Origin of the sequence: Rhizobium sp. AN80A (assembly GCF_030053015.1) — a bacterium.
In the GTDB taxonomy this organism is placed as follows: Bacteria; Pseudomonadota; Alphaproteobacteria; order Rhizobiales; family Rhizobiaceae; genus Rhizobium; species Rhizobium metallidurans.
In genome coordinates, this window is record NZ_JASJPX010000003.1 from 2,871,763 (window position 1) to 2,987,105 (window position 115,343).

Annotated in this window: 95 protein-coding genes, 1 tRNA gene and 8 pseudogenes (2 of these 104 only partly in view); 56 read left to right on the forward strand and 48 right to left on the reverse strand. The window is 61.7% G+C overall.

Annotated features, from left to right (window positions below):
• Positions 1 to 169, reverse strand: the start of a protein-coding gene (locus P3R82_RS25860) for a pyruvate, water dikinase regulatory protein (RefSeq protein WP_183900070.1). Its footprint begins 653 nt before the window's first position; 169 of the gene's 822 nt are visible here — the first part of the coding sequence; it begins with the start codon at positions 167 to 169; the stop codon falls past the left edge of the window.
• A 402-nt stretch (positions 170 to 571) separates the two neighbouring features.
• Between P3R82_RS25860 and hemE the strand changes: the two genes are divergently transcribed.
• From hemE to P3R82_RS25900, 8 genes and pseudogenes are all read left to right on the forward strand, one after another.
• On the forward strand, positions 572 to 1,606 hold the full coding sequence (gene hemE, locus P3R82_RS25865; protein WP_283195851.1) for a uroporphyrinogen decarboxylase: 1,035 nt from the start codon (positions 572 to 574) through the stop codon (positions 1,604 to 1,606).
• A gap of 2 nt (positions 1,607 to 1,608) precedes the next feature.
• Positions 1,609 to 2,145, forward strand: coding sequence for a protoporphyrinogen oxidase HemJ (gene hemJ, locus P3R82_RS25870; protein ID WP_283195852.1), 537 nt, complete (start codon positions 1,609 to 1,611; stop codon positions 2,143 to 2,145).
• A gap of 194 nt (positions 2,146 to 2,339) precedes the next feature.
• Complete coding sequence (gene rho, locus P3R82_RS25875) at positions 2,340 to 3,617, forward strand: transcription termination factor Rho (protein ID WP_283195853.1); 1,278 nt, start codon at positions 2,340 to 2,342, stop codon at positions 3,615 to 3,617.
• Between the two features lie 132 nt (positions 3,618 to 3,749).
• Positions 3,750 to 5,063, forward strand: a complete 1,314-nt coding sequence (gene mnmE / locus P3R82_RS25880) for a tRNA uridine-5-carboxymethylaminomethyl(34) synthesis GTPase MnmE (protein ID WP_283195854.1) — start codon at positions 3,750 to 3,752, stop codon at positions 5,061 to 5,063.
• A 105-nt stretch (positions 5,064 to 5,168) separates the two neighbouring features.
• Positions 5,169 to 7,030, forward strand: a pseudogene (gene mnmG / locus P3R82_RS25885) (tRNA uridine-5-carboxymethylaminomethyl(34) synthesis enzyme MnmG).
• Between the two features lie 31 nt (positions 7,031 to 7,061).
• The gene (gene rsmG, locus P3R82_RS25890) at positions 7,062 to 7,679 is read left to right on the forward strand and encodes a 16S rRNA (guanine(527)-N(7))-methyltransferase RsmG (protein WP_283195855.1); all 618 of its coding nucleotides are present in this window, start codon (positions 7,062 to 7,064) and stop codon (positions 7,677 to 7,679) included.
• 19 nt (positions 7,680 to 7,698) lie between these two features.
• Positions 7,699 to 8,493 carry a ParA family protein gene (locus P3R82_RS25895; RefSeq protein ID WP_283195856.1) on the forward strand — a complete coding sequence of 265 codons (795 nt, stop codon included), beginning with the start codon at positions 7,699 to 7,701 and terminating at the stop codon, positions 8,491 to 8,493.
• Positions 8,494 to 8,527: 34 nt separating this feature from the next.
• Entirely contained in the window at positions 8,528 to 9,412 is an 885-nt protein-coding gene (locus tag P3R82_RS25900) for a ParB/RepB/Spo0J family partition protein (RefSeq protein WP_183900058.1), read from the forward strand.
• A 6-nt stretch (positions 9,413 to 9,418) separates the two neighbouring features.
• Here P3R82_RS25900 and holA read toward each other — a convergent pair whose 3' ends face one another.
• The 3 genes and pseudogenes from holA to leuS form a co-directional block, all read right to left on the reverse strand.
• On the reverse strand, positions 9,419 to 10,453 hold the full coding sequence (gene holA, locus P3R82_RS25905) for a DNA polymerase III subunit delta (protein WP_283195857.1): 1,035 nt from the start codon (positions 10,451 to 10,453) through the stop codon (positions 9,419 to 9,421).
• A gap of 11 nt (positions 10,454 to 10,464) precedes the next feature.
• Positions 10,465 to 10,985 (reverse strand): annotated as a pseudogene (gene lptE / locus P3R82_RS25910) (LPS assembly lipoprotein LptE).
• A complete protein-coding gene (gene leuS / locus P3R82_RS25915) occupies positions 10,975 to 13,605 on the reverse strand; it encodes a leucine--tRNA ligase (RefSeq protein WP_283195858.1) in 2,631 nt (876 codons plus the stop codon). Before leuS ends, lptE begins: the two are co-directional and overlap by 11 nt.
• Positions 13,606 to 13,803: 198 nt before the next feature.
• On the opposite strand from leuS, the gene P3R82_RS25920 reads away from it, so the two are divergent.
• Positions 13,804 to 14,463 (forward strand): YggS family pyridoxal phosphate-dependent enzyme, encoded by a 660-nt coding sequence (locus P3R82_RS25920; protein WP_283195859.1) that lies wholly within the window; start codon positions 13,804 to 13,806, stop codon positions 14,461 to 14,463.
• A gap of 232 nt (positions 14,464 to 14,695) precedes the next feature.
• Here P3R82_RS25920 and P3R82_RS25925 read toward each other — a convergent pair whose 3' ends face one another.
• Both P3R82_RS25925 and P3R82_RS25930 read right to left on the reverse strand, forming a co-directional pair.
• Entirely contained in the window at positions 14,696 to 16,066 is a 1,371-nt protein-coding gene (locus tag P3R82_RS25925) for an IS1182 family transposase (RefSeq protein WP_283194553.1), read from the reverse strand.
• A gap of 92 nt (positions 16,067 to 16,158) precedes the next feature.
• Positions 16,159 to 16,859, reverse strand: a pseudogene (locus P3R82_RS25930) (DUF1013 domain-containing protein).
• A gap of 222 nt (positions 16,860 to 17,081) precedes the next feature.
• Between P3R82_RS25930 and acs the strand changes: the two are divergent.
• Positions 17,082 to 19,038, forward strand: a pseudogene (gene acs, locus P3R82_RS25935) (acetate--CoA ligase).
• 48 nt (positions 19,039 to 19,086) lie between these two features.
• Here the strand turns inward: acs and P3R82_RS25940 are convergent.
• Positions 19,087 to 19,251 carry a hypothetical protein gene (locus P3R82_RS25940; RefSeq protein ID WP_283195860.1) on the reverse strand — a complete coding sequence of 55 codons (165 nt, stop codon included), beginning with the start codon at positions 19,249 to 19,251 and terminating at the stop codon, positions 19,087 to 19,089.
• A gap of 334 nt (positions 19,252 to 19,585) precedes the next feature.
• The gene (locus P3R82_RS25945) at positions 19,586 to 19,810 is read right to left on the reverse strand and encodes a DUF1674 domain-containing protein (protein WP_283195861.1); all 225 of its coding nucleotides are present in this window, start codon (positions 19,808 to 19,810) and stop codon (positions 19,586 to 19,588) included.
• 118 nt (positions 19,811 to 19,928) lie between these two features.
• On the opposite strand from P3R82_RS25945, the pseudogene htpX reads away from it, so the two are divergent.
• From htpX to purH, 4 genes and pseudogenes are all read left to right on the forward strand, one after another.
• Positions 19,929 to 20,890 (forward strand): annotated as a pseudogene (htpX, locus tag P3R82_RS25950) (zinc metalloprotease HtpX).
• The gene (locus P3R82_RS25955; RefSeq protein WP_283196424.1) at positions 20,881 to 22,275 is read left to right on the forward strand and encodes an RsmB/NOP family class I SAM-dependent RNA methyltransferase; all 1,395 of its coding nucleotides are present in this window, start codon (positions 20,881 to 20,883) and stop codon (positions 22,273 to 22,275) included. The pseudogene htpX and the gene P3R82_RS25955 overlap by 10 nt, the downstream one beginning before the upstream one ends.
• Positions 22,276 to 22,385: 110 nt before the next feature.
• Positions 22,386 to 24,056: a heparinase II/III family protein gene (locus P3R82_RS25960; RefSeq protein WP_283195862.1), complete on the forward strand. Its 1,671-nt coding sequence runs from the start codon at positions 22,386 to 22,388 to the stop codon at positions 24,054 to 24,056.
• Positions 24,057 to 24,149: 93 nt separating this feature from the next.
• Positions 24,150 to 25,769 carry a bifunctional phosphoribosylaminoimidazolecarboxamide formyltransferase/IMP cyclohydrolase gene (gene purH, locus P3R82_RS25965; protein ID WP_283195863.1) on the forward strand — a complete coding sequence of 540 codons (1,620 nt, stop codon included), beginning with the start codon at positions 24,150 to 24,152 and terminating at the stop codon, positions 25,767 to 25,769.
• Positions 25,770 to 25,782: 13 nt separating this feature from the next.
• On the opposite strand, the gene P3R82_RS25970 is transcribed toward purH, so the two are convergent.
• Both P3R82_RS25970 and P3R82_RS25975 read right to left on the reverse strand, forming a co-directional pair.
• Positions 25,783 to 27,168 carry an MFS transporter gene (locus P3R82_RS25970; protein WP_283195864.1) on the reverse strand — a complete coding sequence of 462 codons (1,386 nt, stop codon included), beginning with the start codon at positions 27,166 to 27,168 and terminating at the stop codon, positions 25,783 to 25,785.
• A gap of 31 nt (positions 27,169 to 27,199) precedes the next feature.
• A complete protein-coding gene (locus P3R82_RS25975; RefSeq protein ID WP_283195865.1) occupies positions 27,200 to 31,975 on the reverse strand; it encodes an NAD-glutamate dehydrogenase in 4,776 nt (1,591 codons plus the stop codon).
• A 247-nt stretch (positions 31,976 to 32,222) separates the two neighbouring features.
• Between P3R82_RS25975 and pdxY the strand changes: the two genes are divergently transcribed.
• The gene (gene pdxY / locus P3R82_RS25980) at positions 32,223 to 33,098 is read left to right on the forward strand and encodes a pyridoxal kinase PdxY (protein ID WP_283195866.1); all 876 of its coding nucleotides are present in this window, start codon (positions 32,223 to 32,225) and stop codon (positions 33,096 to 33,098) included.
• Between the two features lie 69 nt (positions 33,099 to 33,167).
• Positions 33,168 to 33,809 carry a carbonic anhydrase gene (locus P3R82_RS25985; RefSeq protein WP_183900036.1) on the forward strand — a complete coding sequence of 214 codons (642 nt, stop codon included), beginning with the start codon at positions 33,168 to 33,170 and terminating at the stop codon, positions 33,807 to 33,809.
• Between the two features lie 71 nt (positions 33,810 to 33,880).
• Here the strand turns inward: P3R82_RS25985 and P3R82_RS25990 are convergent, their stop codons facing one another.
• The 13 genes from P3R82_RS25990 to P3R82_RS26050 form a co-directional block, all read right to left on the reverse strand.
• The gene (locus tag P3R82_RS25990; RefSeq protein WP_283195867.1) at positions 33,881 to 34,705 is read right to left on the reverse strand and encodes a lytic transglycosylase domain-containing protein; all 825 of its coding nucleotides are present in this window, start codon (positions 34,703 to 34,705) and stop codon (positions 33,881 to 33,883) included.
• A gap of 168 nt (positions 34,706 to 34,873) precedes the next feature.
• A complete protein-coding gene (locus P3R82_RS25995; protein ID WP_183900033.1) occupies positions 34,874 to 35,908 on the reverse strand; it encodes an aspartate-semialdehyde dehydrogenase in 1,035 nt (344 codons plus the stop codon).
• A 109-nt stretch (positions 35,909 to 36,017) separates the two neighbouring features.
• Positions 36,018 to 36,218 carry a hypothetical protein gene (locus tag P3R82_RS26000; RefSeq protein ID WP_183900030.1) on the reverse strand — a complete coding sequence of 67 codons (201 nt, stop codon included), beginning with the start codon at positions 36,216 to 36,218 and terminating at the stop codon, positions 36,018 to 36,020.
• A 23-nt stretch (positions 36,219 to 36,241) separates the two neighbouring features.
• Positions 36,242 to 37,477, reverse strand: coding sequence for an OpgC domain-containing protein (gene opgC / locus P3R82_RS26005; RefSeq protein WP_349294080.1), 1,236 nt, complete (start codon positions 37,475 to 37,477; stop codon positions 36,242 to 36,244).
• A 97-nt stretch (positions 37,478 to 37,574) separates the two neighbouring features.
• Positions 37,575 to 46,094, reverse strand: a complete 8,520-nt coding sequence (locus tag P3R82_RS26010) for a glucoamylase family protein (protein WP_283195868.1) — start codon at positions 46,092 to 46,094, stop codon at positions 37,575 to 37,577.
• 331 nt (positions 46,095 to 46,425) lie between these two features.
• Complete coding sequence (locus P3R82_RS26015; protein ID WP_018901089.1) at positions 46,426 to 46,590, reverse strand: DUF1328 domain-containing protein; 165 nt, start codon at positions 46,588 to 46,590, stop codon at positions 46,426 to 46,428.
• A gap of 377 nt (positions 46,591 to 46,967) precedes the next feature.
• Positions 46,968 to 47,150, reverse strand: coding sequence for a hypothetical protein (locus P3R82_RS26020; protein ID WP_183900028.1), 183 nt, complete (start codon positions 47,148 to 47,150; stop codon positions 46,968 to 46,970).
• A gap of 160 nt (positions 47,151 to 47,310) precedes the next feature.
• Entirely contained in the window at positions 47,311 to 48,060 is a 750-nt protein-coding gene (locus P3R82_RS26025; RefSeq protein ID WP_283195869.1) for an ABC transporter ATP-binding protein, read from the reverse strand.
• Positions 48,057 to 48,890 (reverse strand): ABC transporter ATP-binding protein, encoded by an 834-nt coding sequence (locus P3R82_RS26030; RefSeq protein WP_283195870.1) that lies wholly within the window; start codon positions 48,888 to 48,890, stop codon positions 48,057 to 48,059. Before P3R82_RS26030 ends, P3R82_RS26025 begins: the two co-directional genes overlap by 4 nt.
• Positions 48,887 to 49,822, reverse strand: a complete 936-nt coding sequence (locus tag P3R82_RS26035; protein ID WP_183900025.1) for an ABC transporter permease — start codon at positions 49,820 to 49,822, stop codon at positions 48,887 to 48,889. The genes P3R82_RS26030 and P3R82_RS26035 overlap by 4 nt, the downstream gene beginning before the upstream one ends.
• Positions 49,819 to 50,886, reverse strand: coding sequence for an ABC transporter permease (locus tag P3R82_RS26040; protein ID WP_183900024.1), 1,068 nt, complete (start codon positions 50,884 to 50,886; stop codon positions 49,819 to 49,821). Before P3R82_RS26040 ends, P3R82_RS26035 begins: the two co-directional genes overlap by 4 nt.
• A gap of 18 nt (positions 50,887 to 50,904) precedes the next feature.
• The gene (locus P3R82_RS26045) at positions 50,905 to 52,548 is read right to left on the reverse strand and encodes an ABC transporter substrate-binding protein (RefSeq protein ID WP_283195871.1); all 1,644 of its coding nucleotides are present in this window, start codon (positions 52,546 to 52,548) and stop codon (positions 50,905 to 50,907) included.
• 53 nt (positions 52,549 to 52,601) lie between these two features.
• Positions 52,602 to 53,660: a dipeptidase gene (locus P3R82_RS26050; protein WP_283195872.1), complete on the reverse strand. Its 1,059-nt coding sequence runs from the start codon at positions 53,658 to 53,660 to the stop codon at positions 52,602 to 52,604.
• A 258-nt stretch (positions 53,661 to 53,918) separates the two neighbouring features.
• Between P3R82_RS26050 and P3R82_RS26055 the strand changes: the two genes are divergently transcribed.
• Entirely contained in the window at positions 53,919 to 54,428 is a 510-nt protein-coding gene (locus P3R82_RS26055) for a DUF1993 domain-containing protein (RefSeq protein WP_283195873.1), read from the forward strand.
• A 7-nt stretch (positions 54,429 to 54,435) separates the two neighbouring features.
• On the opposite strand, the gene P3R82_RS26060 is transcribed toward P3R82_RS26055, so the two are convergent.
• Entirely contained in the window at positions 54,436 to 55,956 is a 1,521-nt protein-coding gene (locus tag P3R82_RS26060) for an alkaline phosphatase family protein (RefSeq protein WP_283195874.1), read from the reverse strand.
• A gap of 12 nt (positions 55,957 to 55,968) precedes the next feature.
• The gene (galE, locus tag P3R82_RS26065) at positions 55,969 to 56,952 is read right to left on the reverse strand and encodes a UDP-glucose 4-epimerase GalE (protein ID WP_018901079.1); all 984 of its coding nucleotides are present in this window, start codon (positions 56,950 to 56,952) and stop codon (positions 55,969 to 55,971) included.
• A 354-nt stretch (positions 56,953 to 57,306) separates the two neighbouring features.
• Between galE and P3R82_RS26070 the strand changes: the two genes are divergently transcribed.
• The gene (locus tag P3R82_RS26070) at positions 57,307 to 58,089 is read left to right on the forward strand and encodes a class I SAM-dependent methyltransferase (protein WP_283195875.1); all 783 of its coding nucleotides are present in this window, start codon (positions 57,307 to 57,309) and stop codon (positions 58,087 to 58,089) included.
• A 174-nt stretch (positions 58,090 to 58,263) separates the two neighbouring features.
• On the opposite strand, the gene P3R82_RS26075 is transcribed toward P3R82_RS26070, so the two are convergent.
• The 4 genes from P3R82_RS26075 to P3R82_RS26090 are packed head-to-tail and all read right to left on the reverse strand — an operon-like array spanning position 58,264 to position 60,885.
• Positions 58,264 to 58,917, reverse strand: coding sequence for a CDP-alcohol phosphatidyltransferase family protein (locus tag P3R82_RS26075; protein ID WP_283195876.1), 654 nt, complete (start codon positions 58,915 to 58,917; stop codon positions 58,264 to 58,266).
• Positions 58,914 to 59,306: a hypothetical protein gene (locus tag P3R82_RS26080; RefSeq protein ID WP_283195877.1), complete on the reverse strand. Its 393-nt coding sequence runs from the start codon at positions 59,304 to 59,306 to the stop codon at positions 58,914 to 58,916. The genes P3R82_RS26075 and P3R82_RS26080 overlap by 4 nt, the downstream gene beginning before the upstream one ends.
• Positions 59,303 to 60,253: a phosphatidate cytidylyltransferase gene (locus tag P3R82_RS26085; protein ID WP_283195878.1), complete on the reverse strand. Its 951-nt coding sequence runs from the start codon at positions 60,251 to 60,253 to the stop codon at positions 59,303 to 59,305. Before P3R82_RS26085 ends, P3R82_RS26080 begins: the two co-directional genes overlap by 4 nt.
• Positions 60,250 to 60,885, reverse strand: a complete 636-nt coding sequence (locus P3R82_RS26090) for a lysophospholipid acyltransferase family protein (RefSeq protein ID WP_283195879.1) — start codon at positions 60,883 to 60,885, stop codon at positions 60,250 to 60,252. The genes P3R82_RS26085 and P3R82_RS26090 overlap by 4 nt, the downstream gene beginning before the upstream one ends.
• A gap of 194 nt (positions 60,886 to 61,079) precedes the next feature.
• On the opposite strand from P3R82_RS26090, the gene P3R82_RS26095 reads away from it, so the two are divergent.
• Together P3R82_RS26095 and P3R82_RS26100 are read left to right on the forward strand one after the other, a co-directional pair.
• Positions 61,080 to 61,394: a DUF6074 family protein gene (locus P3R82_RS26095; RefSeq protein WP_283195880.1), complete on the forward strand. Its 315-nt coding sequence runs from the start codon at positions 61,080 to 61,082 to the stop codon at positions 61,392 to 61,394.
• Positions 61,395 to 61,487: 93 nt separating this feature from the next.
• On the forward strand, positions 61,488 to 61,817 hold the full coding sequence (locus P3R82_RS26100; protein WP_283195881.1) for a DUF2322 family protein: 330 nt from the start codon (positions 61,488 to 61,490) through the stop codon (positions 61,815 to 61,817).
• A 229-nt stretch (positions 61,818 to 62,046) separates the two neighbouring features.
• Here the strand turns inward: P3R82_RS26100 and P3R82_RS26105 are convergent.
• Positions 62,047 to 62,136, reverse strand: a tRNA-Ser gene (locus tag P3R82_RS26105).
• A 314-nt stretch (positions 62,137 to 62,450) separates the two neighbouring features.
• On the opposite strand from P3R82_RS26105, the gene rplU reads away from it, so the two are divergent.
• From rplU to P3R82_RS26125, 4 genes are all read left to right on the forward strand, one after another.
• Entirely contained in the window at positions 62,451 to 62,768 is a 318-nt protein-coding gene (rplU, locus tag P3R82_RS26110; protein WP_018901071.1) for a 50S ribosomal protein L21, read from the forward strand.
• A 34-nt stretch (positions 62,769 to 62,802) separates the two neighbouring features.
• Entirely contained in the window at positions 62,803 to 63,072 is a 270-nt protein-coding gene (gene rpmA, locus P3R82_RS26115) for a 50S ribosomal protein L27 (protein WP_004127267.1), read from the forward strand.
• Positions 63,073 to 63,201: 129 nt separating this feature from the next.
• Complete coding sequence (locus P3R82_RS26120) at positions 63,202 to 63,834, forward strand: GNAT family protein (protein ID WP_283195882.1); 633 nt, start codon at positions 63,202 to 63,204, stop codon at positions 63,832 to 63,834.
• Positions 63,831 to 64,421, forward strand: coding sequence for a GNAT family N-acetyltransferase (locus tag P3R82_RS26125; protein WP_283195883.1), 591 nt, complete (start codon positions 63,831 to 63,833; stop codon positions 64,419 to 64,421). Before P3R82_RS26120 ends, P3R82_RS26125 begins: the two co-directional genes overlap by 4 nt.
• Before the next feature lie 37 nt (positions 64,422 to 64,458).
• Here P3R82_RS26125 and P3R82_RS26130 read toward each other — a convergent pair whose 3' ends face one another.
• Positions 64,459 to 65,325 (reverse strand): endonuclease/exonuclease/phosphatase family protein, encoded by an 867-nt coding sequence (locus P3R82_RS26130; protein ID WP_283196425.1) that lies wholly within the window; start codon positions 65,323 to 65,325, stop codon positions 64,459 to 64,461.
• 80 nt (positions 65,326 to 65,405) lie between these two features.
• Between P3R82_RS26130 and obgE the strand changes: the two genes are divergently transcribed.
• The 8 genes from obgE to modC all read left to right on the forward strand — a co-directional run bounded on the left by obgE (position 65,406) and on the right by modC (position 72,653).
• Positions 65,406 to 66,485 carry a GTPase ObgE gene (gene obgE / locus P3R82_RS26135; protein ID WP_283195884.1) on the forward strand — a complete coding sequence of 360 codons (1,080 nt, stop codon included), beginning with the start codon at positions 65,406 to 65,408 and terminating at the stop codon, positions 66,483 to 66,485.
• Entirely contained in the window at positions 66,478 to 67,647 is a 1,170-nt protein-coding gene (gene proB / locus P3R82_RS26140) for a glutamate 5-kinase (protein ID WP_283195885.1), read from the forward strand. Before obgE ends, proB begins: the two co-directional genes overlap by 8 nt.
• The gene (locus P3R82_RS26145; RefSeq protein ID WP_283195886.1) at positions 67,640 to 68,923 is read left to right on the forward strand and encodes a glutamate-5-semialdehyde dehydrogenase; all 1,284 of its coding nucleotides are present in this window, start codon (positions 67,640 to 67,642) and stop codon (positions 68,921 to 68,923) included. The genes proB and P3R82_RS26145 overlap by 8 nt, the downstream gene beginning before the upstream one ends.
• Positions 68,898 to 69,548: a nicotinate-nucleotide adenylyltransferase gene (locus P3R82_RS26150; RefSeq protein ID WP_283195887.1), complete on the forward strand. Its 651-nt coding sequence runs from the start codon at positions 68,898 to 68,900 to the stop codon at positions 69,546 to 69,548. Before P3R82_RS26145 ends, P3R82_RS26150 begins: the two co-directional genes overlap by 26 nt.
• 26 nt (positions 69,549 to 69,574) lie before the next feature.
• Positions 69,575 to 69,928 carry a hypothetical protein gene (locus P3R82_RS26155; protein WP_283195888.1) on the forward strand — a complete coding sequence of 118 codons (354 nt, stop codon included), beginning with the start codon at positions 69,575 to 69,577 and terminating at the stop codon, positions 69,926 to 69,928.
• A gap of 105 nt (positions 69,929 to 70,033) precedes the next feature.
• On the forward strand, positions 70,034 to 70,813 hold the full coding sequence (gene modA / locus P3R82_RS26160; RefSeq protein ID WP_283195889.1) for a molybdate ABC transporter substrate-binding protein: 780 nt from the start codon (positions 70,034 to 70,036) through the stop codon (positions 70,811 to 70,813).
• Between the two features lie 74 nt (positions 70,814 to 70,887).
• Positions 70,888 to 71,589, forward strand: a complete 702-nt coding sequence (gene modB, locus P3R82_RS26165) for a molybdate ABC transporter permease subunit (protein WP_283195890.1) — start codon at positions 70,888 to 70,890, stop codon at positions 71,587 to 71,589.
• On the forward strand, positions 71,586 to 72,653 hold the full coding sequence (gene modC / locus P3R82_RS26170) for a molybdenum ABC transporter ATP-binding protein (RefSeq protein WP_283195891.1): 1,068 nt from the start codon (positions 71,586 to 71,588) through the stop codon (positions 72,651 to 72,653). Before modB ends, modC begins: the two co-directional genes overlap by 4 nt.
• Here the strand turns inward: modC and P3R82_RS26175 are convergent.
• Positions 72,650 to 73,030, reverse strand: a complete 381-nt coding sequence (locus P3R82_RS26175) for a winged helix-turn-helix domain-containing protein (RefSeq protein ID WP_283195892.1) — start codon at positions 73,028 to 73,030, stop codon at positions 72,650 to 72,652. The genes modC and P3R82_RS26175 overlap by 4 nt on opposite strands.
• 207 nt (positions 73,031 to 73,237) lie before the next feature.
• Between P3R82_RS26175 and rsfS the strand changes: the two genes are divergently transcribed.
• The 6 genes from rsfS (at position 73,238) to P3R82_RS26205 (ending at position 78,977) form a co-directional block, all read left to right on the forward strand.
• Positions 73,238 to 73,678 (forward strand): ribosome silencing factor, encoded by a 441-nt coding sequence (gene rsfS / locus P3R82_RS26180; protein ID WP_037112036.1) that lies wholly within the window; start codon positions 73,238 to 73,240, stop codon positions 73,676 to 73,678.
• Between the two features lie 131 nt (positions 73,679 to 73,809).
• Positions 73,810 to 74,292: a 23S rRNA (pseudouridine(1915)-N(3))-methyltransferase RlmH gene (rlmH, locus tag P3R82_RS26185; RefSeq protein WP_283195893.1), complete on the forward strand. Its 483-nt coding sequence runs from the start codon at positions 73,810 to 73,812 to the stop codon at positions 74,290 to 74,292.
• 121 nt (positions 74,293 to 74,413) lie between these two features.
• Positions 74,414 to 75,847: a murein hydrolase activator EnvC gene (locus tag P3R82_RS26190; protein WP_283195894.1), complete on the forward strand. Its 1,434-nt coding sequence runs from the start codon at positions 74,414 to 74,416 to the stop codon at positions 75,845 to 75,847.
• Positions 75,837 to 77,159, forward strand: a complete 1,323-nt coding sequence (locus tag P3R82_RS26195; protein ID WP_183900001.1) for a S41 family peptidase — start codon at positions 75,837 to 75,839, stop codon at positions 77,157 to 77,159. Before P3R82_RS26190 ends, P3R82_RS26195 begins: the two co-directional genes overlap by 11 nt.
• A 79-nt stretch (positions 77,160 to 77,238) precedes the next feature.
• Complete coding sequence (locus P3R82_RS26200; protein WP_283195895.1) at positions 77,239 to 78,435, forward strand: divergent polysaccharide deacetylase family protein; 1,197 nt, start codon at positions 77,239 to 77,241, stop codon at positions 78,433 to 78,435.
• Positions 78,436 to 78,446: 11 nt separating this feature from the next.
• The gene (locus tag P3R82_RS26205) at positions 78,447 to 78,977 is read left to right on the forward strand and encodes an RNA pyrophosphohydrolase (protein WP_283195896.1); all 531 of its coding nucleotides are present in this window, start codon (positions 78,447 to 78,449) and stop codon (positions 78,975 to 78,977) included.
• A gap of 56 nt (positions 78,978 to 79,033) precedes the next feature.
• On the opposite strand, the gene bfr is transcribed toward P3R82_RS26205, so the two are convergent.
• The 5 genes and pseudogenes from bfr to P3R82_RS26230 form a co-directional block, all read right to left on the reverse strand.
• Entirely contained in the window at positions 79,034 to 79,519 is a 486-nt protein-coding gene (gene bfr / locus P3R82_RS26210) for a bacterioferritin (RefSeq protein WP_162698425.1), read from the reverse strand.
• Positions 79,485 to 79,858, reverse strand: a pseudogene (locus tag P3R82_RS26215) ((2Fe-2S)-binding protein). The gene bfr and the pseudogene P3R82_RS26215 overlap by 35 nt, the downstream one beginning before the upstream one ends.
• 113 nt (positions 79,859 to 79,971) lie before the next feature.
• Entirely contained in the window at positions 79,972 to 83,418 is a 3,447-nt protein-coding gene (locus P3R82_RS26220) for an error-prone DNA polymerase (RefSeq protein WP_283195897.1), read from the reverse strand.
• Positions 83,415 to 84,827, reverse strand: a complete 1,413-nt coding sequence (locus P3R82_RS26225; RefSeq protein ID WP_349294083.1) for a DNA polymerase Y family protein — start codon at positions 84,825 to 84,827, stop codon at positions 83,415 to 83,417. Before P3R82_RS26225 ends, P3R82_RS26220 begins: the two co-directional genes overlap by 4 nt.
• Before the next feature lie 40 nt (positions 84,828 to 84,867).
• On the reverse strand, positions 84,868 to 85,818 hold the full coding sequence (locus P3R82_RS26230; RefSeq protein WP_283195898.1) for a hypothetical protein: 951 nt from the start codon (positions 85,816 to 85,818) through the stop codon (positions 84,868 to 84,870).
• A 163-nt stretch (positions 85,819 to 85,981) separates the two neighbouring features.
• Between P3R82_RS26230 and P3R82_RS26235 the strand changes: the two genes are divergently transcribed.
• A complete protein-coding gene (locus P3R82_RS26235; protein ID WP_183899995.1) occupies positions 85,982 to 86,419 on the forward strand; it encodes a metallopeptidase family protein in 438 nt (145 codons plus the stop codon).
• Positions 86,420 to 86,444: 25 nt separating this feature from the next.
• Here the strand turns inward: P3R82_RS26235 and P3R82_RS26240 are convergent, their stop codons facing one another.
• Entirely contained in the window at positions 86,445 to 86,651 is a 207-nt protein-coding gene (locus P3R82_RS26240) for a DUF1737 domain-containing protein (RefSeq protein ID WP_018901046.1), read from the reverse strand.
• Between the two features lie 11 nt (positions 86,652 to 86,662).
• Positions 86,663 to 87,585 (reverse strand): annotated as a pseudogene (locus P3R82_RS26245) (CoA ester lyase).
• A 112-nt stretch (positions 87,586 to 87,697) separates the two neighbouring features.
• Between P3R82_RS26245 and P3R82_RS26250 the strand changes: the two are divergent.
• From P3R82_RS26250 to leuD, 3 genes are all read left to right on the forward strand, one after another.
• A complete protein-coding gene (locus P3R82_RS26250) occupies positions 87,698 to 87,940 on the forward strand; it encodes a hypothetical protein (RefSeq protein ID WP_183899993.1) in 243 nt (80 codons plus the stop codon).
• Positions 87,941 to 88,082: 142 nt separating this feature from the next.
• Positions 88,083 to 88,511, forward strand: coding sequence for a glyoxalase/bleomycin resistance/extradiol dioxygenase family protein (locus P3R82_RS26255; RefSeq protein ID WP_283195899.1), 429 nt, complete (start codon positions 88,083 to 88,085; stop codon positions 88,509 to 88,511).
• Positions 88,512 to 88,637: 126 nt separating this feature from the next.
• Positions 88,638 to 89,246, forward strand: coding sequence for a 3-isopropylmalate dehydratase small subunit (gene leuD, locus P3R82_RS26260; RefSeq protein WP_183899991.1), 609 nt, complete (start codon positions 88,638 to 88,640; stop codon positions 89,244 to 89,246).
• Between the two features lie 61 nt (positions 89,247 to 89,307).
• Here leuD and P3R82_RS26265 read toward each other — a convergent pair whose 3' ends face one another.
• Positions 89,308 to 90,240, reverse strand: coding sequence for a pyridoxal-phosphate dependent enzyme (locus P3R82_RS26265; protein ID WP_283195900.1), 933 nt, complete (start codon positions 90,238 to 90,240; stop codon positions 89,308 to 89,310).
• A gap of 170 nt (positions 90,241 to 90,410) precedes the next feature.
• Between P3R82_RS26265 and leuB the strand changes: the two genes are divergently transcribed.
• From leuB to P3R82_RS26280, 3 genes and pseudogenes are all read left to right on the forward strand, one after another.
• Complete coding sequence (leuB, locus tag P3R82_RS26270) at positions 90,411 to 91,523, forward strand: 3-isopropylmalate dehydrogenase (protein WP_283195901.1); 1,113 nt, start codon at positions 90,411 to 90,413, stop codon at positions 91,521 to 91,523.
• A 119-nt stretch (positions 91,524 to 91,642) separates the two neighbouring features.
• Positions 91,643 to 92,404 carry a phosphatase PAP2 family protein gene (locus P3R82_RS26275; protein WP_283195902.1) on the forward strand — a complete coding sequence of 254 codons (762 nt, stop codon included), beginning with the start codon at positions 91,643 to 91,645 and terminating at the stop codon, positions 92,402 to 92,404.
• A gap of 81 nt (positions 92,405 to 92,485) precedes the next feature.
• Positions 92,486 to 93,205 (forward strand): annotated as a pseudogene (locus P3R82_RS26280) (phosphatase PAP2 family protein); the annotation flags it as partial.
• Between the two features lie 61 nt (positions 93,206 to 93,266).
• Here P3R82_RS26280 and P3R82_RS26285 read toward each other — a convergent pair.
• Both P3R82_RS26285 and P3R82_RS26290 read right to left on the reverse strand, forming a co-directional pair.
• Positions 93,267 to 95,153 (reverse strand): MFS transporter, encoded by a 1,887-nt coding sequence (locus P3R82_RS26285; RefSeq protein WP_283195903.1) that lies wholly within the window; start codon positions 95,151 to 95,153, stop codon positions 93,267 to 93,269.
• A gap of 248 nt (positions 95,154 to 95,401) precedes the next feature.
• Positions 95,402 to 97,165: a glucan ABC transporter ATP-binding protein/ permease gene (locus P3R82_RS26290; RefSeq protein WP_283195904.1), complete on the reverse strand. Its 1,764-nt coding sequence runs from the start codon at positions 97,163 to 97,165 to the stop codon at positions 95,402 to 95,404.
• A gap of 400 nt (positions 97,166 to 97,565) precedes the next feature.
• Between P3R82_RS26290 and P3R82_RS26295 the strand changes: the two genes are divergently transcribed.
• Together P3R82_RS26295 and pyc are read left to right on the forward strand one after the other, a co-directional pair.
• The gene (locus P3R82_RS26295) at positions 97,566 to 98,234 is read left to right on the forward strand and encodes a LuxR family transcriptional regulator (RefSeq protein WP_283196427.1); all 669 of its coding nucleotides are present in this window, start codon (positions 97,566 to 97,568) and stop codon (positions 98,232 to 98,234) included.
• A gap of 114 nt (positions 98,235 to 98,348) precedes the next feature.
• Entirely contained in the window at positions 98,349 to 101,813 is a 3,465-nt protein-coding gene (pyc, locus tag P3R82_RS26300; RefSeq protein ID WP_283195905.1) for a pyruvate carboxylase, read from the forward strand.
• Positions 101,814 to 101,885: 72 nt separating this feature from the next.
• Here pyc and P3R82_RS26305 read toward each other — a convergent pair whose 3' ends face one another.
• From P3R82_RS26305 to P3R82_RS26315, 3 genes are all read right to left on the reverse strand, one after another.
• Positions 101,886 to 102,647 (reverse strand): amino acid ABC transporter ATP-binding protein, encoded by a 762-nt coding sequence (locus tag P3R82_RS26305; protein ID WP_183899982.1) that lies wholly within the window; start codon positions 102,645 to 102,647, stop codon positions 101,886 to 101,888.
• On the reverse strand, positions 102,644 to 103,324 hold the full coding sequence (locus tag P3R82_RS26310; protein WP_183899981.1) for an amino acid ABC transporter permease: 681 nt from the start codon (positions 103,322 to 103,324) through the stop codon (positions 102,644 to 102,646). Before P3R82_RS26310 ends, P3R82_RS26305 begins: the two co-directional genes overlap by 4 nt.
• Positions 103,325 to 103,529: 205 nt before the next feature.
• Positions 103,530 to 104,303 carry an amino acid ABC transporter substrate-binding protein gene (locus P3R82_RS26315; protein WP_183899980.1) on the reverse strand — a complete coding sequence of 258 codons (774 nt, stop codon included), beginning with the start codon at positions 104,301 to 104,303 and terminating at the stop codon, positions 103,530 to 103,532.
• 241 nt (positions 104,304 to 104,544) lie between these two features.
• Between P3R82_RS26315 and P3R82_RS26320 the strand changes: the two genes are divergently transcribed.
• The 3 genes from P3R82_RS26320 (at position 104,545) to ispG (ending at position 107,933) form a co-directional block, all read left to right on the forward strand.
• Positions 104,545 to 105,327, forward strand: coding sequence for a DeoR/GlpR family DNA-binding transcription regulator (locus tag P3R82_RS26320; protein ID WP_283195906.1), 783 nt, complete (start codon positions 104,545 to 104,547; stop codon positions 105,325 to 105,327).
• 59 nt (positions 105,328 to 105,386) lie between these two features.
• Positions 105,387 to 106,580, forward strand: coding sequence for an MFS transporter (locus tag P3R82_RS26325; protein WP_283195907.1), 1,194 nt, complete (start codon positions 105,387 to 105,389; stop codon positions 106,578 to 106,580).
• A 99-nt stretch (positions 106,581 to 106,679) separates the two neighbouring features.
• Complete coding sequence (gene ispG, locus P3R82_RS26330) at positions 106,680 to 107,933, forward strand: flavodoxin-dependent (E)-4-hydroxy-3-methylbut-2-enyl-diphosphate synthase (RefSeq protein ID WP_283195908.1); 1,254 nt, start codon at positions 106,680 to 106,682, stop codon at positions 107,931 to 107,933.
• Between the two features lie 28 nt (positions 107,934 to 107,961).
• Here the strand turns inward: ispG and P3R82_RS26335 are convergent, their stop codons facing one another.
• Positions 107,962 to 108,600: a LysE family translocator gene (locus P3R82_RS26335; protein ID WP_283195909.1), complete on the reverse strand. Its 639-nt coding sequence runs from the start codon at positions 108,598 to 108,600 to the stop codon at positions 107,962 to 107,964.
• A 149-nt stretch (positions 108,601 to 108,749) separates the two neighbouring features.
• Complete coding sequence (locus tag P3R82_RS26340) at positions 108,750 to 109,661, reverse strand: polyprenyl synthetase family protein (RefSeq protein WP_283195910.1); 912 nt, start codon at positions 109,659 to 109,661, stop codon at positions 108,750 to 108,752.
• Positions 109,662 to 109,796: 135 nt separating this feature from the next.
• Here P3R82_RS26340 and mtgA point away from each other — a divergent pair, with 135 nt between their 5' ends.
• The 5 genes from mtgA (at position 109,797) to P3R82_RS26365 (ending at position 113,740) form a co-directional block, all read left to right on the forward strand.
• Positions 109,797 to 110,543 (forward strand): monofunctional biosynthetic peptidoglycan transglycosylase, encoded by a 747-nt coding sequence (gene mtgA, locus P3R82_RS26345; RefSeq protein WP_183899974.1) that lies wholly within the window; start codon positions 109,797 to 109,799, stop codon positions 110,541 to 110,543.
• Positions 110,544 to 110,649: 106 nt separating this feature from the next.
• Positions 110,650 to 111,297 (forward strand): glutathione S-transferase family protein, encoded by a 648-nt coding sequence (locus P3R82_RS26350; RefSeq protein WP_283195911.1) that lies wholly within the window; start codon positions 110,650 to 110,652, stop codon positions 111,295 to 111,297.
• A 156-nt stretch (positions 111,298 to 111,453) separates the two neighbouring features.
• Complete coding sequence (gene rpmF / locus P3R82_RS26355) at positions 111,454 to 111,639, forward strand: 50S ribosomal protein L32 (RefSeq protein ID WP_003543812.1); 186 nt, start codon at positions 111,454 to 111,456, stop codon at positions 111,637 to 111,639.
• A gap of 66 nt (positions 111,640 to 111,705) precedes the next feature.
• Positions 111,706 to 113,076 carry an IS1182 family transposase gene (locus tag P3R82_RS26360; protein WP_283194553.1) on the forward strand — a complete coding sequence of 457 codons (1,371 nt, stop codon included), beginning with the start codon at positions 111,706 to 111,708 and terminating at the stop codon, positions 113,074 to 113,076.
• Positions 113,077 to 113,332: 256 nt separating this feature from the next.
• Positions 113,333 to 113,740, forward strand: a complete 408-nt coding sequence (locus P3R82_RS26365) for a hypothetical protein (protein ID WP_283195912.1) — start codon at positions 113,333 to 113,335, stop codon at positions 113,738 to 113,740.
• 60 nt (positions 113,741 to 113,800) lie between these two features.
• Here the strand turns inward: P3R82_RS26365 and phaR are convergent, their stop codons facing one another.
• Positions 113,801 to 114,379, reverse strand: a complete 579-nt coding sequence (gene phaR / locus P3R82_RS26370; RefSeq protein WP_183899971.1) for a polyhydroxyalkanoate synthesis repressor PhaR — start codon at positions 114,377 to 114,379, stop codon at positions 113,801 to 113,803.
• A gap of 237 nt (positions 114,380 to 114,616) precedes the next feature.
• Between phaR and P3R82_RS26375 the strand changes: the two genes are divergently transcribed.
• Positions 114,617 to 115,343: the 5' portion of an acetyl-CoA C-acetyltransferase gene (locus tag P3R82_RS26375; protein WP_283195913.1), read on the forward strand. It continues 455 nt past the right edge of the window; 727 of the gene's 1,182 nt are visible here — the first part of the coding sequence; its start codon is at positions 114,617 to 114,619; the stop codon falls past the right edge of the window.

Genomic DNA, 115,343 nt, shown 5'->3' on the forward strand with positions numbered 1-115,343 from the left:
CTTGCAGCACCGTCAGCAACTGCTTTCGATTGCGGATCAGCGGATAGACATGCTCGATCGGCTGCGACGACTTGAATTGCGCCGAGGCCGCGCGTCCGGCTGAAATCAGGGTTTCACCCGTCGAGTCAGAAATGAGATGCAGATGGAAGAAGTTGGTACGGTTCTCCACGCTATTTTCCGCTGCCTGTTGAAAACACTGGATGACGGAGAGCTACGAGACGCGCCGGGGGTTAGGCAAGGGAGAACATGCCTGGTTTTCCACATTTCGGATTCTTTGCGGGCTCGAAAAGAGTGCCTGTTGGTTTTGTGGAAAGTTTGCGGCTGTGCCTCGGATAGTCACAGCTTGTCCACAGCCTGACGGATTTCCATGGGTGTCATATCTCTTTGAAATCATGATCGATTTTATACCTGTCCTGTTTTTGACACCGAATTGCGCGATTTCTTTCCCGGATCATTCCCGGGGCAGTGACAATTGGTATCGGGCGTGGATGGATTTTAATCCTTGATAGTCACCGACTCTAAGAAATAGAAACCTTATAAATATCTTTGATTTTTTATAGGGAAGAAGCGCTTGAGTGACATGCGCCGGAAGATCATGCGGGTTCTGGACGGGGATACTTTGAGCCCTCCCCCGATCTGGCTGATGCGGCAGGCAGGCAGATACCTGCCGGAGTATCGAGAGGTTAGAGCCAAGGCCGGAAGCTTTCTCGATCTCTGTTATACGCCGGATCATGCCGTCGAGGTGACGCTGCAGCCGATCCGGCGCTATGGCTTTGATGCTGCCATTCTCTTCTCCGACATTCTCGTCATTCCCGATGCGATGAAGCGCAATGTGCGTTTCACCGAGGGTCATGGGCCGGAGATGGATCCGATCGACGTGGACGGGATCGAAGGTCTGGATGGCAGCCGCGTGCTGCGGCATCTGGAACCGGTGCTGGAGACCGTTCGACGTCTCCGGAGTGATCTGCCAACGGAAACCACGCTCCTCGGCTTCTGTGGCGCTCCCTGGACCGTTGCGACCTATATGATCGCTGGCCATGGTACCCCCGATCAAGCCCCTGCCCGTTTGTTTGCCTATCGGCATCCGAAGGCATTCGAAAAGCTGCTGATGTTGCTGGCGGATGTTTCGGCTGACTATCTCGTCGCGCAGATCGATGCCGGCGCCGACGCGGTGCAGATTTTCGATTCCTGGGCGGGCGTGCTCGGCGAGCGTGAGTTCGAGGCGTTTGCCGTTAAGCCGGTGGCGCGAATGATCGCCTCCATCAAGACGCGCCGCCCGAATGCTAAGATCATCGCTTTTGCCAAAGGCGCCGGCTATCTGCTGAAGACCTATCGCCAGAAGACGAAGGCCGATGCGATCGGCCTTGATTGGTCCGTACCGCTCGACTTCGCGGCCGAGCTGCAGAAGGATGGACCGGTCCAGGGAAACCTCGATCCGATGCGGATGGTTGCCGGCGGCACCGCGCTTGAGGAAGGTATCGACGATATTCTGCAGAGACTGGGAAATGGGCCGCTGATCTTCAACCTCGGACATGGAATTACCCCGCAGGCCGATCCGGACAATGTGCGGCTGCTTGTCGAGCGTGTGCGCGGCGGAAGGGTGTGACGATGGAACGCCAGATCGACGAGAGACCCGGTTCCTATGCGCGCCGGCGCGCCTTCATCGCCATCGCGTTCTTCGTGGCGCTGGCGGTCGGCCTCTTCGTCTGGAATCCCGATACGCTCTATCTCTGGATCAAGGCGCTTCACATCATCGCGGTGATCTCATGGATGGCCGGCCTGTTCTACATGCCGCGACTGTTCATCTACCACACCGATGCCGAGCCGGGTTCGGTGCAGTCGGAAACGTTCAAGGTCATGGAACGGCGCCTCTTGAAGGTGATCATGAACCCGGCGATGATGCTGACCTGGATCTTCGGGCTGTATCTTTCGTGGTCGGCTTATGACTTCCAGGGCGGATGGCTGCACGCAAAGATCGGGCTTGTCGTTCTCTTGACCGCCGTGCACGTGTTCTTCAGTCGCGCCGCCAAGGCGTTCGAGCGTGACGAGAACCGGCGTTCGGCCCGCTATTGGCGTTTCATGAACGAGGCGCCGACCGTTTTGATGATCGCGATCGTCATCCTCGTCGTCGTCAAGCCATTTTGATGCAGCCGGCTCACAGGTTAAATTTGCTTCATTTTAAGCAGCCCCCTTGCGGCGGCGGACCTGACTCGCTATTTTCCGCTCACCTCATCCTTGTGGCATGTATGTAAAGTTCGATCGTCTGCGGGTTCCTCGCAGGGCCGGTTACTGTCTCGACATCGCCTTTCCCCTCAAAATTATAGAGTAATGGACACTTCATGTCTGAAATGAAGCTTCAGGAACTTAAGAGTAAATCCCCGACCGATCTTCTGGCATTCGCCGAATCGCTCGAGGTCGAGAATGCCAGCACGATGCGCAAGCAGGAGCTGATGTTCGCAATACTCAAGGTTCTTGCCAGCCAGGACGTCGAGATCATCGGCGAGGGTGTCGTCGAAGTTCTGCAGGACGGCTTCGGCTTTCTGCGTTCGGCCAACGCCAACTATCTCCCCGGTCCCGACGATATCTACATCTCCCCCTCGCAGATCCGCCGCTTCTCGCTGAAGACGGGCGATACGGTCGAAGGGCCCATCCGCGGACCGAAGGAAGGCGAGCGCTATTTCGCGCTGCTGAAGGTCAATACGATCAACTTCGACGATCCGGAAAAAATCCGTCACAAGGTTCACTTCGACAACCTGACCCCGCTCTATCCGAACGAGCGCTTCAAGATGGAACTCGAGATCCCGACCAACAAGGATCTCTCCTCGCGCGTCATCGATCTCGTCGCGCCGCTCGGCAAGGGCCAGCGTGGTCTCATCGTCGCGCCGCCGCGCACGGGTAAGACGGTTCTCCTGCAGAATATCGCGCACTCGATCACCGCCAACCATCCGGAATGCTACCTCATCGTCCTCCTGATCGACGAACGTCCCGAGGAAGTGACGGACATGCAGCGCTCGGTGAAGGGCGAAGTCGTTTCGTCGACCTTCGACGAACCCGCTACACGCCACGTGCAGGTTGCCGAAATGGTCATCGAGAAGGCGAAGCGCCTGGTCGAGCATGGTCGTGACGTCGTGATCCTTCTCGATTCGATCACCCGCCTCGGTCGCGCCTACAACACGGTTGTTCCTTCTTCCGGCAAGGTTCTCACCGGCGGTGTCGACGCAAACGCGCTGCAGCGCCCGAAGCGCTTCTTCGGCGCGGCACGTAACATCGAAGAAGGCGGCTCGCTGACGATCATCGCAACCGCGCTGATCGATACCGGCAGCCGTATGGACGAAGTCATCTTCGAAGAATTCAAGGGTACCGGCAACTCCGAAATCGTGCTCGACCGCAAGGTCGCCGACAAGCGCATCTTCCCGTCGATGGATATCCTCAAGTCTGGGACGCGTAAGGAAGACCTGCTTGTTCCACGCCAGGACCTGCAGAAGATCTTCGTTCTCCGCCGTATCCTCGCCCCGATGGGCACGACCGATGCAATCGAGTTCCTCATCGACAAGCTGAAGCAGACGAAGAGCAATTCCGATTTCTTCAGAATCGATGAATACCTGATTTATCCTTAGCCGGATTCTATCAATTAAAGCCGGCCTCTAAATTGGCCGGCTTTTCTGTTTGCACGTGCCTGACTGAATAGCCAACGCTGTTTCCAAAGTGGCGCGTGATCGATTCGGTATCGTATCAATTGGAGTGTGTTCGTGGCGGAATTCACAGAGACGATCTATGCGCTATCCAGTGGCGCCGTGCCTGCCGGCCTGGCCGTCATCCGTGTCAGCGGACCGAAGGTCGCGGATGTGATGAAGGGCATGGTTTCAAGCGCCGTTCCGCCGCGCTCGACCTCACTGAGAACGATTCGAACCCGTAACGGTGCGGTCTTGGATAACGGTCTGGTCTTGTTCTTCCCCGGCCCTCACTCTTTCACCGGCGAAGACGTCGTCGAGTTTCATCTGCATGGCGGCCGCGCGGTCGTAAGCGCGGTATATCAGGAGCTCAGTTCGTTCGACGGTCTGCGCCAGGCAATGGCCGGCGAATTCTCGCGGCGCGCTTTCGAAAATGGAAAGGTCGACCTGCTTGAAATAGAAGGTCTTGCGGATTTGATCTCCGCCGAGACGGAGATGCAGCGCCGCCTTGCCCTCGAATACAGCTCTGGTGGACTCTCGACGCTCTATGAATCCTGGTCGCAGCGTTTGACGCGGGGTCGCGCGCTCATTGAAGCGGAACTGGATTTCCCTGACGAAGACGATGTTCCGGGCTCGGTGTCTGATCAGGTTTGGTCGGATATGACGGCGCTCGTCAGCGAAGTACGTCAGCATCTCGGCCTGGCAAAGGCCGGGGAGATAATCAGAGACGGCTTCAAGGTTGTCATCGCCGGCTTGCCGAATGCGGGAAAGTCGAGCTTGATGAACGCGCTCGTTCGCCGAGATATCGCGATCGTGACTGATATTGCCGGAACGACGCGCGATGTATTATCCACCGATCTCGATATCGATGGCTTTCTGGTGAAGCTCTACGATACCGCGGGCTTGCGGGAGACCGAAGAGGTTGTTGAGCGCGAGGGCATTCGTCGGGCGCGCACGGCAATGGAAGCCGCCGATCTCGTGATCTACATTGAAGACCTGTCTGCCCCGACGGATGACAGCGCCACGCCCTCTTCCGCGCTCCGTGTTGGTACGAAATCGGATTTGCCGGCCATTTCTTCGCGTGAGTACGATGTCAGGATCTCGGTCGAGACCGGCGCGGGCTTGGACGAGCTTCGGCAGGCGATCGGAAGTCGGCTCCGGGAAATGGCACCTGCTCATTCGCTGGCGATCCCCACCCGTGCCCGCCACAACGATTCATTAGCGGAATGTATTTTGGCCATCGAGCGGGCGATCGTGAATGACCATGTTGATCTAGATCTGAGAGCGGAAGATCTGCGAATGGCCGGTACGGCGCTTGGTCGCATCACCGGCCGGGTTGATGTCGAGAATCTGCTCGACGTGATCTTCGGCGAATTCTGTATCGGCAAATGATTCACGTGAAACAGTGCGACCCCGTCGAAAAACGGGGTTTCACGTGAAACGTCTTGACTCCCGGGGCAGCTTGCCGCATCACCAACCGATCTCAGGAGCATTGTTATGAATACCTCACGGTTCGATGTCATCGTCATTGGTGGCGGGCACGCGGGATGCGAAGCCGCTTCCGCGTCCGCGCGCGCTGGGGCAAGGACGGCGCTTGTTACGCATAAGCGCGAGACGATCGGCGTGATGTCTTGCAATCCTGCGATCGGAGGGCTTGGCAAAGGCCATCTGGTTCGCGAGATCGACGCTTTGGACGGGCTGATGGGCCGCGTCGCCGACGCCGGCGGCATTCAGTTCCGTATGCTCAACCGCAAAAAGGGCCCGGCCGTCCGCGCCCACGTACCCAGGCCGACCGAAAGCTTTATCGCCAGGCGATGCTGACCGAGATCTCGGAGATCCCCAATCTGACAATCATCGAGGGTGATGCATTCGATCTGGCGATCAAGGATGGACGGGTGTCTGGCGTCATCATGAAAGATAGCCGGATTCTGGATGCAGGCGCTGTGGTGTTGACCACCGGCACGTTTCTGCGTGGGCTCATTCACATTGGCGATCAGAAAATCCCTGCCGGCCGCGTTGGCGAAGAGCCGTCGGTGGGTCTGTCGAAGACGTTGCTGGGTATGGGATTGCAACTCGGCCGTCTGAAGACGGGCACCCCTGCCCGTCTGGACGGAAAGACGATCGACTGGGCGGGCGTCGGTCGCCAGGGTGCCGATGACGATGCTGTGCCGTTCTCCTTGATGACCGATCGCATCTCGAACCCACAGATCGACTGCGGCGTTACGCGCACGACGGAAGCGACACATCGGATCATCGTCGACAATCTCAAGCGATCGGCAATGTATTCAGGCCAGATAGAAGGTGTGGGTCCCCGCTATTGTCCGTCGATCGAGGATAAGCTGGTCAAGTTTGGCGAGCGCGATGGCCATCAGGTGTTTCTCGAGCCTGAGGGTCTCGATGACGATACGGTCTATCCGAACGGTATATCGACTTCGCTTCCCGCTGACGTCCAAGATGCATTTATTCGAACGATACCTGGCCTTGAGCGGGTCGTCATTCTTCAGCCGGGCTATGCAATCGAGTACGACCATGTCGATCCGCGTGAACTCAAGCCGTCGCTCGAAGTGAAGAAGCAGCCCGGGTTGTTCCTGGCAGGGCAGATCAATGGCACGACGGGATATGAAGAGGCTGCCGCGCAGGGGTTGGTCGCCGGCCTCAATGCTGCACGTCTGGCGGGACAGCAGGACGCGGTGCGGTTCAGCCGCACGGATTCCTATATTGGTGTGATGATCGATGATCTCACGTCGCGCGGCGTGGCGGAGCCTTACCGGATGTTTACGTCGAGAGCGGAATACCGCCTGTCGCTCCGGGCCGACAACGCGGATGTGCGGCTTACCCCGCTCGCGATGTCCTTGGGTATCGCGTCCCGCTCTCGTTCCGAGCGGTTTGATCGGTATGCATCGGCTATCGAAGCGGGGCGCGCGTTGTTGATGTCTCTGTCGGTGACGCCCACCGAGGCGCGCCGATCCGGGCTCAAACTCAATCTTGATGGCCAGCGGCGCACGGCGTATGAGCTGCTGGCGTTCCCAGATTTCGATCTGGAGACGCTTCGGCCGGTATGGCCGGAGTTGAATGCGATTGATGCTGAAGCCGGCGCTGCCCTGCAGATCGAGGCAAACTACGCGGTTTACATGGATCGACAGCAGGCTGACGTTGCTCACATCAAGCGCGACGAGGAGCGTGTCATCCCTGAGGACTTCGACTTTGATCGTTTGGCTGGCCTGTCGAACGAGCTCAAGCAGAAATTGGCGAAGACCCGTCCCTATGATGTCGCGCAGGCTTCCCGTATTGACGGAATGACGCCGGCAGCGATCTCGCTCCTGCTGGTGCACTTGCGCCGCGGCGACGTCGCGGCATAGATTGCAATCCACACTATTTGAGAGTCCTCGTATGGAATTGAACGGCCGACGTGTTTCACGTGAAACACAGGAACGACTTGAGCATTTTGTTGATCTTTTTCAGAAATGGAGCAAGGCCATCAACCTCTCGGCGCCCTCCACGCTCAAGGACGCGTGGGATAGACACGTCGCTGATAGCGCACAAATCTTTCAGCTTCAGCCGCTGGCAGCGAACTGGGTCGATTTCGGTAGCGGCGGCGGCTTTCCGGGCGTCGTGACGGCGATTTTCCTAGCTGAACTCAACGGTGGCTGGGTGCATCTCGTCGAGAGCAACAACAAGAAAGCAGCATTCCTGCGCACCGCGCTCAGGGAAACGGGAGCCCGTGGTTCCGTGCATCCAGTGCGGATCGAAGATGCGGTTGCCGACCTGCCGGCTTGCGACTTCGTCTCGGCCCGTGCCCTTGCAGACCTCGACAAGCTGTTGGAATTCGTTCAGCCATTCGCGATCCGTAACGAAAAAATCCGCGCCTACTTCCACAAAGGCCGGGATTACCGATCAGAGGTCGCGAAAGCGCATGGTCGGTGGACGTTTGATCTGGTAGAACACGGAAGTGCTGTCGAGGTTGACTCAGTCGTTCTTGAGATCTCCCATTTAAGGCATTTGGTCTAACAAATCGGGCGTTGCGACAATGGTTGCTGGACGGAATCGAATTATCACGATCGCAAATCAGAAAGGTGGCGTTGGCAAAACGACGACGGCTATCAATCTGGCAACAGCTTTGGCGGCGATTGGTGAGCGGGTTCTTATCGTGGATCTCGATCCTCAGGGCAACGCAAGTACCGGCCTGGGTATCGATCGCAAGAGCCGCAGCCGGTCCTCCTACGATCTTCTGATCGGTGATCACGGAATTCTTGAGGTGGTGCAGGAGACTGCCGTGCCGAACCTCTACATCGTCCCGTCGACGATGGATCTGTTGGGGATCGAGATGGAGATCGCTCAGCAGAGTGACCGTGTCTTCAAGCTCAAAAATGCGCTTGCAGAGCGCGACGCATTTCAGTTTTCCTATATCCTTGTCGACTGCCCCCCGTCGTTCAATCTCCTGACCATGAACGCTATGGCCGCCGCGCATTCGGTGCTGGTTCCCCTGCAGTGCGAGTTCTTCGCGCTCGAGGGGTTGAGCCAGTTGCTCGAAACCGTCGACCAGGTCCGTCGAAGCGTGAATCCGCAGCTTGATATCCAGGGCATCGTGCTGACGATGTTCGATTCGAGAAACAATCTGGCGCAGCAGGTTGTGAACGATGTGCGCACCCATCTCGGGGAAAAGGTTTATCATACGTTAATTCCGCGCAACGTGCGCGTGTCCGAGGCGCCCTCTTATGGGAAGCCTGCCATTCTCTACGACCTCAAATGTGCTGGAAGTCAGGCCTATCTGCAGTTGGCTTCCGAAGTCATTCAGCGCGAACGCCAGCGTCTGGCTGCCTGAGCAAAGCTCTCGAATATAGTGGTGAGTACCGACGATGAACGATGATGTCTCGAAGAGAAGACTGGGGCGCGGCCTCGCAGCGCTGATTGGCGAAATGGATCAGCCGGCGCCCGTCGACGCGAGCCAACGTGCGGTCAGCGCCGACCGCCTGGTTCCGATCGAGTTCATTACGCGGAACCCCCGAAACCCTCGCCGTTTCTTCGATGATGGTGAGCTTCATGATCTCGCGAGCTCGATCCGGCAGCATGGCATTGTCCAGCCAGTCGTCGTGCGCACGCTTTCGGTCAGCCAATATGAAATCATAGCCGGCGAAAGACGTTGGCGCGCGGCACAGCTGGCAGGTCTGGTCGAGATTCCGGTGATCGTGCGGGATGTCGATGACAAGACGGCGCTCGAAATCGCGATCGTCGAAAACGTACAGCGGTCCGATCTGAATGCGCTGGAAGAGGCGCTTGGCTACGAGCAGTTGATCGCGGATTACGGCTACACGCAAAACGATCTTGGCGAGATCATCGGCAAAAGCCGCAGCCATGTCGCCAACTCGCTACGGCTTTTGAAGTTGCCGGAACCTGTCCGAGATCTGCTCGCGGCCGGTAGCCTTTCCGCGGGCCACGCGCGCGCTCTGGTGTCCACGTCTGATCCTACCGTCCTGGCGCGAACGATCGTTTCCAAGGGCATGTCGGTGCGCGATGCCGAACGGCTCGCACAGAACGATATCAAGGCGCAATCGGAGCCGAAGCCTGCCGTCAATCCGCGCGATCAGAAGGATTCCGACACGATCGCGCTTGAGCGCACGCTCTCCGATACGCTTGGATTGGACGTCGTGATCAATCACAAGGCCAATGGCGGACAGATTAGAATTTCCTATAAGTCATTGGATCAATTGGAAGAAATCTGCAGGCTTCTGGAGCGTCGGTGATCCTGGCTATTTACGGCCGGATTGAAGCGTGGTCGATAGAAGCGTCTGCATGGCAATCGTGTCCTCCAGCGAGGCGCGACGCCTGGTCTGCAGAATGGCTGCCTGCAAGCGGTTTGTTTCACGGGCTAGCGCGTCGGCCGACCACGTTCTCAAGGCCTGCTCAATGATCGGCTTGCGCTTGAAATGAAGGTGGCGCCCGAGCGTCTGCATGACCTGAGACGCCTGTGTCCGCTTTTCGTCCATCTCGGCGCGCATCGCATCCATCAATTGAAACTGCCGCAGGCATGCCTGTATGACGAGAAAGACCGACGTCTTCGATGCCGTGATCTTCTGCATGGCATGCAAGAAGTTTCCCGAGTTTCCTGTCAGGATCGCATCGACGGCGTCGTCAACGGAGATGGCGCTTGCGTCACCGATGATGTCAGTGACGTGATGCTCCTCGATGACCTCCATATTGAGGCAGTATAGCGCGAGCTTCCTGACCTCGTTTCGCGAGGCGATGCGGTCGCCCCCTATGAGCTCCAGCAGCGCCTGTCGCGCGGCGGGCGTGATCCTGAGGTTGGCGCCCGCAAGTTCGGCGTCTATCAGGCTGTTGAGCGCGCGGGCGTCGTCGGCATAGCATGGGATGGTCGCAATGCTGCGGGCCGCCTCGCTTGCCTTTCGCAGAAGCGAGCCCTTCTTGAGGTCGCCGGCCTCTATGATGATGAATGTTGCTTCGGGTGGCTTCTGGGCCAGCACTTGCAGGCCGTCGACGAGATACTTCTCGTTCGCCGCGCCGCGGATCCAGATCAGCTTCTGGCCGCCAAAGAGCCCGATCGCGCCTGCTTCGTCGAGCAGTCGTCCCTGGTCTTTCTGCAGGTCGCCGATATCAAGCTTGATGAGGGAAAACGGATCTGACAGATCAACGCCGGTTCTGGCGGCGATCAGGCTGGCGCGTTCCGACACCAGCCCGCGATCAGGGCCGTAAATGACGAACAGTTGATAGTGGCGGGCGGATTTCTCCAGAAATCCCTCGAACTCATGCGATTTTATCTCCGCCACGCAACCGCTCCTTAGCGGCCAAGCGCCGCTGCGAGCTCGGCGGCCACGAATTCAGCCACCTGGCGCGCGGCACGGTCTTCAGCGTCGCGAATGGCGCGCTGCTTGGCAAACTCCTGAGCGGGGAAGTCGACAAGGGCGGTTGCCGACTGATGGCCGGCGCGGATCACGTGGCCGTCCTTGTTCGACTTCAGCGTATAGTCGACGCTGACGGTCGCACGACCTGCACGTGATTCATCCGAGGAGGCGACCAGCAACGTGTCAATGACGCTCGAGCGCGCGTTCATTTCGACCTTGTAGTCCGCCTTGTCCGGTTCGCCGGCGCCGCGCGCGGCAAGGAAGATCAAGCGGTTGCGCACTTCCTGCTCGACACGCGACGTCGCCTCGGAGAAGGCGATGGATGACAGCTTGCCGGCAACGCCTGATGTCTCGGAATAGAGCGGCCGGACCTGGCACGAGGTGAGAAGAACCGTGGTTGCCAGCACCGCGGCAATCCCTCGCGGCGCGCCAGCTTGGAAGCAATATTAAACGACAATGTTCACAATCCTTTGCGGAACCACGATGATTTTCTTCGGCGCCTGGCCGTTGAGGACGCGCTTGACATCCTCCAACGCAAGTGCTGCGTCGCTGACGGCATTTTGATCTGCGTCGCGTGAGATTGTCAATTCGGCGCGCTTCTTGCCGTTGATCTGCACCGGCAGAACGACCTCGTTCTCGACGACAAGGGCGTCGTCGTATTTCGGCCAGGCGGTCTGCGACAGAAGCGTGTCGTGACCGAGAACGGACCAGCACTCTTCCGCCAGGTGCGGTGTCATGGGTGCTACGAGCTGCACCAGGATTTCGGTCGCATCGCGCACGGCGGCGCGATAAGCGGCATCGGCTTTTCCCGCGGCAACGGTGGTCAGAGGGCCGGCAATGGCGTTCACGAGCTCATAGATGCGCGCGACGGCCTTGTTGAACCAGAGCTTGTCATAGTCGTTCTGGACGGCCTTCAGCGTCTTATGCGCCAGCTGGGAAATGGCGAATGCATCGCCATCCTTAGCCGGAGTCGCAGTCACGTCGTTCAACGCTTCAGCAGCTTCCGAGATCAGACGCCACAGGCGCTGCGTGAAGCGGTGGGCGCCCTCCACGCCCGCTTCCGACCAGATGACATCGCGCTCGGGCGGAGAATCCGACAGGACGAAGAAGCGAGCGGTATCGGCGCCGTAAGAGGCAATGATGTCGTCGGGATCGACGACGTTCTTCTTCGACTTCGACATCTTCTCGATCGAGCCGATGGCAATCTCTTCGTTGTTGGACAGAAGAAACGCGCGGCGCTTCCCGTCCAGCTCCTCGATCTTGATGTCGGCGGGCGCAACCCATTCGCGGGTCATGCCGGAGCCACGGCTGTAGGTCTCGTGCACCACCATGCCCTGCGTGAACAGGCCCTTGAACGGCTCCTTCACATCGACATGACCGGTTTCGCGCATGGCGCGGGTGAAAAAGCGCGAGTAGAGCAGATGCAGGATCGCATGCTCGATGCCGCCGATATACTGATCGACAGGCAGCCAGCGGTTGGCGGCCGCGAAATCCGTCGGCTTGCTCTCCCAAGGCGCCGTGAAGCGGGTGAAGTACCAGCTGGAATCGACGAAGGTGTCCATCGTGTCGGTTTCGCGACGGGCATCCTTGCCACAATGCGGGCAGGCGACGTGACGCCAGGTGGGGTGCCGGTCGAGCGGGTTTCCGGGCTGATCGAAGGTGACGTCCTCCGGCAGCTTGACCGGGAGATCCTTCTTCGGCACCGGCACAACGCCGCAATCCTGGCAGTGGATGACCGGGATGGGGCAGCCCCAGTAGCGCTGGCGGGAGATGCCCCAGTCGCGCAGGCGGAAGTTGACCTTGCGTTCGCCCTGCGGCGCGTTGCCCAACGATGCTGACGACAGACGGTCGGCGACGATGTTGAAGGCCTCGTCCGTCGACTTGCCGTCGAGGAAGCGCGAGTTGATCATGATGCCATCGCCGTCATAGGCGGTATCGCCGACGGCGAAGGCCGTCGCGTCACCGTCACGGGGCATGACAACAGGGATAACAGGAAGGCCGTATTTGCGGGCGAAATCGAGGTCGCGCTGATCGCCTGCCGGGCAGCCGAAGATGGCGCCCGTGCCGTAATCCATCAGCACGAAATTGGCGATGTAAACAGGCAGTTCCCAGGAGGGGTCCAGCGGGTGGCGGACACGGATGCCGGTGTCGATACCCTTTTTCTCGGCGGTCTCGAGCGCTGCCAGAGACGTACCGGCGCGGCGCACGTCCTCGCAGAAGGCTTCAATGTCGGCGTTCTTCGCCGCGGCGTCCTTGGCCAGAGGGTGATCGGCGGAGATGGCAAGGAAGGATGCGCCAAACAGCGTGTCCGGGCGGGTGGTGTAGACCGTTACCTCGGTCTCGCCCGCAGGCGCGGTTTCTCCGACGATTTCCCAGCGGATCGTCATGCCCTCGGAACGGCCGATCCAGTTCTTCTGCATCAGGCGGACCTTCTCGGGCCACTGATCGAGACCATCCAGCGCGTCCAGCAAATCCTGGCTGAAGTCGGTGATCTTGAAGAACCACTGGGTCAGCTCGCGCTGCTCGACAAGCGCGCCGGAGCGCCAGCCGCGACCGTCGATGACCTGTTCATTGGCGAGAACGGTGTTGTCGACCGGGTCCCAGTTGACCTTGGACTGCTTGCGGTAGACGAGACCCTTTTCCAGGAAGTCCACGAACATATGCTGCTGATGCTGGTAGTATTCGACATCGCAGGTCGCGAACTCGCGGCTCCAGTCGAGCGACAGGCCCATGGCCTTCAGCTGCGCCTTCATCGATGCAATGTTCTGGTAGGTCCAGGCCGCGGGATGAACGTTGCGCTCCATGGCGGCGTTTTCAGCCGGCATGCCGAAGGCGTCCCAACCCATGGGATGCAGCACGTTGTAGCCGCGGGCGCGCTTGTAGCGCGCGACGACGTCGCCCATCGCATAGTTGCGGACGTGGCCCATATGGATGCGGCCGGACGGATACGGGAACATCTCCAGCACGTAGTATTTCTCGCGCGGATCAGCGTTGTCGGTCTCGAAGACCTTCGCTTCGTTCCATTTTTTCTGCCAGCGAGGCTCGGCATCGCGCGGATTATAACGTTCGGTGGCCATGGTATTCGTATTTCCGGAAAATCAAGGGAAGTTGGTGGTGACCTTCACCATGAAACCACCGTAGCGTCAAGTTTCGCAGACGCTGTTTGCCGCCAATCGGCGCCGCTCGGCGATAATTTCGAGGCTTCGGACCTTGGCAAGCCAAGATCGGGTGTTTAGTGCATTTTCATTGTTTTCGATGATTGACCGAGGCGCAACATGGAACTTCAAGAGCGACTGGAAGAGGTGCGCGGCCGGATCGCCGCGGTGGCCCGCGAGACGGGCAGAGCGGAAGGCTCGGTGCAGCTCGTGGCCGTGTCCAAGACATTCGACGTGGATCAGATCCGCCCGGCCATTCAGGCCGGCCAGCGCGTGTTCGGAGAGAACCGCGTGCAGGAAAGCCAGGGCAAGTGGCCGGAGCTGAAGAGCGAGACAGCAGGTATCGAGCTTCACCTGATCGGACCGCTGCAGTCCAACAAGGCCGGCGAAGCGGTCGCGCTCTTCGATGTCATCGAGACAGTCGACCGCGAGAAGATCGCGCGCGCTCTTGCCGACGAAATGAAGCGCCAGGGCAAGGCCCCTCGCCTCTTTGTGCAGGTCAACACGGGCCTCGAGCCGCAGAAGGCGGGCATCGCGCCCGACGATACAGCGGCGTTCGTGGCACTCTGCCGCGACGAGCTTCACCTTCCGATCGACGGGTTGATGTGTATTCCGCCGGCGGATGAAAACCCGGGCCCGCATTTCGCCTTGCTAGCGAAACTGGCGAAGGCCTGCGGCGTCGACAAGCTCTCGATGGGAATGTCCGGCGATTACGAGACGGCCGTCGCTTTTGGCGCCACCAGCGTCCGGGTCGGGTCGGCCATCTTTGGCGCCCGCTGATATTTCGCTTCGGTCATGGCGCTATCGTCATGACCATTGTTGCCCGCTGGAATGTTTCACGGGAAACGTTTTTGACAAGGCGACAGCGCAATTGCCAATCGGCAACAAAAAACCCCGCCGAAGCGGGGTTCAGACTGCTGACAAACCCCGTCATTTTTTGGCGGGGTTTATTTTGTTCTGAGTTGCGCGCTGGATCGGCTGTTTTGAACGAGGCTTTCGGATGGTCGCTTTCTCATGCGGGGCTCGGTTGGCTGGCCTTGGTGAGGGCCATTGCGATCTTCTTGATGTTCTGGGCGGTTGCGGCCATCAGGCACTGGCATTGGACCCGGACGAGACTTCGGAACCGCGCGTAGCGGTGGCCATGCAGTTGTTTGGCGTCGGCGAAGGATCGCTCGACCGTCTCCTTGCGCCGTTTATAGACCGCCTTGCCCCAGGGCTTGAGCCGGTTGGCATCGGTGCGCTCGCGCGCATCGGCCCAGACATGGCGGGTGATGGTGCGTACCGCCTTGCCGTTCGATGTGCACGACGCCAGTAGCGGGCAATCGCGGCAGATCGCCGGATCGGATGTATAGTGGCGATAGCCGTTGCGGTCGGTGGTGGCGTAGGTAAGCAACTGGCCTTCGGGGCAACGATAGCCATCCACCTCGGCGTCATGGACGAACTTCGACTTGCGCATCATGCCGGCTTTCGGCGGGGTCGGATTGCGGTAGCCGGTGACGCCGAGGATGGCGCGATCCTCCAGGCCGTTGGCGATGCCCGAAGTCGCATAGCCGGCATCCAGGCCCACCGCCTTGACGTCGAAAGAGAAGCGCTCGCGCTGGCGGTCCAGCCGGTCGAGGTAGACGATGCTGTCATGCACGTTGGCCGGCGTCGCATGGGTGTCGGTGATGATCGCATGACGGCCATCGACGGTGCGATGATCGAGATAGAAGAAGCCCTTGGGCTTGCCGTCGCGCACCATGTAGCCGCTGTCGGGATCGGTGCGGCTGACCTTGGTCTGCTTGATCTCGGGCTCGCGCTCCTTCTCCTTCAAGGGCTTCTGGCCATGCAGCGCCCGCTCGGCCTCGATCGCCCTGTCGAGATCGGCCCAGTAGTCGGAACGCGACTTGGCGACCATCTCGAGATCGTACTTGCCCTTGTTGGCATTGGCCTTCAGATGCGTGCTGTCGGTATAAAGAACGGTGCCGTCGACCAGGCCATGGCCGATCGCCTGTTCGACGATGTGGTCGAAGATGTCCTGGGCGACCGACGTATCGTTGAAGCGCCGCCGCCGGTTCTGGCTGAGCGTCGAGGCATCGAACACCCCGTCCGTCAGCTTCATCCGCAGAAACCAGCGATAGGCGACATTGACCTCGATCTCGCGCACCAGCTGACGCTCCGAGCGGATACCGAACAGGTAGCCGATGAACAGCGCCTTGAACATCAAGGTCGGATCGAGCGGCGGCCGGCCGTTGTCGGCGCAATAAAGCCCGGCAACGCGATCATGGATAAAGGTGAAGTCGATCACCGCATCGATCTTGCGAAGCAGGTGATCCTTGGGCACCAGACTGTCGAGCGTCACCATCTCGAGAGCCGTCTGTTCGGGAGCAGGTTTCTTCAGCATGTCCCAGTGAATCACAAACCCCAGCCAGAGCCAGGGGTTTGTCAGCAGTCTGAACCCCGCCGAAGCGGGGTTTTATCAATCTATCCGATCGCTTAGTAGCGATCGTCTTCGTCTTCATCCGGCGTCGAGGACTTCAGCGACTTCAGCTTCGCGAAGACGGCATCGGCGTCGATTTCCTTTTCTTCCTCGCGCTCGTAGCTCGGGGCGAGGCGCTCGGTTTCGTGCGCGGACTGCAGCGTTTCGCCGAGTTCCGCAGCGGTCGGCAGCGGACGGCCCTTGGCGGCCTTCTCGACTTCCATGTCGAGGTCGATCTGGCTGCAGAGGCCGAGCGTGACCGGGTCCATCGGCGTCAGGTTGGCGGCATTCCAGTGAGTGCGGTCGCGGATCTGCTCGATGGTCGACTTGGTCGTTCCGACGAGACGCGAAATCTGCGCGTCCTTCAGTTCGGGATGATTGCGAACCAGCCACAGGATGGCGTTCGGGCGATCCTGGCGCTTGGAGACCGGCGTGTAGCGTGGGCGCGGCGCTTCGATTCGGGAACGCGCACCTTCGGCTCGGAGAGCTTGAGCTTGTGGGCCGGGTTCTTCTCGGCGCGTTCGATTTCGTCGCGCGACAGCTGACCGGTGGAGATCGGATCCAGGCCCTTGATGCCTTGCGCAGCTTCGCCGTCGGCGATCGCCTTCACTTCCAGAGGGTGCAATTTGCAGAACTGAGCGATCTGGTCGAAAGACAGAGCTGTGTTGTCGACGAGCCAAATGGCGGTCGCCTTCGGCATAAGCAGTTGTTGAGCCATGGATATAGTCCTTCTGTCGTCCGCGCCGGTGTCGCGGTCCGTGGGTTGTCACCACTATGTCCGGGAAATTATGCCGCTATATAACCGGAGTGACGCATAATTGCAATTGATCACGAATGAAATGACCTTTGTCTAATTGCCGGGTCGATCTGACCTGTTATGAATGCACAAAACCGCCTGTGGCGTGCTTCTGCCGCCGGCGTCCGAGTGAGGAGGAAATCGATGTCGGAGAAGATCTACCCGGTGCAAAAGCCGGTTCAGAGCCATGCGCTTATCGACAAGGCCAAGTACGAGAAATGGTACGAGGAGAGCGTCGAAAATCCGGATAAGTTCTGGGGCAAGCACGGCAAGCGGATCGACTGGTTCAAGCCTTATACGAAGGTGAAGAACACCTCTTTTACCGGCAATGTGAAGATCAAGTGGTTCGAGGACGGCCAGACCAACGTCTCCTACAACTGTATCGACAGGCACCTGAAGACCAACGGCAACCAGGTCGCCATCATCTTCGAGGGGGACAACCCCTACATCGACAAGAAAATCACCTATAACGAGCTCTACGAGCATGTTTGCCGCATGGCGAACGTGTTGAAGAAGCATGGTGTCAAGAAGGGTGACCGCGTCACCATCTACATGCCGATGATCCCCGAGGCCGCCTATGCGATGCTCGCCTGCGCCCGCATCGGCGCGGTGCACTCGATCGTCTTCGGCGGCTTTTCGCCGGAAGCGCTGGCGGGACGGATCGTCGATTGCGAATCAACCTTCGTCATCACCTGCGACGAGGGCGTGCGCGGCGGCAAGCCGGTGCCGCTGAAGGAAAATACCGACACGGCGATCCATATCGCAGCACGCCAGCATGTGATCGTCGAGAAGGTGCTTGTGGTTCGCCGCACCGGCGGCAAGACCGGCTGGGCGCCGGGCCGCGACCTCTGGTATCACCAGGAAATGGCGACGGTGAAGCCCGAGTGCCCACCCGCCAAGATGAAGGCGGAAGATCCGCTCTTCATTCTCTACACGTCAGGCTCGACCGGCAAGCCGAAGGGTGTGCTGCACACCACTGGCGGCTACCTCGTCTACGCGGCGATGACGCACGAATATGTGTTCGACTATCACCCCGGCGATATCTACTGGTGCACCGCCGATGTCGGTTGGGTCACCGGCCACTCGTATATCGTCTATGGGCCGCTTGCGAACTGCGCGACGACGCTGATGTTCGAAGGCGTTCCCAACTTTCCGGATCAGGGGCGTTTCTGGGAGGTTATCGACAAGCACAAGGTGAATATCTTCTATACCGCACCCACGGCCATCCGTTCGCTGATGGGCGCCGGCGATCAATTCGTGACGCGCTCGTCGCGGTCCAGCCTGCGTCTGCTCGGCACGGTGGGAGAGCCCATCAATCCCGAAGCCTGGGAATGGTACTACAACGTTGTCGGTGACAAGCGCTGCCCCGTCATCGATACCTGGTGGCAGACGGAAACCGGCGGCCACATGATCACGCCGCTGCCGGGCGCGACCGACCTGAAGCCCGGATCGGCGACGAAGCCGTTCTTCGGCGTGAAGCCGCAGTTGGTGGACAATGAAGGCAACGTGCTGGAGGGCGCGGCCGATGGCAATCTCTGCATCACCGACAGCTGGCCGGGGCAGATGCGCACCGTCTATGGCGACCATGAGCGCTTCATCCAGACCTACTTCTCGACCTACAAGGGCAAATACTTCACCGGCGACGGCTGCCGGCGGGACGAGGACGGCTATTACTGGATTACCGGTCGCGTCGATGACGTTCTGAACGTGTCCGGCCATCGCCTCGGCACGGCCGAGGTCGAGATCGGCGCTTGTGTCGCACAGCCTCGTGTCCGAGGCGGCGGTCGTCGGCTATCCGCATGCGATCAAGGGTCAGGGCATCTATTGCTATGTCACGCTGATGGCCGGCAACGAGGGTTCGGACGAACTGCGCCAGCAGCTGATCAAGCATGTTCGGAACGAGATCGGCCCGATCGCGGCACCCGACAAGATCCAGTTTTCGCCCGGGCTGCCGAAGACCCGATCCGGAAAGATCATGCGCCGTATCCTGCGCAAGATCGCCGAGGACGACTTCGGTTCGCTGGGCGATACGTCGACGCTGGCCGATCCGGCTGTCGTGGATGACCTGATCGCAAACAGGCAGAACAAGGCGGCTGCTTAACAGTGATTGCCTGCCAATGAGCGGCCGCTTCGGGAAACCGGAGCGGTCTCACTCCTCGTAGGGACAGGGTGCCTTCTGCTTCCGACCGCCGTCATAGGCAACGGCAATCCCCTCGCCCAGCATATACTGAGCCGGATTCCGCCCATCGGCCAACGTCACGTCCGCCAGGATGCGGCCGAAATACTTGTCTCCGGAAATCCGCGTCAGCTGCACTTGCGGCGAGATCGCCGGTCAGTTTCTCCAACACCTCTCGCGCGTCCAGACCGGCGCGTCTGACTGCGGCGCATTTCGAGCGCATCTCGGGTGTATCGATACCGCGAATGCGGACATAGACTTCAACGGTCTGCTGCGGCCACGGACGCGCCGCGACCAGCAATGTGTCTCCATCGATCACTTGCAGAATTTCCGCCGACACGGGTCCGGCTATCTCGTCGCGTGCAAAGCCCGGCATCGAAGATGCAGCGATGAAAGCTATCGTGGTGATGGCGCGCGTGAACATAAAAGGAATAAATTCCGATATTCGCGGGAAGTCAATAGGAATATTTACTCAGAAATCGATTGCGCGACCGTTGATTTCCCAGTCGCCGAACCGGGCCGGATCGGCACCCCCTCGCCCGCCGATCTCCGTCGGCATATCGGTCGGCTGTTCGTTGCGGCGACGCTCCTCGGCCTCGGCGAGCGCTCGCCTGGCTGCGGGGGATAGCATCTTTCGCACAGGTTCCGTGCCTTCCGCCGCAGGCGTCTCGGTATTGTCGTTGTCCGCTTCTTGCATGACGCATACTCGTCTGAAAATATTGAAAATCGCTGATGAACGACCAAATTATAGGACGCCGGCACGGCGATTGAAACCCTTCGAGCGCAAACTGCGCTCGCCCGAGATGGAGACGATGATGAACCTTGTGCGGACTGCCATGTTGCTTGCCTTCATGACGGCGCTGTTCATGGTCGTCGGGTTCATGATCGGCGGACGCAGCGGCATGATGATCGCGTTCCTGGTCGCGGCCGGGATGAATTTCTTCTCCTACTGGAATTCCGACCGCATGGTGCTTTCGGCCTACCGCGCGCAAGAGATTGATGAACGGAACGCGCCGGAGTTCTTTACGATCATCCGCGATCTCTCGCGCAATGCCGGCCTGCCGATGCCGAAGGTCTATCTCTACGACAGCCCGCAGCCGAACGCGTTCGCGACAGGCCGCAATCCCGAGAATGCCGCGGTGGCGGCATCGACCGGCCTGTTGAGCGCGCTATCGCCGGAAGAGGTCGCCGGCGTGATGGCGCATGAGCTCGCGCACGTCCAGAACCGCGACACGCTGACGATGACGATCACGGCGACGCTTGCCGGCGCCATCTCTATGCTGGGCAATTTCGCCTTCTTCTTCGGCGGCAATCGCGAGAACAACAACAATCCGCTCGGTTTCGTCGGCGTTCTGCTGGCGATGATCGTCGCGCCGATGGCCGCCATGCTGGTGCAGATGGCGATCAGCCGCACCCGCGAATACTCCGCCGACCGGCGCGGCGCCGAGATCTGCGGCAACCCGCTTTGGCTCGCCTCCGCACTTGGCAAGATTGCCCGTGGCGCCTCGAACATTCCGAACTATGACGCGGAGCGCAATCCTGCCACCGCGCACATGTTCATCATCAATCCGTTGACCGGCGCGGGCATGGACAACCTGTTTTCGACCCATCCGAATACGGAAAACCGCATCGCCGCGTTGCAGGAAATGGCACGGGGCGGCATGAATAACTCGACGCCGTCGGTTCGTGCTGCTAATCCCGTGCGCAAATCGCGCTCAGTTCCGGATGCCGGCCTTGGCGCGGTGGCTCGCAACCGCCAAAGGGTCCCTGGTCTTGAGTTCAGACGGTAAGAAAAAGCCATTTCGCAAACAAAAGCCGTCGGCGCCGTCGGCATCTTCCGCCCCCGCAAAGCCGGGTCTGCAGGCGCGTGCCGCGGCCTCGAAGATCCTGGCCGCCGTTATCGATCGCAAGCTCTCGCTTGACGGTGCGCTCGACCATGAACATGGCAATCCGGCTTATAAGGCGTTGGCCGACGATGACCGGGGTCTCGTGCGCGCGATGCTGAACACCACGCTTCGCCACCTTCCCCGCATCGAAGCCGCCGTGGCATCCCTGCTGGAATCGCCTTTGCCAGAGGGCGCCCGCTCGCTGCAACACGTGCTCTCGATCGCCGCGGCGCAGATCCTCTATCTCGATGTTCCCGATCATGCCGCGGTCGACATTGCCGTCGAACAGGCCAACCTCGACCCGAGAAATCGCCGCTTCGCCAAGCTGGTCAACGCGGTGTTGCGTCGTCTGGGTCGCGAAAAGGAAGAAATACTCCGGGAGATCGACGACATCCCGTCCATGCCCGGCTGGTTTCTGGAACGGTTGGAGAAGGCCTATGGACGCGAGGCGGCGCGGGCGATCTCGGATTCCCAGCTACAGCCTGCCGCCATCGACCTGACGGTGAAGTCGGATGCACAGGCTTGGGCGGAAAAGCTCAATGGCGTCGTGCTGCCGACCGGCGGGGTCCGGCTCGCCGCATTCGACGGCTCCATCCCGTCTCTAGAAGGTTTCGACGATGGGTCGTGGTGGGTGCAGGACGCGGCCGCGAGCATTCCCGCGCAGCTCTTCGGCGATCTGTCCGGCAAACGTGTCGCCGATCTCTGTGCGGCACCTGGCGGCAAGACCGCGCAGCTCATCCTTGCGGGCGGCACGGTGACGGCTGTCGAGCAGTCCGAAAACCGCATCAAGCGCTTGCGTTCGAACCTCGACCGGCTCCAGCTGTCCGCGGAAACGATGGCTCAGGACCTTACAAAATTCACCCCTGACGAGCTCTTCGACGCCATTCTGCTCGACGCGCCCTGCTCCTCTACCGGGACCACGCGCCGGCATCCCGACGTGCTCTGGACCAAGGGGCCGGAAGACATCGCGAAGCTGGCCGCGTTGCAGGAACGTCTGTTGCGCCACGCGTTGCGGCTGCTGAAGCCTGTAGGCACGATCGTGTTCTCCAACTGCTCGCTCGATCCGATCGAGGGTGAGGAGGTTGTGGCGCGGGTACTTTCGGATACGACAGGATTCGAGCGTGTGGCGATCGAGCCGAGCCGGTGGCCGGGGCTTGAGGAAGCAATCAGTCCGCTTGGCGCGTTTCGCACCACCCCCGACATGCTGAAGCTGCCGGCCGGTTTCGCGTCGGGTCTCGACGGTTTTTATGCGGCCGTGTTGCGCCGTGTTGCCTGATCGAAGAGCAGCTGGCATAGTCAAGCATCATTACCGAGATCATCGACGGTCAGTGCCGTTTCCGGACTTGTCCATCCAGTCCTAACGATATGGGTCAATAGACAATCGAAATGCGGTCCGGACGGTTTTCAGGTCTTTACCTGCGGGAGGCTTGGCGGCGGGCACTTTGCCGTGCTGCACTCGTGCGCCTCAAGTTGTTTCGCCACACGGTCTATGCGCCCGAGCGGCTTATCGTGGCGCCGACGGATCTGAGACCCGTCGATTCGCATGTGGCCGAGGAAATCATCAACGGTCGTTTTCCGCTCGCCGGTCGTATGCTGGAGACGGGTGGAAAGTCGCCATTCACGCTGAGCCTTCCCTCGCGCGCCTTCGCCATCAGGCTGCACGGCTTCGGCTGGCTGCGGCACATGCGCTCAAAGAAGAACGATCTGCATTCCAACGTCGCCCGCGCGATCGTCAACAGCTGGCTGTCCATTCACGGCGGGCGGATGGAAGGCATTGCCTGGGAGATCGATGTCACGGCGATGCGTGTCATTGCCTGGCTTTCGCACTCGCCCGTGGTGCTGCAGAACGCGGATCGCGGCTTTTATCGCCGCTTCGTACGCTCGCTCGCGTTTCAGGTGCGCTTTCTCAGGCGGATGGCGCGCTATGCGCCGCCCGGCGAGGTGCGTTTTCGGGTTCGTCTCGCGCTTGCCATGGCGTCGATCTCGATGCCGGTGCGGCCCAGTGTGATCCGCAAAGCCTCCGACGCGCTCGACGTCGAGTTCGATAGCCAGATTCTGCCGGACGGCGGGCACGTGTCGCGCAATCCGCGCGTTGCGCTGGAGCTTCTGCTCGATCTTCTGCCGTTGCGGCAGACCTACATCAATCTCGGCCACGAAATGCCGCAGAAGCTGATATCGGGCATCGATCGCATGTATCCGGCGCTGCGCTTTTTCCGCCATCAGGATGGCGATCTCGCTTTGTTCAACGGCGCGACCTCGACCTCGGCGAACGAGATCGTTTCGTTGCTGCGCTACGACGAGACCGCCGGCGAGCCGTTCAAGGCGATGCCGCATTCGCGCTACCAGCGGCTCGCGGCCGGGCGCACCGTCGTGATTGCCGATACCGGCCTTCCGCCGACCGGCAATCTCTCGCGCACTGTTCATGCCGGATGCCTGTCCTTCGAGATGTCATCAGGACGGCACCGCTTCATCGTGAATTCGGGATCGCCGAAATTCGCCGGCAACCGTTATGTGCAGGTCGCGCGCACCACGGCGGCGCATACGACCGTGACGCTCAACGATACGTCGTCGAGCCGCTTCGCCTCTTCTGATTTCCTGGCGCACCTGATCACCGAGCCTATCAAGACCGTGCAGGTCGATCGCGTCGTGGCGGATGACGGCCGGGATGTCGTCAAGGCCAGCCATGACGGCTATTTGAAAGAGTTCGGTGTGCTGCACGAACGCGAGCTGACCCTGAACGCCACGGGTTCGATCATGACCGGGCTCGATCGCCTCGCCGTTGCCGAAGAGCGCAAGGGCGAGGGTGAGTTGCGCGCCGTCGCGCGGTTTCACACCCATCCGTCGATCAATCTGAAGCAGATGGACCGGGAGTCCATCCTGATGACGGCGCCCGATGGCGAAAGCTGGCTGTTTTCCTCGCCGGGCAATACGGTCGAGATCGCCGAGGACGTGTTTTTCGCGGACGCCTCCGGTATCTGCGCCTCCGATCAGATGGAAATCAGCTTCGCCTATCCGGAAAAGCCGGAAATAAGGTGGTTTTTGTCCCGTAGAAGCTAGCGGCTGTTTTCGCCGGCTTAAAGCTGTGCTAACGCGGCGCCATATTCCGCGCACCTCGCCGGATGTCTCCCGAAGATCGAACGGAGAAGCCACATGGCCGTTGTTTCCAAGAAAATCCCCGCCCCCGACAAGGTTGCCGTCAAGACCGCCTTGCTCTCCGTGTCCGACAAGACCGGGATCGTAGACCTTGCGCGTGCGCTTGCCGAAAAAGGCGTCCGGCTGCTGTCGACCGGCGGTACCCACAAGGCAATCGCGGCGGCCGGCCTCGACGTCACCGACGTTTCCGACGTCACGGGCTTTCCGGAGATCATGGACGGCCGCGTGAAGACGCTGCATCCCAAGGTCCACGGCGGCCTGCTGGCGATCCGCGATGACGCCGAACATCAGGAAGCGATGAAGGCGCACGGCATCGATGGCATCGATCTGGCCGTCATCAACCTCTATCCGTTCGAGGACGTGCGTGCGGCGGGCGGCGATTATCCGACCACCGTCGAGAATATCGACATCGGCGGCCCGGCGATGATCCGCGCTTCGGCAAAGAACCACGCCTATGTGGCGATCCTCACCGACCCGGCCGATTACCCGGAGCTTCTCGAGCAGCTGTCGTCGGATGCCGGCCAGACCAGCTATGCCTTCCGTCAGCGCCTCGCCGCCAAGGCCTATGCGCGCACGGCCGCCTACGACGCGATGATCTCCAACTGGTTCGCCGAAGCGCTGTCGATCGACACGCCGCGCCACCGGGTCATCGGCGGCGTGCTGAAGGAAGAGATGCGCTACGGTGAAAATCCGCACCAGACGGCAGGCTTCTACGTGACCGGCGAAAAACGTCCTGGTGTGGCGACGGCAACGCTTCTGCAGGGCAAGCAGCTCTCCTACAACAACATCAACGACACGGACGGCGCTTTCGAGCTGATCGGCGAGTTTGCGCCCGAGAAGACCGGTCCGGCCTGCGCCATCATCAAGCATGCCAATCCGTGCGGTGTCGCGACCGGCCCGACGCTGAAGGACGCCTATCTGAGAGCGCTTGCCTGCGACAGTACGTCCGCTTTCGGCGGCATCATCGCGCTCAACCAGCTGCTCGATGCGGAGACCGCGGAAGAGATCGTCAAGCTGTTCACCGAAGTCATCATCGCGCCCGAGGTGACGGAAGAGGCCAAGGCGGTCATCGCCGCCAAGAAGAACCTGCGCCTGCTCGTCACCGGCGGCCTGCCCGACCCGCGCTCGCGCGGCATCACGGCGAAGACGGTTGCCGGGGGCCTTCTGGTGCAGAGCCGTGACAATGGCATGATCGACGATATCGAGCTCAAGGTCGTCACCAAGCGCCAGCCGACGGCGCAGGAACTGCTGGATCTGAAGTTCGCCTACACGGTCGCCAAGCACGTCAAGTCGAACGCCATCGTCTACGCCAAGGACGGCCAGACGGCCGGTATCGGCGCCGGCCAGATGAGCCGCATCGATTCCGCCCGGATCGCGGCGCTCAAGGCCGAGGATGCAGCGAAAGCCATGGGCTGGGCCGAGCCGATGACCAAGGGCTCCGCCGTTGCGTCCGAAGCCTTCTTCCCGTTCGCGGACGGCCTGCTGTCGGCGATCGCCGCCGGCGCCACGGCCGTGGTGCAGCCGGGCGGCTCGATGCGCGACCAGGAAGTGATCGACGCTGCCAACGAGCACAATGTGGCGATGGTCTTCACCGGCATGCGCCATTTCCGCCACTAATCGACGAAGACGGTTACGCCCTATCCGCCGGATAGGGCGTCCGGATCAACAGGATCAGCCCGCCGGCCAGAAACAGGACGAGCGTGGCCATGCCAAGATGCGACGAGCCGGTCGTGTAGGTGACGATCGAAAACAGAAGCGTCGCCATGAAGCTGGTTGCGCGGCCTGACAGGGCGTAGATGCCGAAATAGCGGCCGGCCTCATCAAGGCTGACGCTGCGGGCCAGATAAGAGCGCGACGAGGCCTGAACCGGGCCGAATGCCAGGCCGATCAGCAGGCCGTAGCCGATATAGGCCTTCTCCGCCGCCGTGCCGAACAATCCACCGGAATCGGTCGCGGGAAGCGGCACCAGCCCGAAGAGCGTGGAGCCCGGTTGGGTCGATACGATGCCGAATGTCGCCAAAAGCAGCATGGTAAGACTGATGAGGATGGTCGCCTTCGAGCCGATGCGGGCGTCGATCCGTCCGGCGATGACGCAACCGAAAATCGCCACAACGTTGAGAATGATGCCGTAGATGCCGATCTCGATGGTCGCCCAGCCGAACATGCCGGCCGCGAAGGCGCCACCGAGGATCAGCAAGCCGTTGACGCCGTCCTGGTAGATCATGCGGGCCACGAGAAAGCGCAGCAGCGAGCGGCGTTGCTTCAGTTCGCCCAGCGTGTGCCTGACTTCGCGGAGCCCGGAGCGCACGGCCGCAGCGAAGGGAAGGCCGCCTTTTACATCGGGGGTGAACAGAAACATCGGCAGTACGAAAATCAGATACCACACGGCCGAGATCGGTCCGGTAATGCGAGCATCCTCGCCTGTCCTTGGGTCGAGGCCGAACAAGGGGTCGAGGCCTAGGATGGTCTTGCCTGTCTCCGGACTTCCGGCGAGCAGCGCCACCACCGCAATCAGCACGATCATTCCGCCAAGGTAGCCAAGGCCCCAGGCGGTGTTGGACAGGCGTCCGACTTCGTCCTTTCCGACGAGGCGCGGCATCATGGAATCGTTGAAGACGATCGAAAACTCGGCGGCGATCGATGCCAGGATCATGAAGATCATGGGATAGATGACGGGTGAGCCGGGTGCTGCGAACCAGAGGCCGCACAGGCTGGCGATCTTGATCACGGCGAAAAAGCCGATCCATGGCTTTCGCCCGCCGGACTGATCGGCAATCGAGCCGAGAATGGGGGAGAGGATGGCGATGATCACCGAGGAGATCGTCGCCATGTTGCTCCAGAGCGTCTGCGCTGAAACAGGATCGGCCGTCAGCCTGGCCACGAAGTAGGGGCCGAAGATGAAGGTGGTGACGACGGTGAAGAAGGGTTGTGCCGCCCAGTCGAAGAACATCCAGCCCCAGATGCCCCTGCGCGTCGCGCGCTGGGGCTGTGTTCCCGTCCAGTCAATGCGATTCACCGGCCTGCTCCTGATGTGGGAGCGGACTGTCTCACCTCGTCCCGTCTCTTGCAAGGTCGGTCAGCAGGCCGGCCGCGACGGTGATGCGGGCCAGGTTAGGGTCGCCACCCTCGCTGAGGCCGGCCAGTTCCTCGGCGATGCGGTTGATCCTGATCCGGTCGCTCGCATGCCATGCCTGCACCGGCAGCTTTTCCTTGCCGTTGTTCGACAGCGCTGAGCTGACGATATCGCGGCGCGCGGTGGCGATCTGGTCGAGGCTTCGCGCCAGCGCCAGGTTCTCGTAGTGATCCGAGGTGGCGATGCGGCCGCCGGCCGCCAGCAGCCGTCCGATACGGAAGGTCTTGCTCACCGCGAAGTAGCTCTCGGCGGCGCGGATGAGCGGCTCGCCCGTGCGCTCAGCGATCTGCATGATCTCGGGCACGAGCGCGAAGCCGATCAGATGAGCGATTTCGGCCGAAAGCCCGTCCGGCACGCCGCCGGCCTGATACTCGGCCTGGCGCGCCTCGAGTTCGGGAACGATCTGGCTGGCGAAGACCGGCTGCAGCTTCTTGAAGGCCGCACGCAGTCTGTCGATGGTTTCGGCGATATCTCCCTTGGCCATCTGCATCTTCAACAGCAGACGCGTGAGCACGGTGAAGATATGGCTGATTTCCTCGTAGATACGGTTCTGCATCTGGCCGGAAATCCTGCCATCGAGCGCATCGGTCTCGCTCCAGAGCCGGCCGAGATCGAAGCCGTCGCGGGCGATGATGGCGGCGCGCACGACTTCGGGTGCCGATGCGGCCGTCGCGTCCATCATGCTGACGGCAAAGCTTGGGCCGCCGCGGTTGATGGCTTCGTTGGCAAGCACGGTCGCCACGATCTCGCGCTTCAGGCGATGGTTAGCGATATCGGAAGCGTTGGACTTGCGCATCTTGGCGGGGAAATATTGCGAGAGCGTTGCCTCGAAATAGGGATCATCCGGCAAATCGCTTGCCGCAAGCGCGTCGAAGAGAACGATCTTGGCGTAGGACAGGAGGACGCCGACCTCAGGCCGTGTCAACGGTCTGTTGGCGGCGTATCGTTCGGCCATGGCGGTGTCGTCGGGCAGCGTCTCGACCTTACGGTTGAGCTGCTTGGCGGTCTCCAGAACGCCCATGAAGCGGGCAAGCTCCAGGCCGTTCGCGGTGCCTTTCCGCTCGGTCAGCGAGATGGCGAGCGACTGAAGGTAGTTGTTGCGCAGCACCAGCTTGCTGACTTCATCGGTCATCGAGGACAGCAGCTGGTCGCGCTTCTGCCGCGTCAGCCGGCCTTCATGCATGGCGGCCGCGAGCGCGATCTTGATGTTGACTTCGACGTCGGAGGTGTTGACGCCGGCGGAGTTGTCGATCGCGTCGGAATTGCAGCGACCACCCTTCAGTCCGTAGGCGATGCGGCCGCGCTGGGTGACGCCCAGGTTCGCGCCCTCGCCGATGACCTTGGCGCGCACCTCGTCGGCGCTGATACGGATGGGATCGTTGGCGCGATCGCCGACGTCGGTATCGGTTTCGGCGGCCGCCTTCACATAGGTGCCGATGCCGCCGAACCAGAGCAGGTCGACAGGGCTTTTCAGGATCGCGGTCATGACTTCAAACGGCGTGGCAACCGTCTTGTCCATGCCGATCGCGGCGGCGGCCTGCGCGGTGAGCGTCACCGATTTCGCCGAGCGCGAGATGATCATGCCGCCCTTCGAGAGCAGGCTCTTGTCGAAATCCTGCCAGCTGGAGCGCGGCAGATTGAACAGCCGCTGGCGCTCGGCCAGGGTCTTGGCCATATCCGGATCGGGATCGATGAAGATGTCGCGATGGTCGAAGGCGGCCAGCAGCCGGATCTTCGGCGACAGGAGCATGCCGTTGCCGAAAACGTCGCCCGACATGTCGCCAACGCCCGCGACCGTGAACGGCGTCGTCTGAATGTCGATATCCATCTCGCGGAAATGGCGTTTGACCGTCTCCCAGGCGCCGCGCGCGGTGATACCCATCTTCTTGTGGTCGTAGCCGGCCGAGCCGCCCGATGCGAAGGCGTCGTCGAGCCAGAAGCCGGCTTCCTGCGCCAGCGCGTTCGCGGTGTCGGAGAAGGTCGCCGTGCCCTTGTCGGCGGCGACGACGAAATAGGGGTCATCGCCATCGAGCCGCACGGTGTTTTCGGGCGGGATGATCTCGGTGCCGGAAATGTTGTCGGTGATCGAAAGCAGCGTGCGGATATAGGTCTTGTAGGCTTCCCGCCCCGCGTTGAAGATTTCATCGCGATTGCCGCCGATCGGGAGCCTCTTCGGATAGAAGCCGCCCTTGGCGCCGACGGGCACGATCACGGCGTTCTTGACCTGCTGCGCCTTCACGAGGCCGAGCACCTCGGTGCGATAGTCCTCGGCGCGATCCGACCAGCGCAGTCCGCCGCGCGCCACCCTGCCGAAGCGCAGGTGAACGCCCTCGACCTCGACGCCGTAGACGAACATCTCACGGAACGGCTTCGGCGCCGGCAGGCCGTCGATCAGGTGTGGATCGAGCTTGAAGGCCAGCATCGCCTTGGCGGAACCATCGGGATTGCGCTGGAAGTAGTTGGTGCGCAGCGTCGCGTCGACCACGTTGACGTATCGGCGCAGGATTCGGTCGTCATCGAGGCTCGGAACGTCCGACAGAGCGGTCTCGATTTTTGCGTGAAGATCGGTCGCCTTCTTGATCCTGTTCTTCTCTGTCAGCTTCGGATCCAGGCCGTCGTGGAACAGGCGGAAGATGAGCGACGAGATAGCCGGATATTTATCCAGAGTCGTTGCGATGTAGTCCTGCGAATAAGCGATCCCCGCCTGTCTGAGATAGCGCGAATAGGCTCTGAGAACGCTGGCCTCGCGCGCCGAAAGCCCGGCCGAGATGATCAGGCGGTTGAAGTTGTCGTTGTCGATGACGCCGGCGAAGGCCGACAGGAATGCTTCTTCGAGTGCTGCGCCATGCTGCTGCAGATCGATTTCCGCGCCGCTCTGGGCTTCGAGTTCCATGTCATGCAGGACAACCAGCTTTTCGCTGCCGTCGGCCAGCGTCACGCCGATGTCGAACGTACCCTCGCTGATGACGCTGAAGCCGAGATTTTCGAGAAGCGGCACGCGGCGGGAGAGCGCGAGCTGGCCGTCGGCGTGAAAGATCTTCAGGCACAGGAGCGACGTGCCGTCCTTGATGCGCGTGTAGAATTCGATGCGGGTCTGTTCGCCCGTCGCGCAGCCGACGATGTCGGCGAAGTCGGCGAATGTTTCCTCTGGCGGGAACAGATCCTGGAACGCGTTGCTGACCGTTATCCTCGGCGCCTTCGGACCGGCGAGCATTTCGAAGCGGTCGTCCCAGCGGGCCGTGATGGCGCGAATTGCTTCTTCCAGTTTCGCCTGGTGGATACGCGGGGTCTTTCCGCCAGAGCGGCCGATGATGAAATGAACGCGGGCGACGCCGCCTTCGGGGAAAGCCGGGTAATAAGCCGAGACACGACCGTCATAGATGGTCTTCAGATAGGTCCCTATTTTCTCCCGCACGATCGAATCATATTCCTCACGCGGAACGTAGACGATGACGGAAACGAAACGATCGAAGTGATCGATGCGCGGCAGCACGCGTACGCGCGGCCTGTCGGTAAGGTCGTTGATCTGTTCGGCGAAGGTGGAGAGCAGCGCGGTGTCGATCTGGAAGAGATCATCGCGGGGGTAGGATTCAAGGGTGTTGTCGAGCATGCGGCCCGAATGGCTCATCGGATCGAAGCCGAAATGTTCCTTCACCTTTTCGACCTTGGAGCGCAGCAGCGGGATATCGGTTGCGAGCGAGGTGTAAGCCGTGGAGGTGAACAGGCCGACGATGCGCAGTTCGCCGGTAACATTGCCATTCTCGTCGAAACGCTTCACGCCGACATAGTCCATATAGGCGCGGCGATGAACGACGGATTTGACGTTCGCCTTGGTGACGATCAGGAATTCCGGGCCGTCGAGGAAGGCGAGGATCTCGGGCGTCGTGGTTACAGCGTCGCGGCCGGTTCGAAGCACCAGCACATCGGGATTGGAGAGGATGCCCAGCCCCGTGCCCTTGTCACGCTCGACCTTCGCATTCGATCCCTTGCCGGAATAGACATATTCGCGCATTCCGAGAAGCGTGAAATTGGCATCGCGCAGCCAGGTGAGGAAAGCGACCGCCTCGTCGCGATCCGCCTTGCGGCGGCCGACATTGCGCGACGACAGTTCGTCGATGGCGGTGCCGAGCTTGTCCAGCATCGGCTTCCAGTCGGAAACCGCCAGTCGCACCTGTTCCAAAACGATTTCTATGCGCTCTATCAGATCGGCCGACTGTGCCGGTGTGAGTGGTGCGAGGTGAAGCTGGATGTGGCTGACGCGGTTGGCCGCCTCGCCCGGCATATCCGGCGAATAGAGCTCCGGCGGGTGACCTTCCGCCATGACGAGAATGGGATGCACCGCCATATAGAGATCGCGGTAACTGCTCGTCACCTCGCCCATGACCGATTCATAGAGGAACGGCATGTTTCGATCGGTCACCGACAGGACCGATACCGCCACGCCATCGGGCTCGACATTGTCAAGCGAGGTCACGGTGACGCGCGGGGCATTGCCGGTCCAGGCGGCAAGTTCGGCCGCGCAATGAACGGCGGAGATTGCCAGCATCTCGGGCGTGTAGGATTCGAGGTCGTCGCCGCTGGCGCGTCCGAAGAGAACATCCGGCGCGAGATAGTTCTCGCCCATCGCGGTCGCGATCTTGTTCGCGCTCTCTATCTGCTTTTCCCGTTTCGGATTGTTTCGAGCAGCCATTGACTGTGTTCCCTCATTTTCTCGATTGCGCGCAGGTTAGCAGAAGGTTTGACAGAAAAATTGCTAAATTGGGGACGTCGATGGCAGTTTTCGTGCGAATTTAGCCGGCACGTCGTCAATTTTGCAAAAAAATGATCCGGATGTGGTTTTTCTCGACAGAACTTTGATCACGCCCGAATGAAGAGTTGTTGACAGTCGCGCGGCAAAAAGACGATCAACTGAGGATCGGAACCCGGATCGGAAAAACATGTCGCAGGATGCAGCAGGCACCGTCATCGTCATATCGAGCCATGTCGTTCGTGGGTCGGTCGGCAATCGGGCGGCGGTCTTCGCGCTCGAGACGCTCGGCCATCAGGTGTGGGCGCTTCCGACCATCGTTCTGCCCTGGCATCCGGGTCATGGTCGTTCGACGCGGCTCACATTCGCCGAGGCGGATTTCGATGCGGCTATCGACGATCTCATTCGGGCGCCGTGGATCGGCGAGGTCAAGGCCGTGCTGTCGGGCTATTTTGGCAATGCCGCGCAGGCGCGCTCCGTCGCCCGGCTGATCGCGGCGCTCAGGGAGCGCAATCCCGATCTGTTTTACGTTTGCGACCCCGTCATGGGCGACTTGGGCGGCCTCTACGTTCCCGAGGCGACCGCCGAGGCGATCCGCGACCATCTTATCCCGCTGGCATCGCTGGCGACCCCCAATCGCTATGAGCTCGCCTGGTTGTCCGGCGCGCCGCTGGAGAGCAACAGCGAGATCATGGAGGCGGCGCTCGCCCTTGGTCCCGCGCGCATGCTGGTGACCTCGGCAGTGCCGATGATGGCAGGTGGAACGGGGAACCTCTATCTTTCCGGCCGCCACGCGCTGCTTGCCGAACACCGGTTGATCGACAATCCGCCAAACGGCCTGGGCGATCTTCTCGCCGCGCTTTTCCTGTCGCGGCTTCAGTCTGGCATGGAAGACGAAAAGGCGCTGCAGCTGGCGACGGCCAGCGTTTACGAGGTGCTGGCTCGGGCGGTGAAGCGCGGTAGCGACGAGCTGACGCTCGCAAACGACGCCTCCAGCCTGTCGACGCCGATGGCGATGGTGCAGATGCGGCACCTGATGCACCCTGCGCAGCGGCGAAAGCGCTAGCAGTTGCGCCGTTAACGCATTTGGCGCTGCGATATTGATCTTGCATCGCTCACGCTGTAATCGAAGATCATGCAGCGTTTTCCAGACACACTTCTCGACGGCTATCGCAACTTCATGAGCGGGCGCTATGCCGATGCCCGCGATCGGTACAAGACGCTGGCGGAACACGGGCAGAGCCCGAGCACGCTGGTCATCGCCTGTTCGGATTCACGCGCGGCGCCGGAGCTGATCTTCGATTCCGGTCCCGGCGAGCTGTTCGTCGTGCGCAACGTCGCCAACATGGTGCCGCCGTACGAGCCGGACAGCAATTTCCATGCGACCTCGGCGGCGCTCGAGTTCGCGGTGCTGGCCTTGAAGGTCGCCAATATCGTCGTCATGGGCCATGGCCGTTGCGGCGGTATCCGAGCAGCGCTCGATCCGGATGCCGAACCGTTGTCGCCGGGCGACTTCATCGGACGCTGGATGTCGCTGGTGCGGCCGGCGGCCGAGCAGATCCAGAGCAATGATGTAATGACGCCGGGCGAACGCCAGACGGCGCTGGAGCGCGTGTCGATCCGCAACTCGATCGACAATCTCCGGACCTTTCCGGAGATCAAGGCGCGCGAGGAAGCCGGCGAGATCCAGCTGCATGGCGCTTGGTTCGATATTTCGACCGGCGAACTGTGGGTCATGGACGCGGAGACGCGCGACTTCATTCGCCCCGATGTCTGATACCATCATCGGGCACAGATAAAAGGCGCCGCGGTTTCCCGCAGCGCCTTCTCATTTTCATCTTTTCGAAATCAGTTCGCGTCGATCTGCTTGCCGATGTAGGCGATCGCCTGCTGATAAACCGTCGCGGCGTTCCAACCGTCGATGGCGACGAAGTTCGGCTCGCCCGGCTGATAGCCGGCGCCCGGGGTCCAGCCCTTGCCCCTCAGGAAGTTCGCGGTCGAGGCAAGCGCGTCGGCGCGTGAGCCGACCATGTCGACCTTGCCATCGCCATCGCCATCGGCACCATAGAGAACCACGTTGCGGGGCAGGAACTGGGTCTGGCCGATTTCGCCATGGGCGGCGCCACGGGCCTGAGGGCTGAGGAAGCCTTCGCTCACGAGCTGCAGGGCAGCATAAAGCTGGTCGGTGAAATAGGCGCTGCGGCGGCAGTCGAAAGCGAGCGTGGATACCGCCGACAGGGTGTGCTGGTTGCCCATGTAGCTACCGAAACCGGTTTCCATGCCCCAGATGGCGATCAGTGGACCGGCCGGAACGCCATACTTGCGCTCGATGGAGGCAAAGAGCGCCGCGTTGGCGCGCTTCATGCCTTTGCCGCGCGAGATGATGGCCTGGCCACCGCGCTTCTGCATGAAGGCGTCAAAGGACAGCTTGAAGCTCTTCTGGCCGCGGTCGGCGGCGATGGTCGGTCTGTTGTAGACGACGTTGGCGAAGGCCTTGTCGAGAACGGAGCGGCTGACGCCACTGGCCGCTGCTTGCTGCTTGAAGGCGACCACCCACTGTTCGAATCCCGCGCTGGTGTCACTGCACTGTGGTGCCGCTTGAGCCATCGCCGGAACTGCCTGGAACATGGCGAGCATTGCCGCCGCTGCCAGCAAAAGTCTTGTCTTACGCATCGAATACCCCGATCTCGATCAGCCTAGCCTTAACCGGGCTGCGGCCCGTTATCGGCGATATTGTCATGACCATCCGCCTGAAAAGCGCGGGAAGCCGTTTGGCATCCCGCGCTCCGAATAAGCCTTAACTTAAGTAACGGGCTTAACAAGACATGGTTAATAAAATATTCAAGCAGCCTGCCTGCGCGGCTTCACAAGTCCGCGATTGACCAGCAGTTCGGCGATCTGGATCGCGTTCAATGCCGCGCCCTTGCGCAGATTGTCGGAAACCACCCACATGTTGAGGCCGTTCTCCACCGTCGCATCCTCGCGGATGCGCGAGATGTAGGTCGCGTCCTCGCCGGCGGATTCGTAAGGCGTGATGTAGCCGCCGTTCTCGTGCTTGTCGATGACCTGGCAACCCGGCGCGTCGCGCAGGATATCGCGGGCCTGATCGGCGGTGATTTCCTTCTCGAACTCGATGTTGACCGATTCCGAGTGGCCGATGAAGACGGGGACGCGCACGGCCGTGCAGGTCACCTTGATCTTCGGGTCGAGCATCTTCTTGGTTTCGGCCAGAACCTTCCACTCTTCCTTCGTGTAACCGTCTTCCATGAAGCTGTCGATGTGCGGGATGACGTTGAAGGCGATGCGCTTGGTGAACTTCTTGTTCTCGATCGGATCGGCGACGAAGACGGCGCGTGTCTGGTTGAAGAGTTCGTCCATGCCGTCCTTGCCCGCGCCGGAAACGGACTGGTAGGTCGAGACGACGACGCGCTTGATCGTGGCGGCGTCGTGAAGCGGCTTCAGCGCGACGACCAGCTGCGCGGTCGAGCAATTCGGATTGGCGATGATGTTGCGCTTGGTGAACTGCTCGATTGCATCAGGGTTCACTTCGGGAACGACCAGCGGAACGTCCTGATCGTAGCGCCATGCGGAGGAGTTGTCGATCACGACGCAGCCCTGCGCGCCGATCTTCGGCGACCACTTCTTCGATACCTCGCCGCCAGCCGACATCAGGCAGATATCGGTGTCGGAAAAATCGTAGTTTTCGAGGTTCATGACCTTGAGGGTCTTGTCGCCATAGGAAACCTCGAGACCCTGCGAGCGCGCGGAGGCGAGCGCTACGACTTCGTCTGCGGGAAAACCGCGTTCGGAAAGAATGTTGAGCATCTCCCGGCCGACATTTCCGGTGGCTCCCGCAACTGCAACTTTAAAACCCATTTCAAGCTCTCTTTCTCATCTCTCCTCTTGTTCGGTGAGGGGAAAGCGCGCAACGATTGCGGCTTCCTGTCCCCAGCCGAGCCGGGGAGAGAGCGGCAGGCCAGAGACGTCAGACGGTTTTCGTCGTCGTTTTGGCCTTGGTTTTGGAAGAAACCGGAAAAATCATAACCACCCCGGCAACTCGTGCCCGGTCACTGCGTGCGGCAATGGCGTGTTCCTGGAGAACCATGGATATTCCTTTTCCACCGCTGCTCATAAAAGGTTTTCCACAGGAGTCAAGGTTTTTGCGCAAGGCCGCGCCGCCGCGCATGGCGCCGAAGCGGCCTTGAGGTGTTACTTCCTGTTCATGCCACGGGAGCGATCGGCACGCACGGAAACCGCCTGCAATCCCCCGGTCTGCGGTGCCCTGACCTTGCCGGACGCGGCGCGAGCGAGCTTGCGCTTGTTTTCCAGATGATAGGCGTAGACGAACTGGATAACGAGGCCGAGAGCCACGAAGATCGGGCCAATGACCTTGTCGCCATTGCTGATGTAAAGCAGCACCTGACCGACCATCGCCAGGATCGTGCCGGCGACGAAAATGTTCAGCGAATGGCGGCCGAAGATGACCAGCGGATTGCTTTCCGGACGGCGCAGCAGACTGGAGAGCGCGTCGATGTTGAGCACCAGATAGCTAAGCGCCAGCACGTGCAACAGGCGGGGCAAGGACAGGAAGGTCTTGTCGAAACCGGTAATGACGGTCGGAAGGCCGAGCGACGCCAGCGTGTTGCCGATACCCCAAAGCTGACCGACGACCCACACGAAGGACAGACCGACATAACCGGCAGCCAGAGCCATGAGCAGCGGGTGGCGCGGCAGCTTGCCGCCACGGCGCACATGCATCATGCCGACGATGCCGATGGTGAAGAGGAACTGCCAGGACAGCGGATTGAGGAACCAGTAGCCCTCGATCAGCGTGTTGCGCGGCGCGATCTCGAAGATGCCGGAGAGCAGCCAGACCGAGCCCGATACCCCCAAGGCGAGCAGCGGGCTCTTGGCTTCCAGCAGCAGAATGATGGGCACCATGAGCATCAAGGCTCCATACATCGGCAAGATGTTGTTATAGCCGATCTGGTGGCCCAGCAGCATCAGGGAGGGAATGCCTGCTTGCGGATTGGTGAGAACCGCGAGGATGTTGATCTGGCAGAGAAGCCCCGGGCGATGAAACAGCCAGGCACCCGCGAGGAAGAGCGCGAGCGTCATGAACGTGGTGATCATGTGGGCGAGATAGAGCGTGAAGGCGCGCTTCGTCGATTGCTTAGCGGTTTCGAACCAGGCGCCGATCTTGAAGCGCGAGCCGTACGCGATACCCACGGCGATGCCCGAGATCAGCACGAAGGCTTCGGCGGCGTCCGAAAAGCCGTAATTCTTGGTGGTCAGATATTCGAAAATCTGGCCGGGCACATGATTGATGAAGATCGTGATCAACGCGAGACCGCGCAGAACGTCCAATCGCGTGTCTCGTTTCGATGGCGCCGCGGTCGCAATCCTGCGCTCCGCACCGAACGTATTTTCGGGCGTCGTTACCATTGACCTCTCCATGCTTCCATTTGCAAACGCAGTTGAGGCCAAAAGGTTTCCCTTTTGGCCTCAACGAATCGCCGGATGGTTTGCAGGAAAAGTGCGGTTATCCGACCGGATATCCCTCGTCGGGATCGGTGACTTGACGTCCGTTGATGGTCAGATCGTACCCCCGCGGATGGGACGATTTTGAGACCGAAATGAGGTATTTGGCCCCAGCGTGCTCGATTTCCGCGGAGAAGCCTTCCCATGTTGTCGGGAGCGAGGGCTTCACATGGATACGGCCGTTCTTGAGCCGGATTCCAAGAATGCCCTCGACCGCCGCGCGATAGAGCCAGCCGGCGGAACCGGTGTACCAGGTCCAGCCACCGCGACCGGTCAAGTCGCCGTCGCCATAGACGTCGGCGGCGATGACATAGGGTTCCACGCGGTAGTGCTCGGCCGAAGCCGGGTCCCTGGAGTGGCTGATCGGGTTCAGGAGGTCGAAGCAACGCAGCGCGTCATCGCCACGGTTGAGTTCGGCCAGCGCCATGACCACCCAGGTGGCCGCATGGGTGTACTGGCCGCCGTTTTCGCGAACGCCGGGCGGATAGGCCTTGATGTAGCCGGGATCCTTGGCCGAGTTGGCGAAGGGCGGCGTGAACAGGCGGATGATGCGTGCATCCATGTCCACCAGCTTCGAGAGCACCGAGTCCATCGCCTTGGCGGCATGGGCCGGATCGCCCTCCCCTGACAGCACGCTCCAGGACTGCGCGATCGAATCGATCTGGCATTCCAGGCTTTCCTTCGAGCCGAGCAGGCTGCCGTCGTCGAAGGTGCCGCGGCGATAATGGGCGCCATCCCAGCCAGCGCTTTCAAGCGCCGCCTTGAGTTCGGCCAGATGCTTGCTCCAGCGCTCGACGCGGGCCGTGTCGCCACGTTCGGCGGCGAAGGTGCTGAAGGAGCGGAGCGCGCCGGCGAGGAACCAGCCGAGCCAGACGCTCGTGCCCTTGCCGCCGATGCCGACGCGGTTCATGCCGTCGTTCCAGTCGCCGCCGAGGAACAGCGGCATGCCGTTCGCTCCCTTGCGGGCGATGGCGAGGTCGAGCGCGATCGCGGCATGCTCGTATATGCTCACCTTGTCCTCGGATATTTCCGGGCGGTAGAAGGAATCGTGCTGACCCTGCAGAAGCGCCGGACCCTCGATGAAGGAGAGCTCATCGTCGAGAACGCTCTTGTCGCCGGTCACCGTGCAATAGTGATGGATGGCGTAGGCCAGCCAGACCACGTCGTCGGAGATCAGCGTGCGCACGCCGGCACCGGTTCCCGGCAGCCACCAATGCTGGACATCGCCTTCCCGGAACTGACGCGAGGCGGCGTTGACGATCTGCTTGCGGGCGATCGATGGCTCGTGCAGCACGAAAGCCAAAGTATCCTGCAGCTGGTCGCGGAAGCCGAAGGCGCCGCTGGCCTGATAGAAGGCGGTGCGTGCCATGATGCGGCAGCCGAGGCTCTGGTAGGGGAGCCAGGTGTTGATCAGGGTGTTCATGCCCTGGTCGGGGGTCGAGATCTGGAGCTTGCCGGTGAAGGCGTGCCAGAAATCCCGATTTGCCTGTACCGTACCGTCGAAGGACGACTTGCGGATATCCGTTATCAGCGCGCGGGCTTCCTCCTTCGTCGCGGTATCGCCGAGATAAAGGATGACATCTCGCTCCTCCCCAGCGGCGAGATCGATGTCGATCGCAAGAGCCGCCGCCGGATCGCCGTCCAGATCGATATTGCTCGACAGAACGGTAGCCGGATTCAAAGCCATCGGAGCCTTGATGCTGCCCGGCTTGCCAATGAACTCGCGGCGGCTTGCCGTGTAGCCCGACAATGTTTCGCTGGCAGCGAAGAACGCCACGCGCGAGGAGTAGTCGATGCTGTAGTTGTTGCTCGCAAACAGGGCGCCGGTCTCGGCGTCGTGCTCGGAGAGAATGAACGGCGCCGTCTTCTGCGGGTTGTTGCCGAGCACCCACTCGACATAGCCGTAGAGACGAAGCTTGCGCTGGGTGCCGCCGTTGTTGCGCAGACGCAACCGCTGGAGCTTCACCGGACGTTCGCGATCGACCGTCTGGGTCAGTTCCAGCGCCACGTCGTTCTGGACGCTGGAGAAGACCGAGTAGCCGAGGCCGTGCCGGGCCTCGAACTGGATGTCCTGGCGATCGGACAAAGCGGCGAAGGGTGTCATGACGGCGCCGCTGTCGCGATCCATCACATAGATCGCCTCGCCCGGCCGGTTGATGACCGCGTCATTGGTCCACGGGGTCAGCTGGTAGTCACGCGAATTGGTGCTCCAGGTGAAGCCCGCGCCTTCGGCCGCGACGTGGAAACCAAATTTCTCGTTGGAGATTACGTTGATCCACGGCTGCGGGGTGGCGTGGCCGCCCGGGATGCGGACGACATACTCGCGACCATCGCCGGAGAAGCCGCCGATGCCGTTCCAGAAGTTCAGATCGCCGTGCTCTTCGATAACCAGTGCCGGGACCGAAGCCCTGGCGGCTGGTACCGTGCGCTTGGCCCGCGACCGGGCGGCGTTGGCCTTCTCGAGTTCCAGCTGCTCTTCCTTGGTCGGCGCGAACAACGCCACGGCACGATTGATCTGATCGATGATCTTGCCGTTCTTGGCATGGAAGGTGACGCGGGATGCCGAAATCAGCGCATGGTAGGTCGATTCCTCCATCAGGTCCTTGCGGACCGTGAAGATGTGCTGGCGCAGCCCGTCGGCCTGGCCGAGACGACGGACGTTCTCTGCCATCTGGTCGACGGCGTGCTGCATGTCCTGTGCATAGGAGGAAGCGCGCTCGTTCATGATCACCAGATCGGCGGTGACGCCGCGCGAGCGCAGGTATTCCTGTGCCAGCAGCGCCTCCTTGGCGATGTCGAGGTCCATGTCGTCGTTGATGCGCAGCGTGAAGATCGGGAAATCGCCCGAAATCGCCAGCGGCCAGAGCGAGGACTGCGACTGCATGCCCGCCTGAACCGCGGCCGTATCCGCGCGCAGATACATGTCCGGGTAGACGAGGTGGCGGCCGAGATGCTGGAAGGCGGACGCCTGTTGCGAGGTGACGCCGACGTGGCGCATCTGCACCTGCGTGCGTGTCCAGGCCTGGACGAGTTCGTGATTGAAGGAATCGGCGTGGCGGTAGCGATCGACCGCCTGGTCCACCTCGTTGCGCGATGGTGCCGCGATGGTCCAGAAAATCACACTGACCTTCTTGCCGGCGGGAACACGGACGGTGCGGCGCAGCGACAGCACCGGATCGAGCGTGAAACCATCGGTGCCCGACAGCGTGGCGCCCTGGTCGAAGGCGGCAGCGTTTGCAAGGCTGCGGCCGCGTCCGAGGAACTTCCGGCGGTCGGTTTCGAACTCGGTGGGGCGCGTCGTGCCGGCGTTGTCGACGATCAGATGCGCGACCGCGATATTCGGTTCGTTGCCGTCGCGCTTGTTACGCTCGACGCGAATGACGTCGCCGCGCTTGCCGATCTCCGTCTTCACGAACATGCGGGCAAAAGCCGGATGGGCGTTGTCGGTGTCGTCGGTGGTCAGTACCGGCTCGAGATAGGAGGTCACTTCGATGAAGCGATCTTCCGTGCCGGTGTTGAGCAGCGTCAGGCGCCGGCCTTCGGCATCGTGCTCGGTGGCGACGATGACCTCGACTTCGCTGGTGAGCTCGCCGACGGTCTTGGTGAATTCCGCCTTTTCATCGGCGAAGAGAACCTTGACTTGCTCGCCTTCGATGCTCTTCGGTTCCGCCGTCGCCGACCACCATTCGTTGGTGGCGGTGTCGCGCAGGAAGATGAAGGTGCCCCAGCGATCCTCGGTCGGATCGGGCTTCCAGCGTGAAACGGACTGGCCGTTCCAGCGCGAGTAACCGGCGCCGGTTGCGGTCAGCATCATCGAGTAGTGGCCATTCGACAGGAAGACCAGTTCGCGATCGCGCGCCGCCGGATCGTAGATCTTGCGGATTTCCGGACGCAACAGGTCGTCCTGGATGCTGGCAGGCGTGTCGGACTCGTGCTTGCCGCTCATCACTGGAATGTCGCGCGGTGCCTTTTCCTGCAGCATCAGCTCGGCCGCTTCGATGACGGGATCGGAGTGGAAGAGTTCGCGCAGATGGCCGTTGAAAGCGACGTTGGCGACGGCCGCGATCGACATGCCGTGGTGGTGGGCATAGTAGTTGTAGACCACCGCGCAGGTCTTGCCCTCGGGCACGCGGGTCGGTGTGAAGTCCACGGCATCGTGGAAGCCGTATTTTCCAAGCGCGCCGAGCTTGCGCAGGCGTTCGAGGTTCTCGATCGCCGCCGGCGGGTTGTACTGGCTGGCGAGGATCGAGGCGTAAGGGGCGATGACGGCGTTGTGGCCGAGGCCACGCTTCAGGCCGAGCGTGGGAACGCCGAAGTTCGTGTACTGGTAGTTGAGGTTATGGTCGCGGGCGTTGAAGGCCGCTTCCGAGATGCCCCACGGAATGCCCAGCTTGCGGGCGTAGTTCATCTGCTCGACCACGACCAGATTGTTGGTCTGGTTGAGGATGCCGCCGCCACGCTCCTGCATGACGAGGGGCGGCATCAGATATTCGAACATCGAGCCGGACCAGGAGACCAGCGCGCCGCGCGAGCCGACAGGCACGACCTGGCGGCCGAGGCGGTACCAGTGTTCGGTCGGCAGATCGCCCTTGGCGATGCCGAAGAGACTGGTCAGGCGGCATTCGGAGGCGAGAAGGTCGTAGCAGGCCTGATCGAGCTCGCCGCTTTCGACGCGGTAGCCGATCGACAGAAGGCGACGCTCCGGGCGGAAGAGGAAGCCGAAGTCCATCGAGAATGCCAGATCGCGGGCCTTGTCGCGCAGTGCGATCAGGCGCGGGCGGAGCGCGTCGATGTTGGCGAGGTCGAAGGTGCTGTCGGAGATATGGGCTTCGCAGACCTTGACCAGCGCCTCGGCCCATTGGGTGACCTCGGCGCTAAGTGCCGACTTCACCTCGTGATCGAGGTTGGCGGCGAGCTTCTGGATATCGCGGGCAAGAACCGAGAGGTTGATGATGCGGATCGACGCGAATTCGTGCTCGCGCTTGACGGCGGCGAGCGCGTTCTGGAAGCCGATGATGCGCTCTTCCAGGCGGCGGCGCAGCGGACGCACGGTCTTGCGATCATCCGGCAGGTCGGCCAGCACTTCGGCCAGGATACCGGCCGTATCGCCGACGCCGTCGAGGCTGCCCTGCATGTGCGCGGACGGGGCTTCGGCCCAGTTGCGGCAGGCCGACGAGATCGCGATCAGGTGACCGGCGAGGTTGCCGCTGTCGACAGCCGAGACATAGCGCGGCCCAAGCGTTTCCAGCGTATCGGTGTGATACCAGTTGAACAGGTGACCGCGGAACTTCTCCATCTTGTCGATGGTGGCGATCGTCTGCTCCAGACGCTCGATGGTTTCCTCGAAGGAGAACCAGCCGAACTGGCGGCCCGACACCACGGACAAGAGATAGACGCCGATATTGGTCGGAGACGTGCGGGTCGCGACGATGACGTGCGGTGTTTCCTGGACGTTGTCAGGCGGCAGATAGTTCTGTTCGGCCGTCGTGAAAGTGTCGAAATAGCGCCAGGTGCGACGCGCGATCTTGCGCAGGTCGTTGGAGACGGATTCGGCCACTTCGAGGCGATCTTCGGTTTCCGCCGACTGGCTCACATAGTAGGCGACCAGCGGAGAGAGGATCCAGAGGGCAACGAAAGGAATGCCGACGAGATAGGCCTGGTCGCCGGAAAGGACGGCGAAGGCGAGGCCGAGCAGCGCCAGTACCGGCGCATGCCACATGGCCTTGTAGTAGGACCAGATCGTGCCCTGCTTGCCGGCCTGGACGCTTGCCGCGGTTTTCCACTGCAGCATCAGCTTGTGGCTGACGAAGAGGCGGTAGAGGGAGCGACCGATGGCGTCCGCCATCATGCAGGCGCCGTCGGCGATGAAGACGATGCGGAGCGCAACCTGCGCATTGGCGGCGCGGATGTCTGACCAGACGGTATAAAGGTGGGCGCGGGCGACGATATCGCTGGTGCGCGGGATGATGCCGTTGATGAGCGACAGCGTCGGTGCGACGAACAGGCAGAAGATCAGCACGATCTGCCAGATCAGGGCGCCGAGCGGGTTCATGAAGTACCAGCCGAGCACGGAGGCGAAGAACCAGGCGATCGGGGTCAGCGAGCGGCGCAGGTTGTCGAACATCTTCCAGCGGCCGAGCGCGGTGACACCGTGCTTGGTGCTGAACATGTAGGGCAGAAGCTGCCAGTCGCCACGCGCCCAGCGATGCTGGCGCGAGGTTTCGACTTCGTAGCGGGTCGGGAAGTCCTCGACGAGTTCAAGGTCGGTGACGAGCGCGCAGCGCGCCATCGAACCTTCAAGCAGGTCGTGGCTGAGAACCGAGTTTTCCTCGATGCGTCCCTTCAGGGCCGCTTCGAAGGCGTCGACGTGATAGAGGCCCTTGCCGGTGAAGGTGCCCTCGCCCGCCAGATCCTGATAGACATCGGAGACGGTGAAGACATAGGGGTCCAGACCGCGGTTGATCGAGAAGACGCGCTGGAAGACAGAGGCGTCCTTGCCCGTGGTCAGGGATGGCGTCACGCGAGGCTGCAAGACGCCGTAGCCGCTTTCGACGCGGCCGGTCTCGGGGTTGATCACCGGGCGGTTGGTCGGGTGATAGAGCTTGCCGACGAGCTTGGTCACGGCGTCGCGCATCAGGCGCGTATCGGCGTCGAGCGTCATCACGTATTGCACGTTTTCAGGCACGATATTGGCGCCCGGCAGATAGGTCGTGTCGCGGTCGCCGCGCAGGAGCAGGTTCAGCTCGTGCAGCTTGCCGCGCTTGCGCTCCCAGCCCATCCATGCGCCTTCCGACGGATTGTAGAGGCGGCGGCGGTGCAGCAGGTAGAAGCGGGTCTTGCCGTCATAGGCGTAGCGAGCGGAGAGGTTGGCGACTTCGCGGCGTGCGTAGTCGAGAACTTCGAGATCGGCCGCCGTCTCCTCGACCTGGCTGTCCGGCCAGTCGCTCAGCAGCGCGAAGTAGATTTCGCCCCGCGGGTTGGCAAGATAGTGAACCTCGATGTTGCGGACGAGTTCATCGACGCTGTCGCGGTTCGAGATCAGGCAGGGAACGACCAGAAGCGTGCGTGCGTCCTCGGGAATGCCCTCCTTGAACTCGTAGCCGACGAGGCGCGCCGGCGTGACGAAGAAGGAGAGCACGGTGTTGAAGAGACCCGTCGCGCCTTCCGATGCCGGCAGCGAGAACATGATCAGCAGCAGGATGATCGCGATCGGCGCCATGCCGGCGCTCGCCATGAACTGGCCGACGACGACCATCGCGAGAATGGTCAGGAGCAGCACCGGTACGGCGATCGACAGCCAGTTGAACCGGCGGACGGCGCGAACGAAGTGCTGCACCAGCGTCGGGTTGTAAACCGCTCTCGCTTCCAGCTTCGGGCGCTGCGCGCCGGCCAGGAAGCTGCCGACATTGGGTTCGTGCGGCTCGTCCTCGCCCGATTCCTTCGCCTCGGCCGTCATGTCGAGCGCGAGCTGCGCGATCTCCATTTCGGTCATGGTGGAGCGCTTGGCGAGCTTTTCGATCTGCTTGCGATACTTGTTGCGCGAGCCGGAATCGAGAAGGCCGTAGTCGGAATTGTCCCAGAGCAGCTTGTCGACGTGGCTGACCTGCTCGACCCAGACGGACCATTCGGTGTCGTCGATCTCGCGCAGACTGCGAATGATGTTGCCCATCGTGACGTTGCCGGAGGAGAGACGGCTGTGCTCGGCCATCGTCGTCGCTTCGGTGTCACGACCGAGCGCCTCAAGGCGCTCATCCAGCCAGGTGATGGCAAGGCTCGAGGTCTGCGAGCCGTCGCGCATGCGGTAGAGGAACTGCGTCGAGAAGGTGTTGTCCTCGGCAAGCGGCTCAAGCGTCTTCAGATACTCGGTGGCTTTTGCCGGGTCGGTCAGGCGCACCAATTCGTCGGCGGCTTCGTTGGCGCGGCGGCGCATGCGGCGGCTGCGCTCGACGCGGATCGAGATGCGGCGCAGGTTTTCGACCAGAACGTAGCGCACCAGCGAAGGCAGCGCCCAGAGCTCGCCGATCCGCAATGTCTCGTGTTCCTGGAAACCGTCGACCAGCGCCGTCAGGCTTTCCTGCGAAATGGTGCTATGGGTGTGGGCCACATAGAGCCAGGCCAGCGCCAGCGTGCGCGGGATCTTTGTGCCGTTCACGTCGATTGTCGGCAATTCGCGGTAGAAGCGCTTGGGGAAGTCGCGGCGGACTTCCTGGATCGCTTCCTCGACGATGTAGTGGTTGTCCAGAAGCCACTCGGCGGCCGGGGTAATCGTCTCGCCGGCCTCCACGTCCGCCGCTGTCGTGCGGTAGACGCGCAGGATTTCCTTTTCGTTCTCCTTATGCCGGGCGAAGAAGTCGAAGGGTGCGAAAGCGACCAGCGAGCTGACACCTGACGTGGCTGCTGATGCACCCATCGCCCTGATGTCTTCGATCGACATATAGGTCGCGCGGATCGAGTCGTTGTGATCGATCTGCTTGGTTTCGGACTCGCGGGACAGGCTCGGAGACGTGGGGGAAATAGACATGGGTTCGGTTCTGGATCCAAACAAAGTTATGGTCGTTAGGGTTTGCCTTGTGCACTGCCAAATATGACTGCCGCATGAACAGTACCGGTCTTTTGCGGCCACATTGAAAACATTGGCAGTTGCAATCGAACGGCAATGCGAATCGATTTAGATATGATCTTGCGACCAGCCGGGCAAAGAGGTGAGCGCGATTGAACGACGCCTCCCCGCCAAGCCAATCGGGAAAGTTGGACACTATTGCGACAATTCAAGTCAAGAGGTTTCGGCAAGTGGTAAACGCACGAAAAATCCGGCGCCTTTGGGACGCCGGATTTCACTGATTATGCGGGATTTAGACGCGGCGCATGAGCCGCGCGACAAGCGATACAACAAACAGCACCAGGAATATGAAGAACAGTACCTGGGCAATCGATGCTGACGCGCCTGCAATGCCGCCAAAACCCAGAACGCCGGCGATCAGGGCCACAACAAGAAATACGAGTGCGTAGTAAAGCATTGCCATCTCCTTAGTCGTTGCTGACCAGATAACGGTGGCGTGCCTCTTTGGTTCCGTGCCCGATGAAAAAGGGTTTGTTTTCGGTACGCTAGCTGATGACGCCGCAAACCAAGGCTGCGAGAAAGGTGAACGCGGCTACAACCAGCGCCGCATTGGCTACCCGATGCAGACGACTGCGCGTCGTTGCCGGCTTCCTGGAGCGAGCGGAACGATAGTGGTCCGCGTGAGTATGGGACATACCCAAGTCTGCCATGTGTTGCCTCCGCCTGTTTCGGCTCTTCTTGTGAGCTCAGTTTCTTATATAGTCTATCTAGATGGTAGAGATAAAATTCCACCATATCGGTCTTGCTGAGAAAATCCGTCTTGGCGCCAGCGGCCTAACAGATGGTGTGCCAGGCCCAGATCAGGGAGCGCTCGACCGCGGTGTCCTTGCGGGGGCTCTTCTTCTTCGCGACGATCTTTCGATCGCGCTTCGCCGCCTTGAACAGCGGACGCGTCCGCTTTGCAGCCTTGGCTGGAGGTGCGAAGTAACCCATGGTCATGCCGCCGAGAAAGAACATCTTCATCTCCATGATCACGAAAGCTAACAGCCATTAACGCAATCATGACAGAAGCAAGGCAGCTGTCAATAGTCTAGTCGATTGGTCGTGTTTTAACGGACCGTTATTCTTAACGGCCCGCCGATTGCTAAAAATTTCAATTACTTGAAAAGACTGGGCTTCAAGCTTTGACGAAGCCTTTGCTCGCGACCATCAAACTTTTCGTGTAGTCCTCGCGAACTTCGGCCTTGGCGAGCTCATCGGCCGTCAGGCGCTCGACGACCTCGCCGCCGCGCATCACGGCGAGGTTTTCGCACATGTGGGTGATGACGCCGAGGTCGTGGCTGACCATGACGAAGGTCAATTTCCGATCGCGCCTGACCTGCTCGAGCAGGTTCAGCACTTCGGCCTGCACAGAGGCGTCCAGCGCCGATGTCGGCTCGTCGAGCAGCAAGATCGATGGCTCGACGATCAGGGCGCGGGCAATGGCGACGCGCTGGCGTTGACCGCCGGAAAGCTGATGCGGATAGCGGAAACGGAAGCCGTTGCCGAGACCGACCTCGTCGAGCGCGCGAGCGATGCGCGTGTCGCTGTCCGAGATGCCATGGATCGCCAGCGGCTCGAGCAGCAGCCGGTCGATGGTCTGGCGCGGATGCAGCGAACCGTAGGGGTCCTGGAACACCATCTGGACCTTGCGATAGAAGGCCTTGCTTCGCCTGGAGCCGGAGAGCTGTTCGCCGTGTATCCTGATCGTTCCGTCCTTGACGGGCGCGAGGCCGGCGACGGCGCGAAGAAGCGTGGATTTTCCGGAGCCGGATTCACCGACGAGACCGAAGGACTGGCCTTCGGCGATCTCGACGCTGACATCCTTCAGCGCGTGGAAATGGTCGTAGATGACGGTAACATTGTAGATGGAAAGGGCTGCTGTCATGCGAACCACTCCGGCTTGCGGTCCAGCACCGGCAGCGGATGCCTGTTTTCGCCGATCTGCGGCATGCAATTCAAAAGTCCTTGCGTATAGGGATGCCGGGCGTTCTTCAGCTCGGAGGCCTTCAGTTCCTCGACGACCTTGCCGGCATACATGACGATGACGCGGTCGCAGAAGGAGGAGACGAGGCGCAGGTCGTGCGACACGAAGATCAGGCCCATGCCGCGCTCGGAAACCAGGCGGTCCATGATCCTGAGAACGTCGAGCTGCACCGTCACGTCGAGAGCCGAGGTCGGCTCGTCGGCGATGAGCAGTTCGGGATCGGCGATCAGCATCATGGCGATCATGGCGCGCTGACCCATGCCGCCCGATACTTCATGCGGATAAAGATCGAAGACGCGCTTCGGCTCGCGGATCTGCACGGCCTCCAGCATGGCGATCGCGCGGTCTCGCGCTTCGCCCTTGCCGATCTTTTCGTGCGTTCTGAGCGTCTCGCAGATCTGCCGGCCGATGGTCATGACCGGATCGAGCGAATATTTCGGATCCTGCAGCACCATGGCGATCCGCTTGCCGCGCAGTTGCCGGCGCTGCTTGGCCGATGCCGACAGGAGGTCGATGCCGTTGAAGTCTAGTGTATCGGCCGTGACGATACCGTGCGGCGGCGTCAGTCCCATGATGGCGCGGCCGGTCTGCGACTTGCCGGAGCCGGATTCCCCGACGATGCCGAGGCGTTCCTTGCCGAGCGTGAAGGAAACACCGCGCACGGCTTCGATGACGCCGGTGCGGGTGGGGTAGCTGACCTTGAGGTTCTTGACGGTGAGGAGCGTGCTCATTGGCCGCTCTCCTTCGGGTCCAGCGCATCACGCAGACCGTCGCCAAGCAGGTTGAAGCCGAGGCTGACGACGAGGATGGCGATGCCCGGCATGGCGGCGACCCACCATTGGTCGAGGATGAAGCGGCGGCCCGAGGCGATCATCGCGCCCCATTCCGGCAGCGGCGGCTGAGCGCCGAGGCCGAGGAAGCCGAGGCCGGCTGCCGTCAGGATGATGCCCGCCATGTCGAGCGTGACGCGCACGATCAGCGAGGAGATGCAGAGCGGCATGACATGGCGCACGACGATGCGCAGCGGCGACGCGCCCATCAGCTTCACCGCCGAGATATAGTCGGAGCGCCGCACCGTCAGGGTCTCGGCGCGCGCGATACGGGCGTATGGCGGCCAGGAGGTGATGGCGATGGCGATGATGGCGTTCTGGATGCCCGGGCCGAGTGCTGCCACGAAGGCGAGCGCCAGGACGAGCTTCGGGAAGGCGAGGAAGATGTCGGTGATGCGCATCAGGACGGCATCGACCCAGCCGCCGGCATAGCCTGATACCGTGCCGACCAGGAGGCCGATCGGCGCGGAGATGACGGCGACGAGGACGACGACCATCAGCGTCAGGCGGGAGCCGTAGATCAGGCGCGAGTAGATGTCGCGGCCCTGGTCGTCGGTACCGAGAAGATAGCCCTCCGTGCCGGGCGGCAGAAGCCGGGCGTTTCGGAGGTCACCGACGACGGGCGAGTGCGTGGCCAGAACATCGGCAAAGGCCGCCATCAGCAGCAGCGCGATGATAATGAAGAGACCAACAACCGCAAGGCGGTTGGCGGTAAACTGCCGCCAGGTGACGTAGGCGCGGCCGAGACGGGCCTGCGTGCGTGATTGCGGCCGGTCGGAGAGCAGCCATTCGCGGCGGGTCATCGGTCTGGTGATGTTTGCTTGCATGCTCATCGGGTCCGGGTCCTGGGATCGAGGGTCCGATAAAGAAGATCAGACAAGAGGTTGATGCCGATGAAGACGGTGCCGATGACGATCGTGCCGCCAAGCACGGCGTTCATATCGGCATTCTGCAGCGAATTGGTGATGTAGAGGCCGATGCCGGGCCAGGAGAAGACGGTCTCGGTCAGGACCGAGCCCTCGAGCAGTCCGGCATAGGAGAGCGCGATGACGGTAACGAGCGGGACCGCGGCGTTGCGCAGCGCATGGCCCCAGATCACCCGTGTTTCCGACAGGCCCTTGGCGCGCGCGGCCACGACATATTCCTGGCTGAGTTCGTTCAGCATGAAGCTGCGTGTCATGCGGCTGATATAGGCGAGCGAGAAATAGCCGAGCAGCGAGGCCGGCAGGACGATGCGGCGGAATACGTCGTAGAAGACATCCCACTGCCGCTGAATGGCGCTGTCGAGCAGGTAGAAGCCGGTGATTGGTGTGAAGGTGTATTCGTAGACGATGTCGATGCGGCCGGGGAAGGCGACCCAGCGCAGCTTGGCGTAGAAAATCACCAGCGAGATCAGCGCCAGCCAGAAGATCGGTACGGAATAGCCGATGAGGCCGATGACGCGAACGATCTGGTCGGCGAAACTTCCACGTCGAACGGCGGCAAGAACGCCGAGCGGCACACCGATCACCGAGCCGATGATGGTGCCGAGCGTGGCGAGTTCGATCGTCGCCGGGAAGACGCGCTTGATATCGACCATGACGGGATTGGTTGTCAGCACCGAGGTGCCGAAATCGCCGGCGAGGATGCCTTTGATGTAGATGTAGAACTGCTGGTAGATCGGCAGGTCGAAGCCCATTTCTCGCCGCACGCGCTCAACCACATGGGCGGGAGCGCGGTCGCCGAGAATGGCGAGCACCGGATCGATTGGCACGACGCGGCCGATGAAGAAGGTGACGGCCAGAAGGCCGAGATAGGTGGTGACGGCGGCGACCAGAAAACGGCCCACAGCCTTCGCAACAGGAAGAGCACGGCCGGGTTTCGGCCGTGCTTCCGTCTTTGTTTCGACGATACTCAATCTATCAATCCTGTCGGATCATTCCTTGCCGATCATGCCGACAAAGTTGGTGTCGAAGCTCGGGCCGAGCTTGAAGTTGGTCAAGCCCTTGCGATAGCCCGCGACTTCGGTCTGCTGGAAGATGAAGACGAACGGGCTGTTGGCCAGGTACTTCTTCTGGATGTCCTGATACATCGCCGCACGCTTGGCGCTGTCGCGCTCGAGCAGGGCAGCCTTGGCTTCCTTGTCCAGTTCCGGCGATTCCCAGGTGTTGCGCCAGGCGAGCGTCTTCACGGTGCCGGCGTCGGAATTGTCAGGGTTGCTGGTGAAGGTGTCGGCGTTGGAGTTCGGATCGAAGTAGTCCGAACCCCACTGCCCGATGTAGATGTCGTGCGTGCGGGCGCGGAACTTGGTCAGCGTCTGCTTGCCGTCACCGGGGATGATTTCCATCTTGATGCCGGCCTGCGCCACCGACTGCTGGATCGATTCGGCGATGCCGGTCACGGGCTGCGTGTTGCGCACGTCGATCGTCACCGAGAAGCCGTCCTTCAGGCCTGCCTTGGCGAGCAGTTCCTTGGCCTTGGCAACGTCGAACTTGTAGGGGTTCTCATCGAGCGCGCCGAGCTGGCCGGTCGGCAGGAAGGTCTGGTGGATCGTGCCGATGCCCTTGATCAGCGTCGCGCCGATCGCATCGTAGTCGACCAGGTACTTGAAGGCTTCCTGGACTTCCGGCTTCTTCAGGTTCTCGTTCTTGGAGTTGAGGCTGATGAAGTAAACGGTGCCCTTCGGCGCGCTTTCGTTGGCGAGATCGGCGTTCTTGGCGACGGCTTCGAGGTCGCCCGGCTCCAGGTTGCGGGCGATGTCGATGTCACCGGCCTCGAGCGCCAGGCGCTGAGCCGAGCTTTCCTTCATGAAGCGATAGATGACGCGGGCGAGCTTGGCCTTCTCGCCGTAGTAATTGTCGTTGCGCTCGAGCACGACCACTTCGTTGGCGCGCCATTCGCGCAGCTTGAAGGCGCCGGAGCCGGCGTAACCGGTCTTTAGCCACTCGTTGCCGAAATCGTTGTCGTACTTGTAGTCGGCGGACGGCGTGACCGGCTTGACGTGATCGAGAACCAGCTTCTTGTCGACGACGGAAGCAACCGTTGCCGTGAGGCAATTCAGGACGAAGCTCGGCGCATAGGGCTTGTCGACGGTGAAGGTGAAGGTGTTCTCGTCGGTCGCCTTGGCCTTTTCGGTGACGTTGTCACCATTGATGCCGAACTGGGTGAGGATGAAGGCGGGGCTCTTGTCGAGCTTGACGGCGCGTTCGAAGGACCATGCGACGTCTTCGGCGGTGATCGGGTTGCCGGAGGCGAACTTCATACCGGGCTTCAGCTTGAACGTGTAGGTCAGGCCGTCATCCGAAACCGTCCAGCTTTCCGCGAGGTCGCCCTTGACCTTGGACGTATCGGCCATGTCGAGGCGCACGAGCAGGCTGTAGGTGTTGCTGGTCATCTCGGCGGTCGAGAGTTCGAAGGCTTCGCCCGGATCCATGGTGATGATGTCGTCGATCGCGAAGCCCTGGACGAGGGTGTCCTTCGGGGTCTCGGCGAAGGCGGCGGGCGCGGCCATCATCAGGAGGGAGAGTGCGGCGCCGGCCGAAAGCGCACGGACGTTGCGGCCAAGTCTGGTCATCATCATAGTCTTGTTCCCCTTGCTCATATTTTTGAATTCAATCAGGCATGTCAGCAGTGTCAGGCAGCCTCTTCTCCCCATGCCGAAGACAGAATCCGAAGCCAGTTTTCGCTGGCCATTTTTTTCAAATCCTCGCCACCATATCCAGCGCGCTGAAGCGCATCAATCAGCTTCTGGTTGCCGGCGGCGTCGCCGATTTCGTCCGGTATGGTTGCGCCGTCGAAGTCCGATCCGAGCGCCACGCAATCGATGCCAATGCGCTCGACGAGGTAGTCGATGTGGCGAACCATGTCGCTGAGCGGCGTGTCGCCGTCTGATCGCGCATCGTCGCGCAGCATGGCGGTCGCGTAGTTGAGGCCGACGAGGCCGCGGCTTTCCTTGATCGCATCAAGCTGCCTGTCGGTCAGGTTGCGGGCGACCGGTGTCAGCGCATGGACGTTCGAGTGGCTGGCGACCAGCGGCTGGTCGGTCGTCTCCGCCACATCCCAGAAGCCCTTTTCGGTGATGTGGGCGAGATCGATCATGATGCCCAGGCGGTTGCATTCGCGAACCAGCTCGAAGCCGGCGTCGGTCAGGCCGAGGCCGGTATCCGGCGACATGGGGAAAGCGAACGGCACGCCGTGGCCGAAGATGTTGTGCCGGCTCCAGACCGGGCCGAGCGAGCGCAGGCCGGCCGCGTAGAAGACTTCCAGCGCGGCCAGATCCGACCCGATCGCTTCGCAACCTTCCATGTGCATGACGGCAGCGAAGACGCCATCGGCGATGGATTGGCGGATGTCCTTGACCGTGTGGCACAGACGCCAGGCGCCGGCGCGATCGAGACGAAGGGCGATCGCGGCCATTTCATTGGCGATCCGCAGCGATGGCAGGGGATCGAGGGGGGCCGCCAGCGGGGTGATGTAGTGTCCGTCCTTGTCGGGATCGGCGAAAACCAGATCGCCCGACGGAATGTAGATGGCGCAAAGGCCACCGGCGAGGCCGCCAGCCCTGGCGCGTGGCGCGTCGATGTGGCCGGTGTCGGTTCCGTTCGCAAACTCGGCGATGGGGTCGCCGCCCTCCCGCTCATGCGTCCAGAGGCGGAGAAGAACGTCGTTGTGGCCGTCGAATACGAGTTGCATGTCAGTTCCTGTGGGCCCTCATCCCAGAGCCGGGGCGGGCGAAGCGAAGCGCGCAGAATAGAAAAGCTGGCGGAATACGCCACCCCTTTTTTGAGATTATTTTTGAGCAGCAACCCATGGTTAGGTGTCGCACGGCGGTCTTGGCGGGGCTTGCCAAAAACACCGAGAATGACACCGTGGCCGATGAAAATCAGATATGGCCCGACTATATGATATCGCGCAAACGGTGGCCGATCGTCGGCCCTGGTGGAGAGCGCAATGTCTATCTCAATTTATCGCCTGACAGTGCCTGTATTTCAGCGTGGCCTGACAACCCTATCCGCTTATCTCGACAAGGCGGAGGCCTTCGCCAGCGAGACGGGCATCGATCCCGTGGAGCTCGTCGCCACACGGCTGGCGCCAGACATGCTGCCGTTTTCCGGCCAGTACCAGCGCGCCACCGATAGCGCCAAGCTTGCCATTGCACGGCTAACGGGCGCCGATGCACCGAAATTCGAGGATAACGAGACGACGATCGCTGATCTGCGGGCGCGTGTCGCTAAAACGGAAGCCTATCTGGCGACCGTTTCGCCGGATGCGCTCGATGGCGCCGAAACGCGCGAGGTCGTCATCTCTCCCGGTGGCCACAGAACGGTCTTCCGTGGCGACGACTACGTCATGAGCTTCGCCCTGCCGAATTTCTATTTCCACATCTCGATGGCGCACGCGATCCTGCGCAACAAGGGCGCGCAGATCGGCAAGCTCGATTATCTCGGACGTTTCTCCTGACGCGCGCTCAGGGCCGGTGTCGAACCGGCCCATTCTCCGTCAGTTCGGTATAGGCCAGGGTCTGGTCGAGGTGGCGGGCGCGCAGCGACAGCAGCTTTTCAGCATAAGCGAGCCGCGTCGACGCGTGCGCCGGGTCGGCCGCGACATTTCGCAGCTCCATCGGGTCGTTCCCGAGATCGAAGAGCAACGGCGCCAGACCGGCAAAATGCACATATTTGAAGTTCTCGTCCCTGATGACGGCGAGATTGCATTCGTTCGATCGCAGGCCGAAGTGGCGCTCGGCATGCTGGTGAGCGATATCGCGAAAATCGAACTCCCAGAAGGCCGCATCCCGCCAGTTCACGACCTCCCTCCCCTCGGTGAAGGGTAGCAGCGACTGCCCGTCCAGGCCGTTTTCCGGCTCGACGTTCAGGCGCTCGCAAAGCGTCGGAAAGATATCGGCGGCGCTGGTGAAGTGCTCGACCGTTTGGCCACGGTCGGCCGATCGGGGATCGCGAATGACCAGCGGGATGTGATAGCTCCCGTCAAAGAAGCCGCCCTTGCCGAAGGTCCAGTGATCGCCGGCCATCTCCGCATGATCCGACGTGAAGATGATGACGGTGTTTTCCCAGGCGCCGGCATCCTTGAGCGCGGCCCAGATCCGGCCGAGCTGCGCGTCCACCTCGGCGATCATTCCATAGTAGATGGCGCGGATCGCCGCGATGTCTTCTTCGTTCCAGTCGTCGACCGGGCCTGTCGCGCCGTGGATGAAGCTGCCCTTGTCGTTGCGCGGCATCGCGTAGGCGAGATAGGGGTGCAACGCCTGCTCGCCCTGTCGATCGGTCGCGCGGGAGAAGGTGGGTCCATCCGCAGGCGAAAACATGTCGCTATAAGGTGCCGGCGCGGAAAATGGCGGATGCGGGCGCAGGAAGGATATGTGTGCGAACCACGGCCTGTCCTGTTCGCCGAGCCATCGAATGAACTCGCCGGTCAGGAATGCCGTCTGCGTTTCATCCTTCGAATAGGCGGTTGGGGCGTTGGAAATCTCGCCGGGCGTGGCGTTGACGGGGGTATGAATGTCGCGGCTCGTGGCATCCTCGTGGCCGCGCGAGCGAAGCCAGGACAGCCACTGTCTCTCATGTTCCGGGAGCAGTTGCCGCGCGGTGAAGCCGGGGAGCAAGCCTTCATAGGTGGTCAGATGCGGATCGTTGGCATTGGTGCCGCGCGGATCGGGCGCGGTATCCGTGTAGCCGAACAAGGTCGGCTCGTAGCCCGCGCGGCGTGCGGCGAGCGCCAGATTGTCGAACCTGCCATCGAGGGGCGAGCCGTTGCGGCAAACCCGATGGTTCATCTGGTAGAGACCGGTATAGAGCGTGGCGCGCGCCGGCGAACACGGCGCGGCACCAGCGAAATGACGGGCAAACAGCGTGCCCTCGGCCGCCAGCGCATCGACATTCGGTGTCCTGACGCAGGCGTGGTTTCGTGCCGAGAGGCAATCACCGCGCCACTGGTCCGCGGTGATCAGCAGAATGTTCGGTTTGCCCGTCATCGATCTGGCCAATCAGTGATGGTTGGATTTCGAATGCCAGTTCCAGGCCGAGCGGATGATCTGGGAGAGATCGTGCTGCGGCACCCAGCCGAGCACCTCGCGTGCCTTGTCGTTGTTGGCGACCAGCGTATGCGAATCGCCTTCGCGCCGACCGACATACTCGACGGGGAATGGCTTGGCGGACACGTCCTCGATGGCGCCGAGCAGTTCCTTGACCGTCGTGCCGGTGCCGGTGCCGAGATTGAGGGCGACCGATTCACCGCCGCGCAGCAGATGCTCGACGGCGCGGACATGCGCATCGGCAAGATCCAGCACGTGGATATAGTCGCGCACGCAGGTACCGTCGCGGGTCTCGTAATCGCTGCCGAACACCTTGAAGCCGTCGCGCCGGCCAAGCGCCGCGTCGATCGCGAGCGGGATGGCGTGGGTTTCCGGCTGATGCCACTCGCCGATGCGGCCTTCGAAATCGGCGCCGGCGGCGTTGAAATAGCGCAGCACGACCGAGCGGAAGCCGGTGTACTTGTCGTAATCGGCAAGCGCCTGCTCGACGATGTATTTCGTCTGGCCGTAGGGGTTGATCGGCACCTGCCGGTGCGTCTCGTCCAGTGGCACGCTTTGCGGCAGGCCATAGGTCGCGCAGGTGGAGGAGAAGACGAAAGCCTTGATGCCGGCAGCCTGGGCAGCCGCCAGCAAGGTCAGCGTGCCGATGACGTTGTTTTCGTAGAAGGCGACCGGATCCTTGACCGACTCGCCGACCTCGATCAGGGCCGCGAAGTGCAGGATGGCCGCGGGCTTGTGCTTGGCCAGAACCTCGTCGAGGCGCGCGCGATCCCTGATATCGCCTTCTTCCGCCGGCCCCCATTTGACGAACTCGCGGTGCCCGTTGGAGAAGTTGTCGTAAACGACGGGCTTGAAGCCCTTGTTGGCGAGATCGAGACATGTGTGGGAGCCGATATAGCCCGCACCACCAACGACCAGAACTGTTTCACCTGCCATGCACCACCTTCTGTGATTTGGAATCGGACAGCACCAGAGTTAGGCCAACGACATGGCGATAAAAAGAACGAAGTGGGCTCCCTGGCGCTTTCACCGCATCTTATGGCCAACGCGATTACCGATTTTCAATCGCCGAGATCGAAGGCCGATCGAACAAGGACTATTCGCCTGCGATGCATGATCAACACATGAAGACCCGAGAATATTCCCGGAGGTCCTGATAGAAACTGTAACTTCGACTGCAGTGATACTGCCTTATTTTAGCTTTCATGCATGGTCTATGCTTTGAGTTCCTGTCCAATGTCGTCGTGCTTGGACTAATCGACTTCAAAGATATCTGGAAAATCATCGCGCATGGATGCAGCTATTCGCAAGTTCATCTTTCATGATCTCCAAACGATCGAGGGTTACATCGATCCTCCGGATGCTCTGGTGTTCCTCGCGATCCTGCGGCACCAAGCTCTCGCGGGTTTTGAAGGCGCGGTCGCGGAGATCGGCGTCTATTACGGGCGATCCTATTTCCTCTTCCGGCGCATCTGCGGCGACCGTGAGCCAATCGTCGCCATCGATCTTTTCGATATCGACGGTGCAACGAAGGGCAGCGCGCAATATCTGCAGTTCATCGAGAACGGCCGCCGGCTCGGCCTTCCTGTGATGGAAGATCTGGTGATCAAGGGCGACAGCACGCTTCTGAAGCCAGCCGACATCTTCGCGAAGGTGGGAGCGGTGCGGTTCTTCAGCATCGATGGCGGGCATATGCTGCATCATGTCCTGTCCGACACGCATCTGGCGGCGGATACGCTGACCGATCATGGCATCATCGCCTTCGACGACACGTTCAACCCGACGTGGCCGGAGGTGACGGTCGGCGTCGCCGACTTCCTGCGCGAGCAGCAGGGCGAGTTCGCGGTCTTCTGCATCACCAAATACAAGACCTATGTGTGCCGCCGAGCGTTTCACGCCGAATATTCGAGGGCGATCGCGGCCTCGCCCGATCTTGCCGCGTTCGAACATGTCGAAACCGAGTTTCTCGGGTCAAAGGCGGCGCGGCTGGAAAATCCGATGCGTCGGCGGCTCGTGCACCAGCTTCTAGTGCGCAGCGGCATGGGCGTGTTTTCGGAGCGAGCCTATCGATAGCCGGCTTGCGGCGTTCAGGGCGATAGAAAGAAAAATGCCTCGCCGAAGCGAGGCTAGTCCAAGGCCGCTTCGGGGAAAACGGAAGCGACGCGGCTGTTTTATTGCTACGCTAACTTTGCGCAAGCGCAGTTTGGCGAATTTCGGTACGCCCGGCGAAATCGAATGGAGCGACGATCAGGACCGGCGGCCATCGCTCTTCAAGCCCGCAACAAGCCGGCGACCGCGACGAAGGGCTGTGAAGGCGGCGCCGACCGCGATCAGCCATAGTGCTGCAAACAGGACTTGGTCGGTGCCGCCCCAGAGCGGCTGAAACACCGATAGAATGGCGGCGGCCGATATTGTTGCCATACGGTGCTGCTTGGCCATGGGGCCGGAGAAATCGCTTGGCTGCCCTGTGGCCCGGCCGAGTTCGCGCGCATAGGCGGTGAGCACGGCAAACGCCGCCGCCGCCCAGCCAAGCCCCGGCGCCCCGATGCCCACCCCTGCCCCGACAAGGATCAGGATGTCGGCGACCCGGTCGGGGAACTCATTCCAGAACGGCCCATCTGCCGCCCCCTTCCCGCCCTCGACCGCGACCATTCCGTCGAAGAGATTGCAAAGCAGCCGCAGCTGGCAAAAAAACGCGGCCGCGACGAAGAAGGGCGCCTGCGCCCAGCCCGTTTGATGTCCCGACAAGAAGAACGCGCCGCCAGCAAGCGCGGCCGCGATCATGCTTGCCTGCGAGATCCGGTTTGGCGTGACGGATTTCGACGCCAGCCATTGCGCCGTCGAACGCGCCCAGTGCGTGTCGCGGCTCGCCAGCGGCCTGCGGTCACCTGTTTCGCTCATGCCCGCTTCCCCTTCCGGTACAGTGAATAATTGTAGATCGCCGCATAGCTGGTCGAGACCGCCAGCGGCAGCGCGATCGTTTTCAAAATTTCAGGGGTGCCGCTCAGCGCGTGGATCGTCGCCAGAATGGCGCTCGATGCCAGGCAGGCAATCAGTGGCGGCGCCCAGAGGGCGTGCGTTCCAGAAGTCCGGCGCGACAGCTGCTCGACCGCGGTTTTCAGAAACAGCGTCAAAAGGGCGGACAACGTGCCCTGGACGAGGCCGGCGAGCAGAAAGCGGCCGGGTGGGTAGCCCCGGTTCGCGAACATCGCCCAGCCGCCCATCGCGCAGAAGGCGAAGGTCACATGGGTGATGCCGTTGCCCGCGATACGCCGCAGTCGGGTCGTCATGTGACCGACCACCAGTAACGGACGATATGGAAGAAGATCGGGGCGGAAAAGACGACGGAATCGAGCCGGTCGATCAGCCCGCCATGGCCCTCGATCAGGTTGCCCCAATCCTTGACGCCGCGGTCGCGCTTGATCGCCGACATCACCAATCCGCCGAAAAAGCCCATCAGGGTGATGACGAAAGCGAGCAGCCCGGCCTGGAGCGGCGTGAACGGCGTGATCCACCAGAGGCCGGCGCCGATCAGCGTGGCGCTGGCAACGCCGCCGACAAAGCCCTCGACGGTCTTGGAGGGCGAGAGCTTCGGGGCGATCTTGGTGCGGCCGAAGAGCTTGCCCCAGACATATTGGAGCACATCGCTCAGTTGCACGATGATGACGAGGAAGGCGATGAGCAGCACATTGCGGCCCTCATAGCCGGCGATCGTCAGCGTCAGCAGCGCGGGAACGTGGGAAGCGCAGAAGACGCAGATCATCAGCGCCCATTGTACCTCCGCGATCCGGTCCAGAAAGCGCTCGGTGTCGCCGCGCAGCACCGAGATGATCGGCATCAGCAGGAAGGCATAGACGGGAATGAAGATCGAGAAGATGCCGTACTGTTTCGTCCAGAGCAGAAAATACTGCAACGGCAGCACGATGAAGAACGCGGTCGCCAGCGCCCAGTGATCGGCGCGCTTCGTCTGCGTCAAGGTGATGAATTCGCGCAGCGCCGCGAAGGAGCAGAAGGCGAACAGGACCAGGATGCCGACGCGGCCGATCATGAAGGCGATGCCGATCAGGATCGCCATCACCCACCACGCCTTGATGCGTGCGTTGAGGTTCTCGATGGAGGCGTTGCCGCCGTCCGGCGAGAGGCGCCGCTGCAGGACATAGCCGATCGCGGACGCCACGACGAGCACCGCGAGGATGCCGAGAACGAGCGTGAAGAGGTCGGAATTCGCCGTATTCATTCGCCACCGCCTGGCTGCTTTGGAGAGAGGGCGAGAAGGGCCGTCCGCGCCCGATCGAGAAAGGCCTGCTTGTCTTCGCCAGGATGCATGTGCATCGGCTCCCCGAAGGTGACGGTGCAGATCAGAGGGATCGGAACGATCTCGCCCTTCGGCATGACGCGGTTGAGATTGTTGATCCAGACGGGGATGAGGCGGATATCCGGACGCACTGACGCGAGATGGAAGAGCCCGCTCTTGAACGGCAGGAGCGAAGCATCCGTCAGATTGCGGGTTCCCTCCGGAAAGAGAATGAGCGAGGAGCCGGCATCCAGCGCATTGGCCATCACCTCGATCGGATCGCTGGTCCGCTTGTCGCGCTCGCGTTCGATCAACACCGCGTCGAAGACGTCGCGGCCGATAAAACGGGTGATCGCGGATTTCAGCCAGTATTCGGCGCCCGCCACGGGGCGTGTCAACCGACGCAGACGGGGCGGCAGAACGGCCCAAACCAGAATGAAATCGCCGTGGCTCGAATGATTGGCGAAATAGACGCAGGTGTCGGCCGTGGGGCCGTCGCCCGACCAAATGGCGCGCACGGCCGTTATGGCGCGCGCAAACAGAACGATGGCCGTCGCCACCGGCCTCGCGATCATCGTCCGTACCAAAGCGATCCCCCGTCCACCCGACACATTCAAGATGTGTAGCCTTGTTTCATGCGGATCAAAAGCCCTCGGCTTTTGCTCGACCTCCGGCGGCCGCGTCCATCCCGGGAAAGGGCACGAGATGGTGGAGCAAAGCGTTAACCATGCTTCGGTAGGAATGATGTCGAACACAACGGAACGAATCGATGTCGGTAAACACAAGCAAGAGTTTGAAGGCCATGACCACAAGTGAAATCGTCCTTTTCCCTGTGGCCTCGCGCGCTGGCGACATCGACCGCAGCGCCGCCGAACTCGAGCGCCTGCACGGTGCCGATGCCGTTCAATACTGGAAGACCGAGTGCCGGCGCCTGGCGAGCGAACTGGAATCGCTCGGCCTGCCAGAGGCGGAAGTTCGCCACCAGGTGATGGTTTTCCAGGCCGAGGTGCAGCAGGCCCTCGTGCTGCGCTCGCAGTCGCGGGCGATTTCGCAAAGCCGCAGCGGCCGCGCGCTGAAGCGGTGAGCGGGAGAGTGTGAGTTTTGTTGTGCGGCGTGGCGATATGGAGCCGAAGCTGCTAGAGGCAAGGCAAACCCGCCACGCGAAAAGGAACCGGCGATGATCCAGCCAACGGCTTCGTTCAAGGACAATCTGAAACTGTTGCCGTCAGTCGAAGGCCTTGCTCGCATAGACCTTACCGACCCGGCCGGCGTCGTTGTCGCGACGATCGAAAATCAGCCGGGCAAACAGGGCTCGCTCGCGGTCTATCAATATTTGCGGCAATGTTTCGGCATCCTCGACAAACAGGCCGCGACCTACGCGCTGGACCTTTTCGCCGAGCACACCGCCGACGCGAAAACCCGCCCCGGCGCCCATCCCAATATCGACCGCTTGCTCGATATCATCGGCGGCGCTGCCCCGTTGGGCATTCAACTTGTTGCTCGGTGACGAGCGCCATGCAGGCCAACCTGCGAGTTTGACGACGACCTCGATGTGCCGGTGAAGCACGCGGGGGCGACGACGTCGGCTTTCGCCGGCTTCCTGCGCCAAGATTTCGGATATATCGACCCCGGACATTGGACGTTGCAAACAACGGACAACCGCGTTCTGCACGAGGGTGTCATCTATGTCAGGTGCGGATTGTTGCCGATGTGCCCGGGTCGGACATCGGGGAATATGGCGGAGAGGGTGGGATTCGAACCCACGATACGGTTGCCCGTATGCCGCATTTCGAGTGCGGTGCTTTCGACCACTCAGCCACCTCTCCGCTTCGTTGGTCGGCGCTTGTTCGGCGCGGGCTGTCTCATAGCGAGAGTTTGGCGGGCTGGCAAGTCGTAATCTCAAGCCATTTCATCCTTTTGTCATCCTTTTACCTTGACAGTTTTTTTATGCTCGCGTATCTGCGCAACCCAATAGGTGTGGATAAATCCGCGCCTTGTCCGTCCCGCGCCCGCGCGGGGCATCACCGGCAGCCAGAGTTCCCGGGCAAAAGCCCTGAAATCCCTGCTTAACATCGACTGATAAAAAGACGGCCACCTGTTTGATGCGGGTCGAGCCGGAACGAACATGAAAGGATAAAAAATGTTCGCAGTCATCAAGACCGGCGGTAAGCAGTACCGTGTGGCGGCAAACGACGTGCTGACCATCGAGAAGCTTGAAGTCACCGCTGGCGAATCGATCGAATTCACCGAAGTCCTCGTAATCGGCGAAGGCGCCGATGCCGCGATCGGTGCTCCCTTCGTCAAGGGCGCGTCCGTCAAGGCCGAAGTCGTCGAGCACAACCGCGGCAAGAAGGTCATCGCCTTCAAGAAGCGCCGTCGTCAGAACTCGAAGCGCTCGCGCGGCCATCGCCAGCACCACACCGTTGTCCGTATCACGGACATCGTGGCTGCTAAGTAAGATCACGGGACTTAAGGTTTAAAGGAGAACTCCAATGGCACACAAAAAAGCTGGCGGTTCGTCGCGCAACGGTCGCGATTCTGAATCCAAGCGCCTTGGCGTGAAGAAGTTCGGCGGCGAAGCCGTCATCGCAGGCAACATTATCGTGCGTCAGCGCGGTACGCAGTGGCACCCGGGTTCCAACGTCGGCCTCGGCAAGGATCACACGATCTTTGCTCTCACCGCCGGCAATGTGAACTACCGTACGAAGGCCAACGGCCGCGTATACGTATCCGTGATGCCGAAAGCGGAAGCAGCGGAATAAGCCGGTAGCGCTTTATAGCAGCCGGTGTCTCATCGACCCGGCTGAGCGTACCAGGTTCAGTCAAGACAAAAGGGGAGATGGGGCACCACCCATCTCCCCTTTTTCTTTACCCTCAAGGAGGACTGAACCATGCAAGGCGAATTGTTACGGAGAGACCAAAGGTCTCCCGAAGAGCGGCTGCGGCCGGAGCGGTTAAGGACCGATTGCCCTGTCTTACTGTCGGAAAGGCTCGTCATGCGCGCGCCCCACGAAGAAGACATCGACGCCCTTGCCCATCTCGCCAACAACGCCAAAGTCGCCACAATGGTGTCGCGCATGCCGCACCCGTATACGGCCAATGATGCCGCCGACTTCGTGCGACGCACGAAAAATGGCGAGATTGGCAAGTGCGTCTATGCGATCACCAAAGCCGAAAACGGCGCCTTCATCGGTTGCTGCGGTGTCGAGCCGCATCTCGACGGTCGTACCGTCGAGATCGGCTATTGGCTGGGCGAGCCCTACTGGAACCAGGGCTTCACGACCGAGGCCTGCCATGCGCTCGTCGACATGGTGTTCCGCACCCGCGAGGATGTCGATCAGATCGACGCGCGTTGCCGGGTGATGAACGTCGCCTCGCGGCGGGTCATCCAGAAGTGCGGTTTCCAGTTCCAGGGATCGGGGCTTGCCGCCTCGCTGGCGCTTGGGAGCAACGTGCCGGTCGAATGGTACAGGCTCGACCGCAAGACCTGGATGTCGCTGAGAAGCTGGGGGAGCGTATTATGAGCGCGCTCAGCCTCGAAAGGCCAAGACCCCAGGTCGTCACCGCCGGTTCGCAGCCCGATATCGCGACCGAGCGGCTTCTTCTGCGGGCGCACCGGCTAAGCGATGCCGACGCGATCGCGGAATCGCTGTCCGACTTCGCGGTGACGCGGATGCTGGCACGGGTGCCCGCACCCTACGACCGGCAGGACGCGCTCGACTGGCTGGTGCCGGTGACGGCGGGCCGGCTGCCGGACTGGCAGATGGCGATCACCAGTGGCGACGACGCCCATATCGGCGTGGTGTCGATCGAGCTTCGCCATGGCCGCTGGCATCTCGGCTACTGGCTGAACCGTTATTACTGGCGGCGTGGCTACATGAGCGAGGCGGTTTCCGCCACGCTCGAGCGCTTCTCGCGGCGCATGCCCGAGACCGTCGTGCATTCCGGTGTCTTCGCCGACAATCCGGCGTCGCTGAGGCTGCAGGAAAAGCTCGGCTTCCGCATGACCGGTTGCAGCGAGGTCTTCAGCTTCGCCCGCAACACGATGGTGACGCATGTCGAGACCATGCTGAAGCCCGGCGCGTTGCAGCAAGGCAAGAGCGCCTCATGATGAAAATTGGAGGCGCCCCAGATCTCGGGGCGCCTTCTCAATTGTCGATCTCGACCCAGACGGGGAAGTGGTCGGACCCCATGGCCGAGGTGTCGATCCGTGCGGATCTTAGCCGGCTTTCAAGGCCAGAACCGACGAAGACGTAATCGAGATGCATGCGCTTGCCATGATTTGCGGGATCCATCCAGCTGTAGCCGTCGGGCTGATAGGCGCCGAGCGCCTCGAAGGCGTCTACAGGGGTGCCGATGCGCGCCGTGCGGCCGTAATATCCATCCTTTCGGCCGGCGAAAGCGCAGTATTCGGGCGATTCCGGCAGCATGTTGAAGTCGCCCATGACGAGGTAGTCTTCGGGCAGCGGAAGCTCCTCGATCTCGAACTCACGCGCACCGGTCAGCGATCCGCCCTCATGAGGGAAGGCGTTGATGCGCTCGTTCAGATAAACCAGCTGGCGGATGCGCTCGTCGCTGGAGATGTGATCGAGATGGACGGAGTAGACGCGCACGGCGCCGCTGGGAAGGTCGATGACGGCCTCGGTGGCGCAGCGTTGCAGGTTGAGCTTGGAGAGCGTTCGGCTGCGCGGCAGAAGCAGCGTGCGGGTCGACAGGATCGGCCAGCGCGACAGGATCATGTTGCCGAACTGCATGCGCATGCCGCGCGGTGCCGGATGGCCGTCGATCTCCGCGACATGCAGGTCGCAGCCCGGTCCGTAGACCCAGAAATGGTCGGGGAACAGGGCGCCGAGATCGGCCACCATGTCGGCATATCGGTTTCGCGCGAAGCCGCGGGTGACTTCTTGGAGCGCGATGACATCGGCGCCGGCAAGACTGTCGGCGATTCGTTTCAGATCGTACGTGCCGTCGAGACCGAAGCCGTACTGTATGTTATAGCTCGCAAACCTAACGATAATCTTTGACCTCCGGCTGAACGGCCTATATCGATCAGGCCGAGACGGGCGTCCAACTGACACCGAATGATGGAAGTAAAATGAAATTTCTCGACGAAGCAAAGGTCTATATCAAATCCGGCAGCGGCGGCGCGGGTGCCGTGTCGTTCCGGCGCGAGAAGTTCATCGAGTTCGGCGGGCCTGACGGCGGTGACGGCGGACGCGGTGGGGATGTGTGGGTGGAGACCGTCAATGGTCTCAACACGCTGATCGATTTCCGCTTCCAGCAGCACTTCAAGGCGACGATCGGCACGCACGGCATGGGCCGCAACCGCACCGGCGCCAATGGCGAGCATGTGACGCTGAAGGTGCCCGTGGGCACCCAGATCTTCGAGGAAGACCAGGAAACGCTGATCTGCGACCTGACGGAAGAGGGGCAGCGCTACTGCCTCGCCCGTGGCGGCAATGGCGGGTTCGGCAATGCGCACTTCAAGACCTCGGTCAATCAGGCGCCGGATTGGGCCAATCCTGGCCTCGAGGGCGAGGAAAAGACCATCTGGCTGCGGCTGAAACTGATCGCCGATGCCGGTCTGGTCGGGTTGCCGAATGCCGGCAAGTCGACTTTTCTCGCGGCGGTTACCCGTGCACGCCCCAAGATCGCCAATTATCCTTTCACGACGCTGCATCCTAATCTTGGCGTTGCGACGATCGACGAGCGCGAATTCATTCTCGCCGACATTCCCGGCCTGATCGAAGGCGCGCATGAGGGCGTCGGTATCGGCGACCGGTTCCTCGGCCATGTCGAGCGCACGCGCGTTCTGCTGCATCTCGTGTCCGCGCAGGAAGAGAATGTCGGCAAGGCCTACAAGACGGTCAAGCACGAGCTCAGGGCCTATAGCGACGAGATCGGCGACAAGCCGGAGATCGTGGCGCTGTCGCAGATCGACATTCTCGACAAGGCAACGCTGACGAAGAAGACCAAGGAGCTGGCCAAGGCCTGCGGCAGCACGCCCTACCAGATCTCGGCGGCAACAGGCATGGGCATGACCGAGGTGTTGCGTGCGCTGCGCGATATCATCGTCGAGGCCAATGCCGATGCGAACATTCTTGAAAAGCCGGCCAAAGCGCTGAAGGTGCGTCATCGCGATATTATCGCCGACGAGGACGAGGCCAATGACTAGGCACAAGGCGCTGGGTAGCTACCGGCGCATCGTTATCAAGATCGGCTCCGCGCTGCTCGTCGATCGCAAAACCGGCCTGAAGAAGAGCTGGCTGGATGCGATGTGCGCCGATATCGCGAAGTTAAAGGCCAAGGGCGTCGATGTGCTCGTCGTGTCGTCGGGCGCTATCGCGCTCGGGCGCTCGGTTCTCGATCTGCCCTCGGGCGCGCTGAAGCTCGAGGAAAGCCAGGCGGCGGCGGCCGTCGGACAGATCGCCCTTGCGCGCGACTGGTCCGAGAGCCTGTCGCGCGACAGGATCGTTGCTGGCCAGATTCTGCTGACGCTTGGTGACACGGAAGAGCGCCGCCGCTATCTCAATGCGCGCGCGACGATCAACCAGCTGCTGAAGATCGGCGCCGTTCCCATCATCAACGAGAACGACACGGTTGCCACCAGCGAAATCCGCTATGGCGACAATGACCGCCTTGCGGCGCGCGTCGCGACGATGGCGGGCGCGGATCTCTTGATCCTGCTCTCCGATATCGACGGCCTCTACACGGCTCCACCGCATCTCGATCCGGATGCGCGGTTTCTGGAGACGATCGCCGAGATCACCCCCGACATCGAGGCGATGGCCGGCGGTGCTGCTTCCGAGCTGTCGCGCGGCGGCATGCGCACCAAGATCGACGCCGGCAAGATCGCGACGACCTCGGGCTGCGCGATGATCATCGCATCGGGCAAGACCGACAGCCCGCTGTCGGCGATCGAGAACGGCGCGCGATCCTCGTGGTTCGCGCCCTCCGGAACGCCCGTAACTGCCCGCAAGACCTGGATCGCCGGCCAGCTGCAGCCGGCCGGAGAGCTTCATGTCGACGACGGCGCGGTGACGGCGCTGGGCGGCGGCAAGAGCCTTTTGCCCGCTGGCGTGCGCAAGGTCGTCGGCCTGTTCAGCCGTGGCGACACGGTGGCGATCGTCGGCCCGAGTGGCCGGGAAATCGCGCGTGGATTGGCCGGCTATGACGCCGAGGAAGCGCGCCAGATCACCGGCCGCAAGTCGAGCGAGATCGAGGCCATTCTCGGCTATGCCGGGCGCGCGGCGATGATCCACCGCGACGACATGGTCATGACCTCGCAGATCAATTCGAAGTCGGAAAGGCAGAAGAAGGACGCCGCCCATGCTTGATACAGTCGTGCAAAGCCCTGACATTGACGCGCTGATGAATGACATCGGCCGCAAAGCCAAGGCTGCCGCGCGACCGTTGGCCTTCGCCTCGACCGACGCCAAGAACGCTGCCCTGAATGCCATGGCCGATGCGATCCTGGCGGACAAGGAGCGTATCCTTGCTGAAAACGCGCGGGATCTCGAGGATGCGGCGGGCTCCGACATGCTGCCCTCCTTCATCGACCGGCTGACGCTCAGCGACAAACGCGTCGCGGAGATGGCCGATGGCATTCGGGCGATCGCAGCTCTGAAGGACCCCGTCGGCGAGGTGGTCAGCGCCTGGGATCGTCCGAACGGCCTGAAGATCGAGCGCGTACGCACGCCGCTCGGCGTGATCGGCGTGATCTTCGAGAGCCGCCCGAATGTGACGGCGGATGCCGGTGCGCTCTGCGTCAAGGCGGGCAATGCCGTCATCCTGCGATGCGGTTCGGATTCGCGCCGTTCATCGCAGGCTATCTATGAGTGCATGGTGCGCGGTCTGAAGGCGGCCGGGCTCCCGGAGCATGCCATCCAGCTCGTTCCGACCGCGGATCGCGCCGCCGTCGGCGCCATGTTGCGCGGCTTGGGTGGAGCGATCGACGTGATCATTCCGCGCGGCGGCAAGAGCCTTGTCGCGCGGGTGCAGAACGAAGCCCGGGTGCCCGTCTTCGCGCATCTGGAAGGGCTCTGCCATATCTATGTCGATGCATCCGCCGATCTCGATATGGCCAAGGAGATCGTCGTCAACGCCAAGATGCGCCGGACGGGGATTTGCGGCGCGGTCGAGACCATTCTTGTCGACAGCGCAGCCAGCGACACGCATCTCGTTCCGCTACTCGAAGTGCTGTCTGATGCCGGCTGCGAAGTTCGCGGCTCCTCGAGCGTCGTGAAGGCGGCGCCGGGAACGAAGGCGGCGACCGAGGAAGACTGGTCGACGGAATATCTCGACGCTATCGTGTCGGTCGCTGTCGTCGATGGCATCGATGGCGCGATCAAGCATATCCAGACCTATTCGTCGAACCACACCGAAGCCGTGATCGCCGAAGACGCAGCCGTGGTCGAACGTTTCTTCACCGAGGTCGATTCCGCCATCCTTCTCCACAATGCCTCCACGCAGTTTGCCGACGGTGGCGAGTTCGGCATGGGCGCGGAGATCGGCATCGCGACCGGCAAGATGCATGCGCGAGGCCCCGTCGGCGTCGAGCAGCTGACCTCGTTCAAATACCGCGTGCATGGCACCGGCCAAGTCCGGACCTGATGTGATCAACGAGGACTTGGACCGACGCTATCTTCGCGTGCCGCATGCCGAGCGGGGCATGGTGGTCGGTCTGTTCGGCGGCTCCTTCAACCCGCCGCACCAGGGCCACGGGCTTGTGGCGGAGATCGCCATCAAACGGCTTGGCCTCGATCAGCTGTGGTGGATGGTCACCCCCGGCAATCCTCTCAAGGACCCGAGCCAGCTGCTGCCCTTGGCGGAGCGGGTGCGGCTCAGCGAGAAGCTTGCCAAGCATCCGGGTATCAAGGTCACCGCGTTCGAGAAGAAATTCGGCACCACCTTCACCGCGGAAACGCTGGCACGGATCAAGGCCGGCAATCCGCATGTGCATTTCATCTGGATCATGGGTGCCGATAGCCTGAAGACGTTTCACCGGTGGCAGCGGTGGCAGGATATCGCCCGCATGTTCCCGATCGCCGTCATTGACAGACCGGGTGCGACGCTGTCGTTCCTGTCGTCGAAGATGGCAAAGACCTTCGATTTCGCCCGGGTCGACGAGGACGATTCGAGAGCGCTCTGGAAGAAGCCGGCACCGGCCTGGACATTCATCCACGGGCCAAGATCGCGATTGAGTTCGACGGCGATCCGCGCGCAGAACGGCACCTAATTCAATCCATTTCACCAGGCTGGAAAATGAAAAGCCCGACGGGGGAGGATCCGTCGGGCTTAAAACTTGATCGGCAACTGGGAGGAGGAGTGTTGCCGATCGCTTATCGAACAGCTTTGGGAGGAGGAGATCGCTGTCCGATGGGTAACTTATATGATGAGTATTCCAGAAAGGGAAGCGAAATTGGTGCATCGCAGCAATGCGTTTTCGGCATGTGTTTAAGTGTCGCAGTGGCGCGGCTGCTTATTTTCTTAGCAATCTCCGTCGCTTACGCGCCGAAAGCTGATGTTTTTCAATTGGCTCGCGGCGCAAATGCGGGCTCGTACCAACAGGGATGGGCCGGATGCGATCGTTCCGTTGTTTCACATGCATGGATCTGACTGGCTGCATTCCTCGATGCGTTGTGTTCGTTGAAACATAGCGCTGGCCAACCGCCATATTCCGTTATATCTCTCCGGATATCTCGTCGTATTGGGGAACCCGAAATGCATAATCGTCGTCATTGGATGAAACTTGCCGCGGTCGCGGTCTCCGCGCTCTGGCTTGGCGCCACGGCCGGCTTCGCCGCGGACAAGGTCACCGTTTTCGCCGCCGCCAGCATGAAGAATGCGCTTGATGCGGCCAATGCCGAATGGGCCAAGGAAAGCGGCAAGGAAGCCGTCGTCTCTTATGCGGCGAGTTCGGCGCTTGCAAAGCAGATCGAAGGCGGCGCGCCGGCGGATGTGTTCATCTCGGCCGACCTCGACTGGATGGATTATCTCGCCAAGAAGAATTTGATCAAGGAAGACACGCGCTCCAACCTGCTCGGCAACAGCATCGTGCTCGTCGCCGCCAAGGACAAGGTCAAACCGGTCGATATCAAGCAGGGCTTCGATCTCGCGGGCCTGATCGGCGACGGCAAGCTGGCGATGGGCGAAGTGAAGTCCGTGCCGGCAGGCAAGTACGGCAAGGCGGCGCTTGAAAAGCTCGGCGTCTGGGCCTCGGTCGAAGGCAAGGTCGCGGGCGCTGAAAGCGTGCGCGCGGCGCTGGCGCTGGTCTCGCGCGGCGAGGCTCCGTTCGGCATCGTCTACAAGACCGATGTCAATGCCGATCCTGGCGTCGCCGTCGCCGGCACCTTCCCGGCTGACTCGCACCCGCCGATCACCTATCCGATCGCGATCCTGTCCGAAAGCAAGAACGCCGATACAGCGGCCTATCTCGAATTCCTGAAGTCGGAAAAGGCGGCGCGCTTTTTCACCGAACAGGGTTTCACCATCCTGAAGTAATTGCGGTTTTATACGCAACTGCCTAGCGTGAAGGCCCACCACGGTGGGCCTTCGTTTTTTCGGGAGCATGGCATTTGGAAGCACTTGGTCTGAGCAGCGACGAATGGACGGCGATCTTGCTCAGTCTGCGCGTGTCTGTTGTCGCGACGCTCGCCAGCCTTCCCTTTGGCATCGCTATCGCTCTCATCCTGGCGCGCGGCCGCTTCTGGGGCAAATCCGTCCTCAACGGCATCGTGCACATGCCGCTCATATTGCCGCCCGTCGTCACCGGTTTCATCCTGCTTGTGCTGTTTGGCCGGCGCGGGGTGATCGGCGGCTTTCTCGATCAGTATTTCGGCATCGTCTTCTCCTTCCGCTGGACGGGAGCGGCGCTTGCCTGCGCGGTGATGGCGTTTCCTCTGATGGTGCGCAGCATCCGCCTCTCCATCGAGGCCATCGACCGCAAACTGGAGGAAGCCGCAGGCACGCTGGGCGCAAGCCCGATCTGGGTGTTCCTGACCGTGACGCTTCCCTTGATCTTGCCCGGCATCATCGCCGGCATGATCCTGGCATTCGCCAAGGCCATGGGCGAGTTCGGCGCGACGATCACTTTCGTGTCCAATATCCCGGGCGAGACGCAGACGCTGTCGGCCGCGATCTATTCCTTCACGCAGGTGCCGGGCGGGGACGCGGGCGCGTTGCGGCTGACCCTTGTGGCCGTGGTCATTTCCATGGCGGCGTTGCTCGCATCCGAGTTCCTGTCACGCCTCATCGGACGGAGGATCGATCCGCAATGACGCTCGTGGTCCAGGCAAAGCACAGGTTTGACGGGTTCTCTCTCGATGCGGGGTTCACGTCGGAACGCGGGATCACCGCATTGTTCGGCCGTTCGGGTTCGGGAAAGACCTCGATGATCCGGATGATCGCCGGGCTGACACGGCCCGATGAGGGCAAGATCAGCCTCGACGGCGAAACACTGACGGATACCGCCAAGCGCGTTTTCGTTGCCAAGCACCGCCGACGGTTCGGCTACGTGTTTCAGGAGGCGCGGCTGTTTCCGCATCTGACCGTTCGCCAGAACCTGACCTATGGCCGCTGGTTCGCGCCCAAGGGGGCGCCAAGGGAGAGCCTCGAGCGGATCGTCGACCTGCTCGATATCGAAAAGCTGCTCGGGCGCGGCCCGCAGCACCTGTCCGGCGGCGAAAAGCAGCGGGTGGCGATCGGCCGCGCGCTGCTGTCGTCGCCGCGCCTGCTGCTCATGGACGAGCCGCTCGCGGCGCTCGACGAAGCGCGCAAGGCCGAGGTGATGCCGTTCCTCGAGCGTCTGCGCGACGAGATGGATATTCCGATCGTCTATGTCAGCCACTCCGTGGCCGAGGTGGCGCGGCTTGCCGATCAGGTCGTCGTCATGCAGGACGGCCGGGTGAAGGCTGTGGGAGCGGCGACCGAGGTGCTCAGCCTGCCCGCCGCGTCCTTGGACCGGCGCGAGGCGGGCGCCGTGCTGCAGGGGCGGGTCGAGGCCGTCGATAACAGGCACCGCCTGGCGACCGTCGCCATGGCGGCGGTGCGGCTACGTGTGCCCGATGCCGGTCTTGCGCCGGGCAAGATGGTTCGGGTTCGTATTCCCTCTCGCGACGTGATGCTTGCCACCGAAAGGCCGCGAGGCCTGAGCGCGCTCAACGTGCTTGATGGTACCGTCCTGGCGGTGACCCCTTCAGGCGATGCGACCGTCGACGTCACAATCGATTGCGGCGGTGATGCGATCCTGTCCCGGATCACCAGCTTTTCAGCCGAGCGCATGGCGTTGCAGGCCGGTATGCCGGTCTTCGCCATCATCAAGACGGTTGCGCTGGAGCCTTAAGCGGTCGGCTCGGTGCCGTCGATCACGCGGTTGCTCTCCAGCCAGGCAAGATCGTCGGCCAGCGTTGTCAGGATCGTCCGTTCCATCTGCCGAAAGCGTGCCAACAGCTCCTCGCCGAAGGCCGTCAGCGCCGCGCCGCCGCCCTTCTGGCCGCCGCGTTGCGATTCCACGACCGGATGCTTGAACATCCGGTTCATTTCGCTGACCAGCAGCCAGGCGCGGCGGTAGGACATGTCCATCGCGCGGCCGCCGGCGGAGATCGAGCCGGTTTCCCTGATGTGCTCCAGCAGTTCCATCTTGCCGCGTCCCAGCCGGTCCTCATGCGGGAAACTGATGCGGAGTACCGGGACAAGCGTGTTTTCGGAGCTGTTTTTCATGTCGATCTTCGCATCTGGAACGAAGCATCACTTTACGCAGGGTGGCTGCGACTGTACACAGCCCGGCAGGATGCACTTGAAGGCTGAGCCATCCGTTGCTGCCGCGCCAAATCCGGCATTCATGCTTTGTGATCGCGGGCGTCTTGAAACATTTATGGTTCGGTGCCTATCTTAATCATGATTTGGTTTTCCAAATCAGTGATGTGCATGCTTTGTCATTCCGAGAAAGGGAAAGCACTGACAACAGTACACGCAAAGGGAAGCACGAAAGTCGTTGTCCCGAAGAGCCCGGAACGTGGCGTTGATGCCGCTGCCCGCGCCCTGCACACCGTCCTCGTCAGCCTCGAGGACTCCAAAGCTGAAGATATCGTTTCCATCGACATTGCCGGAAAATCGGCGCTCGGCGACTTCATGGTCGTTGTCTCGGGCCGCTCGAGCCGCCATGTCATGGCGATCGCCGATCACCTGCTCAGCGATCTGAAGGATGAGGGCTTCGGCTCCGCCCGGGTCGAAGGTCAGGATGCCGGTGATTGGATCCTGATCGATACCGGCGATGTCATCGTGCATGTCTTCCGTCCCGAAATTCGCGAGTTCTACAACATCGAAAAGATGTGGCAGGCTCCCGATCTGGACGAGACTCTGCACTGATAGGTCTGCTGGCGGGCCGTCTGGACGCTGCGTCCGGCGCCTGATAGATGGCTGTGATTGGGCCGGCGGCGCGCACGCCCCGGCCTGCGGCACCTTTGAGCCGCGAAAAGCCTGATAGCAGGAGCGGACATATGCGCGTTGGTCTTTTTGCCGTGGGGCGGCTCAAATCCGGCCCGGAGAAGGATCTTGCGGCGCGTTACTTCGACCGTTTCGCCAAGGCCGGTCCGGCAATCGGCCTTGAATTCTCCCGTGTTGTCGAAGTCGCGGAAAGTCGCGCCTCCAATGCCGACACGCGCAAGCGCGAGGAAGCGGCCATGCTGCAGAAGTCGCTGGCGGATGGCGGTATTCTCATTCTTCTCGACGAGCGCGGCAAGGCACTCGACAGCGAAGGCTTCGCCAATCTTCTCGGCAATTACCGTGACCAGGGCAAGCGCGAGCTGCTGATCGCGATCGGCGGCGCCGATGGGCTTGATCCGGCGCTCTACGATCGTGCCGACGCAACCCTGTGCCTGGGCAAGATGACCTGGCCGCACCAACTCGTCCGAACGCTGATCGCGGAACAGCTTTATCGCGCCGTGACGATCCTGTCCGGCCATCCCTACCATCGTGTCTGAGTGCTCACGATCATTCACGCAGGTGTGTCTTGCGCGATCGGGCGGCAGGCCTCAATCTTTCTGGCAAAGACGGTCAAATCAGCTTAATCTCCGCGCGGTTTAAGAGGATTTACCGATCGGCATGCCGACACCTGCATCCAAGCGAAGCTATCTGATCATGTCGGTTGCCGTGGCCGGCCTTGCCGCGTCGGTGATCGGCGTATCGGGGCGCGTGTCCGCTCTGGCGCAAGAACAGCCGGGTGCCTCGCAACCGAACCCGCAGGCGACGGATGCGCCCGCGGTGGCTGTCGCACCCGATCCAGCTGTCGAGCTGGAGAAGAAGCGGGACCAGACTCGAACCGAACTGGATGCGTTGTCGAAGACCATCAACCTATCTTCCAGCAAGGTCGCGGAGCTGCAGAAGAGCATCGAGGATCTGGACAAGAGCACCAGCAGTGTCCGTCAGGCGCTGATCGATTCCGCCGCCCGGCGCAAGTCGCTGGAAAAGAAGATACTGGAAAGCGAGAAGAAACTCGCCGACCTCGGCGTCAAGGAGGATGCGGTGCGCCAGTCTCTGCGCGAGCGTCGCGGGGTGCTTGCCGAAGTGCTTGCGGCGCTCCAGCGAATGGGGCGCAATCCGCCGCCGGCGCTTCTGGTGACGCCCGACGACGCGCTTGCCTCGGTGCGCAGCGCCATCCTGCTCGGCGCCGTGGTGCCTGGTATCCGCAAGGAGACGGACAAGCTCGCCGCCGATCTCGGCAATCTGGCCTCGTTGCAGGCGGCAAGCGCTGCCGAGAAGGCCGGTTTGACGACGACGATAACGAACAGTCTCGAGGAGGAGCGGCGAATGGATTTGCTTCTCGCCGAGAATGAAAAACTGAGCCAGAGCAATACCGCCGAGCTCAACGCCGAGCGCCAGCGTGCGGAAGAACTCGCCGGCAAGGCGACCAGCCTGGAAAGCCTTGTGGCATCGATGGAAAGCGAGATTTCCTCGGTTCGCGAAGCCACCGCGGCGGCGCGTCAGGCGGAAGAGAATCGCAGGCTGTTGACGGATGAGCAACGCGCGCAGGCCAAGGCTCTGGCCGACAGCGGGGTGCCCGATAAAAACCGCATTGCGCCCGCATATCCGTTTGGAGAATTGAAGGCCAAGCTGGAGCTGCCTGTCGCCGGCGATATGCTGCGCCAGTTCGGCGATGCCGATGGAACAGGTCACGAGGCGATGGGCATAACGCTCGCGACCAATCCGGGAACGGTGGTTACCGCGCCCGCGGACGGCCTGATCGTCTATGCCGGCGCGTTTCGCAGCTACGGGCAGATGATCATCCTCGATGCCGGCGACGGATATCACCTGGTTCTCTCCGGAATGGAGACCATGAACGCGCGGCAGGGCAAGTTTGTTTTCGCTGGCGAACCGCTTGCGGTGATGGGTGCGAAAAGAGTGGCCAGTGCGACAGCATTGGCGCTGGAAACAAACCGGCCAACGCTTTACATTGAATTTCGAAAAGACGGAAAACCGGTCGATTCCCGACCATGGTGGACCGCTAGAGACACCGGAAAGGCACGCAATGATTCGTAGGGCTTCTCTTGTTCTGGTTGGCGCATTGATGGGTGCGACGGCCATGAGCGTCATCTATTCCGCCGGTGTGCCCGCGGAAGCGGCGGGGGCGTCGACCTACAAGGAACTGTCCGTATTCGGTGACGTGTTCGAGCGTGTTCGCGCCCAGTACGTGACGCCGCCGGCCGAAGACAAGCTGATCGAAAATGCCATCAACGGCATGCTGTCGTCGCTTGACCCGCATTCGAGCTACATGAACGCCAAGGACGCGGCGGACATGCAGACCCAGACCAAGGGTGAGTTCGGCGGCCTCGGCATCGAAGTCACGATGGAAGAGGATATGGTCAAGGTCATCACGCCGATCGACGATACGCCAGCCGCCAAGGCGGGTGTTCTCGCCGGCGACTTTATCTCCGAGATCGACGGGCAGTCGGTGCGTGGATTGAAGCTCGAGGATGCCGTCGAGAAGATGCGCGGCGCGATCAACACGCCGATCAAGCTGACGCTGATCCGCAAGGGCGCCGACAAGCCGATCCAGCTGACGATCGTTCGCGATGTCGTGGCCGTTCAGGCGGTCAAGTCGCGTGTCGAGGATGATGTCGGATATCTGCGCATCATCTCGTTTACCGAGAAGACCTATCCCGACATGGAAAAGGCGATCGAGAAGATCAAGAAGGCCGTTCCGGCCGACAAGCTCAAGGGCTATGTGCTCGATCTGCGTCTCAACCCGGGCGGCCTGCTCGACCAGGCGATCCAGGTCTCGGATGCGCTTCTGCAGCGTGGCGAAGTTGTTTCCACGCGTGGCCGCAATCCGGATGAAACCCGCCGTTTCAATGCCGGCCCGGGCGACCTGACGGACGGAAAGCCGGTCGTGGTTCTGATCAACGGCGGATCGGCTTCGGCATCCGAAATCGTCGCTGGCGCCCTGCAGGATCTGCGTCGTGCGACGGTTCTCGGCACGCGCTCCTTCGGCAAGGGATCGGTTCAGACGATCATTCCGCTGGGCGAGAACGGGGCTCTTCGCCTGACGACGGCACTCTACTACACGCCGTCGGGCCGCTCGATCCAGGGCACCGGCATCACGCCTGACATCAAGGTCGAAGAGCCGCTGCCTGACGATCTGAAGGGGAAGATGGTGACCGAGGGTGAATCCGCCCTGCGCGGCCACATCAAGGGCCAGAGCGAGACAGACGAAGGTTCGGGCTCCGTTGCCTACGTGCCGCCGGACCCGAAGGATGACGTTCAGCTCAACTACGCGTTCGACCTTCTGCGCGGCAAGAAGACGGACCCGTCCTTCCCGCCGAATCCTGAAAAGGCCGTCAGCGCCAAGTAACAATCAGACGAGGCGTCAGGCCGGATGATGATCCGGCCTGACGCCTTTTTGCTGTCCGGATGATGGAAGCAGCCGAAGAATGAACACCGATCCGCACGCGCCCCTTGGACAGAACCGCAAGCCCGGCGGCAAGCGCCCCGGCGTCTTGCGCATGGGGCGGGTGGTCGCCGGGCTATGTCTCGTGCTGATCGGCGGCTTTTCGCTCTATACCGCATTTCGCGGAGACGGCCTGGAGCGCGAGACGCCGCCCGCCAGCGGGCAGCCCTCCGTCGTTCCGACCGATACCGCGCAGCAGCCCTCCTCCCCGGATGCGACGCCTCCCGGCGGAATTGCGCGCAGCGACCCGCGGTCCGGCGCCAATGTCGAGCGGACGACCATGGGCGACGGCTCGGTGGTGACCAAGTACAGCCCGAAACCCCGCGACGGAAACGGCCCCGTCCTGGTCGATGCCATGCAGGTGGGGCAGGATCCGAGAATGGCCGCGCTACCCAACGATGCGCTGCTCGAGGCGTCGCCATTCGGACGGCTGCCGATCATCGGTCCCGATGGTCGCCGCCCCATGGATCAATATGCGCGGCCATGGTCGGGCGCGCGGGGGACGCGGATCGCGATCGTCGTCAGCGGTCTTGGCCTTAGTCAGACCGGGACGCAAAAGGCGATCCAGACGCTGCCCGAGGAGGTGACGCTGGCGTTTGCCGCCAGCGGCAATAGTCTGCAGCGCTGGATGCAGGAGGCGCGCCGCTCCGGCCATGAGATCATGATCCAGGTGCCGTTCGAGCCCTTCGATTATCCGGCGAACGATCCTGGGCCGGACACGTTGCTGACGTCGAAAAGCGTGGCCCAGAATATCGAGAGCCTGCACCGGGCGATGGGTGAGATCACCAACTATACCGGCGTGCTGAACTATCAGGGCGGCCGTTTTCTCTCGGATGCGAATGCGCTGGAGCCTGTCATGCGTGACATCGGCAAGCGCGGACTGCTGTTTCTCGACGACGGCACCTCGGCGCAGTCGAAGACCGCGGCGGTCGCCAAGGGTACGGAAACGCCCTACGCCTTCGCGGACGTGCAGCTCGACGGGCAGGTCGATTTCAACGCGATCACCAACAAGCTCGACGAGCTCGAGCGCGTGGCCAAGCGCAACGGACAGGCGATCGGCGTTGCCGCGGCATTTGACGAGAGCATCGACGCCATTTCAAAATGGACCGAAGAAGCGGCGATGCGCGGCATCGAAATCGTTGGGGTTGCCGCGCTCGCCAACGATCTGAAGAAACCCTAGCAGAGATAACCATGAGCCAATCGACCGTTAAAGCCGAAGATCTGCCCTATCGCCCCTGCGTCGGCGTGATGATCCTCAACCGTGCCGGGCTCGTCTGGGCCGGTCGCCGGATTCCGGCGGAGAATTCGGAATATGACGGCTCGCCGCAGCTCTGGCAGATGCCGCAGGGCGGCATCGACAAGGGCGAGGACCCGCTGACGGCGGCCTATCGCGAGCTCTACGAAGAGACGGGGATGAAGACGGTGACGCTGCTTGCCGAAGCGAAGAACTGGATCAACTACGATCTGCCGCCGCAGCTGATCGGTATCGGACTGAAGGGCAAGTTTCGCGGACAGACGCAGCGCTGGTTCGCCTTCCGTTTCGAGGGTGATGAGAGCGAAATCGCCATAAACCCGCCGCCCGGCGGACATTCGGCGGAATTCGATGCTTGGGACTGGAAGCCGATGGCGGAGCTGCCGGGACTGATCGTGTCCTTCAAGCGCGGCGTCTACGAACAGGTGGTCGGCGAGTTCGGGCATCTCGCGGGATTGCCCGCTGCCTGATTGGATGGCTGCCGATGAGAGCCGGCAGCCAGAGGCGGCCGGCTCCCGTTGCGTGATTATTCGGCTTCGTTGGCCGAGTCGGCATTCAGCTGGCCATACTTGGCTTCGCCGATCTTGCCGAGCAGCTCAAGCTGCGTTTCGAGGAAGTCGATGTGGCCTTCCTCGTCCATGAGGAGCTCTTCGAAGAGCTTCATGGAGACGTAGTCGCCTGCCTCGTGACAGATGTCGCGGGATTTCTTGTAGGCGGTGCGGGCGTCGTATTCGCCGGCGAGATCCGCTTCCAGAACTTCCTTGACGTTCTGGCCGATGCGCAAGGGCGCAAGCGTCTGCAGGTTGGGGTGGCCTTCGAGGAAGATGATGCGTGCAACCAGCTTGTCGGCATGCTGCATCTCTTCGATCGATTCAGCCCGCTCCTTCTTGGCGAGCTTGGTGTAACCCCAATCCTCAAGGAGCCGGTAGTGAACCCAATACTGGTTGACAGCACCGAGTTCCAAAAAGAGGGCTTCGTTAAGCCGCTCGATGACTTTTTTGTCGCCTTTCAATGTCCGCTCTCCTGTTTTCTTCATGGAAGTTTCTGAGGCGAGACATGAAATCAAATATTTCGGCATCCGTCGAGTGCCGACGGGCGTGATAGTCCTCGGTCGTCTGAATGATGATATCGACCACGTTGGGGAAGCAACCGCAACAGCGACCGCGTTTCTCCATGGCGTGGTAGACTTTCGCAGGGACAATGAGCTGCCAACAGTCCTCATCGAGAAGGCTGTTGATAACCTCCCGGATCTCGGTGTCGGTTATATAGTTGCAACTGCAGACAAGCACGTCTTCATTCCAAACATGACAATGACTATCGTCTTTTTGCTAAAGAAGACGCTTGTTGTCAAGAAAGATTCATAATCTGCCGCTTCCGCTTTGCCCGCCAACCGGGTGGCTTTTGATCCAGCCGAAGCGGGCGCCTCTTTGTTTGCGGGTATCGGAGAGCACCGTCTATTGAAAATCAATGAAAATTCCGGCCCTTCGGCATGACCGACGCCGTTGCTTCATCCCGGCTGCAGTTATCCCGCCTGGTCATTCTTTTTTCCATCACCGCCTTTTCCAATGTCTCGTTGAGCTTCTTCTGCCGGGGGTCGGCGGTTGGCCGGCGTGCTTCGTCCGAGCGGTCGCAGACGCCGAAGCGATCCGCTTCCTTCTGTAGCAGCCCCAGGGCGTGCGTCATGTCCTCGATGTGATCGACGACGGTATGGATCACCCCGCTCTGGCTCTGCAGCTTGCCGCGGATCTTGACGAGCCGGGCGCCCATGACGATGGCGCGGTATTTCTCGAAGGTCTTCGGCCAGACGATGGCATTGGCGACGCCGGTTTCGTCTTCCAGCGTCATGAAGATCACGCCCTTGGCGGAACCAGGGCGCTGGCGCACCAGGACAAGGCCGGCGATCGTCACCCAGCGGCCGTTCGGCACCCTGAGCAGGTCGACGCTGCGGGTGATGCCGATGCCGCGCAGTTCGTCGCGCAGGAAGGACAAAGGGTGCGCCTTGAGCGACAGCGACAGATACCTGTAATCCTCTACCACCTGTTCGCCCGGCAGCATTTCAGGCAATTTGGCTTGCGGCTCGACCTGCAGGTCGAAATGGGATGCCTGATCGAATAGCGGCAAGCGCTCGACGGCACTCTTCACATCCAGCGCGCGGACCGCCCATAGCGCTTCGCGCCGGGAAAGGCCGATGCTGTTGAAGGCATCCGCATCCGCCAGCCGCTCGATATCCGACTTGTCGAGGCCCGAACGCAGCCAGAGATCGCGGATGGACATGTAGCCGCCTCCCCGGTTCGCCACCAGCTTCTCCTTGATCGATGTCTCCGACAGTCCCTTGACCTGGCGAAAACCCAGGCGCACAGCATGGTTGGCCTTGATGACATCGCTCATCTCGCGATGGCGAAAGTCGATCCGGCGGCTGTCGAAACGCCCCTCTTCCAGCAGGCAATCCCAATCCGAGCTGTTGATGTCGACCGGCCGGATCTCTACCCCATGCTCCCGTGCATCGCGAACCAGCTGCGCCGGCGCGTAGAAGCCCATGGGCTGCGAATTGAGTATGGCCGCGCAGAAGATATCGGGATAGTAGGCCTTCATCCAGGAGGAGGCGTAGACGAGCAGCGCGAAGGAGGCCGCGTGGCTTTCGGGAAAGCCGTACTCGCCGAACCCCTTGATCTGGTTGAAGCACTGCTGGGCAAATTCCCGAGGGTACTTCTTGGATACCATTCCGTCGATGAAGCGCTGTTCGAAATTGCCGATGGTGCCCGTCCGCTTGAACGTTGCCATGGCGCGGCGCAGTTGGTCAGCCTCGGCAGGCTCGAAACCGGCAGCCGTGATGGCGATTTGCATGGCCTGCTCCTGAAAGAGCGGTACTCCAAGCGTCCGCTCAAGGACGCCTTCCAACTCCGGGCTCGGATAGTCGATAGGGATACCTTTCTGTCGTTGCTCTCGTCGCTTCAAATAGGGGTGGACCATGTCACCCTGGATCGGCCCGGGTCGGACGATGGCAACCTCGATGACGAGATCGTAGAACACCCTTGGTCGCAGGCGCGGCAGCATGCTCATCTGCGCCCGGCTTTCGATCTGGAAGACGCCCAGCGTGTCGGCCCGGCACATCATGTCGTAGACCGGCGCCTCGTCCTCATGCTTGTCGTTACCGAGATCGGCCAGCGTCTTCTTCACGTCGTAATGCAGCAGAAGAAGATCGAAGGCCTTGCGCAGGCAGGTCAGCATGCCGAGCGCGAGAACATCGACCTTGAGAATCTTCAGGTTGTCGAGATCGTCCTTGTCCCACTCGATCATGTAGCGGTCCGGCATGGCCGTATTCATGATGGGAACGACCTCGTCGAGGCGATCGCGGGTGATGACGAAGCCACCGACATGCTGGGTGAGGTGGCGGGGGAAGCTCAAGAGTTCGGAAGCGTATTGCAGGACGTGGTTGGTTACGGGGTTTCCGGTGTCGAGGCCGGCGGCCCTGGCTTCCCGCTCGGACAGCTTGTCATCCGACCAACCCCAGACCAGGCTGCCGATCGCCGATTGCACATCCTCCGACAAGCCGAATGCCTTTGCGACCTCGCGGCCTGCGGAGCGGGTGCGGTAACTGGTGACGGCGGCCGTCAGTCCGGCGTGTTCCTTTCCATAGCGCTTGTAGATGTGCTGGATGACTTCCTCGCGCCGATCATGCTCGAAATCGACGTCGATATCGGGTGGCTCGTCGCGGTCCGTCGACATGAAGCGATCGAAGAGAAGCACGCTTTTCTTGGGATTGACCTCGGTGACCTCAAGGCAATAGCAGATGACCGAATTGGCGGCCGAACCGCGACCCTGGCAAAGGATCTTGAGCTCGTAGCGGGCATGCATGATGATCCGGTGCACCGTCAGGAAATAAGGTGCGTATTGCTTCTGCCTCACTAGGTCCAGTTCGTAGACGATCTGCTCCCGGGTCTTCTCCTCGATGCCCTCAGGAAAACGCCTTGCCGCTCCCGCCCATGTCAGGCGTTCCAACGTTTCGTAAGGCGTTTCGCCCGCGTCGTTCTCATCAGGATAATTGTGTTTCAGCTCGTCCAGGCAGAAATTCAGCCTGGCGAAGAATTTCTCGGTGTTTTCGACCGCGTCGGGAAAGTCGCGGAAGAGGCGCCGCATCTCGCGCTCATCCTTCAAGTAACGTTCGGCATTCGGCGCCAGCAGAAAGCCGGCTTCCGGGATTGGTACATGTTCCCTGATCGAGGTGACGATGTCCGACAGAGGGCGGCGGGTAGTATCGTGATAGAGCGGCTGATTGGAGGCGATGAGGGGGACGCGGTTGCGGGCGGCGAGGATTGCGATCACCGCGAATACGCGCCTGTCGCGACCGTCATAGGCTGATGTCATCGTCATGTAGAGCTTGTGACGGAAACGAACCCGGAGACGCCCGACGCAGGCTTCGAATGTGTCGCAACGCTGGGGATCGTCGGCAACAAAAGGATTGGGGACGACGGCCAGCATCATCTGGTCGCCCCATTCCATGAGGTCCTCTTCCATGAGGACGCAGTTACCCTTTTCCGCGCGCAGATTGCCGGCGCTCAGCAGGCGGCAGAGATGTGCCCAACCCTTTCGGTTTTGAGGGTAGGCCAGAATATCCGGCGTTCCATCCGAGAAAACCAGCCGGGCGCCTGGTTGCAGACGGACAGGATCAAGCACGTCTTCAGGCCTTTCTCCCTTTTCCAGCAGACCTTGCTCCTTTCGCTCGAACTTCTTTCGAAGGGCCTTTGCCTGGGCATGCGCCCTGACCACGCCCGCGACCGAATTGCGGTCGGCGATGCCGATGCCACCTAGCCCAAGGATTGCGGCCTGCAGCACCATTTCCTCAGGCTTGGAGGCCCCTTCCAGAAAGGAAAAGTTGGTCTTGGCGCCGATCTCGAAGAAAGCCCGTGTCATGCGAACATCCCGTGCATGTACCAGCTCTGCTTTTCGTCATGGCCATAAAGGCCCTCGCGATAAATCCAGAAGCGATGGCCCCGGTCATCCTCGACGCGGAAATAGTCGCGGGGCGGAGCCTGCGCGCTGTCGACCCACCATTCCATGGCCAGCCGCTCCGGTCCTTCGCTTTTGACAACCCGGTGGCGCATGCGGCGCCAGTGAAAATTGGCCGGCGCGCCGTCAGGTACCTCGATGGCGAAGGCGTCCATAGGCTCCGCTTTTTTCAGGAGGCGCGTGGGTCTTTCGCTGCGCGAGGGCAGTGGGTTTCCTTGCTCGATCCTCGCGGACAGGCCGTCGATGGCGGGAACCGAAGTCACGGCCCTTTCGGGCAGATGGCTCTCGCGCAGCTGGAAGGTCCGCAGGCAATCCGATCCCAATCGCGCGGAGACGCGATCGACGAAGGCGGCCAGCGACGCATCATTTTGCTGATGTCCCTCGAAATCGCTCTGGGCCGTATCGAATGTCTCGTGGCGAAGGACATTGAGGCGCAGGATCTCGAACCCGTAGCCGGCGTCGAGATCGTCATGGACGGCCTGCAGGCGTTCGGCGAACAGGACGGCGATGCGCCTGGGCTCCCGCAGCGGCCTCGTCGTGCCGGCCGCGATGCGGAATACCTTGCCATCGACGCGAAACAGGACGAGTTCGAAAACGCGTCCGCCGACACCGCGTGATTCCAGCGAGGGTTTCAGCGCATGGGCGATCTGATCGGTCACGGCGAGAATCTCTTCTTCCGCCGCGACCGGTTCCATCAAGCGGCGCTCTGCCGAGAGGCTGGCGACAGGCAGACGCGGCGATATCGGCTCCTCGTCCGTTCCAAGCACCTGGTCAAGCCGCAACAGCACGCTTGCGCCGAAACGGCGGGTCAGCGGCGCGCGCGGAGTTTCCATCAGGTCGCCAATATACTTCAGCCCCATCTTCGTGAGGGCTGTGACCGTATCGTCCGAGAGGCGAAGTGCTGCGACCGGAAGAGGGGCGACGACCCGTTCCGTCTCGTCCTCTTCGATCACGCCTCCCTGGCCGAAGCGGCTGACCGCCCAGGACAGGCCGGGGGAGGAGGTGATCGCGCCACGGACGTCGATGCCCATTTGAAAGAGCCTGGACAGGATATCCTGGAGCAGCGCCTTTTCGCCGCCGAAGAGATGGGCGCAGCCGGTGATGTCGAGAAACAGCCCATCCCTGCCGTCGAGCGCCACCAGCGGCGTATAGCGGTCGCACCAGTCGGCGATGCCTTCGAGAAAGCGCAGGTCGGCGGCCGGGTCCTCCTCGATCACCTCGATCGTCGGGTGGATGGCGCGGGCTTCGGCGACCCCCATGTTCCTTTTCAGGTTGATCGCTTCGGCCGCCTCGTCCAGCGCCGTCAGCCGCATGGTGTTGGCATGACGGCCGGAGCAGACGATCGGCGACGTCTCAGGACGATTGCGCAAACGCCAGGCGAGACCCCACTTCTTCCTGGATATGCGGTCGGTCGGCAGATGCGGGAAATGCAGCGCCAGAATGCGCTGAGCGTTCGCCTGGAAAGTGAGTGTCGGCTGATGGGCGGACAGGGAAAAACCGGCGGTCATGGGGGTTCCACTCCAGAAGAATGGAGAAGGGAGCCGGGTTTCGGCTTTTCTCCAGGGTGAGGCGAAAGATCGGATTGCCGATGCTGCCGCCCAGCATCGAGCCATCGGGCAAGGGCCGCGCCGTGGATGGCGCGGGTTCGGCAAGGAAGCGGAAGATGGCGCTGCTGGCCTCTTCCTCCGCTGCCTGCCGCAACAGGAAAAGCGGGCGGCGCGATGCCTTTGCCCGCAAGTTGAGGCGGCGGCTTTCCGTCAGGCCGAAGGGCCTGGGATTGCCGCGAACCTCGAGAATGGTGGCCGGAAAGACGCCGCTTTCGACGGCGGTTTCCGCCAGCCATAGCGCGTCTTCCAGCTTTTTCGGGGCGGCGTGCAGAAACAGCCGCGGCTTCAGGCCGAAATCGCTCAAGCCGACGGCATAGGGCCGTCCCGCCTCCATCGTCGCCACTGTGTCGGCGATCCAGAGGATCGGCAGCTGACCTTTGGCGCCTTCCGCTTGCCCGTGCTGGAGCATGGCCGCGAGCGCCAGGACGAAGCCGCTGCTTGCGCCGGCATTGCGCAGCAACGTCGTACGGATCTCTGTCAGGCCATCGAGCGGCAGGCCGCCGTCGAGAGCTTCATCCAGAGCGGGGATGCCAAGCGGCAGGCGCAGGACGTCTTCGGTTTCACGCTTGTCGAGAACGGTGTCGGCCAAAGCCTGGTTCTCCGCCGCCGCCAATGCCGGAACCGGTTTTCCTTCAAGCTTCGCAATGGTTTCGCGGAGCGCAAAAAGCCGCTCGCGCGCCACGGCCGACTGTGCCACGACGTCACTCCATCTATCGGATGTTCCTATTATGTTCTTATGGATTCCAGAGCTCGACCGAAGAGTCAACAGCCGTTTGATGTGAATTTATTCCTGCCCTTGATTCCGCTCTCGAAAATCAGCTGCAAAGGCTCTATATGGGCGGCAAAGGAAAGGAGCTTTTATGGCTCGCATAGACCAGAGCGACAATTGGCAGGATCGCCACGCTCCGACAATCAGCACGTTCGAGTCCCTGGCGATGGAGGCTTACAGCCATCTGCCGGAAGAATTCCGTGCGCTGACCACCAATCTGACGATCGAAATCGAAGACTTCCCCGACGACGACGTGTTCGAGGACATGGCGCTGGAAACGCCCTTCGATCTGCTCGGCCTGTTCGAGGGCCGCGGGATTTCCGAACGCTTCACGCTGGAGACGGGCGAACTTCCCAACCGCATCCGCCTTTACCGGCGGCCTATCCTCGATTACTGGGCAGAGAACGACGAAACGCTGGGCGATATCATCACCCATGTGCTGATCCACGAGATCGGCCACCATTTCGGTCTCAGCGACGACGATATGGAGCGGATCGAGGCGAGCGCCGAAGAGGCGGCCGAGCGTTAAGTGGCCGGCCGCTTTGTCTGAGCGCTTACTGCTCGGAGAGCTTCATGTCGGGGTGGTAGTCCTTGCCTTCGACATGCTTGACGATTGCCTGGGCGCACATGACCTGGCCGGTCTGCGAGTTGAAAGTCATAGCCGGGGAGCCGTTCAGCGACCAGCCCTTGTTGAGGGCGTCGGTTACCCGGTGGCAGAAGGCGGCGTCGTCTTGGCCGGTCAGAAGGCGGTATAGCTTCATTTCATCGTCTTTCAGTTTGCCGTCGGGCCTTTCGCCTTCAGGCGTTCCGCAATCAGGCGGGCTTTATGAACCAGAGTTTCCGCCTGGACAAGATGCAGCCGCTCGATCATGCGGCCGTCGGCATTTATGACGTTGAGGCCATCCGTGGCGGGGTCGGCGAAGGCTTTGATGATCGCCTCAGCTTCGGCAATGGCGGATGAGTCCGGCCCGAAATGCCGGTTGGCGGGCTCGATCTGCGCGGGATTGATCAGCATCTTGCCGTCAAAGCCCATGGCGCGCGCCTCGGCGCACTCGGCATCGAACGCATCGATATTTTTGAAATCGTTGAAGACGCTATCGATCGCGCAGAGGCCGTAAGCCCGAACGGCCAGGATCACCTGCATCAGCCAGGGGACGAGATACTGCCGGCCGGGTTGCGGCAAGACGCCGGTTTCCTTTCTGAGGTCGTTGAGGCCGACGACGAAGCAATCGAGCCTTGAGCCCGCCGTTCGCCCTGCCTCGGCGATCGCCGCAGCATTGAGGATGCCGCGAGGCGTCTCGATCATGGCCCAGATGCGCACTTCATCAGGTGCATCGGCATCGGCGAGAAGATCCCCGGTCGCCATGATATCCTGCGGTTCGTTGACTTTCGGCAGCAGAACGGCGTCCGGCTCCAGCACGCTCACGAGCTCCATGTCGGCGCGACCCCAGCTGGTGTCGAGACCGTTGATGCGGATGATGCGTTCCTTGCCGTCGAGCGGTTTGCTTCGGAAGAAGGCGGCCAGGTTCTCGCGCGCTTCGGCTTTTTCTCCGGCGCCACGGAATCCTCGAGGTCGAAGATCACCGCGTCGCAATCGAGCTGATGGGTTTTTTCCAGGGCGCGAGGGTTGATCGCGGGAACGCTGAGCACCGAACGGCGCAGGTTCATCGAACGGGGAAGGGCAGACTGGTTCATCACGAATGTGTGTCAAGCTTTGTGACCGATGGCAAGACAACAAAAAGCCATGCTTATCTTGCAGAAGACAAGACGAAGGACCACATTCCTTTCCTAGAAAGGTTTCAAACCCATGCAGAATATTCGTTCCGTCTTCCTTTTGCTTGCAGGCGTCACCGCATTCGCAGCATTGGCGCTCTTCACCTTCTCGGTGACGCTCGCCGTCGGCGCCATCTTGACGGTGCTGATGGTCGGTCGCGCGCTCTCGCTGAAGATGAAGGCGGCCCCGGTCTGCGCAAGGGCGAAGTCCAAGACGCGCGATGGTCAGCCCATGCGCATCTGGAACGACGGTCGCGGCACGATCATCGATCTCTGATCGCGTTTTTCTGATCGCTTCTGGTCTGATCGCTTCTGCCAGCCGCATTTATTTCATTCGGTCTGTCGGCTGGCGTTTTGCTCGCGCGTCCTAGATGCAGCAAGGCTTTTGCCTGCAAAAGCATCACGCAATGGAGGACTGCATGGAAAGCGAAACGCAAACCGGCCAGATGGCCATGCCGCCGGTCAAGAACGGGCTTCTGCCCTACATCACCGTCGATGGCGCGCTGAAGGCGGCGGAATTCTACAAACGCGCTTTCGGCGCCGAGCAGGCGTTCGTCGTCCCGCCCGATGACAAGGGGCGTACGATGCATGTGCATCTCTATATCAACGGCAGCTCGCTGATGTTGAGCGACGCCTATCCCGAACACGGCCATCCCTTCCTGAAGCACCAGGGTTTCTCGTTGCAGCTCGTCGTCGACGATATCGATTTCTGGTGGGAGCGTGCGGTCAAGGCCGGCGTCGAGGTGGTCATGCCCGTCGAGCGCATGTTCTGGGGCGACCGCTATGGCCAGCTGCGCGACCCCTTCGGCGTCTCCTGGGCGATGAACGAGCCCGCCAAGGCTGGCTAGATCAGCCGCGCCCGGCCGGCTGAATCTTCAGGTGCGGGCCGGGGCTGCAGATTCCCCTTCATTTTGCCGGGAAACTGGACTAAACGCTGATCAACACACTATCTCTGCCGAACTGGAGGCCAGGCCATGGAAAAATTCACCAAGCTGACGGGCGTCGCCGCCCCTCTGCCGGTTGTCAACATCGACACCGACATGATCATCCCGAAGGATTACCTGAAGACGATCAAGCGCACCGGCCTCGGCAAGGGTCTCTTCGCGGAAGCCCGCTACAATGAAGACGGCACGCCGAACGAGGATTTCGTCCTCAACAAGCCGGCCTACCAGAACGCCAAGATCCTCGTCGCTGGCGACAATTTCGGCTGCGGCTCCTCGCGCGAGCACGCTCCGTGGGCGCTGCTCGATTTCGGCATCCGCTGCGTGATCTCCACCAGCTTCGCCGATATCTTCTATAACAACTGTTTCAAGAACGGCATTCTGCCGATCAAGGTCAGCCCGGAAAATCTGGAAAAGCTCTTGGACGACGCTTCGCGCGGCTCCAACGCCATCCTGACGGTCGACCTGGAAAACATGGAGATCACCGGTCCTGATGGTGGTTCGATCAAGTTCGATCTCGATGCCTTCAAGCGTCACTGCATGCTGAACGGTCTCGACGATATCGGCCTGACGATGGAGAAGGGCAAGGAAATCGACCAGTTCGAAAAGGCTAACGCCGCCGCCCATCCCTGGGCCGCCTAAGCGCATCGACAAGATTGCATGATCAAGCCGGTGGGTCCGTCCCGCCGGCTTTTCTTTGGCTTCAGAGCAGCCGTTCTCTCCACATCTTGAGCTTGTCCAGCGACACGCCGATGCCGCCGCAGACCTCGATCAGCGGGTTCTTGAAGCGGGCGAGGAGGTCGGGGTGGGCGTCGGCGACGGCAAGGGCGGCGCCGCAGGCGGGTTCGACGAGGATGCGGTAGGCGTCGGCGAATTTCAGGCAGGCGGCGACGGCTTCGGCGTCGGTCACCGTCACGCTCTCGATCGGATGATGCCTGGGAAGGTCGAAGACATGCTGGGCAACCTGGCGCGCGCCGAGCGAATTGGCGATCGAGGTGATGGCGGGCAGGGTGATGCGCTCGCCGGCGGCCAGGCTGGCATGGAAGGAGGCGGCACCTTCGGTCTCGACGGCGATGACGGGCACATTATCGAGGCCGTTGCGCTTCAGGCCGGCGACGATGCCGGCAAGCAGGCCGCCACCGCCGACACTGGCGACGACGCAATCGAATTCGGCGCCGTTGGCCACTACTTCGTCGATCAGCGTGCCGTGGCCTTCCCACAGCAGCGGATGGTCGAAGGGGTGTACATAGGCGGCCTTGCGCTCCGCGGCGAGATTGACCGCATGGGCGTTGGCCTCGTCGAAGACGGAGCCATGGACGAGGACAGCGGCGCCGGTGGCTGCGATCGAGCGGCGCACCTCCTCGGAGGTGGTTTCCGGCACGACGATGGTGACGGGAACGCCTAGCGCGCGGCCGGCATAGGCGGCGGCGATGCCGGCATTGCCGCCCGAGGCGCAGAAGATCTCCTTCGCGCCGTTTTCCACCTCGTGCTGGCACAATCTGCCGACACCGCGCAGCTTGAAGCTTCCCGCCGGCTGCAGCGCATCGAGCTTCAGCCAGAGCGGTCTGTTTGCGGCGCTATAGTCCGCTGATGTCAGGAAGAGCGGGGTGTCGAGATGGAGCGGTGCGGCGGGCATGGCTGTTTTCCGGATCATGGTCACGATGCCCTTCTTGTTGCCCAGGCAAATCGCGGGGTCAACCGATCGTTCAACTCTGGCGTCAACCGTACCGAAACGGCCTCTTCGTCGCTTGAAATGCCTTCTGTCGAGGGATAATAAGCCGCAACTTGGTTTTCTCGGAGGGTTTCATGACGACGCGCAATCTTTTCCTGCTCCCTGGTGACGGCATCGGTCCCGAGGCCATGGGCGAGGTCCGCAAGATCATCGCCTACATGAACGAGGAAATGTCTGCCGGTTTCGTCACCGACGAAGGTCTGGTCGGCGGCAGCGCCTATGACGCGCACGGCGCGGCGATCTCCGAAGCCGACATGCAGAAGGCACTGGCCGCGGATGCGGTTCTCTTCGGCGCCGTCGGCGGCCCGAAGTGGGACGACGTTCCCTATGAAGTGCGCCCCGAAGCCGGCCTGCTGCGCCTGCGCAAGGATCTCGAGCTGTTCGCCAACCTGCGTCCGGCCATCTGCTATCCGGCGCTCGCCGCCGCTTCCTCGCTGAAGCCGGAGCTGGTCGAGGGCCTCGATATCCTGATCATCCGCGAATTGACCGGCGGCGTCTATTTCGGCGAGCCGAAGACGATTACCGATCTCGGCAATGGCCAGAAGCGCGCCATCGACACGCAGGTCTACGACACCTACGAGATCGAGCGCATCTCGGCCGTGGCCTTCGAAATGGCCCGCACGCGCCAGAACCGCGTCTGCTCGATGGAAAAGCGCAACGTCATGAAGTCGGGCGTTCTGTGGAACCAGGTCGTCACCGCGACGCACAAGGACAAGTATTCCGACGTCAAGCTGGAGCACATGCTGGCGGATGCCGGCGGCATGCAGCTGGTGCGCGCGCCGAAGCAGTTCGACGTCATCGTCACCGACAACCTGTTCGGCGACATGCTGTCCGACGTCGCCGCCATGCTCACGGGCTCGCTCGGCATGCTGCCGTCGGCTTCGCTCGGTGCGCCCGATGGCAAGACCGGCAAGCGCAAGGCGCTTTACGAGCCGGTGCACGGCTCAGCCCCTGACATCGCCGGCAAGGGTATCGCCAACCCGATCGCGATGATTGCTTCGTTTGCGATGTGCCTGCGCTACTCCTTCGGCATGGTCAAGGAAGCCGACAACCTCGAGAAGGCGATCGCCAACGTGCTCGACAAGGGCATCCGCACGGCAGACATCATGGCCGAAGGCGCCAAGAAGGTCGGCACGATCGAGATGGGCGAGGCGATCCTTTCCGAGTTCAAGGCGCTTTCCGCCTGATATTTCACGTGAAACACCTTTCAGGCCCTTCGCATCTGATGATGCGGAGGGCCTTTGCATTGAAGGCGTCCGCCGCAGCTCCTATCTCCCTTCTGCATTGAGAAAAGAGCGGGAGTGGAATGAGCGAGAGCATCGATCGCGGGCCGGGTTTCTGGGACTATCTGAAAAAGCGCTATGAGGCGCGCCGCACGATCCATCGTCGGGTTCCCTGGAAGGGTTTCGCTTTTTCCGCGATCAATGCGGTGGCCATCGCCTTCTTCGTGTTCGATCGCCCGCTCGGTATGGCCGCCAAGGATCTGGCGCCGCCGCTGATCTCGATCGCGGGCGATGTCACGGATATCGGCAGGTTTGCCTGGATTCTCGCGGGCCTTTCCACCATCCTTGCGACCGCCTACCTGGTCCGCCGGCGCCTGTGGAAGGTGCGCGGACGGTTCAGGATGATCTATTTCGGGCAGATGACCGCCTATGTCGTGCTTTCCGTCCTGTTCAACGCCATTGTCGCGAATCTTCTGAAGTTCATGATCGGGCGGGCGCGGCCGCTGATCTACGATCAGGAAGGCATCTTCAGTTTCGTGCCGTTCAACCTGGATTTCCTGTACCAGAGCTTTCCATCCGGCCATGCGGCCAATATCGGCGCGCTGTTCGTGGCGCTGGCGCTGCTTTTCCCGCGGTTTCGTCTCGGCTTTATCGGCATCGGCCTCTGGCTCGGGGTTACGCGCGTGATCATCGGCGTGCATTACCCGAGCGACGTTGCCGCCGGGTTGGCGCTGGGTGCGTGGATCGCCTTTGCCACATCGATCCTGTTTGCGCGTTTCGGTCTGGTGTTTTCCATCGGCCGCGATGGCGGGTGGCCGACACCGAGGCTTAGCCGCCTGCTCTAAACGTCCGTAAAAAATCTGTATTCTGCTTCTGCTAGGTCTCGGTCGTTGATCGACAACCCCTGACCCGGATAGCCGACAGATATGAGATCTTTTCTCTCGTCCCTCGAGAAACGCAGGCTTCGTTGCTCTCACGGCAGGCCGCGTCTGCGTTGGCGGTCCTGTCTTTTCGTCACGGTCAATGCCGTGATCATTTCGCTTCTGTTGTTCGATGATCCTGTCGGCGGTGATCAAGTGCCGGCGGCCGTTCGCAGGATCGGAATGATGCTGACCGACTTCGGCAAATCCGATTGGATCATCATCGTTAGTGCCTTCCTGTTGTTCCAGGGCTGGGCCGCGTCGCGGACGGCGACAAACATCCGGCACCGCCTGCAGGCGCTGAGGATCAGCTGGATCGGCTGCTATCTCCTGACATCGATCGCGCTGTCGGGATTGGTCGCCAATCTCCTCAAGCGGGTGATCGGGCGGGCGCGGCCGGAGCATTTCCAGGACGAGGGAATTTTCTTCTTTTCGCCCTTTTCCGGCGCTTCCTTCGAGAGCTTTCCATCCGGGCACGCGACGACGATCGGCGCCTTCTTCGCCGCCTTCGCACTGCTGTTTCCGCGCTATCGCTTCGCCTTCATCGCCTTCGCGCTGTGGTTGGGGATGACGCGGGTGATGGTGGGGGTGCACTATCCGAGCGACGTGATCGCCGGTCTGGCGCTTGGTGGGTGGTTCTCGACGATGATCGCCATCGTCTACGCACGCCACAATCTGCTGTTTCGCCCTGGCATCGATGGCTGGCCGGAGCCCAAGCGGCTGTTTCCGTCAATAGAAAACCCGGCGCCTTTGGAGCGCCGGGCCTGGTCTGTCATAAAAGGCATGGTCAATCCATGGCGTGGATATCGCGGTCCTTGGTTTCCGGCAGGAAAATCAGGCCGATCAGAAGTGTGATCGCGGCGAAGATGATCGGATACCAGAGGCCGAAGTAGATGTCGCCGGTGGCGGCACTCATCGCGAAGGCCGTTGCCGGCAGCAGGCCGCCGAACCAGCCGTTGCCGATGTGATAGGGCAGCGACATGCCGGTGTAGCGGATGCGGGTCGGGAAGAGTTCGACCAGCAGGGCGGCGATCGGGCCGTAGACCATGGTCACATAGAGAACCAGCACGAACAGGATGGCGATGGTGCCGATCCAGTTGACGCGGGCCGGATCGGCCGCCATGGCGAAGGTACCGCCGCCGGCGACATTGTAGACCGCCATGTCGGTGACACCGTTGGCTTCATCCGCCATCAGCAGCTTGGCCGCCACCAGCTTGTCGGCGGGCATGGTTTCCTTGGCGCCCGAGCGGATCGCGTCGGCGTTCAGGGCAAGCTCCGGATTGGCGGCGATGAAGGCGTCCAGCTTCGCGTCCGGCACCTTGATGGCGCCGCGGTTCAGCGGGTAGCCTCCGTCATGGAGGGCGATGTTGATGCTCTTTTCGAAGGCCGCCGTCAGGCCCTTGGCCTTGTCGCCGGCCGCGACGGCGTCGAAGCTGGTGATGGTTTCATTGCCGATCTTGACTGTTGCCGGCTGGCCGGCAGGGCCGGGCACAACGTCATAGGGTACCGAGTTCTTGGTCAGGAAGGCTGTCGCCACGTCGCAGGAACTGGTGAACTTGGATGTGCCTGTCGGGTTGAACTGGAATTTGCAGTCCGCCGGATCGGCCGTCACCGTTGCCCTGACGGAGGCCTGGGCTTCGGCGAGCGCCGGGTTGGCGGTCCAGGTCAGGGCCTTGAACAGCGGATTGTAGGTGACGGCCGCGATCAGCAGGCCGGCCATGATGATAGGCTTGCGGCCGATCTTGTCCGACAGGCCGCCGAAGATGACGAAGAAGGGCGTGGCGAGAATGAGGGCGACGGCAACCATGATGTTGGCCGCCTGCAGATCGACCTTCAGGACGTTCTGCAGGAAGAACAGGGAGTAGAACTGGCCGCCGTACCAGACGACCGCCTGGCCCATGGTGGCGCCGAGCAGCGCGATGATCGCGATCTTGGCGTTTCTCCACTGGCCGAAGGCTTCGGTCAGTGGCGCCTTCGAACCCTTGCCTTCCGCCTTCATCTTCTGGAAGGCGGGCGATTCGTTCATCCGCACGCGAATCCAGACGGAGACGCCGAGAAGGATGACCGAGACCAGGAACGGTATGCGCCAGCCCCAGGCGGCGAAGGCCTCCTTGCCCATGATGTACTGGACGCCGACGATGACGATCAGCGACAGGAAGAGGCCGAGCGTCGCGGTGGTCTGAATCCACGACGTGAAGTAGCCGCGACGGCCGTTCGGCGCGTGCTCTGCCACGTAGGTGGCGGCCCCGCCATATTCGCCGCCGAGCGCCAGGCCCTGCAGCAGGCGAAGCGCGATCAGGATGATCGGGGCGGCGATGCCGATGGTGGCGGCACCCGGCAGGATACCGACCAGGAAGGTCGAGAGACCCATGATCAGGATCGTCACCAGGAAGGTGTATTTGCGGCCCACGAGGTCGCCGAGGCGACCGAAGACGAGCGCGCCGAACGGGCGCACCAGGAAGCCCGCGGCAAAGGCCAGCAGCGTGAAGATGTTGCGGGTGGCTTCCGGATATTGGGTGAAGTAGGTCGCGCCGATATAGGTGGCGAGGGAACCGTAGAGATAGAAGTCGTACCATTCGAATACGGTGCCAAGCGAGGAGGCGAAGATGACCTTCTTTTCCTCCGATGTCATCGGTCCGGCTTTGGCGCCCCCGACGCTTGCGACATTTGCCATGTTCTGTCCTCCACAGAATGATCTGAACGCGGCGCGCGACCATACTCTCCTCAAAGCATACCCCTGGTCGCGGCTCGCCTGACGGGACTGTGACAGAAAAGCGGTTCATTACGGAGAGCGGCTTTGGGATTATGACTTTAGTCTAAGGCGTTGCAGTTCAAGGCTCTCCCGCCGCAGCGCCCTTCCGGGCGCGAAAAAAGCCGGATGGCGGACCATCCGGCTTCTAGCGTTTTCGCGAAGTGCCTTTCTTAGGCGGCTTCGGTCGTGTGTGCCTTGCGGACTTCCTCGTCCGTCAGGATACCGCTTGCCCGCAGGAGGGCGGCGAAGCGGCCGTTGCTCTGGCTGAGCTCGTCGAAGCTGCCTTCTTCGACGACGCGGCCGTTGTCGAGGAAGAGAACCTTGTCGGCTTCGCGAACCGTCGACAGACGGTGGGCGATGATGAAGGTGGTGCGGTTCTGACGAAGATTGTCGATCGCAGCCTTCACGCGGTTTTCGGTCTCGACGTCCAGCGCGCTGGTCGCCTCGTCCAGCACCAGGATCGGCGCATCCTTGAGGATGGCGCGGGCGATGGCCACACGCTGGCGCTCGCCACCCGAAAGCCTGTTGCCGCGCTCGCCGACATGGGTGTCGTACTGGTCTTCGCGGGTCTCGATGAAGTCGGCGGCGGCTGCGGCTTCGGCCGCACGGCGCATGTCTTCATCCGAAGCGTTCTCCCGGCCGAGGCGAATGTTGTCGCTGATCGAGCGGTTGAGCAGGCCGGCGTCCTGGAACACGGTGGCGATATAGCGACGGAGCGACTTGCGGGTGATCTTCGTCGTATCGTGGCCGTCGACGAGGATCTGGCCGCTGTCGGGGTCGTAAACGCGCTGCAGCAGGTTGATCATCGTGGTCTTGCCCGAGCCGGTTGGACCGACGATCGCAACCGTCTGGCCAGCCTTGGCGGTGAAGGACACGTTATGCAGGCCCTGTGCCGTGTTGCCGAAGCGGAACGACACGTTGCGGAACTCGACTTCGCCCTTCACGTCGGTGATGTCGGCATTGCCGGCGGGCTCTTCGCGGTCGCGGACCGAGTCCTCGAGCGTATAGAAGTCCTCGAGCTTGGAACGGGCCTCGAAAATCTGCGAGGCGAACTGGCGCATCTGGTCGAGGCGCGAGATCAGCAGGTTGGCAAAGCCGATGAAGGCGATGACGTCACCGATGCGCAGCTCGCCGGCCTGGACCATGACGGTACCGATGACGAGAATGATCATCATGGCGATGGTCGAAGCCATGCGGTTCATCGCGCCGGCCAGCGCCCACCAGTCGAGAACCGGGTACTGGGCCTGCAGCAGGCGTTCGGTAAAGGACTTCAGCGCCTTGGTTTCGGCTTCGATGCGGTTGTAGCTGTGCAGCACCGAAACGTTGCTGATCGAGTCGCTGACATGCGAGAAGACCGTGTGATAGTGGTTTTCGACCGAAGCCTGGCCATCCTTGGTGCGGCTCATGACGAGACGGCCGATCATCCAGTAGGCGATACCAAGCACGACAAGCACCGCGGACAGGCGCACGTCCATCGAGATCGCCGTCGGGATGAGGATGGCGATGGCAACGGCGGTCGCAAGGTGATTGCGCATGAATTCGAGCCAGAGGCCGAACAGCGTCTCACAGGCGCGCAGCAGCGTATGCAGGGCATTGGACGTGCCACGCTGATGATGCCAGGACAGCGGCATGGAAATGATGCGGCCGAAAGCCTCGGTCAGAAGCGTGGCGCGGCGGCCATGCGCCAGCCGGTCAGCCTCGCGGGCGACCAGCACGAAGGCGATGGTGTTGAAGACGGCGAAACCGGCCCACATGAACAAGATCGGCTTGACCTCGCCTTTGCCGGAAATTGCATCTATAATGCGGCCGAAAAGGATCGGCTCGGCGATGGTGATCGCTGCGAGCACGATGTTCGCGATAACGACCAGGGATACGCGGAACTTATAGGCGCCAAGATAGCGCAAAGCTCTTGCATAGACCTTGAAAAGCGACACGGCGACTTCCTTTTTTGCATCTGCGAAATAGCGGATGTTGCGATGCTACGAAAACCTATCTGAACTGGCGATTAACAAGGCATTCATTGTTGGAATTTCGCCGCCGCGCGATGCCGCGTTCGCGAGCGGGAGGCCAGATGTGGTAAAATTTCTTAGTGAAATAAAAAGGCCCCTCATTTAACCCTTGCGTTGTCGCGTCAAACTGGCACAACCGTAAACGATATTCTGAGTTTTAATTTTAATTGCATCGATAACCGTTCGCTATCGGGGCAAATCCTGTCGCAGCGGCTTCCCTTGAGAGCCTGTGACGGGATGGGGGCATTTAGTGAATATTCATTCATTAATTCAATTACTTGTCGTCCTTGAAGAGTGCCGGAAGCCGGAAGCGGTGGTTGCCGAGCTGAAGCACGTCATTCAGTCTTACGGCTTCGAGTTTCATGGCCTGCTTCGGTATCCCAGGCATAGCGAGGATTTGACCGGGGCCGCGCTCGCCGGCGAGTGGCCCGAGGGCTGGCCGCAGGTCTATGTCGGCAAGAAATACATGCTGAGCGATCCGACGATCCGCTATCTGGCCTTCGCGCAGCAGCCATTCCGCTGGAAAGACGGGCTTGCGGCCTTCCGCAAGGACCCGCATTACCGCCGAATGGAGCAGGTGATGTCCGCGGCATCGGGATACGGCCTGAAGGACGGCTACATCTTTCCGATCCATGGGAGAAGCGGCGTGCTCGGCTATCTGAGCGCCGGCGGCAAGCCCGTCGACCTCTCTCCGCTCGAGATCACGCTGTTCGATGCGATCGCCAAGCGGGCCTTCTGGCGGCTTCTCGAACTGCGCGGCGAAGACGCTTCGGTGTCGGACGATCTACCGGGCGCCGACACGCGGCTGACGCGCCGCGAAATGGAAATCCTGCAGTATCTCGCCGAGGGAATGACGTCGGTCGAGATCGGGAAAATGCTGGAAATCTCGAACCACACGGTCGATTGGTACATGAACGGCCTGCAGGACAAGCTGAAGGCGAAGAACCGTCAGCATGCCGTCGCCGTCGCTTTCCGCCATGGGCTCATTTCGTAGTTTAGAGAAATTCAATTTGTCGTCATCGAGGAAATTGAACTTTCCGTGACAGCGCGTTAAGACTCCTTTCGCGGGTGCAGCAATGCCCGTTTAGATGCAGTGAGGAGACCGCATTTGCCCATTTCCAAGATCCTTGTCGCCAACCGTTCCGAAATTGCCATTCGCGTCTTTCGCGCGGCCAACGAGCTCGGGATAAAAACGGTCGCGATATGGGCTGAGGAGGACAAACTTGCGCTGCATCGCTTCAAGGCGGACGAGAGCTATCAGGTCGGTCGCGGTCCGCATCTTGCACGCGACCTCGGCCCGATCGAGAGCTACCTGTCGATCGACGAAGTGATCCGCGTCGCCAAGCTTTCCGGTGCCGATGCGATCCATCCCGGCTATGGCCTGCTGTCCGAGAGCCCTGAATTCGTCGACGCCTGCAACAAGGCCGGCATCATCTTCATCGGCCCGAAGGCCGATACGATGCGCCAGCTCGGCAACAAGGTGGCGGCCCGCAACCTCGCCATTTCGGTCGGCGTTCCCGTCGTTCCGGCCACCGATCCGCTTCCCGATGACATGGCTGAAGTCGCCCGCATGGCCGACGAAATCGGCTATCCGGTCATGCTCAAGGCTTCCTGGGGCGGCGGCGGTCGCGGCATGCGCGCCATCCGCGATCCGAAGGATCTTGCCCGCGAGGTGACGGAAGCCAAGCGCGAGGCGATGGCCGCCTTCGGCAAGGACGAGGTCTATCTCGAAAAGCTCGTCGAGCGCGCTCGCCACGTCGAAAGCCAGATTCTGGGCGATACGCACGGTAATGTCGTGCATCTGTTCGAGCGCGATTGCTCGATCCAGCGCCGCAACCAGAAGGTCGTCGAACGCGCGCCGGCCCCTTATCTTTCCGAAGCGCAGCGCCAGGAACTGGCCGCTTACTCGCTGAAGATCGCGGGTGCCACGGGCTATGTCGGCGCCGGCACCGTTGAATATCTGATGGATGCCGACACCGGCAAATTCTACTTCATCGAAGTCAATCCGCGCATCCAGGTCGAGCACACGGTCACCGAAGTCGTCACCGGCATCGATATCGTCAAGGCGCAGATCCACATCCTCGACGGCTTCGCGATCGGCACGCCGGAATCGGGCGTGCCCGCACAGGCCGATATCAAGCTCAACGGCCATGCCCTGCAGTGCCGCATCACGACCGAAGACCCGGAGCACAACTTCATTCCGGATTACGGCCGCATCACCGCCTATCGCTCGGCGTCGGGCTTCGGTATTCGTCTCGACGGCGGCACGTCCTATTCGGGCGCCATCATCACCCGCTATTACGATCCGCTGCTGGTCAAGGTCACGGCCTGGGCGCCGGGCCCGTCGGAAGCGATCTCGCGCATGGACCGCGCATTGCGCGAATTCCGTATCCGCGGCGTCGCCACCAACCTGACCTTCCTGGAAGCGATCATCACGCATCCGAAGTTCAAGGACAACAGCTACACAACCCGCTTCATCGACACGACGCCCGAGCTGTTTCAGCAGGTCAAGCGCCAGGACCGCGCGACGAAGCTGCTAACCTATCTGGCCGACGTCACCGTCAACGGCCACCCGGAGGCCAAGGATCGGCCGAAGCCGACGGCGGATGCCGCCGAGCCGGTCGTGCCCTACACCAACGGCACGACGATCAAGGACGGCACCAAGCAGCTGCTCGACACGCTGGGGCCAAAGAAGTTCGGCGAATGGATGCGCAACGAAAAGCGCGTTCTGATGACCGACACGACGATGCGCGACGGTCACCAGTCGCTGCTCGCGACCCGCATGCGCACCTACGACATCGCCCGCATCGCCGGCACATACGCGCATGCGCTGCCGAACCTGCTCTCGCTGGAATGCTGGGGCGGCGCGACTTTCGACGTCTCGATGCGCTTCCTGACGGAAGATCCGTGGGAGCGGCTGGGCCATGTGCGCGAGGCGGCGCCGAACCTGCTTCTGCAGATGCTGCTGCGCGGCGCCAACGGCGTCGGCTACAAGAACTACCCTGACAACGTCGTCAAATACTTCGTTCGCCAGGCAGCGGCCGGCGGCATCGATCTCTTCCGCGTCTTCGACTGCCTGAACTGGGTCGAGAACATGCGCGTGTCGATGGATGCGGTGGCCGAGGAGAACAAGCTCTGCGAAGCGACGATCTGCTATACCGGCGACATCCTGAACTCGGCGCGTCCGAAGTATGATCTGAAGTATTACACCGATCTCGCCGTTCAGCTCGAAAAGGCCGGCGCGCACATCATCGCGCTGAAGGACATGGCCGGCCTGTTGAAGCCGGCCGCCGCCAAGGTGCTGTTCAAGGCCCTGCGCGAGGCGACCAGCCTGCCGATCCACTTCCATACGCACGACACGTCGGGCATCGCGGCCGCGACCGTTCTCGCGGCCGTCGACGCCGGCGTCGATGCCGTCGATGCCGCCATGGACGCTTTGTCCGGCAATACCTCGCAGCCCTGCCTCGGCTCGATCGTGGAGGCGCTGCGCGGCTCCGAGCGCGATCCGGGCCTCGACCCGGAATGGATTCGCCGCATCTCCTTCTACTGGGAAGCGGTGCGCCATCAGTACGCGGCCTTCGAAAGCGATCTCAAGGGACCGGCCTCTGAAGTCTATCTGCACGAAATGCCTGGCGGCCAGTTCACCAACCTCAAGGAGCAGGCCCGTTCGCTCGGTCTCGAGACCCGCTGGCACCAGGTGGCGCAGGCCTATGCCGACGCCAACCAGATGTTCGGCGACATCGTCAAGGTGACGCCGTCCTCCAAGGTGGTAGGCGACATGGCGCTGATGATGGTGAGCCAGGACCTGACGGTCGCCGATGTCGTCAATCCGGCCAAGGACGTGTCCTTCCCCGAATCCGTCGTTTCGATGCTGAAGGGCGATCTCGGACAGCCGCCGTCGGGTTGGCCGGAGGCGCTGCAGAAGAAGGCGCTGAAGGGCGAAGCCCCCTATACAGTGCGTCCCGGTTCGCTGCTCGAGGATGCCGATCTCGATGCCGAGCGAAAGTCCATCGAGACCAAGCTGGAGCGCGAGGTCAGCGACTTCGAATTCGCCTCCTATCTGATGTATCCGAAGGTCTTCACCGACTTCGCGCTGGCGTCCGACACCTACGGTCCCGTTTCGGTTCTGCCGACGCCCGCCTATTTCTACGGTCTTGGCGATGGTGAGGAGCTGTTCGCCGATATCGAGAAGGGCAAGACGCTCGTCATCGTCAACCAGGCGATGAGCGGCACCGACAGCCAGGGCATGGTCACGGTGTTCTTCGAGCTCAACGGCCAGCCGCGCCGCATCAAGGTTCCGGACCGCGCCCATGGCGCCACCGGCGCCGCCGCCCGCCGCAAGGCGGAGCCGGGCAATGCCGCCCATGTCGGTGCGCCGATGCCGGGTGTCATCTCCCGCGCCTTCGTCTCGGCCGGCCAGACGGTCAGCGCCGGCGACGTGCTGGTGTCGATCGAAGCCATGAAGATGGAAACGGCGATCCACGCCGAGAAGGACGGCACGATCGCCGAGGTTCTCGTCAAGGCCGGCGACCAGATCGACGCCAAGGATTTGCTGGTCACCTACGCGGGCTGATATCCAGCTAAAAATTGAAAAGGCGGCCTCGGAGCCGCCTTTTTCATGTCTGCTTCGTCGGGATGTCTGCCCTCAGATGTCGTAGGTGTGCGCGGCGTTGATCGTCGAGATGAAGCGCTTGGTGCGTTCGCGTTCGGGCGCGGTGAAGACATTGCGCGCGCTGCCCGTCTCGACCACGCTTCCCGCTTCCAGGAAGACAACGTCGTTGGCGATCTTCGAAGCGAGCCTGAGGTCGTGGGTCGCCATGACCATGGTCGTGCCTTCGCTGGCCAGACGCCCGAGGACGTCGACGACTTCGGCGGAGAGTTCCGGGTCGAGCGCCGATGTCGGCTCGTCGCAGAGAAGGACGCGGGGCGAGGGGGCGAGCGCCCGGGCAATCGCCACGCGCTGCTGCTGGCCGCCCGACAACGTCGAGGGCCAGGCATCGGCCTTGTGGGCCATGCCGACCTTGGTCAGCAGTTCCATGGCGCGGGCGCGGGCCTTTTCCTTCGGCCATCTGAGTACGGTCACCAGGCTTTCCATGACGTTTTCGATCGCCGTCTGGTGCGGGAAAAGCTGGAAGTTTTGGAACACCATGCCGGTCTGCCGGCGGATCTTCTGGATCGCCTGCCAGCTGGTCTTCTGGCCGGGCTTGAAGGTCAGCCTTTCCTCGCCGAGGCGGATCGTGCCCGCCGTCGGGATTTCCAGAAGGTTGATGCAGCGCAGCAGCGTACTCTTGCCGCCGCCCGATGGGCCGACGAGCGCGGTGACGCTGCCTTCGGGAATGCGGATGCTGATATCCTTCAGGATGACGGCGTCGCCGAAGCGCTTTTCGATGTTATCAAGCTCGATCATGCGTTTGCCTCCAGCATGCCGCCATAGCGGGCAAAGCGGCGTTCGAGCCTGACCTGCAGGACCGAGAGCACCGAGCTCAGGGCGAGATAGATCAGGGCTGCCTCGATATAGAGGATCAGCGGTTCATAGGTGGTGGCGACGATGCGCTGGGCGGCCTGGAAGAGTTCCGGCACGGTGATGGCGGCTGCCAGCGACGTATCCTTGACCAGCGAGATGAAGGTGTTGGACAGCGGCGGCACGGCGACGCGGGCGGCCTGCGGCAGGATGGTGCGGCTCATCGCCTGGCGCCAGCTCATGCCGATCGAATAGGCGGCCTCCCACTGGCCCTTGGGCACGGAGGAAATGACGGCGCGGATGATCTCGGAGCTGTAGGCGCCGATGTTGAGCGTGAAGCCGATGAGGGCTGCCGGGAAGGCGTCGAGCAGGATGCCGATGCTCGGCAGGCCGTAGAAGATGACGAAGAGCTGGACGAGCAGCGGCGTGCCGCGGATGATCCAGACGTAGAAGCGGGCGATCGCCCGCAACGGCGCCGGGCCGAAAAGCCGGGTAACGGCCGTCAGCAGGCCAAGGGCAAGCCCGAAGACAAAGGAAAGAAGCGTCAGCGGGACGGTGAACTTGATGCCGCCCCACAGGAGCGTCGGCAGCGAGTCCAACATCAATTGGAGCCAATACGGCACGGGTATTCCCTTTCACGGGTTATGCGTTGACGTGGAATACCCCTCCCCAACCCCTTCCCACAAGGGGGAAGGTCGAAGAGGTTGTGCCGTTTGCGTAAAATGCGGTCAGCTGCGGCACTTATGCCGGATTTCGTCGGAGGCCGCCCAATAAAAAGCCCCTCCCCGTTGCGGGAAGGGGCTGGAGGGGCCGCCTGAGGGCCTGAACTTACTTCGAGACGTCCTGGCCGAAATACTTGTCGGCGATCTTCTGGTAAGTGCCGTCGGCCTTGATATCGACCAGTGCCTTGTTGATGGCTTCCAGAAGTTCCGGCTCGCCCTTGCGGATGATGATGCCGGAATAGTCGGCGTCTGCCTGCTGTGCCGCGATCTTGACGGGGGCGTCGGGCTTCTTCTTCTTGAAGTCGAGGAAGGACAGGCTGTCGTTGATGGTCGCGTCGGCGCGCTTGGTCAGAACCAGCTGGATCGACTGGTCGAAGCCGTCGGTGCCGACGAGTTCGGCGCCGGACTGCTCGGCGAGCTTGCCGAAGTTGCTGGTCAGCGTCTGGGCCGACTTCTTGCCTTTGAGGTCGGCGAAGCTCTTGATGCTGTCGTCGCCGTCGCGGACGATGAGGACGGCCTTGGAGACGATGTAGGGCTCGGAGAAGTCATACTTCTGCTTGCGCGCATCGGTGATGCCGACCTGGTTGATGACGGTGTCGTAACGCTTGGCGTCGATGCCGGCGATCAGGCCGTCCCACTTGCCCTGGACGAATTCTGGCTTGACGCCGAGCTTGGCGGCGACCGCTTCGCCGATCTCGACGTCAAAGCCGACCAGCTTGCCGCTGTCGTCAAAATAGGTGAACGGGGCGTAGGTGCCTTCGGTGCCGATCTTCAGCACGCCTGCCTGCTTGATGGCGGCAAGGTTTTCGCCGGCCAGCGCCGGCATCAGGGCGGCGGCCTGGATCAGGGCGGCGGTGGCGAGGGTCTTCAGGAGGTTCATATGTCTATCCAATTCACCAGATGTGTTCGATGGCGCGAAAATCGCAGAAAACTCGATGCCGCGATGCGTCAAAAACTGCAAAGAAAATCGGCAGCTGCGAATATTTTTCTCATTTATCACGGATTTGGTGTCGAGTGTTTCACAATGTGAAGCGACGCATGTTTGCATCCTGCTTGCGTGCACGTTTGTATCGGTTTATGCATGATTCAATCGATTTGAGATTGAGCGGGCTGAAACAGGCATGAGCACGAGCGAACTTCTGCTGCAGGAGCGTAAAAGCGTGATATCACGCAAGCTGCAGACGCATGGGCGGGTGCTCGCCGCCGAGCTTGCGGCGGAATTCGGCGTGTCCGAGGATACGGTGCGCCGGGATCTGCGCGAAATGGCGGCTGCGGGTCTTTGTGAGCGGGTCTATGGCGGCGCGCTGCCGGTCTCGCCGGCGGGCGGCAGCCTCACGCACCGCGCCGGTATCGCGCGAGACCGCAAGGAGGCGCTGGCGGCTGCTGCCGTTTCGCAGATCGCGTCCGATACGACCGTGTTCTTCGATGCCGGCAGCACCAACCTGGCGATCGCCATGGCGCTACCGATGGATCTGCCGTTGACGGCGGTGACAAACGCGCCGTCGATCGCCACGGCGCTGATCGACAAGCCGCTCGTCAACGTCATCCTGATCGGCGGATTGATCGACCGGCAGGTGGGCGGCGCGCTAGGGGCGAAGGCGATGCGCGACATGGAGCCGCTATCGCCGGATCTGTGCATTCTCGGCGCATGCGGCCTCGATATCGCGGCCGGCGTCACCGTCTTCGGTTTCGAGGATGCGGAGTTCAAGCGCTTCGTCGCCAGCAAAAGCCGGCAGGTGCTGGTCGCGGTCACCTCGGACAAGTTCGGCACGGCCGCGCCGCATGGCGTGCTTGCCGCCGCCGACTGCGGTTGCCTCGTGGTCGAGCGCGATGCCGATGCCGCGATGCTCGCCCGCTATCGCGACCTTGGGTGCAAGACGCTGGTTGCCGGCGAAGCCGTATAGATATCGTTCAATGACATGCCGGACGAGGAGTGCCGGCACCAGTGCATATGGGAAGAGACATGGATAATCACGTCAACGCAACGCTTCCGGCAAGAAGCGGCTACATCACCAGGAACAGGACGGCGGTGTCGCTGCTGTTTTTGATCAACGGCTTCACCGTCGGCTCCTGGGCGCCGAAGATTCCCGAATTCGCCGAGCGGCTGGAGCTCAGCAAGTTTCAGCTCGGGCTGATGATCCTGGTGCTTGGGATCGGTTCGCTGACGCTGATGCCGATCGCCGGCGCGCAGATCGCCCGGCATGGATCGCGGGTCGTGTCGCTCGCCATGGCGGTCTGCCTGCTGCCCGGCCTGCTGGCGCTGACGCTGGCGCCCAATGTCGTGACGGCAGCAATCGCGATCTTCCTGTTCGGCGGGTTCATGGGCGCCATGGACGTCGCCATGAACGCCAATGCCGTGGCCGTCGAGCAATCGATGCGGCGGGCGATCATGTCGTCCTGCCACGCCTTCTGGAGCCTCGGTGGCTTGATCGGCGCTGGCCTGGGCGGGCTGCTGATCGCCAATTTCGGCGTGTTCTCGCATGCCGTGGTCGCCACGGCTCTTGCCGCCATTACGCTTGCGGTTGCCTGGAACATGATCCTTGCCGACCAGCCGCATCCCGACACGAAGAAAGAGAAGACGCGGTTGCCGATGGTGCCGCTGCCCTGGCTGCTCGGTCTCGTCGCTTTGTTTTCCATGATGCCTGAAGGTGCGGTTCTCGATTGGGGCGCTCTCTACCTGCGCGAGGAACTCGGTGCTTCGGTTGCGCTCTCGGGCTTCGGCTTCGCGGCCTTCTCGCTGACGATGGCGGCGATGCGCTTTGCCGGCGACCTCGTTCGTGATCGCCTTGGCGGCGTCAGGACGCTCAGGATCTGCACCCTGTTCGCCATCGCCGGCATGCTTCTCGCAGGTTTCGCGCCGAATGCGGAAATCGCCATCCTCGGTTTTGCCTTCTGCGGCATCGGCATCTCCAACATGGTGCCGATCGCCTTCTCGGCGGCGGGCAACATTCCGCATCTGAAGGCGGGGATCGGCCTCTCCGTCGTCACCACCATGGGCTATTCCGGCATGCTGGTGGCACCGTCGGCCATCGGCTTCGTGGCGGAGCATGTCGGCTTCTCCGTCGTGTTCATCGCGCTGCCGGCGCTTCTCCTCGTCGTGCTGGCGCTTTCCAATCTGGCGCGCTACGCCGACGGCATTTCCGGTGGTGGCCATTGAGGCCGCCGCCGCACAAAGTGATCGATCCCGCGGGTTGACAAGCGGGCGGTCATGATCCACCTGAAAGGCACGAAATTTAAGGGTTCAAGAGCTCTATCCATGTCTTCAGCTACGGATTTTGATCCGAAACCGCGCCGCGCATCCGTCGCCGTCGATGTCGGCGGCGTCATCGTCGGCGGCGGCGCGCCCGTCGTCGTCCAGTCCATGACCAACACCGATACGGCCGATATCGACGCCACGGTCGCCCAGGTGGCCGCGCTCTACAAGGCCGGCTCGGAGCTCGTCCGTATCACCGTCGACCGCGATGAAAGTTCCGCCGCCGTGCCGCGCATCCGCGACCGGCTTCTGCGTCTCGGCATGGACGTGCCTTTGGTCGGCGACTTCCACTATATCGGCCACAAGCTGCTTGCCGATCATCCCGATTGCGCCGAGGCGCTGGCGAAGTACCGGATCAATCCCGGGAATGTCGGCTTCAAGGACAAGAAGGACAAGCAGTTCGGCGACATCATCGAGATGGCGATCCGCTACGACAAGCCCGTGCGCATCGGCGTCAACTGGGGTTCGCTCGACCAGGAACTGCTGACCGCGCTGATGGACCAGAACGCCGAGGCAGGCTCGCCGCTTTCGGCGCGCCAGGTGACCCGGGAGGCGATCGTGCAGTCGGCGCTGATCTCGGCCAATCTCGCCGAAGAGATCGGCCTGCCGCGCAACCGCATCATTCTCTCGGCCAAGGTCAGCCAGGTGCAGGACCTGATCGCCGTCTATTCCATGCTGTCGGAGCGCTCCGACCATGCGCTGCATCTCGGTCTTACCGAAGCCGGCATGGGCACCAAGGGTATCGTCGCCTCGTCGGCGGCCATGGGCTATGTGCTGCAGCACGGGATCGGCGACACGATCCGCGTTTCGCTGACGCCGGAGCCGAATGGCGACCGGACGCGCGAAGTGCAGGTAGCGCAGGAAATCCTGCAGGTCATGGGCTTCCGCCAGTTCGTCCCCGTCGTCGCGGCTTGTCCCGGCTGTGGGCGCACCACGTCCACGGTCTTCCAGGAACTGGCGCAGAACATCCAGAACGATCTGCGCAAGAACATGCCCGTGTGGCGCGACAAGTATCCGGGTGTCGAGGCGCTCAACGTCGCGGTCATGGGTTGCATCGTCAACGGCCCGGGTGAAAGCAAGCATGCCGATATCGGCATTTCGCTGCCGGGCACGGGCGAGAGCCCTTCCGCGCCCGTCTATATCGACGGACAGAAGGCGATGACGCTGCGCGGCCCGAATATCGCATCCGATTTCGAGGCGCTGGTCGCCGATTACATCGAAAAGCGCTTCGGCCAGAACAGGACGGCTGCGGAGTAATCCGCGCCGTCGTTTTCCTTACCCAAAATCAGATCCGGCTGGTGAGCAGCTTCAACCCCGCGAAGCAGTAGAAGGCCGCCATGGCGCCTTCGATCCAGCGGCGCAGGCTGACGTAGATCTTCAGCGCCCGTGGCGTCGAGAAGAGCGCGGCATAGCCCATGAAGACGATGAAGCCAGTCGTCAGGCAGATGCCGACGATCAGGCCTGCAACCGATGCCGGCGCGCCCTGCGGCATGCCGAGCGCGATGATCGCCAGCCATGCGAAGATCGCCTTCGGATTGGTGACGTGGATGCCGTAGCCGCGCAACAGCAATGCACGCGTCGACATGTTCCTAGGCGTTGTTGCCTGCTGGATATCGGGGTTGGCGCGCACGGCCTTGAAGGCCTTGTAGGCGAGATAGAGCAGATAGAGGCCGCCGAAGATCTTCAGGATCTCGAGCGCGACCGCGTAGGTGTTGAGGATGGTGGCGAACCCGAGTGCTGCCGCGCAGGCCCAGGTCAAGGAGCCGGCGAAAATGCCGAGCGAGATCGTCATGCCGGCCTTGCGGCCATGGACCATGGATGTCGAGACGATCGCCATGATGGCCGGGCCGGGGCTGATGACGGCGACGATATAGGCGATGTAGGCGGGCAGGATCTGCGGAAGGTAGCTGAGGGTCTCGTGCATGGCGCTGTTCCCGGTCGGCCGCGCGGTGGCGCGGCGCGTCCAGCCGTTCTAGGCGCGCTGCTCTGCGTTCGGCAAGAGAGCGGGGCTTGGGAGCGTGCCGGAATCTTGTCGCGGTGACGCTTTTTCGGCGATTGCGGCGCTTGTCCGCCTCAGCTCTTGCGTTCGGCGATGAAGCGGGCTGCTTCGACGAGAACTGCGGCGCGCTCGCCATAGGGCTGAAGCAGCGCTTCGGCCTCGTTCACATGGGCCGACAGCGTCGCTTCCGCCCAGGCCATACCGTGCAGGCCAACCAGCGTGCCCTTGCCTCGGCCGGCGTCCTTGCCGGTCGCCTTGCCCATGGTGGCGCTGTCGGCGGTCAGGTCGAGGATGTCGTCGGCGAGCTGGAAGGCGAGGCCGATCCGTTCGCCGAAGCGGCGCAACGCCGCACGGTCCTCGGCCGGGCTGCCGGCAACGATGGCGCCCGCCTCGCAGGCGAAACGGATGAGCGCACCCGTCTTCATCGCCTGCAGCATGATGATGCCCTGTTCGTTCGGCGCGCGCTTTTCGGCGGCCAGATCGAGCGCCTGCCCGCCGGCCATGCCGCCGAGGCCGGATGCGCGCGACAGCGCCAGGATCAGCGCGACCTTGCTCGTCTCGTCGATACCCGATGTCGAGGCAATGATGTCGAAGGCGTAGGTGAGCAGGCTGTCGCCGGCCAGAATCGCGGTCGCCTCGTCATAGGCGATGTGGACGGTCGGCTTGCCGCGGCGCAGATCGTCGTCGTCCATCGCCGGCAGGTCGTCGTGGACGAGCGAATAACAGTGAACGCATTCCAGCGCCGCGCCGATCCGCAATGCGGCGTCGCGATCGCCACCCAGCATCGTCGCCGTCTCGACGACCAGAAACGGGCGCAGCCGCTTGCCGCCGTTCAGCACCGCGTAGTGCATGGCCGAGCGCAGGTTTTCCGGGCGCGCGATCTCGTCGTCCAATACCTGTTGCGAGAGCAGCGCGTCGAGCACGCCTTCGATCTCACGGGCGTTGGCGGCGAGCCGGCTTTCGAATGTCTTCAGGTGCGCGTTCATGCGGCGTTGTTTGGCACGGGCGGGCTTGGGCTTGCAACGGAATTGTCGACAGAGCAACCAAGATTTCCTTTGTGTCTGGCCATGCCAGTTTGCAGGCGGTAAGGAGGATAGGGGAACGAGACTGGGTCAGGGGCATTGGACATCACGCCGGAGACAGACGACAGCATGGCCATGCCGATCCATCGGCGCGCCCTGTTTTGGCTGAAGGGTCGTTCGCTTATGATGCGTATCGTTCTGGCGATCGTGGCACTCCTCGTCCTGCCCTATGCGCTGATCTTCCTCTACCTGCTGCCCTTCATCCATCCGGTCTCGACGCTGATGCTGCGCGACCTGGCGCTGCTGCGTGGCTATGACCGGCAATGGGTGTCGATCGACGATATCTCGCCTGTCCTGGTGCAGTCGGTGATGATGTCGGAAGACGGGCAATACTGCTTCCATGGCGGCGTCGACTGGGGCGAGATGCGGATGCTGGTCACCGATACGCTGCGCGGCGAAGCGACGCGTGGCGGCAGCACCATTCCGATGCAGACTGCGAAGAACCTGTTTTTGTGGAACAGCCGTTCCTTCGTGCGCAAGGCATTGGAACTGCCGCTGGCGGTAACCGCCGATTTCGTCTGGTCGAAACGGCGCTTGATGGAGATCTATCTCAATGTCGCCGAATGGGGGCCGGGTATCTACGGCATCGAGGCGGCGGCGCGCTATCACTTCAAGGTGCCGGCCTCGAAGCTCACCAGCCGGCAGGCGGCGCTGCTTGCCGTGTCGCTGCCCAATCCGATCGACCGCAACGCCGGCAAACCCGGCAGGGGACTGCGCAGCCTCGCCGCCGTCATCGAGCGCCGGGCGCGGGGTTCGGGCGATTACATCAGGTGCATTTATAACTGACATCAGAAGATGTCGCTGGTGACCGCCGACATCATCTGGCATGCGTGATCCTACGTATGAAGGATGCCGTGCACGGACCCCCGCGCCGGCTCAAAGGGAGATATCCTTGGACCGGCTGAAGCTCTATATCGGCAACAAGAACTATTCCTCATGGTCGTTTCGCCCCTGGATCGCGCTCACGGCGGCCGGAATTCCGTTCGAGGAGGTCGTTGTTCCCTTCGACATGGCTGCCGGCAATCCGCATTTCCGGGCGTTTTCACCGACCGGGCAGGTGCCGGTGCTGCAGCATGGCGCCACCCGTGTCTGGCAGTCGCTTGCAATTATCGAATACGCCGCCGAACTTTATCCCGAAGCGGGGCTGTGGCCGAAGGCGCGGGACGAGCGGGCCGTGGCGCGCGCCGTGTCGATGGAGATGCTCTCGGGCTTCAGGGCTCTGCGCAACGCCTGTCCGATGAACATGCGCCGCCCGAAGGGCCGCATCGCGCTCGCCGACGGCGTCATGGCCGATGTTGCGCGTATCGAGACGATCTGGCGGGATCTGCGCGCCCATTCCGGCGGTCCCTTCCTGTTCGGTGAATTCTCGGGCGCCGACGCGATGTTCGCGCCCGTCGTCAATCGCTTCGAGATCTACGATCTGGTGGCGTCGGCCGACACGTTGACCTATATGGCGGCGATGACGGCCCATCCGGCCTGGAAGGCGTGGGAGGACGCGGCGCGCGCGGAGCCCTGGATCGTCGAGGAAGACGAGGTCTGATGAGAGATTCAAGTGAATCTCAAAAAATAAAGCTGGGGACTGGTCAAGCCCCTCCAAGGCATGTATAAGCGCGCAAAATTTCCGAAATCGCGATACGTCGTTTCGGCCGCCAGTCTGGCCGTTGGATGTGTTCGCCTGTGAAGTGGAGTAAGAAAAATGGCTGTACCGAAGAGAAAAACAAGCCCGTCCAAGCGCGGTATGCGCCGCTCTGCTGACGCGCTGAAGGCACCGACCTACGTTGAAGACAAGAACTCCGGCGAACTGCGTCGCCCGCACCATATCGATCTGAAGACCGGTATGTACCGCGGCCGTCAGGTTCTGACGCCGAAGGAAAGCGCATAATTTCATTATGCGTCAGACTGCTGACAAACCCCTGGCTCTGGCTGGGGGTTTGTGATTCACTGGGACATGCTGAAGAAACCTGCTCCCGAACAGACGGCTCTCGAGATGGTGACGCTCGACAGTCTGGTGCCCAAGGATCACCTGCTTCGCAAGATCGATGCGGTGATCGACTTCACCTTTATCCATGATCGCGTTGCCGGGCTTTATTGCGCCGACAACGGCCGGCCGCCGCTCGATCCGACCTTGATGTTCAAGGCGCTGTTCATCGGCTACCTGTTCGGTATCCGCTCGGAGCGTCAGCTGGTGCGCGAGATCGAGGTCAATGTCGCCTATCGCTGGTTTCTGCGGATGAAGCTGACGGACGGGGTGTTCGATGCCTCGACGCTCAGCCAGAACCGGCGGCGGCGCTTCAACGATACGTCGGTCGCCCAGGACATCTTCGACCACATCGTCGAACAGGCGATCGGCCATGGCCTGGTCGACGGCACCGTTCTTTATACCGACAGCACGCATCTGAAGGCCAATGCCAACAAGGGCAAGTACGATCTCGAGATGGTCGCCAAGTCGCGTTCCGACTACTGGGCCGATCTCGACAGGGCGATCGAGGCCGAGCGGGCGCTGCATGGCCAGAAGCCCTTGAAGGAGAAGGAGCGCGAGCCCGAGATCAAGCAGACCAAGGTCAGCCGCACCGATCCCGACAGCGGCTACATGGTGCGCGACGGCAAGCCCAAGGGCTTCTTCTATCTCGATCATCGCACCGTCGATGGCCGTCATGCGATCATCACCGACACCCATGCGACGCCGGCCAACGTGCATGACAGCATCGTCTACCTCGACCGGCTGGACCGCCAGCGCGAGCGCTTCTCTTTCGACGTCAAGGCGGTGGGCCTGGATGCCGGCTATGCGACTTCGGGCATCGCCAACGGCCTGGAGGATCGCGCCATCCTCGGCGTCACCGGCTACCGCAATCCGACCCCGCCGAAAGCCGGCATGATGCGCAAGTCGAAGTTCGTCCATGACGCCGAGGTGGATGGCTATCGTTGCCCCGAAGGCCAGTTGCTTACCTACGCCACCACCGACCGCAACGGCTATCGCCACTATACATCCGATCCGGCGATCTGCCGCGATTGCCCGCTACTGGCGTCGTGCACATCGAACGGCAAGGCGGTACGCACCATCACCCGCCATGTCTGGGCCGATGCGCGCGAGCGCACCGATGCCAACCGGCTCAAGCCCTGGGGCAAGGCGGTCTATAAACGGCGCAAGGAGACGGTCGAGCGATCCTTCGCCGACGCCAAACAACTGCATGGCCACCGCTACGCGCGGTTCCGAAGTCTCGTCCGGGTCCAATGCCAGTGCCTGATGGCCGCAACCGCCCAGAACATCAAGAAGATCGCAATGGCCCTCACCAAGGCCAGCCAACCGAGCCCCGCATGAGAAAGCGACCATCCGAAAGCCTCGTTCAAAACAGCCGATCCAGCGCGCAACTCAGAACAAAATAAACCCCGCCAAAAAATGACGGGGTTTGTCAGCAGTCTGGCGCATAATTTCATTATGCGTTCTGCTTCAGCAGAATTCGCAAGGCCGGCCATGTGCCGGCCTTTTGCATTTTGGCAATAATATATCGCATGATCACTTGAAGTGACGTGGTGCTTTACGGCACTATTCTTCCGCTGAGGGAGAATACCGCCACATGTTCACTGCAATTCCGCTGATGGTCGTGCCTTTCATTCTCTATAATCTTGCGATGGTCGGGTTCATGGGCGGCGGCGGACTTCCCGCGCTCGACAACGACCTGTTCGTGCTGTCGATGATATCGGGCGCGATCTGGAGCATGTCGCTCGGCGACCTCCTCATCGTCGTGGCGCTCGTCGTCCTGTTCTTCGAGATATTGAGGGCGACACACAATGCGCGCGGCAGCCTGGCCAACCACATGCTGTCCATGCTCGTGTTCATCGCGTTTCTGGTGGAATTCCTGCTTGTTCCGGATGCGGCGACGCAGGTGTTCTTCATTCTTCTGACGATCGCGCTGATCGACGTGGTCGGCGGTTTCGCGGTGTCGATCCGCAGCGCCGGGCGGGATGTTTCGATCGGGCTGTAAGCTTTTGGGCATCTCCCCGAGCTTTCGGCTTGAGGAGATGCTGAGTGATCCGGTCTGCTATCAGAGGCTGTCGAGCTTGCTCTGAAGCGCGCGCAACTGTTCCTTGAGTTCGTCGATGTCCTTGGCTTCGGCCTTGCGGCTTTCCTTGGCGTTCGTCGCTGGCGCCTTGAAGGGCGAGAACATCTGCATCGCCTGCTGGAACATTTCGGTGTTGCGGCGCACCTGGTCCTCGACCATCTGCATGGGCAGCTGCAGGTTCTTCGTCAGCGGCGTCTCACCGAAGGCGCGCGTCACCTGTTCGCGCATCTGCGTCTGCTGCTCGGTGAAGGCGCGCATGGAGTGCTCCAGGAAGCTCGGAACCACCATCTGCATCTGGTCGCCGTAATAGGTGATCAGCTGGCGCAAAAAGGAAATGGGCAGCAGCGTGTTGCCGGTCTTCGATTCCTGCTCGAAGATGATCTGCGTCAACACGGAATGCGTGATGTCGTCGCCGCTCTTGGCGTCCTGAACTGTGAAGTCCTCCCCCTTCTTCACCATCTCCGCCAGGTCTTCCAGCGTCACGTAGGTGCTGGTTCCCGTGTTGTAGAGTCGGCGATTGGCGTATTTCTTGATCGCTACCTGGCCCTCATTCTTCGCCATATGAATCTCCCGAAGCGCGTCTTATTGTCATTGAAATTCCTCCACTTGGGAGTGTAGACGCAAAATCGGGCCGGTGACAATCTCTTTGTGCGATGCGGCAAGCCCCTTTTGGCGTTAGCATAATTCACGCAACGTAAGTTCTTTCGAAAATTCGCGGATGCTTTCTTGTCGTTTGACTTGGCGATGAAGCTTTGTCAGTTTCAACCCATACGTGGTGAAGCTAACGAGGAGACCTTCATGTCCAGTCCGTCTATCGTCATCGCCAGCGCCGGCCGTACGGCCGTCGGCTCGTTCAACGGCGCTTTCGCCACTGTCGCCGCCCACGAGCTGGGTGCGGCCGCCGTCAAGGGCGCGCTCGATCGGGCGGGCGTCGATGCCGCCGAAGTGGACGAAGTCATCCTCGGGCAGGTGCTGCCGGCGGGCGAGGGGCAGAACCCGGCGCGCCAGGCGGCGATGAAGGCCGGCGTTCCCAAGGAGGCGACCGCCTGGGGCATCAACCAGCTTTGCGGTTCCGGCCTGCGCGCCGTGGCGCTCGGCATGCAGCAGATCGCGCTCGGCGACGCGAAGATCATCGTCGCAGGCGGCCAGGAATCGATGTCGATGGCGCCGCATGCCGCCCATCTTCGTGCCGGCACCAAGATGGGCGACATGAAGATGGTCGACACCATGATCAAGGACGGCCTTACCGACGCCTTCTACGGCTACCACATGGGCGTCACCGCTGAGAACATCGCACGCCAGTGGCAGCTGTCGCGCGAGGAGCAGGACATGTTCGCCGTCGCCTCGCAGAACAAGGCGGAAGCCGCGCAGAAGGCCGGGCGTTTCGCCGACGAGATCATTCCCTTCGTGATCCAGACGCGCAAGGGCGACGTCACCGTCGATGCGGACGAATATATTCGCCATGGCGCGACGATGGAGGCGATGACAAAGCTTCGCCCGGCCTTCGACAAGGAAGGCACGGTGA

Excerpts from the sequence above, each read along its gene's own strand:
- hemJ (WP_283195852.1), top strand. The coding sequence starts at position 1,609 with ATGGAACGCCAGATCGACGAGAGACCCGGTTCCTATGCGCGCCGGCGC.
- rho (WP_283195853.1), top strand. The coding sequence starts at position 2,340 with ATGTCTGAAATGAAGCTTCAGGAACTTAAGAGTAAATCCCCGACCGAT.
- rsmG (WP_283195855.1), top strand. The coding sequence starts at position 7,062 with ATGGAATTGAACGGCCGACGTGTTTCACGTGAAACACAGGAACGACTT.
- P3R82_RS25895 (WP_283195856.1), top strand. The coding sequence starts at position 7,699 with ATGGTTGCTGGACGGAATCGAATTATCACGATCGCAAATCAGAAAGGT.
- P3R82_RS25900 (WP_183900058.1), top strand. The coding sequence starts at position 8,528 with ATGAACGATGATGTCTCGAAGAGAAGACTGGGGCGCGGCCTCGCAGCG.
- leuS (WP_283195858.1), bottom strand. The coding sequence starts at position 13,605 with ATGGCCACCGAACGTTATAATCCGCGCGATGCCGAGCCTCGCTGGCAG.
- P3R82_RS25920 (WP_283195859.1), top strand. The coding sequence starts at position 13,804 with ATGGAACTTCAAGAGCGACTGGAAGAGGTGCGCGGCCGGATCGCCGCG.
- P3R82_RS25925 (WP_283194553.1), bottom strand. The coding sequence starts at position 16,066 with ATGCTGAAGAAACCTGCTCCCGAACAGACGGCTCTCGAGATGGTGACG.
- P3R82_RS25945 (WP_283195861.1), bottom strand. The coding sequence starts at position 19,810 with ATGCAAGAAGCGGACAACGACAATACCGAGACGCCTGCGGCGGAAGGC.
- P3R82_RS25960 (WP_283195862.1), top strand. The coding sequence starts at position 22,386 with ATGCGGTCCGGACGGTTTTCAGGTCTTTACCTGCGGGAGGCTTGGCGG.
- purH (WP_283195863.1), top strand. The coding sequence starts at position 24,150 with ATGGCCGTTGTTTCCAAGAAAATCCCCGCCCCCGACAAGGTTGCCGTC.
- P3R82_RS25975 (WP_283195865.1), bottom strand. The coding sequence starts at position 31,975 with ATGGCTGCTCGAAACAATCCGAAACGGGAAAAGCAGATAGAGAGCGCG.
- pdxY (WP_283195866.1), top strand. The coding sequence starts at position 32,223 with ATGTCGCAGGATGCAGCAGGCACCGTCATCGTCATATCGAGCCATGTC.
- P3R82_RS25985 (WP_183900036.1), top strand. The coding sequence starts at position 33,168 with ATGCAGCGTTTTCCAGACACACTTCTCGACGGCTATCGCAACTTCATG.
- P3R82_RS25990 (WP_283195867.1), bottom strand. The coding sequence starts at position 34,705 with ATGCGTAAGACAAGACTTTTGCTGGCAGCGGCGGCAATGCTCGCCATG.
- P3R82_RS25995 (WP_183900033.1), bottom strand. The coding sequence starts at position 35,908 with ATGGGTTTTAAAGTTGCAGTTGCGGGAGCCACCGGAAATGTCGGCCGG.
- P3R82_RS26000 (WP_183900030.1), bottom strand. The coding sequence starts at position 36,218 with ATGCGCGGCGGCGCGGCCTTGCGCAAAAACCTTGACTCCTGTGGAAAA.
- opgC (WP_349294080.1), bottom strand. The coding sequence starts at position 37,477 with ATGGTAACGACGCCCGAAAATACGTTCGGTGCGGAGCGCAGGATTGCG.
- P3R82_RS26010 (WP_283195868.1), bottom strand. The coding sequence starts at position 46,094 with ATGTCTATTTCCCCCACGTCTCCGAGCCTGTCCCGCGAGTCCGAAACC.
- P3R82_RS26015 (WP_018901089.1), bottom strand. The coding sequence starts at position 46,590 with ATGCTTTACTACGCACTCGTATTTCTTGTTGTGGCCCTGATCGCCGGC.
- P3R82_RS26020 (WP_183900028.1), bottom strand. The coding sequence starts at position 47,150 with ATGTTCTTTCTCGGCGGCATGACCATGGGTTACTTCGCACCTCCAGCC.
- P3R82_RS26025 (WP_283195869.1), bottom strand. The coding sequence starts at position 48,060 with ATGACAGCAGCCCTTTCCATCTACAATGTTACCGTCATCTACGACCAT.
- P3R82_RS26030 (WP_283195870.1), bottom strand. The coding sequence starts at position 48,890 with ATGAGCACGCTCCTCACCGTCAAGAACCTCAAGGTCAGCTACCCCACC.
- P3R82_RS26035 (WP_183900025.1), bottom strand. The coding sequence starts at position 49,822 with ATGAGCATGCAAGCAAACATCACCAGACCGATGACCCGCCGCGAATGG.
- P3R82_RS26045 (WP_283195871.1), bottom strand. The coding sequence starts at position 52,548 with ATGATGATGACCAGACTTGGCCGCAACGTCCGTGCGCTTTCGGCCGGC.
- P3R82_RS26050 (WP_283195872.1), bottom strand. The coding sequence starts at position 53,660 with ATGCAACTCGTATTCGACGGCCACAACGACGTTCTTCTCCGCCTCTGG.
- P3R82_RS26055 (WP_283195873.1), top strand. The coding sequence starts at position 53,919 with ATGTCTATCTCAATTTATCGCCTGACAGTGCCTGTATTTCAGCGTGGC.
- P3R82_RS26060 (WP_283195874.1), bottom strand. The coding sequence starts at position 55,956 with ATGACGGGCAAACCGAACATTCTGCTGATCACCGCGGACCAGTGGCGC.
- galE (WP_018901079.1), bottom strand. The coding sequence starts at position 56,952 with ATGGCAGGTGAAACAGTTCTGGTCGTTGGTGGTGCGGGCTATATCGGC.
- P3R82_RS26070 (WP_283195875.1), top strand. The coding sequence starts at position 57,307 with ATGGATGCAGCTATTCGCAAGTTCATCTTTCATGATCTCCAAACGATC.
- P3R82_RS26075 (WP_283195876.1), bottom strand. The coding sequence starts at position 58,917 with ATGAGCGAAACAGGTGACCGCAGGCCGCTGGCGAGCCGCGACACGCAC.
- P3R82_RS26080 (WP_283195877.1), bottom strand. The coding sequence starts at position 59,306 with ATGACGACCCGACTGCGGCGTATCGCGGGCAACGGCATCACCCATGTG.
- P3R82_RS26085 (WP_283195878.1), bottom strand. The coding sequence starts at position 60,253 with ATGAATACGGCGAATTCCGACCTCTTCACGCTCGTTCTCGGCATCCTC.
- P3R82_RS26090 (WP_283195879.1), bottom strand. The coding sequence starts at position 60,885 with ATGATCGCGAGGCCGGTGGCGACGGCCATCGTTCTGTTTGCGCGCGCC.
- P3R82_RS26095 (WP_283195880.1), top strand. The coding sequence starts at position 61,080 with ATGTCGGTAAACACAAGCAAGAGTTTGAAGGCCATGACCACAAGTGAA.
- P3R82_RS26100 (WP_283195881.1), top strand. The coding sequence starts at position 61,488 with ATGATCCAGCCAACGGCTTCGTTCAAGGACAATCTGAAACTGTTGCCG.
- rplU (WP_018901071.1), top strand. The coding sequence starts at position 62,451 with ATGTTCGCAGTCATCAAGACCGGCGGTAAGCAGTACCGTGTGGCGGCA.
- rpmA (WP_004127267.1), top strand. The coding sequence starts at position 62,803 with ATGGCACACAAAAAAGCTGGCGGTTCGTCGCGCAACGGTCGCGATTCT.
- P3R82_RS26120 (WP_283195882.1), top strand. The coding sequence starts at position 63,202 with ATGCAAGGCGAATTGTTACGGAGAGACCAAAGGTCTCCCGAAGAGCGG.
- P3R82_RS26125 (WP_283195883.1), top strand. The coding sequence starts at position 63,831 with ATGAGCGCGCTCAGCCTCGAAAGGCCAAGACCCCAGGTCGTCACCGCC.
- obgE (WP_283195884.1), top strand. The coding sequence starts at position 65,406 with ATGAAATTTCTCGACGAAGCAAAGGTCTATATCAAATCCGGCAGCGGC.
- proB (WP_283195885.1), top strand. The coding sequence starts at position 66,478 with ATGACTAGGCACAAGGCGCTGGGTAGCTACCGGCGCATCGTTATCAAG.
- P3R82_RS26145 (WP_283195886.1), top strand. The coding sequence starts at position 67,640 with ATGCTTGATACAGTCGTGCAAAGCCCTGACATTGACGCGCTGATGAAT.
- P3R82_RS26150 (WP_283195887.1), top strand. The coding sequence starts at position 68,898 with ATGGCACCGGCCAAGTCCGGACCTGATGTGATCAACGAGGACTTGGAC.
- P3R82_RS26155 (WP_283195888.1), top strand. The coding sequence starts at position 69,575 with ATGAAAAGCCCGACGGGGGAGGATCCGTCGGGCTTAAAACTTGATCGG.
- modA (WP_283195889.1), top strand. The coding sequence starts at position 70,034 with ATGCATAATCGTCGTCATTGGATGAAACTTGCCGCGGTCGCGGTCTCC.
- modC (WP_283195891.1), top strand. The coding sequence starts at position 71,586 with ATGACGCTCGTGGTCCAGGCAAAGCACAGGTTTGACGGGTTCTCTCTC.
- P3R82_RS26175 (WP_283195892.1), bottom strand. The coding sequence starts at position 73,030 with ATGAAAAACAGCTCCGAAAACACGCTTGTCCCGGTACTCCGCATCAGT.
- rsfS (WP_037112036.1), top strand. The coding sequence starts at position 73,238 with ATGCTTTGTCATTCCGAGAAAGGGAAAGCACTGACAACAGTACACGCA.
- rlmH (WP_283195893.1), top strand. The coding sequence starts at position 73,810 with ATGCGCGTTGGTCTTTTTGCCGTGGGGCGGCTCAAATCCGGCCCGGAG.
- P3R82_RS26190 (WP_283195894.1), top strand. The coding sequence starts at position 74,414 with ATGCCGACACCTGCATCCAAGCGAAGCTATCTGATCATGTCGGTTGCC.
- P3R82_RS26195 (WP_183900001.1), top strand. The coding sequence starts at position 75,837 with ATGATTCGTAGGGCTTCTCTTGTTCTGGTTGGCGCATTGATGGGTGCG.
- P3R82_RS26200 (WP_283195895.1), top strand. The coding sequence starts at position 77,239 with ATGAACACCGATCCGCACGCGCCCCTTGGACAGAACCGCAAGCCCGGC.
- P3R82_RS26205 (WP_283195896.1), top strand. The coding sequence starts at position 78,447 with ATGAGCCAATCGACCGTTAAAGCCGAAGATCTGCCCTATCGCCCCTGC.
- P3R82_RS26220 (WP_283195897.1), bottom strand. The coding sequence starts at position 83,418 with ATGACACGGGCTTTCTTCGAGATCGGCGCCAAGACCAACTTTTCCTTT.
- P3R82_RS26225 (WP_349294083.1), bottom strand. The coding sequence starts at position 84,827 with ATGCGGCTGACGGCGCTGGACGAGGCGGCCGAAGCGATCAACCTGAAA.
- P3R82_RS26235 (WP_183899995.1), top strand. The coding sequence starts at position 85,982 with ATGGCTCGCATAGACCAGAGCGACAATTGGCAGGATCGCCACGCTCCG.
- P3R82_RS26240 (WP_018901046.1), bottom strand. The coding sequence starts at position 86,651 with ATGAAGCTATACCGCCTTCTGACCGGCCAAGACGACGCCGCCTTCTGC.
- P3R82_RS26250 (WP_183899993.1), top strand. The coding sequence starts at position 87,698 with ATGCAGAATATTCGTTCCGTCTTCCTTTTGCTTGCAGGCGTCACCGCA.
- P3R82_RS26255 (WP_283195899.1), top strand. The coding sequence starts at position 88,083 with ATGGAAAGCGAAACGCAAACCGGCCAGATGGCCATGCCGCCGGTCAAG.
- leuD (WP_183899991.1), top strand. The coding sequence starts at position 88,638 with ATGGAAAAATTCACCAAGCTGACGGGCGTCGCCGCCCCTCTGCCGGTT.
- P3R82_RS26265 (WP_283195900.1), bottom strand. The coding sequence starts at position 90,240 with ATGCCCGCCGCACCGCTCCATCTCGACACCCCGCTCTTCCTGACATCA.
- leuB (WP_283195901.1), top strand. The coding sequence starts at position 90,411 with ATGACGACGCGCAATCTTTTCCTGCTCCCTGGTGACGGCATCGGTCCC.
- P3R82_RS26275 (WP_283195902.1), top strand. The coding sequence starts at position 91,643 with ATGAGCGAGAGCATCGATCGCGGGCCGGGTTTCTGGGACTATCTGAAA.
- P3R82_RS26285 (WP_283195903.1), bottom strand. The coding sequence starts at position 95,153 with ATGGCAAATGTCGCAAGCGTCGGGGGCGCCAAAGCCGGACCGATGACA.
- P3R82_RS26305 (WP_183899982.1), bottom strand. The coding sequence starts at position 102,647 with ATGATCGAGCTTGATAACATCGAAAAGCGCTTCGGCGACGCCGTCATC.
- P3R82_RS26315 (WP_183899980.1), bottom strand. The coding sequence starts at position 104,303 with ATGAACCTCCTGAAGACCCTCGCCACCGCCGCCCTGATCCAGGCCGCC.
- P3R82_RS26320 (WP_283195906.1), top strand. The coding sequence starts at position 104,545 with ATGAGCACGAGCGAACTTCTGCTGCAGGAGCGTAAAAGCGTGATATCA.
- P3R82_RS26325 (WP_283195907.1), top strand. The coding sequence starts at position 105,387 with ATGGATAATCACGTCAACGCAACGCTTCCGGCAAGAAGCGGCTACATC.
- ispG (WP_283195908.1), top strand. The coding sequence starts at position 106,680 with ATGTCTTCAGCTACGGATTTTGATCCGAAACCGCGCCGCGCATCCGTC.
- P3R82_RS26335 (WP_283195909.1), bottom strand. The coding sequence starts at position 108,600 with ATGCACGAGACCCTCAGCTACCTTCCGCAGATCCTGCCCGCCTACATC.
- P3R82_RS26340 (WP_283195910.1), bottom strand. The coding sequence starts at position 109,661 with ATGAACGCGCACCTGAAGACATTCGAAAGCCGGCTCGCCGCCAACGCC.
- rpmF (WP_003543812.1), top strand. The coding sequence starts at position 111,454 with ATGGCTGTACCGAAGAGAAAAACAAGCCCGTCCAAGCGCGGTATGCGC.
- P3R82_RS26360 (WP_283194553.1), top strand. The coding sequence starts at position 111,706 with ATGCTGAAGAAACCTGCTCCCGAACAGACGGCTCTCGAGATGGTGACG.
- P3R82_RS26365 (WP_283195912.1), top strand. The coding sequence starts at position 113,333 with ATGTTCACTGCAATTCCGCTGATGGTCGTGCCTTTCATTCTCTATAAT.
- phaR (WP_183899971.1), bottom strand. The coding sequence starts at position 114,379 with ATGGCGAAGAATGAGGGCCAGGTAGCGATCAAGAAATACGCCAATCGC.